General features: G+C 64.6%; 99 protein-coding genes (1 of these 99 only partly in view). 46 read left to right on the top strand and 53 right to left on the bottom strand.

The annotated features are described in order from the left end of the window. Window positions 1-47 precede the first annotated feature (47 nt). Window positions 48-1,418 carry a transposase gene (locus IVB24_RS16115; RefSeq protein ID WP_247771006.1) on the top strand — a complete coding sequence of 457 codons (1,371 nt, stop codon included), beginning with the start codon at window positions 48-50 and terminating at the stop codon, window positions 1,416-1,418. Window positions 1,419-1,839: 421 nt separating this feature from the next. On the opposite strand, the gene IVB24_RS16120 is transcribed toward IVB24_RS16115, so the two are convergent. The 6 genes from IVB24_RS16120 to IVB24_RS16145 all read right to left on the bottom strand — a co-directional run bounded on the left by IVB24_RS16120 (window position 1,840) and on the right by IVB24_RS16145 (window position 7,935). Then, window positions 1,840-2,196, bottom strand: a complete 357-nt coding sequence (locus IVB24_RS16120; RefSeq protein WP_247773686.1) for a hypothetical protein — start codon at window positions 2,194-2,196, stop codon at window positions 1,840-1,842. Window positions 2,197-2,556: 360 nt separating this feature from the next. After that, window positions 2,557-3,381, bottom strand: a complete 825-nt coding sequence (locus IVB24_RS16125; RefSeq protein ID WP_247773687.1) for a phosphodiesterase — start codon at window positions 3,379-3,381, stop codon at window positions 2,557-2,559. A 68-nt stretch (window positions 3,382-3,449) separates the two neighbouring features. After that, on the bottom strand, window positions 3,450-4,730 hold the full coding sequence (locus IVB24_RS16130; protein WP_247773689.1) for an ABC transporter substrate-binding protein: 1,281 nt from the start codon (window positions 4,728-4,730) through the stop codon (window positions 3,450-3,452). Window positions 4,731-4,758: 28 nt separating this feature from the next. After that, window positions 4,759-5,583 carry a carbohydrate ABC transporter permease gene (locus IVB24_RS16135; RefSeq protein ID WP_166466442.1) on the bottom strand — a complete coding sequence of 275 codons (825 nt, stop codon included), beginning with the start codon at window positions 5,581-5,583 and terminating at the stop codon, window positions 4,759-4,761. Window positions 5,584-5,843: 260 nt separating this feature from the next. After that, the gene (locus IVB24_RS16140) at window positions 5,844-6,791 is read right to left on the bottom strand and encodes a sugar ABC transporter permease (RefSeq protein WP_247773691.1); all 948 of its coding nucleotides are present in this window, start codon (window positions 6,789-6,791) and stop codon (window positions 5,844-5,846) included. Next, window positions 6,784-7,935: an ABC transporter ATP-binding protein gene (locus IVB24_RS16145; protein WP_247773692.1), complete on the bottom strand. Its 1,152-nt coding sequence runs from the start codon at window positions 7,933-7,935 to the stop codon at window positions 6,784-6,786. The genes IVB24_RS16140 and IVB24_RS16145 overlap by 8 nt, the downstream gene beginning before the upstream one ends. A 151-nt stretch (window positions 7,936-8,086) precedes the next feature. Between IVB24_RS16145 and IVB24_RS16150 the strand changes: the two genes are divergently transcribed. The 8 genes from IVB24_RS16150 to IVB24_RS16185 all read left to right on the top strand — a co-directional run bounded on the left by IVB24_RS16150 (window position 8,087) and on the right by IVB24_RS16185 (window position 16,330). Next, window positions 8,087-8,986 (top strand): LysR family transcriptional regulator, encoded by a 900-nt coding sequence (locus tag IVB24_RS16150; RefSeq protein WP_166466439.1) that lies wholly within the window; start codon window positions 8,087-8,089, stop codon window positions 8,984-8,986. A 223-nt stretch (window positions 8,987-9,209) separates the two neighbouring features. Beyond that, a complete protein-coding gene (locus IVB24_RS16155) occupies window positions 9,210-10,037 on the top strand; it encodes a metal-dependent phosphohydrolase (RefSeq protein WP_247773693.1) in 828 nt (275 codons plus the stop codon). Window positions 10,038-10,146: 109 nt separating this feature from the next. Next, window positions 10,147-11,046 (top strand): alpha/beta hydrolase, encoded by a 900-nt coding sequence (locus tag IVB24_RS16160; protein WP_247773695.1) that lies wholly within the window; start codon window positions 10,147-10,149, stop codon window positions 11,044-11,046. A 226-nt stretch (window positions 11,047-11,272) separates the two neighbouring features. Further along, the gene (locus IVB24_RS16165; RefSeq protein WP_094975825.1) at window positions 11,273-11,848 is read left to right on the top strand and encodes an HdeD family acid-resistance protein; all 576 of its coding nucleotides are present in this window, start codon (window positions 11,273-11,275) and stop codon (window positions 11,846-11,848) included. 115 nt (window positions 11,849-11,963) lie between these two features. Next, a complete protein-coding gene (locus tag IVB24_RS16170) occupies window positions 11,964-13,175 on the top strand; it encodes an ABC transporter substrate-binding protein (RefSeq protein WP_166474570.1) in 1,212 nt (403 codons plus the stop codon). 177 nt (window positions 13,176-13,352) lie between these two features. Further along, a complete protein-coding gene (locus IVB24_RS16175; protein WP_247773697.1) occupies window positions 13,353-14,567 on the top strand; it encodes an acyl-CoA dehydrogenase family protein in 1,215 nt (404 codons plus the stop codon). A 262-nt stretch (window positions 14,568-14,829) separates the two neighbouring features. Beyond that, complete coding sequence (locus IVB24_RS16180) at window positions 14,830-15,207, top strand: response regulator (RefSeq protein ID WP_247773699.1); 378 nt, start codon at window positions 14,830-14,832, stop codon at window positions 15,205-15,207. A gap of 241 nt (window positions 15,208-15,448) precedes the next feature. Further along, window positions 15,449-16,330: an alpha/beta hydrolase gene (locus IVB24_RS16185; RefSeq protein WP_247773700.1), complete on the top strand. Its 882-nt coding sequence runs from the start codon at window positions 15,449-15,451 to the stop codon at window positions 16,328-16,330. A 68-nt stretch (window positions 16,331-16,398) separates the two neighbouring features. Here the strand turns inward: IVB24_RS16185 and IVB24_RS16190 are convergent, their stop codons facing one another. Then, on the bottom strand, window positions 16,399-18,138 hold the full coding sequence (locus tag IVB24_RS16190) for a methyl-accepting chemotaxis protein (protein ID WP_247773702.1): 1,740 nt from the start codon (window positions 18,136-18,138) through the stop codon (window positions 16,399-16,401). Between the two features lie 318 nt (window positions 18,139-18,456). Here IVB24_RS16190 and IVB24_RS16195 point away from each other — a divergent pair, with 318 nt between their 5' ends. The 4 genes from IVB24_RS16195 to IVB24_RS16210 all read left to right on the top strand — a co-directional run bounded on the left by IVB24_RS16195 (window position 18,457) and on the right by IVB24_RS16210 (window position 24,953). Continuing rightward, complete coding sequence (locus tag IVB24_RS16195) at window positions 18,457-19,839, top strand: ethanolamine ammonia-lyase subunit EutB (RefSeq protein WP_247773704.1); 1,383 nt, start codon at window positions 18,457-18,459, stop codon at window positions 19,837-19,839. A gap of 145 nt (window positions 19,840-19,984) precedes the next feature. Next, a complete protein-coding gene (locus IVB24_RS16200; RefSeq protein WP_247773706.1) occupies window positions 19,985-21,571 on the top strand; it encodes a B12-binding domain-containing radical SAM protein in 1,587 nt (528 codons plus the stop codon). Window positions 21,572-21,577: 6 nt separating this feature from the next. Then, window positions 21,578-22,363 carry an ethanolamine ammonia-lyase subunit EutC gene (gene eutC / locus IVB24_RS16205; RefSeq protein WP_247773707.1) on the top strand — a complete coding sequence of 262 codons (786 nt, stop codon included), beginning with the start codon at window positions 21,578-21,580 and terminating at the stop codon, window positions 22,361-22,363. A gap of 223 nt (window positions 22,364-22,586) precedes the next feature. Beyond that, window positions 22,587-24,953, top strand: a complete 2,367-nt coding sequence (locus IVB24_RS16210) for an MMPL family transporter (protein ID WP_247773709.1) — start codon at window positions 22,587-22,589, stop codon at window positions 24,951-24,953. A gap of 92 nt (window positions 24,954-25,045) precedes the next feature. Here IVB24_RS16210 and IVB24_RS16215 read toward each other — a convergent pair whose 3' ends face one another. Further along, a complete protein-coding gene (locus IVB24_RS16215; RefSeq protein ID WP_094975230.1) occupies window positions 25,046-25,543 on the bottom strand; it encodes a hypothetical protein in 498 nt (165 codons plus the stop codon). Between the two features lie 458 nt (window positions 25,544-26,001). Here IVB24_RS16215 and IVB24_RS16220 point away from each other — a divergent pair, with 458 nt between their 5' ends. The 8 genes from IVB24_RS16220 (at window position 26,002) to IVB24_RS16255 (ending at window position 32,976) form a co-directional block, all read left to right on the top strand. Continuing rightward, on the top strand, window positions 26,002-26,235 hold the full coding sequence (locus tag IVB24_RS16220) for a hypothetical protein (RefSeq protein ID WP_109853900.1): 234 nt from the start codon (window positions 26,002-26,004) through the stop codon (window positions 26,233-26,235). Between the two features lie 191 nt (window positions 26,236-26,426). After that, the gene (gene hpnC / locus IVB24_RS16225; protein WP_166474574.1) at window positions 26,427-27,311 is read left to right on the top strand and encodes a squalene synthase HpnC; all 885 of its coding nucleotides are present in this window, start codon (window positions 26,427-26,429) and stop codon (window positions 27,309-27,311) included. Then, a complete protein-coding gene (gene hpnD / locus IVB24_RS16230; protein ID WP_094975228.1) occupies window positions 27,301-28,140 on the top strand; it encodes a presqualene diphosphate synthase HpnD in 840 nt (279 codons plus the stop codon). Before hpnC ends, hpnD begins: the two co-directional genes overlap by 11 nt. Further along, window positions 28,140-29,396, top strand: coding sequence for a hydroxysqualene dehydroxylase HpnE (gene hpnE / locus IVB24_RS16235; protein WP_247773710.1), 1,257 nt, complete (start codon window positions 28,140-28,142; stop codon window positions 29,394-29,396). Before hpnD ends, hpnE begins: the two co-directional genes overlap by 1 nt. Before the next feature lie 64 nt (window positions 29,397-29,460). Then, on the top strand, window positions 29,461-31,428 hold the full coding sequence (gene shc, locus IVB24_RS16240) for a squalene--hopene cyclase (protein WP_247773712.1): 1,968 nt from the start codon (window positions 29,461-29,463) through the stop codon (window positions 31,426-31,428). After that, entirely contained in the window at window positions 31,425-32,174 is a 750-nt protein-coding gene (locus tag IVB24_RS16245; RefSeq protein WP_166466427.1) for a phosphorylase, read from the top strand. Before shc ends, IVB24_RS16245 begins: the two co-directional genes overlap by 4 nt. 147 nt (window positions 32,175-32,321) lie before the next feature. After that, window positions 32,322-32,597, top strand: a complete 276-nt coding sequence (locus tag IVB24_RS16250) for an AbrB/MazE/SpoVT family DNA-binding domain-containing protein (RefSeq protein ID WP_094975224.1) — start codon at window positions 32,322-32,324, stop codon at window positions 32,595-32,597. After that, entirely contained in the window at window positions 32,584-32,976 is a 393-nt protein-coding gene (locus tag IVB24_RS16255) for a type II toxin-antitoxin system VapC family toxin (RefSeq protein ID WP_247773714.1), read from the top strand. Before IVB24_RS16250 ends, IVB24_RS16255 begins: the two co-directional genes overlap by 14 nt. 841 nt (window positions 32,977-33,817) lie before the next feature. Here the strand turns inward: IVB24_RS16255 and hpnH are convergent. Further along, entirely contained in the window at window positions 33,818-34,978 is a 1,161-nt protein-coding gene (gene hpnH, locus IVB24_RS16260) for an adenosyl-hopene transferase HpnH (RefSeq protein ID WP_094975222.1), read from the bottom strand. Window positions 34,979-35,014: 36 nt separating this feature from the next. Next, on the bottom strand, window positions 35,015-35,941 hold the full coding sequence (gene ispH / locus IVB24_RS16265) for a 4-hydroxy-3-methylbut-2-enyl diphosphate reductase (RefSeq protein ID WP_247773715.1): 927 nt from the start codon (window positions 35,939-35,941) through the stop codon (window positions 35,015-35,017). A gap of 460 nt (window positions 35,942-36,401) precedes the next feature. Here ispH and IVB24_RS16270 point away from each other — a divergent pair, with 460 nt between their 5' ends. Next, window positions 36,402-38,990, top strand: a complete 2,589-nt coding sequence (locus tag IVB24_RS16270) for an MMPL family transporter (RefSeq protein ID WP_247773717.1) — start codon at window positions 36,402-36,404, stop codon at window positions 38,988-38,990. Here IVB24_RS16270 and IVB24_RS16275 read toward each other — a convergent pair. Next, window positions 38,958-39,584, bottom strand: coding sequence for a DUF2147 domain-containing protein (locus tag IVB24_RS16275; RefSeq protein WP_247773718.1), 627 nt, complete (start codon window positions 39,582-39,584; stop codon window positions 38,958-38,960). The two genes, IVB24_RS16270 and IVB24_RS16275, sit on opposite strands and share 33 nt — an antisense overlap. 141 nt (window positions 39,585-39,725) lie before the next feature. Here IVB24_RS16275 and hpnO point away from each other — a divergent pair, with 141 nt between their 5' ends. Next, the gene (hpnO, locus tag IVB24_RS16280) at window positions 39,726-41,117 is read left to right on the top strand and encodes an aminobacteriohopanetriol synthase HpnO (protein ID WP_094975218.1); all 1,392 of its coding nucleotides are present in this window, start codon (window positions 39,726-39,728) and stop codon (window positions 41,115-41,117) included. A 59-nt stretch (window positions 41,118-41,176) separates the two neighbouring features. Here hpnO and IVB24_RS16285 read toward each other — a convergent pair whose 3' ends face one another. The 7 genes from IVB24_RS16285 to IVB24_RS16315 form a co-directional block, all read right to left on the bottom strand. After that, window positions 41,177-41,695 carry a hypothetical protein gene (locus tag IVB24_RS16285; RefSeq protein ID WP_247773719.1) on the bottom strand — a complete coding sequence of 173 codons (519 nt, stop codon included), beginning with the start codon at window positions 41,693-41,695 and terminating at the stop codon, window positions 41,177-41,179. Window positions 41,696-41,855: 160 nt separating this feature from the next. Next, window positions 41,856-42,623 carry an anti-sigma factor gene (locus IVB24_RS16290; protein WP_247773720.1) on the bottom strand — a complete coding sequence of 256 codons (768 nt, stop codon included), beginning with the start codon at window positions 42,621-42,623 and terminating at the stop codon, window positions 41,856-41,858. Continuing rightward, window positions 42,620-43,168 carry a sigma-70 family RNA polymerase sigma factor gene (locus tag IVB24_RS16295; protein ID WP_247773721.1) on the bottom strand — a complete coding sequence of 183 codons (549 nt, stop codon included), beginning with the start codon at window positions 43,166-43,168 and terminating at the stop codon, window positions 42,620-42,622. Before IVB24_RS16295 ends, IVB24_RS16290 begins: the two co-directional genes overlap by 4 nt. Before the next feature lie 103 nt (window positions 43,169-43,271). After that, complete coding sequence (locus tag IVB24_RS16300; RefSeq protein WP_247773722.1) at window positions 43,272-43,607, bottom strand: cupredoxin family copper-binding protein; 336 nt, start codon at window positions 43,605-43,607, stop codon at window positions 43,272-43,274. 23 nt (window positions 43,608-43,630) lie between these two features. Then, on the bottom strand, window positions 43,631-44,575 hold the full coding sequence (locus IVB24_RS16305) for a metallophosphoesterase (protein ID WP_247773724.1): 945 nt from the start codon (window positions 44,573-44,575) through the stop codon (window positions 43,631-43,633). Window positions 44,576-44,686: 111 nt separating this feature from the next. Beyond that, complete coding sequence (locus IVB24_RS16310) at window positions 44,687-45,568, bottom strand: alpha/beta hydrolase (protein ID WP_247773725.1); 882 nt, start codon at window positions 45,566-45,568, stop codon at window positions 44,687-44,689. A gap of 12 nt (window positions 45,569-45,580) precedes the next feature. Continuing rightward, window positions 45,581-47,200, bottom strand: coding sequence for a GMC family oxidoreductase N-terminal domain-containing protein (locus IVB24_RS16315; RefSeq protein ID WP_247773726.1), 1,620 nt, complete (start codon window positions 47,198-47,200; stop codon window positions 45,581-45,583). Between the two features lie 212 nt (window positions 47,201-47,412). On the opposite strand from IVB24_RS16315, the gene IVB24_RS16320 reads away from it, so the two are divergent. Further along, window positions 47,413-48,585: a M20 aminoacylase family protein gene (locus tag IVB24_RS16320; RefSeq protein ID WP_247773728.1), complete on the top strand. Its 1,173-nt coding sequence runs from the start codon at window positions 47,413-47,415 to the stop codon at window positions 48,583-48,585. A gap of 65 nt (window positions 48,586-48,650) precedes the next feature. On the opposite strand, the gene IVB24_RS16325 is transcribed toward IVB24_RS16320, so the two are convergent. The 3 genes from IVB24_RS16325 to IVB24_RS16335 all read right to left on the bottom strand — a co-directional run bounded on the left by IVB24_RS16325 (window position 48,651) and on the right by IVB24_RS16335 (window position 53,054). Continuing rightward, on the bottom strand, window positions 48,651-50,279 hold the full coding sequence (locus IVB24_RS16325; RefSeq protein ID WP_247773730.1) for an inorganic phosphate transporter: 1,629 nt from the start codon (window positions 50,277-50,279) through the stop codon (window positions 48,651-48,653). Between the two features lie 97 nt (window positions 50,280-50,376). Beyond that, window positions 50,377-51,819 carry a UdgX family uracil-DNA binding protein gene (locus tag IVB24_RS16330; protein WP_247773731.1) on the bottom strand — a complete coding sequence of 481 codons (1,443 nt, stop codon included), beginning with the start codon at window positions 51,817-51,819 and terminating at the stop codon, window positions 50,377-50,379. Continuing rightward, entirely contained in the window at window positions 51,819-53,054 is a 1,236-nt protein-coding gene (locus IVB24_RS16335) for a putative DNA modification/repair radical SAM protein (RefSeq protein WP_247773733.1), read from the bottom strand. Before IVB24_RS16335 ends, IVB24_RS16330 begins: the two co-directional genes overlap by 1 nt. 161 nt (window positions 53,055-53,215) lie before the next feature. On the opposite strand from IVB24_RS16335, the gene IVB24_RS16340 reads away from it, so the two are divergent. The 3 genes from IVB24_RS16340 to IVB24_RS16350 are packed head-to-tail and all read left to right on the top strand — an operon-like array spanning window position 53,216 to window position 59,008. Then, the gene (locus tag IVB24_RS16340) at window positions 53,216-54,004 is read left to right on the top strand and encodes a DNA repair protein (protein ID WP_247773734.1); all 789 of its coding nucleotides are present in this window, start codon (window positions 53,216-53,218) and stop codon (window positions 54,002-54,004) included. Further along, window positions 53,901-55,553, top strand: coding sequence for a DNA polymerase Y family protein (locus tag IVB24_RS16345; RefSeq protein WP_247773736.1), 1,653 nt, complete (start codon window positions 53,901-53,903; stop codon window positions 55,551-55,553). Before IVB24_RS16340 ends, IVB24_RS16345 begins: the two co-directional genes overlap by 104 nt. After that, on the top strand, window positions 55,550-59,008 hold the full coding sequence (locus tag IVB24_RS16350; RefSeq protein ID WP_247773738.1) for an error-prone DNA polymerase: 3,459 nt from the start codon (window positions 55,550-55,552) through the stop codon (window positions 59,006-59,008). Before IVB24_RS16345 ends, IVB24_RS16350 begins: the two co-directional genes overlap by 4 nt. Before the next feature lie 233 nt (window positions 59,009-59,241). On the opposite strand, the gene IVB24_RS16355 is transcribed toward IVB24_RS16350, so the two are convergent. From IVB24_RS16355 to IVB24_RS16365, 3 genes are all read right to left on the bottom strand, one after another. Next, window positions 59,242-60,213 (bottom strand): IS110 family transposase, encoded by a 972-nt coding sequence (locus tag IVB24_RS16355; protein ID WP_247769734.1) that lies wholly within the window; start codon window positions 60,211-60,213, stop codon window positions 59,242-59,244. A gap of 327 nt (window positions 60,214-60,540) precedes the next feature. After that, complete coding sequence (locus IVB24_RS16360; protein ID WP_094975204.1) at window positions 60,541-61,311, bottom strand: SDR family oxidoreductase; 771 nt, start codon at window positions 61,309-61,311, stop codon at window positions 60,541-60,543. Between the two features lie 176 nt (window positions 61,312-61,487). Then, window positions 61,488-61,775, bottom strand: coding sequence for a hypothetical protein (locus IVB24_RS16365; RefSeq protein ID WP_092024185.1), 288 nt, complete (start codon window positions 61,773-61,775; stop codon window positions 61,488-61,490). A 57-nt stretch (window positions 61,776-61,832) separates the two neighbouring features. On the opposite strand from IVB24_RS16365, the gene IVB24_RS16370 reads away from it, so the two are divergent. The 3 genes from IVB24_RS16370 to IVB24_RS16380 all read left to right on the top strand — a co-directional run bounded on the left by IVB24_RS16370 (window position 61,833) and on the right by IVB24_RS16380 (window position 67,779). Then, complete coding sequence (locus tag IVB24_RS16370; protein WP_247773740.1) at window positions 61,833-63,233, top strand: CoA transferase; 1,401 nt, start codon at window positions 61,833-61,835, stop codon at window positions 63,231-63,233. Between the two features lie 145 nt (window positions 63,234-63,378). After that, window positions 63,379-64,623, top strand: a complete 1,245-nt coding sequence (locus IVB24_RS16375) for an efflux RND transporter periplasmic adaptor subunit (protein WP_247773741.1) — start codon at window positions 63,379-63,381, stop codon at window positions 64,621-64,623. Between the two features lie 39 nt (window positions 64,624-64,662). Then, entirely contained in the window at window positions 64,663-67,779 is a 3,117-nt protein-coding gene (locus tag IVB24_RS16380; protein ID WP_247773743.1) for a CusA/CzcA family heavy metal efflux RND transporter, read from the top strand. Window positions 67,780-67,782: 3 nt separating this feature from the next. On the opposite strand, the gene IVB24_RS16385 is transcribed toward IVB24_RS16380, so the two are convergent. The 5 genes from IVB24_RS16385 to IVB24_RS16405 all read right to left on the bottom strand — a co-directional run bounded on the left by IVB24_RS16385 (window position 67,783) and on the right by IVB24_RS16405 (window position 72,223). Next, on the bottom strand, window positions 67,783-68,742 hold the full coding sequence (locus tag IVB24_RS16385) for an amidohydrolase family protein (RefSeq protein WP_247773745.1): 960 nt from the start codon (window positions 68,740-68,742) through the stop codon (window positions 67,783-67,785). A gap of 52 nt (window positions 68,743-68,794) precedes the next feature. Continuing rightward, window positions 68,795-68,962 carry a hypothetical protein gene (locus IVB24_RS16390; protein WP_155526018.1) on the bottom strand — a complete coding sequence of 56 codons (168 nt, stop codon included), beginning with the start codon at window positions 68,960-68,962 and terminating at the stop codon, window positions 68,795-68,797. A gap of 25 nt (window positions 68,963-68,987) precedes the next feature. Then, entirely contained in the window at window positions 68,988-70,385 is a 1,398-nt protein-coding gene (locus IVB24_RS16395; protein ID WP_162308455.1) for a TolC family outer membrane protein, read from the bottom strand. Between the two features lie 219 nt (window positions 70,386-70,604). Beyond that, complete coding sequence (locus IVB24_RS16400; RefSeq protein ID WP_247773746.1) at window positions 70,605-71,384, bottom strand: enoyl-CoA hydratase; 780 nt, start codon at window positions 71,382-71,384, stop codon at window positions 70,605-70,607. Window positions 71,385-71,536: 152 nt separating this feature from the next. Then, window positions 71,537-72,223, bottom strand: a complete 687-nt coding sequence (locus tag IVB24_RS16405) for a hypothetical protein (protein ID WP_247773748.1) — start codon at window positions 72,221-72,223, stop codon at window positions 71,537-71,539. Between the two features lie 292 nt (window positions 72,224-72,515). Here IVB24_RS16405 and IVB24_RS16410 point away from each other — a divergent pair, with 292 nt between their 5' ends. Continuing rightward, window positions 72,516-73,061 carry a sigma-70 family RNA polymerase sigma factor gene (locus tag IVB24_RS16410; RefSeq protein ID WP_247773750.1) on the top strand — a complete coding sequence of 182 codons (546 nt, stop codon included), beginning with the start codon at window positions 72,516-72,518 and terminating at the stop codon, window positions 73,059-73,061. A gap of 2 nt (window positions 73,062-73,063) precedes the next feature. Then, the gene (locus tag IVB24_RS16415) at window positions 73,064-73,702 is read left to right on the top strand and encodes a DUF1109 domain-containing protein (protein WP_247773751.1); all 639 of its coding nucleotides are present in this window, start codon (window positions 73,064-73,066) and stop codon (window positions 73,700-73,702) included. 61 nt (window positions 73,703-73,763) lie between these two features. Here the strand turns inward: IVB24_RS16415 and IVB24_RS16420 are convergent, their stop codons facing one another. From IVB24_RS16420 to IVB24_RS16430, 3 genes are all read right to left on the bottom strand, one after another. After that, the gene (locus IVB24_RS16420; RefSeq protein WP_247773753.1) at window positions 73,764-75,785 is read right to left on the bottom strand and encodes a hypothetical protein; all 2,022 of its coding nucleotides are present in this window, start codon (window positions 75,783-75,785) and stop codon (window positions 73,764-73,766) included. 214 nt (window positions 75,786-75,999) lie between these two features. Further along, complete coding sequence (locus IVB24_RS16425; RefSeq protein ID WP_247773755.1) at window positions 76,000-77,103, bottom strand: DUF2336 domain-containing protein; 1,104 nt, start codon at window positions 77,101-77,103, stop codon at window positions 76,000-76,002. A 63-nt stretch (window positions 77,104-77,166) separates the two neighbouring features. Further along, complete coding sequence (locus IVB24_RS16430; RefSeq protein WP_094975192.1) at window positions 77,167-78,327, bottom strand: GGDEF domain-containing protein; 1,161 nt, start codon at window positions 78,325-78,327, stop codon at window positions 77,167-77,169. 436 nt (window positions 78,328-78,763) lie between these two features. Between IVB24_RS16430 and IVB24_RS16435 the strand changes: the two genes are divergently transcribed. From IVB24_RS16435 to IVB24_RS16450, 4 genes are all read left to right on the top strand, one after another. Next, window positions 78,764-79,333: a sigma-70 family RNA polymerase sigma factor gene (locus IVB24_RS16435; protein ID WP_162307447.1), complete on the top strand. Its 570-nt coding sequence runs from the start codon at window positions 78,764-78,766 to the stop codon at window positions 79,331-79,333. Beyond that, a complete protein-coding gene (locus IVB24_RS16440; RefSeq protein WP_094975191.1) occupies window positions 79,330-80,025 on the top strand; it encodes a hypothetical protein in 696 nt (231 codons plus the stop codon). The genes IVB24_RS16435 and IVB24_RS16440 overlap by 4 nt, the downstream gene beginning before the upstream one ends. Window positions 80,026-80,040: 15 nt before the next feature. Continuing rightward, window positions 80,041-81,768, top strand: a complete 1,728-nt coding sequence (locus IVB24_RS16445) for a S8 family serine peptidase (RefSeq protein ID WP_247773756.1) — start codon at window positions 80,041-80,043, stop codon at window positions 81,766-81,768. A gap of 524 nt (window positions 81,769-82,292) precedes the next feature. Beyond that, a complete protein-coding gene (locus tag IVB24_RS16450; protein ID WP_247774107.1) occupies window positions 82,293-83,030 on the top strand; it encodes a TIGR03809 family protein in 738 nt (245 codons plus the stop codon). 126 nt (window positions 83,031-83,156) lie between these two features. Here IVB24_RS16450 and IVB24_RS16455 read toward each other — a convergent pair whose 3' ends face one another. From IVB24_RS16455 to IVB24_RS16480, 6 genes are all read right to left on the bottom strand, one after another. Continuing rightward, the gene (locus IVB24_RS16455; RefSeq protein WP_247773758.1) at window positions 83,157-84,527 is read right to left on the bottom strand and encodes a TIGR03808 family TAT-translocated repetitive protein; all 1,371 of its coding nucleotides are present in this window, start codon (window positions 84,525-84,527) and stop codon (window positions 83,157-83,159) included. A gap of 203 nt (window positions 84,528-84,730) precedes the next feature. After that, on the bottom strand, window positions 84,731-85,378 hold the full coding sequence (locus IVB24_RS16460; protein WP_247773759.1) for a pyroglutamyl-peptidase I: 648 nt from the start codon (window positions 85,376-85,378) through the stop codon (window positions 84,731-84,733). Further along, entirely contained in the window at window positions 85,375-86,361 is a 987-nt protein-coding gene (gene meaB / locus IVB24_RS16465; protein ID WP_247773760.1) for a methylmalonyl Co-A mutase-associated GTPase MeaB, read from the bottom strand. The genes IVB24_RS16460 and meaB overlap by 4 nt, the downstream gene beginning before the upstream one ends. Window positions 86,362-86,424: 63 nt before the next feature. Then, window positions 86,425-87,933, bottom strand: a complete 1,509-nt coding sequence (locus IVB24_RS16470; RefSeq protein ID WP_247773762.1) for a tripartite tricarboxylate transporter permease — start codon at window positions 87,931-87,933, stop codon at window positions 86,425-86,427. 7 nt (window positions 87,934-87,940) lie between these two features. Continuing rightward, window positions 87,941-88,414, bottom strand: coding sequence for a tripartite tricarboxylate transporter TctB family protein (locus tag IVB24_RS16475; RefSeq protein ID WP_247773763.1), 474 nt, complete (start codon window positions 88,412-88,414; stop codon window positions 87,941-87,943). A gap of 107 nt (window positions 88,415-88,521) precedes the next feature. Further along, on the bottom strand, window positions 88,522-89,517 hold the full coding sequence (locus IVB24_RS16480) for a tripartite tricarboxylate transporter substrate binding protein (protein ID WP_247773765.1): 996 nt from the start codon (window positions 89,515-89,517) through the stop codon (window positions 88,522-88,524). Between IVB24_RS16480 and IVB24_RS16485 the strand changes: the two genes are divergently transcribed. Further along, window positions 89,495-90,202: an SRPBCC family protein gene (locus tag IVB24_RS16485; protein WP_247773766.1), complete on the top strand. Its 708-nt coding sequence runs from the start codon at window positions 89,495-89,497 to the stop codon at window positions 90,200-90,202. The genes IVB24_RS16480 and IVB24_RS16485 overlap by 23 nt on opposite strands. Here IVB24_RS16485 and IVB24_RS16490 read toward each other — a convergent pair. From IVB24_RS16490 to IVB24_RS16530, 9 genes are all read right to left on the bottom strand, one after another. Then, window positions 90,199-90,999 carry an RsiV family protein gene (locus IVB24_RS16490; RefSeq protein ID WP_247773767.1) on the bottom strand — a complete coding sequence of 267 codons (801 nt, stop codon included), beginning with the start codon at window positions 90,997-90,999 and terminating at the stop codon, window positions 90,199-90,201. The genes IVB24_RS16485 and IVB24_RS16490 overlap by 4 nt on opposite strands. A gap of 38 nt (window positions 91,000-91,037) precedes the next feature. After that, window positions 91,038-93,194: a methylmalonyl-CoA mutase gene (scpA, locus tag IVB24_RS16495; protein WP_247774108.1), complete on the bottom strand. Its 2,157-nt coding sequence runs from the start codon at window positions 93,192-93,194 to the stop codon at window positions 91,038-91,040. Between the two features lie 16 nt (window positions 93,195-93,210). Beyond that, window positions 93,211-93,675 carry a GFA family protein gene (locus tag IVB24_RS16500; RefSeq protein ID WP_140478053.1) on the bottom strand — a complete coding sequence of 155 codons (465 nt, stop codon included), beginning with the start codon at window positions 93,673-93,675 and terminating at the stop codon, window positions 93,211-93,213. Beyond that, window positions 93,672-95,543, bottom strand: a complete 1,872-nt coding sequence (locus tag IVB24_RS16505; RefSeq protein WP_247773768.1) for a methylmalonyl-CoA mutase family protein — start codon at window positions 95,541-95,543, stop codon at window positions 93,672-93,674. Before IVB24_RS16505 ends, IVB24_RS16500 begins: the two co-directional genes overlap by 4 nt. Before the next feature lie 82 nt (window positions 95,544-95,625). Further along, complete coding sequence (gene folK / locus IVB24_RS16510; RefSeq protein WP_247773769.1) at window positions 95,626-96,117, bottom strand: 2-amino-4-hydroxy-6-hydroxymethyldihydropteridine diphosphokinase; 492 nt, start codon at window positions 96,115-96,117, stop codon at window positions 95,626-95,628. Between the two features lies 1 nt (window position 96,118). Continuing rightward, window positions 96,119-96,487, bottom strand: coding sequence for a dihydroneopterin aldolase (folB, locus tag IVB24_RS16515; RefSeq protein ID WP_106950085.1), 369 nt, complete (start codon window positions 96,485-96,487; stop codon window positions 96,119-96,121). Then, on the bottom strand, window positions 96,484-97,344 hold the full coding sequence (gene folP / locus IVB24_RS16520; RefSeq protein ID WP_094975177.1) for a dihydropteroate synthase: 861 nt from the start codon (window positions 97,342-97,344) through the stop codon (window positions 96,484-96,486). The genes folB and folP overlap by 4 nt, the downstream gene beginning before the upstream one ends. A gap of 241 nt (window positions 97,345-97,585) precedes the next feature. After that, window positions 97,586-97,993, bottom strand: coding sequence for a DUF4332 domain-containing protein (locus IVB24_RS16525; RefSeq protein WP_094975176.1), 408 nt, complete (start codon window positions 97,991-97,993; stop codon window positions 97,586-97,588). Window positions 97,994-98,019: 26 nt separating this feature from the next. Beyond that, window positions 98,020-98,385 (bottom strand): hypothetical protein, encoded by a 366-nt coding sequence (locus IVB24_RS16530; protein WP_094975175.1) that lies wholly within the window; start codon window positions 98,383-98,385, stop codon window positions 98,020-98,022. Between the two features lie 356 nt (window positions 98,386-98,741). Here IVB24_RS16530 and IVB24_RS16535 point away from each other — a divergent pair, with 356 nt between their 5' ends. From IVB24_RS16535 to IVB24_RS16545, 3 genes are all read left to right on the top strand, one after another. After that, window positions 98,742-100,364 carry a helicase HerA-like domain-containing protein gene (locus tag IVB24_RS16535; protein WP_247773770.1) on the top strand — a complete coding sequence of 541 codons (1,623 nt, stop codon included), beginning with the start codon at window positions 98,742-98,744 and terminating at the stop codon, window positions 100,362-100,364. A gap of 160 nt (window positions 100,365-100,524) precedes the next feature. Then, window positions 100,525-101,853: a glycosyltransferase family 87 protein gene (locus IVB24_RS16540; protein WP_247773771.1), complete on the top strand. Its 1,329-nt coding sequence runs from the start codon at window positions 100,525-100,527 to the stop codon at window positions 101,851-101,853. Between the two features lie 24 nt (window positions 101,854-101,877). Continuing rightward, window positions 101,878-103,272, top strand: coding sequence for a M20/M25/M40 family metallo-hydrolase (locus IVB24_RS16545; RefSeq protein WP_247773772.1), 1,395 nt, complete (start codon window positions 101,878-101,880; stop codon window positions 103,270-103,272). 38 nt (window positions 103,273-103,310) lie between these two features. On the opposite strand, the gene IVB24_RS16550 is transcribed toward IVB24_RS16545, so the two are convergent. The 3 genes from IVB24_RS16550 to IVB24_RS16560 all read right to left on the bottom strand — a co-directional run bounded on the left by IVB24_RS16550 (window position 103,311) and on the right by IVB24_RS16560 (window position 107,226). Then, window positions 103,311-104,258 carry an IS110 family transposase gene (locus IVB24_RS16550; RefSeq protein ID WP_247773773.1) on the bottom strand — a complete coding sequence of 316 codons (948 nt, stop codon included), beginning with the start codon at window positions 104,256-104,258 and terminating at the stop codon, window positions 103,311-103,313. A 415-nt stretch (window positions 104,259-104,673) separates the two neighbouring features. After that, complete coding sequence (locus IVB24_RS16555; RefSeq protein ID WP_094975172.1) at window positions 104,674-105,453, bottom strand: class II aldolase/adducin family protein; 780 nt, start codon at window positions 105,451-105,453, stop codon at window positions 104,674-104,676. 123 nt (window positions 105,454-105,576) lie between these two features. Next, a complete protein-coding gene (locus IVB24_RS16560; protein ID WP_094975171.1) occupies window positions 105,577-107,226 on the bottom strand; it encodes a glycosyltransferase family 39 protein in 1,650 nt (549 codons plus the stop codon). 308 nt (window positions 107,227-107,534) lie between these two features. On the opposite strand from IVB24_RS16560, the gene IVB24_RS16565 reads away from it, so the two are divergent. Then, window positions 107,535-108,395, top strand: a complete 861-nt coding sequence (locus IVB24_RS16565; RefSeq protein ID WP_247773775.1) for a DUF308 domain-containing protein — start codon at window positions 107,535-107,537, stop codon at window positions 108,393-108,395. A 129-nt stretch (window positions 108,396-108,524) separates the two neighbouring features. Beyond that, window positions 108,525-108,941, top strand: a complete 417-nt coding sequence (locus IVB24_RS16570; protein WP_247773777.1) for a MucR family transcriptional regulator — start codon at window positions 108,525-108,527, stop codon at window positions 108,939-108,941. Window positions 108,942-109,081: 140 nt separating this feature from the next. Here the strand turns inward: IVB24_RS16570 and IVB24_RS16575 are convergent, their stop codons facing one another. Then, window positions 109,082-109,510 (bottom strand): SufE family protein, encoded by a 429-nt coding sequence (locus IVB24_RS16575; protein WP_106950095.1) that lies wholly within the window; start codon window positions 109,508-109,510, stop codon window positions 109,082-109,084. A gap of 66 nt (window positions 109,511-109,576) precedes the next feature. Next, on the bottom strand, window positions 109,577-110,011 hold the full coding sequence (locus tag IVB24_RS16580; protein ID WP_094975167.1) for a DUF5330 domain-containing protein: 435 nt from the start codon (window positions 110,009-110,011) through the stop codon (window positions 109,577-109,579). Between the two features lie 410 nt (window positions 110,012-110,421). Between IVB24_RS16580 and IVB24_RS16585 the strand changes: the two genes are divergently transcribed. The 4 genes from IVB24_RS16585 to IVB24_RS16600 all read left to right on the top strand — a co-directional run bounded on the left by IVB24_RS16585 (window position 110,422) and on the right by IVB24_RS16600 (window position 113,791). Continuing rightward, window positions 110,422-112,287: a PAS domain-containing sensor histidine kinase gene (locus IVB24_RS16585; RefSeq protein ID WP_247773779.1), complete on the top strand. Its 1,866-nt coding sequence runs from the start codon at window positions 110,422-110,424 to the stop codon at window positions 112,285-112,287. Then, entirely contained in the window at window positions 112,280-113,029 is a 750-nt protein-coding gene (locus tag IVB24_RS16590) for a peptidoglycan-binding domain-containing protein (RefSeq protein ID WP_247773780.1), read from the top strand. The genes IVB24_RS16585 and IVB24_RS16590 overlap by 8 nt, the downstream gene beginning before the upstream one ends. Before the next feature lie 154 nt (window positions 113,030-113,183). Then, the gene (locus IVB24_RS16595; RefSeq protein ID WP_162308459.1) at window positions 113,184-113,393 is read left to right on the top strand and encodes a hypothetical protein; all 210 of its coding nucleotides are present in this window, start codon (window positions 113,184-113,186) and stop codon (window positions 113,391-113,393) included. A 53-nt stretch (window positions 113,394-113,446) separates the two neighbouring features. After that, complete coding sequence (locus IVB24_RS16600; RefSeq protein WP_094975163.1) at window positions 113,447-113,791, top strand: DUF1491 family protein; 345 nt, start codon at window positions 113,447-113,449, stop codon at window positions 113,789-113,791. A gap of 195 nt (window positions 113,792-113,986) precedes the next feature. Here IVB24_RS16600 and IVB24_RS16605 read toward each other — a convergent pair whose 3' ends face one another. Continuing rightward, window positions 113,987-114,595: the 3' portion of a DUF2336 domain-containing protein gene (locus IVB24_RS16605; protein WP_247773781.1), read on the bottom strand. Its footprint extends 366 nt past the window's final position; 609 of the gene's 975 nt are visible here — the last part of the coding sequence; its start codon lies off the right edge, out of view; its stop codon occupies window positions 113,987-113,989.

The raw sequence follows: 114,595 nt of genomic DNA on the forward strand, positions 1-114,595 counted from the left end.
GAAGCGTGATTCCGTTGTGTTGACGCGAATCTCGGCGAGGTCGATCCATGATGGGCCGTCTGAAGAGTGACCAAGGTCAACTGTTCTACGAGTTTTGTCTTGGCGACGCGGTTCCTGAAGATCATTTGGTGCGGAAGATCGATGCTGCTCTCGATCTGTCCTGGCTTCGCGGTGAACTAGCATCTCACTATTCGTCGATGGGGCGCCCGTCGATTGATCCGGAACTGATGATCCGGATGCTGGTCGTGGGGTATGTCTTTGCGATCCGCTCGGAACGGCTGATCTGCCGTGAAGTGCAGGTGAACCTCGCCTATCGCTGGTTCTGTAAGCTCGGTATCGAGGACGCTGTCCCGGATCATTCGGCGTTCTCGCGCGCCCGCAACGAGCGCTTCCGCGATGGAGATGTTCTCCGCCGCGTGTTCGAACGGATTGTCGAGACATGCATTGCCGCCGGTCTGGTTGGTGGCGAAGGATTTGCAGTCGATGCGAGCCTGATTGCGGCCGACGCGAACAAGCAGCGCTCGATCGCAGGTCACGATTGGCGCAGGGATCGCGATCCGGCCAGGTCTAGCCGCGCGGTGAAGGAGTATTTGGCAACCCTCGACGATCCGGCGTGGGGAGCCGCCAGCGATGTCATCCCGAAATTTGTCTCGCCATCCGATCCGGCAGCGCAGTGGACCGGCGCTCACAAGGGGCCGGCATTCTTCGCGTACTCCGACAACTATCTCATCGACGTGAAGTTCGGCGTCATCGTTGATGTCGAGGCCTCCCGCGCCATTCGCCAGGCCGAGGTCGGTGCAGCAAAGACCATGATCGAACGGACCGAGGAGCGCTTCGGTCTCAAGCCAGAGCGACTTGTCGGGGATACCGCTTACGGAGCGGCTCCAATGCTGAACTGGCTGGTCGAGGAGAAGGGCATCGCGCCACATATCCCTGTGTTCGATAAGTCGAAGCGGGATGATGGCACTTTCTCGCGGAGCGACTTTCGATATGACCCGATCGGCGACGTTTACCACTGCCCGGGTGGTAAGCGGCTTGGGACGAGCGGTACCGTGCACGAGGGCAAGACCCTTCTGTATCGTGCAAGCAAGCTCGACTGCGATGTATGCCCGCTCAAGCCGCAGTGCTGCCCAAAGGAACCATCACGCAAGATCCCGCGCGATATCCATGAGCATGCCCGAGACGTTGCCCGGTCGTTCGCTGGCACCGAGGGCTTCGAGCTCTCTCGGCGTCAGCGCAAGAAGATCGAGATGAGGTTCGCACACTTGAAGCGCATCCTGAAGCTTGGTCGGCTCCGATTGCGCGGCCCGCAAGGTGCCCAGGATGAGTTTGTTCTAGCCGCCATCGCCCAGAATCTGAGGCGATTTGCATCGCTGGTCGCACGACCGCCACCGGCTCAGGCTCTGCGCATCGCGTAGCGTAGCGTCGAAGTTGCGTAAAATGCGTCAGGGCCAGCGCTTCAGAGCGCGGCTCAACGAAAGGCCCAGCGGCCAAATCCATTGCAGCCGACTTTTGCAACAAAATCGGCCCGTAGCTGACCTTGGGAGCCGTTCCGCCGAGGTCTGCAAGTGGACCCTGAACGGACATTATCGCCTGCGAACAAGGCCCCGCTTCGCGCGTCTACCGAGCCGCACGCTGTGTCGAATAAAGCCGCAGGCGGCGAGAGATAGTGTGAGAAGACCAATCTCCCAACGACCGGCAGCAAATCGAGCGATGCAAATCAGATAGACTAAGAAAAGCAGGACGGTCCAAACTAGGGCAAACCCCAGATAGGTCCTTCCCGTTGGGATGTTGCTCGTGTTGTCCGCCATGACAAAATGCAGAATTGCGGTAGTCTACCTAAACTGGGTAGCGCCATTTCAACGCGCGGCGCAGAAAGAGTAAAGCCACGATGATCGCCAGGGCGACAAACCAGAGGAAGGCCGGAACGGGCGAGTGATGGTGAATATGGGCAATGTACAGCACGAGGGCCAATAGAATAGCTACGAGTGCGTTCGACGCCCAATATAGAGGTGAGCGGCCAATTTTAGTGGCTGCCAATTCGGCAGCTCGTTCGCGCGCTTTTGCCGCGCGCCACCAACAGAGGCCGAAGAATGCAAGAGCAATAAGCCAGTTCATTCCAGCACAATCAATTGGCTTTGCGGCTTTCGTCTTCGAACGGCGGACGACTGAGATGCCTTGTGAGACGCCCTTCATTGCCCCACCCGTAGCGCTTAGCGAACGGGACGTACAGAAGGCAGGCAAGGCCCAACGCTATCAGCACCATAATCAGGTTGAGGCCGAGGAACACGTAGATGCTGGACGTGCCCCCGACGATGAGGACGAGCATAAGGGTGGAACGAATGCTGAACGGCGACATGCCCTAAGGTAGCACGAGGACCTGTTAGCTGGCAGCTCTCTGACGATTAGGGTTTGCAGACCATTAAGTCTGCTGCTGCCCATCTCCGACCTAAGGTGAGGGACGCCAACGCGCCGCTATGGAAGTGGAGCGGACTCTCCAAAAAGTGCAGCGCCGGTTTATGAGTGCACGCCCTGCAAACGGTCGGCGCTCGCCGGTCACCGCACCATGGTCTCGCGATCCCAGGCCTGATAGTCGGGTGACCCTTCGATGCGGATCGGACCGTCGTAGCCGTATTCCACCATATGCACGGTCACATAGTCTTCGCCGAAAAACACCACACCATAGGATTGCGGCAGGTCGGACGCGCTCAGCAGCCTGGTCTCGGAGAACAGCGGATAGCTCGCATGATTGGTGCCGCGCAGCGATGAGACGGGAACGCCCGCAACCGAACCGGCCAGAGGCAAGTGACAATGCCCGAAGAAGACGTGACGGATCCTTGACCGGTTGCGGCCGACGAGACGCCGGAACGGTGCGTCGTCGAGCAGGCGGATCTGGTCGAAGGGGGCGAGATGCACCGGCATCGGGTTGTGGTGCATGAACAGCAGGAACGGCCCGTCATGCTCGGCAAGCCGTGCCTCGAGCCAGCCGAGGCGATCGTCGCAATAGCGGCCGGCATGCGTGTCCGGATGCGCGGTGTCGAGGAACAGGCAGCGGCCGGCGGCGGTGTCGTGGACGCCCTGGACGAAGCCGTTGTCGTCAGCGAGATCGGGGAAGACGCTCAGGAAGGCGGCACGCCGATCATGGTTGCCGATGCAGAGCCGGACCGGCAGCGGATATTGGTCGAGACGTTGCTTGAGCCATTGATAGTCGGCGGCATCGCCCCAATCCGAGAGATCGCCGGTGATCACCATCAACTCGGCGTCGTGGTGATCCTTCAGGGCATGAGCCAGCGCCCGCTCGAAATTGGCGCGCGGATCGCGGCCGCCGATGGTCGATCCTGGTGTCGTCAGGTGAATGTCGCTCAGATGAAGCAGCTTCATCGTTCCCTCCGTTCGTACGGCACGGGGCGCCGGGTGGCGCCCCGTGTTTGGCGAATGTGTCGTGATGCTCAGCGCGCTGTGCCGGTGGTCTTCGGCAGCAGCTTCTGCACATCCGCCGTCATGTCGGCGAGAACGGCTTCGGGCTCCTTGGCGCGGGCGCCCGAGATGATCGAGTTGAGGTGATCCTTGATCACGTCGGTGATCTTCAGGCCGTTGTCGCCGGGGAAGGCGTACCATTTGGTGAGCAGCGGGAGCTGGCCGACCGCGGTGTAGTTGTTGGGGTTCTTGACGTAGAAGTCCTTCAGATAGACATCGTTGGCGACCTTGTTGGGCGGCATGTAGCCGGTGGTCTCCGCCATGATCGCGGCGCCCTTGGCGCCGGTCCAGAACTTCACCGCTTCCCAGGCCGCGTCGCGCTTGGCCTTGTCCTTGGCGAGGATCAGCACGACATTGCCGCCGGCCGGCAACCTGCCGGTCGGGGAGGCCACGTCCGGGAATGGAATCGTCTTCAACGCGAACTTGCCGCCGGTCATCTGCGTGACCTTGTTGAGGTCCGAGGTCGAGGTGATGTGAAAGCCGGTCTTGCCGGCCGCGAACGCCGCACGCATCGACGGCTGGTCGAGATTGGGCATGCCGCCCTCGTTGACGAGCCGCGCGATCATGTTGATGGCGAACTTGCCTTCCGGTCCGTCGAAGGCGACCTTGGTCTCGTCGGCATTGAGCATGGTGCCGCCGCGCGCGAAGACCGGGGCTTGCCACAGCCAGTTGCCGGTGATGTCCCAGGCATAGGTGACGCCGTTGGTGTCGTTGCCGAGCGCCTTGACCTTCTTGGCCATCGCGATCAGCTCGTCCCAGCTCTTCGGCAAATTGTTCAAGTCGCCGCCGGCCTGCTTCACGAGGTCGAGATTGACGTAGACGATCGGCAGCGAGATCGCGAACGGGAGGGCGTAGACCTTGCCGCCGGCGGTGCCGATGTCATACATCGCCTGGTGGAAGCCCTGCTTGTCGAAATCCTTTTCGGCGCCGATGTAGCCGCCGAGCTCGGCCGGGATGTTCTTGTCGACCAGGACGCGGATGCGGTTCAGGCCCTGGAAGGACACGTCGGGCATCTGATTGGTGACGGCTTCGCGCAGCACCTTCTGGGTGGCGTCCTCGTAGGATTCGTAAGGCGCGCGCATGGTGACCTTGATCTCCGGGTGCACCTTGGCGAACTCCTCGGCGATGCGCTTGTGGGTCTCGGTGAACAGCTCCGGATAGGGATACTGCATCACGATCTCGGTCTTGGTCTGCGCGAGCGCAGAGCCGGCCGCGAGCGACAGAGCCGCCGCGGCGATGATGGACTTCAGCATGGATAGACTCCTGTTTGAGGTGACGTGGTTACTTGATCCCGGTGAGGGTGATGCCCTCGATGAAGCGGCGCTGGGCAAAGAGGAAAGCGATCACGAGCGGGGCGATGATCACCATCGCCGCGGCCATCAGCGGGCCGTAGCTGGTGCCGGCCTCGTTGTTGCGGAAATGGGCGACCGCGAGCGGCGGCGTACGCAGCTGCTCGCTGTTGAGCACGATCAACGGCCAGAAATAGTCGTTCCAATGCGCAACCACCGAGAAGATACCGAAGGCGGTCACGGCCGGGATCGCGGCCGGCAGCATCACGCGCCAGACGATGCCGAATTCGGAGATGCCGTCCATGCGGGCCGCATCGACGAGATCGTCCGGCACGGTCTTGAAGAACTGGCGCATCAGGAAGATGCCGAAGACCGAGATCGTGAAGGGCAGGACGAGCGCGGCATAGCTGTCGAGCAGGCCGACCTCGTGCAGCAGCAGGAAGACCGGGATCGCGGTCGCCTGCGGCGGGATCAGGATCCCGAACAGCACCAGCGCGAACAGCGTTTCGCGGCCGAGAAAGCGAAGTTTTGCGAGCGCATAGGCCGCCGGCAGCGCCACCATCACCTGCAGCACGAAGATCGAGACCGTGACGATGACGCCGTTGAGCAGGAAGCGCAGCAGATTGGCCTTGGCGAACGCCTCGCGCAAATTGTCCCACAGCGCGAACTGTTGCGGGATCAGGTGCAACTCGCTGGAGAAGACCTCGGTCTGCGGCTTGGATGCGGTCGAGATCATCCAGATGAAAGGCGCGAGCATGATCGCGGCGCCCGCGATCAGCAGTACGTGACGGAGGACCGCGTGCAACGGCAGGGCCATCGCATATGGTGTGCCGGATGCGGCGGCAATGGCAGTCGGCTCCCTCTCCCGCTTGCGGGGGAGGGCTGGGGTGGGGGCTGTCTCCGCATCGGGATTGCCAGGAATTGCGGAGGATGTCCCCGGGTGGAGAGAACCCTCACCCGCCGCGCTCTGCGAGCGCGTCGGCCTCTCCCGCAAGCGGGAGAGGCGGAGCAAGCCCGCGATCCCAGTGAAATCCATATGCGATTGCCCTGCCTGCAACGGGGAGGAATGTGTGTTGCTCATGTGTAATGCACGCCGCGATCGGCGAGCCTCGACTTGATCAGCGTGAGTGCGAGAACGAAGACCAGGAAGACGACCGTGATCGCCGCGGCGTAGCCGGAACGGAAGAACTCGAAGCCTTCCGTGTACATGGTGTGGATCAGCACCTCGGTGGATTTCGACGGGCCGCCCTTGGTCAGCACGTGCACGGTGTCGAACACCTGGAAGGAGCGGATGCCGGAGATGACGACGACGAAGGTCGTGACCGGACCGAGCATCGGCCATGTCACGAGGCGGAAGCGAGCCCAGCCGCTCGACGCACCGTCGATTTCGGCCGCTTCGTACAGCTGCTTGGGGATCGAGACGAGGCCGGCGAGGAACAGCACCATGTTGAAGCCGACAGCCTGCCAGATGCCGATCGCGCACAGCGCATAAAGGGCGGTGCTGCGGTCCTGCAGCCAGGCGAAGGCCGGCAGGCCCGCGTTGCGCAACAGCCCGTTCACCAGGCCGAATTGCGGATGCAGCATGAATTCCCACACCACCGCCATGGCGATCAGGGTCGCCATGACCGGCAGAAAATAAATCGTCCGGTAGAGGCTGCGCAGGCTGGTACCGCTCCGGATCAAAAGCGCGATCGCAAGGCCTGCGATCACGGCGCCGGGCACCACGATCACGACATAGGTCAGCGTGTTGCGCAGTGCGGTCCAGAACACCTTGTCGGCGAACAGGTCCTGATAGTTGGTGAGTCCGATCCAGGAGAAATGCGGCGCGCCGAGCTGATAGTCGGTGAAGGAGAGGGCGATCACGCCGGCGAGCGGACCGAGCAACATGACCAGCATGAGTGCGGCGGCCGGCGCCACCAGGGCGTAAGCGGCGTATGTGCGCCGGCTGCCATGAGCCGGCAGGCTGCGCCTTGCGGCGCGGGCGGGAACGACAGCCGCGTCGATCGTCATCGAGCCGTCAGACATGGGCGGGCTCTCGGATGCGCTCGGACAGCTCCACTCTCAGCGGAATGCGCTTTCCGGCCGGATCGAAGACCCGCACGGCGTCGGGCGCGAAGCCGAAGGCTGCGGGACTGCCCATCGCGGGCAAGTGCCTGACGTCGGCGAGGCGTGCGATCAGCCGCAACCCGGCGTCTCCGATCGCAAGGTGCACGAACGCCTCTGCGCCGAGGTTTTCGAGATGGACGACGCTACCGGAGAACGGCCCCGTGCCGAGTTCGATCCGCTCCGGGCGCACGCCGACGCAGCATTCGCCCGCGGTCGCGCCGCACGCAAGTCGCAGGGCAGTCCCCAGCACATCGATTCCGCCGTCCTTCCTGATGCGGCCGGGCAGGATGTTGATCTTCGGGCTGCCGATGAACTCGGCGACACGGATGTCGCCGGGGTCGTTGTAGATCTCCGCGGGCGTGCCGGCCTGGATCAGCTCACCGCCCATCATGACGGCGATCCGGCTCGACATGGTCATCGCCTCGGCCTGGTCGTGCGTGACGTAGACGAACGTCGCCTTGAGGCGGCGATGCAGCTCGGCGAGCTCGGCGCGCATGTGGACGCGCAGCTTCGCGTCGAGATTGGAGAGCGGTTCGTCGAACAGGAAGGCGACGGGCTCGCGCACCATGGCGCGTCCGACCGCGACGCGTTGCCGCTGCCCGCCGGACAATTGTCCGGGCTTGCGCCGCAGCAACGGCGCGATGTCGAGCTGCTCGGCGATGGTCTCGATGTCGGCGCGGATGCCCCGTTCCTTGGCGCGCCGGCCCGGCAGCAGCGGGCCGAGCAGCGGCAACCGTTCGATCGCGGAGAGGCGCCGCATCCGCAACGGCACCGCAATGTTGTCGAAGGTACTCAAATGCGGATAGAGCGCATAGGACTGGAATACCATTGCCAGATTGCGCGCGCTCGGGCGAATGCCGTCTACGGGGCGGCCGTCGATGTGGATTTGCCCGGAATTCTGCGGCTCGAGCCCGGCAATGATGCGGAGCAGGGTCGACTTGCCGCAGCCGGAAGGACCGACCAGCGAGATGAACTCGCCGTCCTCGATCCGGAAATCGATGCCTTTCAGGACGTCGGTCGCGTCGAAGGATTTGCGGATTGCGGAAAGCTCGATTTGCGCCATTCGCGCTGGTCCCCTGCTGCCTGTTGCGGCGCACGAGGAGTAGGGACGGCATCTGACATTCACATAACAGTCAATGGCATTGCCTATGCTGATCCCAGGCTTTGCTTTTGCCGGCCCGTGAGGCCGGGATATCGGTCGTGGAGTCGTTGTCGTGGCGTTGACGTCGTCGCGTGTCCGGGCGGTCAATGCGGTGTTCGACACCGGCAGCTTTGCCGCCGCGGCCAGGAAGTTGGGCGTGTCGCAGCCCGCCGTTGCGCAACTGGTGCGCGACCTCGAGGCCGCGTTCGCCGTTGCCCTGTTCGATCGGCACGGACAGAGCCTGATCGCGACGCCGTTGTGCAGGAGGCTCTATGCTGCAACGAGCCGCATGCAGGCGATCGAGGCGGATGCGATGGCCATCCTGGCGCAGCGCGACGAGCTGACGGGGGGCGAGATTCGCATCGGGCTCGGCAACGCCATGCCGGGCATGGCGCTGATCGCGGCGTTCCGCAATCTGTATCCGAAAATCCGGATCAACATCGAGATCGGGAGCTGGTCGACGATCATGGCGGCGGTGGTCGACCAGCGCGTCGACGTCGCCGTGCTGCCGGAGGTGCCGCAGGACAACCGCTTCCGTCGCGAGCCCTGCGTGCAGCAGCGCGTCGTTGCGATCTGCCATCCCTTTCACGACCTCAGCCGGGAATCCCGCGTGTCCGCCCTCAGCCTGATGCAATATCCGCTGGTGTTTCGGACCCGGGATTCCGCGACCCAGCGCGTCGTGGACAGGGCGTTTCGCGCCGTCAATCTGCGCGCCACTCCGGCGATCGTCGTCAACACGCGCGAGGGAATGCTGGAGGCGGTCGCCAATCGGCTCGGTGTCGGCTTCGTTTGGGAGCACGGCTCGAGCCGTATCGATCGCATCGCCAAGGTGGCGATCGCGGAAATCGAGGCGGAAACGCCCGAATACATCTTCTCGCTGGCCGGCAAACGCGGCAAGCTGGTCGAGTTGTTCTATCTGGCCAGAAGTCTGTCGCGCTCGGCGGACGGTGCCGACATCCTGTCCGCCCCGTGAAGCGGCCGTCGGGCCGAGGCCTTCCTGCGTGATCGCCTCCAGGGTGTGGCGAGCCGTGACTGCAACCGAAATGTTGCGCAGCGGCAATGTAACATATTTGCGAAATTTAGATGCGGAATTTGGTCAGCCGGCCCAAGATGGGCTATGCTGGTCCCTGCGTCGAGCACAAGAATGAGACGTCGGGAGATGGCATGGGACGCCAGCGGCGGACGGGATTGCATCCATGATGACGTTACCGAGGCTGGCAGCCGAATCTCTGGAGAAGTTGCTCGGTACGTTCATGCGTCGCCGGTACGACGAGACCTCCGCAAGCATCGTCGAGAGCGCGACCCGGACCGCGATGGAATGCATCGGCAACAGCGATGCGCTCTATCACAACATCGAGCACACGATGCTGGTGACGCTGGCCGGTCATTCCATCCTCAGCGGCCGGAGTCTTCACACGCATCTGTCGGCCGCGGATTATGTCCATGTCCTGATCGCCTGCCTCGCCCACGACATCGGCTATGTGCGCGGGCTGTTCGAGGAGGATGACTCCGACGGCTTCGTCATCGACGCGGCCAACACCAAGATCTCACTACCGCGCGGTGCATCGGACGCGAGCCTGATGATGTATCACGTCGATCGCTCGAAGCTGTATGTGACGCGGCGGCTGCGGCATATTCCCGGACTCGATCCTGAACGCATCGCCCGCGCCATCGAGGGCACGCGGTTTCCCGCGCAGCAGGGCCAGGACTACGACGACGAAGCCTCGATCCTGCGCGCCGCCGATTTCATCGGTCAGCTCGGCGATCCCAACTATCTGCGCAAGGCCAACGCGCTCTATTACGAGTTCGAGGAGGTAGGCATCAATCGCCAGCTCGGCTACGATTCGCCGGCCGACATCGTGAACCGCTATCCACAGTTCTATTGGAATAGCGTTGCACCGCACATCCAGACCGAGATCGGCTATCTGAACAAGACCGAGATCGGCCGGCAATGGATCGCCAATCTCTACAGCAACGTGTTCCGCGCCGAGCGCGACATCTCGCTGTCGGGACCGCAGCGGTAAGTCCCTTCGTAGCCCGGATGAGCGAAGCGATGTCCGGGGCCGGTGGTGCAGGAATCCCGTATGTCGCCGCGCTCATCCGGGCTACGGCCCTTCAACTCCGTGAATCATCATGCAAGAAAAAACGATCGCCACGGACGTCCTCGACATCTCCTATCGCGAATATGGCGCGCCCGACGGCTGGCCCTGCATCATGGGGCACGGCTTTCCCTATGACGTGAACGCCTATGCGGAGACCGCGCCGATCATGGCACGAGCCGGCGCGCGCGTTCTGGTGCCCTGGCTGCGCGGCTATGGCCCGACGCGGTTTCGCTTCGCCGACACGCCGCGCTCCGGCGAGCAGGCGGCGCTCGGGGCCGATCTGCTGGCCTTCATGGACGCGCTCGGCATCGGGCGTGCCGTCGTCGGCGGCTATGATTGGGGCGGCCGCGCGGCCTGCGTGGTCTCGGTGCTCCATCCGGAGCGCGTGGTCGGGCTCGTCTCCGGCAATTCCTACAACATCCAGAACATCGCCCGCGCCATGGAGCCGGCCTCGCCGCCGGAGGAGGCTGCGCTCTGGTATCAATATCTCTTCCACAACGAGCGCGGCCGCCGCGCGTTGGAGCGCAACCGGCGCGGCTTTGCCCGCCAGCTCTGGGCGATGTGGTCGCCGAAATGGGCGTTCGACGACGCGACGTTCGAACGGAGCGCGGCGTCGTTCGACAATCCTGACTTCGTCGACGTCGTGATCCACTCCTACCGCCACCGCTACGCGCTGGTCGAGGGCGACCCTGCCTATGCGGGAATCGAGGCGAAGCTCGCAAGCCAACCGCCGATCCGCGTTCCGACCATCGCGATCGACGGCGACAGCGACGGCGTCAATCCCGGCACCGCCCATCACGCGCGCAAGTTCGGGGGCCCCTTCGAGCGGCGTGTCGTCACAAATGCCGGTCATAATTTGCCGCAGGAGCGCCCGGCCGAATGGGCGCAGGCGGTTCTGGACCTGTACGAAGCGGCAGAGCGTTCCCGCTGAGAGGCCGCAAGCGCGCTCGCCTGTTCGGGGCCTTCAATTTATCGCGATCTCCATCGTTTTCGACGCCGCCGTCACGATGCTGGGGCGCGCGCCGGCGTAAGCTCGCGATCGGGCTTGACTTGCGTCAATGTTGCCGCCGCCGGGTGCTGCTCTGCTGGCGCTCGTCCCGGAGCGGCGGATGCTGTTCTCGGCTGCGTTCCGGGTCTCGCATGCAGGAGTGGCCGCCATGACAAGTGCTTCGGATACGTCTCACCATGCCAGCCTCGGCTCCGGCATTGCGGCCTTGCATGCCAAATGGGGCTGGATCGTCGCGCTCGGCTTCGTCTATCTCATCGCCGGCTTCGTTGCGCTCGGCAGCGTGGTGATGGCGACGGTGGCGAGCGTGATCGTGGTCGGAGCGATGATGATCGTCGCCGGCGCCGCCGAAATGATCGGCGCATTCCAGATGAAGAGCTGGGGCAAGTTCCTGGTCTGGGCCTTGCTCGGCGTGCTCTACGTCGTCGCGGGATTCCTCACCTTCGCGAATCCGCTGTTCGCCGCCGTTCTGCTGACGCTGTTTCTCGGCGCCTCGCTGATCGCGTCGGGCGCCGTCAGGCTGTTTCTCGCCTTCAACATGAAGCGTGAAAGCCCGTGGGTGTGGGTGGCACTGTCGGGCGCCATCACGCTGCTGCTGGGCCTTCTGATCGTCGCGCGCTGGCCGGTGAACAGCGTCTACATCCTCGGTCTGTTCCTCGGCCTCGACCTGATCATGGCCGGAGCCGGCTGGATCAGCTTGGGCTTCAGCTTAAAGCGGCGCGGCTAGGCCATCAGCAACTCGACGCAAGACCATCTTGCGGAACTCCGCTGATCTGACGTGCTGACAAAAAGCAGCACGTCGCGCGGTCGCCCCGCGCGGACGATGATCACCGGGAGAAACCATGAAAGCCGCCTTGGCCCTGGCCGCAGCGATCGCTGCCGCCTGCCTGTCCACGCCAGTCTCCGCGCAAAAATCCTACGGTCCTGGAGTCAGCGATACCGAGATCAAGATTGGCAACACCATGCCCTATAGCGGGCCGGCCTCGCCGCTCAGCATCACCGGCAAGGTGATCGCGGCCTATTTCGACGAGGTCAACGAGAAGGGTGGCGTGAACGGCCGCAAGCTCAATCTGATCTCGCTGGATGACGCGTTCTCGCCGCCGAAGACGATGGAGGCCGCGCGGCGCCTCGTCGAAGGCGACGGCGTCGCCTTCATCTTCGCGACCATGGGCACGGCGCCGAGCTCGGCGATCGCAAAATATCTGAACAGCAACAAGGTGCCGCAGCTCTTCCTGATCAGTTCTGCATCGAAGTGGAACGATCCAGCCAACATGCCCTGGTCGATGGCGCTGCCCTGGGCGCCGAACTACACCAGCGAGGCCGCCATCGACGTCGCCTATGCCCGCGCCAAGAACCCGAATGCGCGCTTCGCGGTGCTCTATCAGAACGATGACGCCGGCAAGGAATATCTTCGCGGGGTCAAGGAAGCGCTCGGCGCCGACGCCGACAAGGCGATCGCGATGGCCTCGAGCTTCGAGGTCGCCGATCCCACGGTCGATTCCCAGGTGCTGACGCTGGCGAACACCAAGGCCGACGTCTTCATGATCTATTCGGTGACGCCGCGCGCCTGCGCGCAGGCGATCCGGAAAGCGCACGAGGTCGGCTGGCAGCCGACGCGCTTCCTCGCCAGCGGCTGCGCCAACAAGGCGACCGTGATGGTGCCGGCGGGCCTCGACGCCGGCAAGGGCGTGCTCTCGCTCGGCTCCCTCAAGCCCTTCGTCGAGCAGCCGAAGAACGATCCGGCGATGACGGCCTATATCGACTTCATGAAGAAGCGCCTGCCCAATGCCGACGTCAACAACGTTGCCGGCCTCTACGGCTACACCGTCGCCGAGGCGCTGGTGGTGCTGCTCAAGCAGTGCAAGGACAATCTGACGCGCGAGAACATCATGGCGCAGGCCGCGAACCTCAAGAACGTGCCGCTGTCGCTGCTGATGCCCGGCATCACCCTCAACACCACGCCGCAGGATTTCCGTCCGATCAAGGACGGTTACATGCTGCAATTCGACGGCAACGACTGGGTGGTCGCGAGCGAGCTGTTGAAAGGGACGTGAGGGGGCGAGCAAACCGGGTGAGTGGGCTCTCTCCGCGAGCTCGGAATCGTAGGGTGGGCAAAGGCGCCCTTGCGCCGTGCCCACCACCTATCAATTATGATCGAAAGAGATCGTGGGCACGCTTCGCTTTGCCCACCCTATGACACCGGCGCGATGGTCGGCGAGCGGAGGATTAAAATGGACTTCCAACACTCCGCCCGTTCGCTGGAGCTGCAGGAGCGCGTTCGGCGCTTCATGCAAGCGCATGTCGAGCCGGTCGAGGAGCTCTATTACGAGCAGGTGAAGCCGGAAGCTTCGCGCTACAAGACGCCGCCGGTGCTGCAGGACCTGAAGCGGCTGGCGCGGGAGCAGGGGCTGTGGAATCTGTTTCTCTCCGGCGAGCACGGACCGGGTCTGACCAATCTCGAATATGCCCCCGTGAAGGAGATCATGGGCCGCATCCTGTGGGCGCCCGAGGTCTTCAACTGCTCCGCGCCCGACGTCGGCAACATGGAGGTGCTCGCCAACTACGCCACCAATGCGCAGCAGGAGCGTTGGCTGAAGCCGCTGCTGGAGGGGCGGATCCGCTCCGGCTTCTCGATGACCGAGCCGCAGGTCGCCTCCAGCGATGCCACCAACATCCAGTGCGCCATCACGCGCGACGGGGACGACTACGTCATCAACGGCCGCAAATGGTTCACATCAGGCGCGATGAACGAGGATTGCGAGATCCTGATCGTGATGGGCAAGACCGCGCCTGACGATCCCGACCGCCACCGCCAGCAATCCATGATCCTGGTGCCCAGAAACACGCCGGGCGTCCGCATCATCAGAGACATGCTCACCTATGGCTATGATGACGCCCCCAGCGGCCATCCCGAGATCGTCTACGAGAACGTCCGCGTGCCCGTCGAGAACATCCTGCTCGGCGAGGGACGCGGCTTCGAGATCGCGCAGGGGAGGCTCGGCCCCGGCCGCATCCACCATTGCATGCGGTTGATCGGCTGCGCCCAGCGCGCGCTCGAATTGATGTGCCGGCGCGCCGTCTCCCGCGTGGCCTTCGGCAAGCCGCTCGCCGAGCAGGGCTCGGTGCGCGAGGACATCGCCAACTCCTTCTGCGAGATCGCGCAGGCACGGTTGCTCACGCTTCAGGCCGCCGACAAGATGGACCACGAGGGCAACAAGGCCGCGCGCGACCTGATCGCGGCGGCCAAGATCGTGGTGCCCGGCATGGCCGCCCGCGTCATCGACCGCGCCATCCAGATCCACGGCGCCGCCGGCGTCTCGCAGGATACGTTCCTGGCCCGCGCCTATGTCTACGCACGTTTCATCCGCATCGGCGACGGACCGGACCAGGTTCATCTGGCGGCGGTGGGGAAGGAGCTGATCAAGCGCGGCGGGGTGATGGGCTAGGGACGTCAGCGTCCACCGTCCGCGCTTGGATGTGAATGCAATGCACGGCGCGCGCCGGCGGGTCGAGGCTGCATTGCGCGCCGCGCGTGAAGCGCCGCGTCGTTCATCTCGTGATTGAAAGGGCTGCCAAGCTGCCACTGCGGTTGCGGCGAACTGGTTCGGGCTAACCAATAATGCCTTGCCTCACGGGAACAAATGTTCACTTTTGGACTTAACGCCCGCGTGGTGGCGGCTGGAGGGTTGAAGCGTGCAGGGTCCTGTCTTGGTAATTCTCGTCGTTGAGGACGACTTCCTCATTCAAGATTTGGTTCAGGGCGCGCTTTCCGAGGGTGGCTTTGAAAGCGAGGTTGCCTCATCGGGGGAAGAGGCTGTGACCCTGCTCCAAGGCGACGAGAACAATTACCGTGCGCTGGTCACGGACATTCATCTTCAAGGCGCGCTCACGGGATGGGACGTTGCGAAACGCGCCAGAGAGCTCAATCCCGATATGCCGGTGATCTACATGACCGGAGCAGGTGCCGATCATTGGCCTTCGCAAGGTGTGCCGAACAGCATGCTTTTGCAAAAGCCATTCGCACCAGCGCAAGTCGTGACAGCCGTGTCGCAGCTCCTCAACCAGACGCCGCCGCCTCACGAATGAGGCGGAGTGCCTCAGCCCATTCGCAAAAGAGAAGAAGCTGGCGAGCTGAGCCTCAGGAGCAGTTGTGCAAAGGTAGCATGGTGCTTTATGGTGGGGCGACTAATGTGATGCAGGCACTGCCGACGTTGTTGCGCTCGGCATATCAGCGAGCAACTCGACAATGCACAGTTCTGCCCCAGCCGGCCGGTCGTCCGGCGCGCGATCCATCGCGGCCGTTCTTGTCTCTCTCCTGACCTTGTTGATGATCTGTAGCGGCCCATCGGCTCTTGCAGCCGTCGAGCCCTTTCCCGCGGCTTTCAGGATCGAACGCATTTCGGTCAATGGTGTCACCCTGCATGTCCGCGTCGGCGGAAAGGGACCGGCAGTCGTGCTCCTGCATGGCTTCGGCGATACCGGCGACATGTGGGCGCCGCTCGCCAAGGCGCTCTACAAGGACCACACCGTGATCGTTCCCGACCTGCGCGGGATGGGGCTTTCGTCGCAACCCGCGGGGGACTACGACAAGAAAAACCAGGGCGTCGACATCGCCATGGTCATGGACAAGCTCAACGTCCAGAAGGCCGATCTGGTGACGCACGACATCGGCAACATGGTGGGCTATGCGCTCGCGGCGCAATATCCCGATCGCATCACCAAATGGGTCGTCATCGACGCGCCGCTGCCGGGCATCGGTCCCTGGGACGAAATCCTGAAAAGCCCCATGCTGTGGCATTTCAACTTCCGCGGCCCCGACGTCGATCGCCTGGTCAAGGGCCGCGAGCGCATCTATCTCGACCGGTTCTACAACGACCTGTCGGCCGATCCCAAGGCCATCGACGAGGCGACGCGCAACCATTATGCGAAGCTCTACGCACGGCCTGGCAACATGCATTACGCCTTCGAGCAGTTCGCGGCGTTCGGGCAGGACGCCAAGGACAACAAGGTTTTCGCCGCGAACAAGTTGAACATGCCGATCCTCGCCCTCGGCGCCGAAAAGTCCTTTGGCGATCAGCAGGTCGCGATCATGCGCGAGGTCGGCACCAAAGTCGATGGCGGCATCATCACCGGCTCCGGACATTGGATCATGGAAGAGCAGCCGGCGCAGACCGTGAGCAAGGTGCGCGCTTTCCTCGACGGCAAGTGACGGCGAGCTGGTTGGCCGTTTTCGGCGATGGTGTTCGACGTGGCGGACGCGCGGTCATCCCGCCTTGATCATCCCGCCTTGGCGATACGGCCGTCTGCGGCTCCCGACCGCAAGTTCTGGAAGAACTTCTCCACTTCCCGCGACAGCGTGTCCGCGGTTTCGGTCAGGCTCCCCGCCGCGGTCAGCACGGAGGAGGCTGCCGTATCGGTCTCGCCGATGGCATCGCGCAGCGAGGTGATGTTGGCGACCAGCGTCTCGTTGCCTTGCGCTGCACTTTGCGCGTTGGACGAGATCTCGCGCGTGGCGGCGTCCTGCTGGCCGATGGCGCCGGCGATCGCGGAGGTGACCTCGTTGATCTCGCGCACCGCGCCGCCGATCTCGCGCACGGCATCGACCGCGTTGCGGGTCGAGGCCTGAATCATCGCGACGTTCTCGCTGATCTCCGCGGTGGCCTTGGCGGTCTGGCCCGCGAGCGCCTTCACTTCGTGGGCGACCACGGCAAAGCCGCGACCGGCTTCGCCGGCGCGCGCGGCTTCGATGGTGGCGTTGAGCGCCAGCAGATTGGTCTGCTCGGCGATGGCCTGGATCAGGTTCAGCACGCCGTCGATGCGCTGCGTGGCTGCGGCAAGGCTCTCGATCTCGGAGATCGACTTCTCGGTGCGCTGGCCGGTCTGCTCGACCGCGCCGGCGCTCTGCCGCACCTGGCGGCCGATCTCCACCACCGAGGCCGACAGCTCCTCGGCCGCGCCTGCCACCGCCGTGACGTTGTGCGAGGCCTGCTCGGTGGCGTTCGCCGCCGTGCCGGCACGGCTGGAGGCGTCCGCGGTGACGCGGGTGATGGTCTGCGCGGTCTTGCGCATGGTGGAGGCGTTGTCGCTGAGGCCGCGCATGACCGCGCCGATCGCCCCGCGAAATTCCTCGACGGATTGCTCGATGTGGCGGGCGCGCTCCTCGCGCGCGGCGGAGCCCTGCGAGACCTCGGAGGCGAGGTTGCGGTTGCGGCCCATCGCCTCCTGGAACACCTGGATCGCGCGCGCGAGCGCGCCGATCTCGTCGGCGCGGTCGGAGTGCGGCACCACGACATTCTCGGCGCCGTCGGCGACCTGCTTGATGGTTGCGGTGATCGTGGCGAGCGGGCGGGCGACCGAGCGGGCGATGATGATGATGCCGATCACGACCAGGGCCAGCGCCACGCCGCCGAGGCAGGTCAGCACGAAGGACAGGGTGCGATTGGTCTCCGTCTCGCGCGCGATCTGCTTGGCGCGTCCGGCATAGACCTTGGACAGCGCCTCGAGGTCCTTGTTCAGCGCCGAGCGCACCGCGCGGTTGGCATCGTTGTCGCCCCATTCCCGGCCCGCGGCCGCGTTGATCTCGACGCCGCGTCGCACCAGCTCCTTGCGGAACTCGACGAACTGCTCGATGCGCTTCTTGAAGGTGGCGAACTGCTCGGCATCGTCGGCCTTGACGATGGTCTCCCAGCGCTTCACGACGTCCAGGATCTGCGCGTTGAACTTGAGCAGGCCCTCGCCGTATTTCTTCACCACGGCGGGCTCGGTCGACATGTAGACGCCGCGGGATTCCATGACCACCGCATAGACCAGCGAGTTGACGCGCTCGACGTTCAGCGCGGCGGCGTTCGCCGTCTCGATCGCGCTGGTCAGGTCGGCGCCGCGGCGGCTGTTGTAGTCGGACAGCATCGCCATCGCCGCCGTGAGCAGCGCGAACAGCGCGAAGATCGCATAGAGCTTGGCGGCAAGCGTGAAACGGCCGGCCAGCTTGGCGGCATTCCCAGATCGGTCTGATGTCATGATGTTCAGGGGCCCGGAATGGCCTGAAGCGGCCGGTGAGCGGGGGTCGTTCGAATTTAATGCAAAACTATGCAGAACGAAGATGGACGCGGCGTTAACGCGGGAGCGGCGGGGAGGGACGCCGGTTTGGCGGAATGACAAAGGATTTCAGCTGGTTGCCTGTGTTTGATCGGTTTCCGGAAAATCGCTCCGTCAATTCGCGGGGGTGCCCCAAAAGGTTGGCGTGCATGCCGGCCGCCAAGCGCGTATTCCTGAGATCGGGATCGCCTTCAGATCGCTTTGGACTCGGCCACCGGCCGACGCACCCCGGAGAGGCCCTTGGTCTACCGCCACACCATCGACGCCACGACCCACACCTTCCCGGACCTGCGCGATCTCCTTGCCAAGGCGACACCGCCGCGCTCCGGCGACCGGCTGGCCGGGATCGCCGCCGACACCGCCGAGCAGATGATTGCGGCGCGGATGGCGCTGGCCGACGTTCCGCTCGGCCAGTTCCTGCAGGAAGCCATGATCCCCTATGAGGCCGACGAGGTCACCCGCCTCGTCATCGACAGCCACGACGCCAAGGCCTTCGCGCCGGTGGCATCCCTGACGGTCGGCGGCTTCCGCGACTGGCTGCTGTCCGATGCCGCCACGCCGGAGGTCCTGCGCAAGCTGGCGGGCGGCATTACGCCGGAGATGGCGGCCGCGGTGTCGAAGCTGATGCGCAACCAGGATCTGATCCTGGCGGCGCGGAAATGCGAGGTCGTCACAGCCTTCCGCAACACCATCGGCCTGAAGGGGCGGATGAGCACGCGGCTGCAGCCCAACCATCCGTTCGACGATGCCAGGGGCATCACCGCCTCGATCCTCGATGGCATCCTGCTGGGCGCCGGCGATGCCTGCATCGGCATCAACCCGGCCAGTGACGATCCGGCCGTCATCGCGCAATTGTTGCGGTTGCTCGACGAGATCATCACGCGGCTGAAGATCCCGACGCAAGGCTGCGTGCTGACCCATGTCACGACGACGCTGTCGCTGATCGGGCAGGGCGTGCCGGTCGATCTGGTCTTCCAGTCGGTCGCCGGCACCGAGGCCGCCAACCGCAGTTTCGGCGTCGACCTGGCGCTCCTGAAGGAGGCACAGGAGGCCGGGTTGTCGCAGCGGCGCGGCACCGTCGGGCAGAGCCTGATGTATTTCGAGACCGGCCAGGGCTCGGCGCTGTCGGCGGGCGCCCATCACGGCGTCGACCAGCAGACCTGCGAGGCGCGCGCCTATGCGGTCGCCCGCGCCTTTGCCCCGCTGCTGGTCAACAGCGTGGTCGGCTTCATCGGCCCGGAATATCTCTATGACGGCAAGGAAATCATCCGTGCCGGGCTGGAGGACCATTTCTGCGGCAAATTGCTCGGCCTGCCGCTCGGAATCGACATCTGCTACACCAATCACGCCGAGGCGGACCAGGACGACATGGACAATCTGCTGACGCTGCTCGCCGCCGCCGGCGTCACCTTCATCATGGGCATCCCTGGTGCCGACGACGTCATGCTGAACTACCAGTCGACGTCCTTTCACGACGCGCTCTATGTCCGAGACGTCTTCGGTCTGCGCCGTGCCCCGGAATTCGACGACTGGCTCGTGCGGTCGGGCCTTGCGGGCGCCGATTTCCGTCTGGCCGGCGATGCAGGCCTGCTGCCCGATTTTGCCTCGCGGCTGATCGCCTGAGGCGCCAAATTTTCCTTCAGGAAACTATCTGCGCCTCCCGGGATTATGGTCACGCCACAATATTGAGAAATTCCGGTGACAGCATTACGCTATGTGTCTGGCTGGCAATTTCCGCAACCAGATCGAGTGTGGCGGGGGAGCTTTGATGCGAGCTGAAAGTAACGGAACGTCCCGGCGGATTCTCTGTGTGTTTCCGCGCTACACCTCGTCGTTCGGCACGTTCGAGCATTCCTATCCCCTGACCGATGGCGTCCGCGCCTTCATGCCGCCGCAGGGGCTTTTGCTGCTCGCGGCCTATCTGCCGCAGGAGTGGCAGGTCAAATTCGTCGACGAGAACCTGCGTCGTGCGACCGGGGAAGAGTTCGAATGGGCGGAAGCCGTCTTCGTCAGCGGCATGCACATCCAGCGCCAGCAGATGAACGACATCTGCCGCCGCGCGCATGAATTCGATCTGCCGGTCGCGCTCGGCGGTCCGTCCGTCAGCGCCTGTCCCGACTATTATCCGTCGTTCGACTATCTCCATGTCGGTGAGCTCGGCGATGCCACCAACCAGCTGATCGAGATCCTGTCGCGCGACACCTCGCGTCCCGAGGTCCAAGTGGTGCTGACCACCAAGGATCGCGTGCCGATGACGGAGTTTCCGATCCCGGCCTACGAGCTCGCCGAGGTGAAGAAATATTTCCTCGGCAGCATCCAGTATTCCAGCGGCTGTCCCTATCAGTGCGAGTTCTGCGACATTCCCGGCCTTTACGGCCGCAACCCGCGCATCAAGTCGCCGGAGCAGATCATCGCCGAGCTCGACCGCCTGCGCGAATGCGGCATGACCGACACGGTCTATTTCGTCGATGACAATTTCATCGGCAACCGCAAGGCGGCGATGGATCTGTTGCCGCATCTGATCGAATGGCAGAAGCGGACCGGCTACGTGGTGCGGCTTGCCTGCGAGGCGACGCTCAACATCGCCAAGCGGCCCGAGATCCTCGAGAAGATGCGCGAGGCCTATTTCATCACCATCTTCTGCGGCATCGAGACACCGGATCCCGAAGCGCTGAAGGCGATGCAGAAGGACCACAACATGATGGTCCCGATCCTGGAGGGCGTGCGCACCATCAACTCCTACGGCATGGAGGTGGTGTCCGGCATCATCATGGGGCTCGACACCGACAAGCCGAATACGGCGGAGGCGCTGCTCGGCTTCGTCGAGGAGTCCCGGATTCCGCTGCTCACGATCAACCTGCTCCAGGCGCTGCCGAAGACGCCGCTGTGGGACCGGCTGGAGCGCGAGGGGCGCCTCGTTCACGACGACGGCCGCGATTCCAACGTCGATTTCCTGTTGCCCTACGACGATGTCGTGGCGTCCTGGAAGCATGCCATGGGCGTCGCCTACGAGCCCGAGAAGGTCTATGCGCGCTACCAGCATCAGTGCGACAACGTCTATGTGCACCGCATGAAGATGCCGGTACCGGACGAGATGAAGACCTGGCCCAACATCAGGCGCGGCCTGGTCATGCTGCGCAACATCTTCTGGAAGGTCGGCGTGCTCGGCGACTACAAGCGCGTGTTCTGGAAGTTCGCGTGGGGGCGCATCAGGCGCGGCGATCTCGAAGGCCTGATCGGATGCACCCTGATCGCGCACCACCTCATCACCTTTGCGCGCGCGGCATCGAGCGGCAGGCAGAACGCCTCGAACTACTCGATCCGGCTGCGCGAGGCCGCCGTTCCCGCCGAATGACGCGACATGTCTGATCCGGCCCTGCCGCGCCGTCCGACCCTCGATCTGCGGGCGTTCACGCCGGCGCGGGTCGCGATCGGGCGTAGCGGCGCGAGCGTGCCGACCAAGGCGCTGCTCGATTTCACGCTCGATCATGCCCGCGCCCGCGATGCCGTGCATGCCGCCTTCGATGCGCCGCGTCTGGCCGCCGATCTCGGCGCGCTGGGACTTGCCGTCACCGAGGTGAGGAGCCAGGCGGTCGATCGCAAGGACTATCTGCGGCGGCCGGATCTGGGACGGCGGCTCGACGCCGGCTCGGCCGGGGTTCTGGCACAAGCGGCCCCGGCGCCGTGCCGGCTCGCGCTCGTGATCGGCGACGGCCTGTCCGCGGCGGCGGTCCACGCCCATGCGGCGGCCCTGGTGAGTCGCCTGCTGCCGCTGCTTGCGGAAGGAGACGACGTCGCGATCGACCATGCCGTCGTCGCCTCAGGCGCGCGCGTCGCGCTCGGCGACGAGATCGGCGCCCTTCTCGGCGCGCGCATGGCCCTGATGCTGATCGGCGAGCGGCCGGGCCTGTCGGCGCCCGACAGCCTCGGCGCCTATCTGACCTTTGCGCCGAAGCCCGGCCGCAGCGACGCCGAGCGCAATTGCGTGTCGAACATCCACCACGCCGGGTTGAGCTACGACGAGGCCGCCTTCAAGATCGCCTGGCTGGTTCGCGAGGGGCTGGCGCGGCAGGTCAGCGGCGTGGCGCTGAAGGACGAGAGTGCGGACCGCGCGCCGCGCCGAATTGGCGTGGCGTTGCCCGAATGACCGGCACCGCCGGCCCAGATCGCCACTTCTTGATCGATTTGGCCACACTTCGCCTGCTTGCGAAAAGACCGGTTCACCTGCTAAACCGCTGGCGGCGATTTCCCGCGCATTTTCAAAGGGCAAGCCTCCCATTGGCAAGCCTCCCGCTGGTATGGCGTTTTCAAGCCGTTCGCGGGGCGCGCAATAAGCTCTCAGACCGAGCCGATTAGGAACTGGATAAGGCATGCTCGAAAAGCACAGCGAGAATGAGGTTCATGTCGACAAGGTCGAGCAGGGACCTGCGTCCTCGATCGCCTTCGGGCTGGAGCGCATCGGGCTGATCGCCGTCCGGGCGCCGATCGTCTCCTGCATCGTCCTGCTCGTCCTGATCGTCGGCGCCGTGTTCGGCATCCACCGGATCAAGATCGACGATTCTCTGTCGCAGCTGTTTCGCTCCGATACCCGCGAGTTCAAGCAGTACGAAGAGGTGACCAAGAAGTTCCCGGCCGAGGAGTTCGACGTTCTCGTCGTGGTCGAGGGCAAGAATCTGCTGGCGCGGAACAACCTCGAGAAACTGCGTGACTTCGTGACCGATCTGCAACTGGTCGACGGCACGCGCGGTCTGGTCTCGCTGTTCTCGGCGCGCCAGGCGCCGGCGCCGGGCAAGCTGCCGGCGGCGCTTTTCCCGGCCGAGCTGCCTGAGGGGGACGCGTATAACAAGTTCATCGAGACCGTCAAAAACAACGAGATCATCCGCGGCAAGCTGCTATCCGAAGACGGCACGCTGGCGCTGATCGTGCTCTCGCTCGATCCGGAAGTCGTTGGCTCCAACAAGCTGACCAAGACCGTCGCCGACATCCGCGCGCTGATGAAGGAAGACCTCGGCGAAACCGGGCTCAACGTGCAGCTCTCCGGCGTGCCGGTAATGCAGCTCGAGATCCGCAACGCGGTCGAGCGCGATGGGCTGACCTACAACATCCTCGGCATTCTCGCCGGCTGCATCATCGCGATCATCTTCTTCCGCAAGGTCTCCTTCATGGTCGCGGCGGCGTTCCCGCCGATGATCGCGATCCTGCTGGCGCTCGGTGCGCTCGGCTGGGCCAATTTCAATCTCAACATGTTCCTGAACGTGATGACGCCGCTCATCATGGTGATCAGCTTCTCGGACTCGATGCAGCTCACCTTCGCCGCGCGCGACCGGCTGATCGCAGGCCAGGACAAGTTCACCGCGTTCAAGAACGCGGTGCTGGTGGTGGGCCCGGCCTGCGTGCTCACGCACGGCACCGCCGGCATTTCCTTCATCGCGCTGCAATTCTCCGACTCCGATTTGATCCGGAAGTTCGGCGAAGCGGGCCTCGCCGCCACCATCATCGCGCTGGTCGCGGTGCTGTCGCTGGTGCCGGTGTTCGGCGTGCTGCTGGTGCGCAACGAGAAGCTGTTCGCGGTCAAGTTCCAGAGCGCGGATGCCGGCGTCCAGGCGCTGCGCAATTTCTGCTATTGGATCGCGGTGCGCATGGTCGGCCGCCCCGGCCTGTTCAGCCTGATCGCGCTGCTGTTTGTCGGCAGTCTCGGCATCGTCTATGCCAATCTCGAGCCGCGCTATCGCCTCGCCGACCAGGTGCCGGACAAGCGCCAGGCCGTTGCCGCCAGCGACCGGCTCGATGCCAAGCTCACCGGCGCCAACCCGGTCAACGTGCTGATCCAGTTCCCCAAGGGTGAATCGCTCTATTCACCGGAGACGTTGCAGACCATCGCGGACGTGCATTCGACCGTCGAGAAAACGGCCGGTGTCGGCAATGTCTGGTCGATCGAGACCCTGCGCCGTTGGCTCGCGGAAAAGGCCGGCAACGCCGACGTCGCGACGCTGAAGGAATATATCAGCGTCATTCCCGAACATCTGGTGCGGCGCTTCATCGACGCCCAGCAGGATGCCGTGCTGGTCGCCGGCCGCGTGCCGGACAAGGATTCCAGCCAGCTCCTGCCGATCGTCGACAAGCTCGATGCCGAGCTCGACGCCGTCCGCAAGAAGCATCCCGGTTATGAGATCGCGGTGACCGGTCTCGCCGCCATCGCGGCGCGCAACTCGGCCAGCATGATCGAGAAGCTGAACCACGGCCTCACCATCGAATTCGCGCTCGTCGCGATCTTCATCGGATTGGCGTTCCGTTCTTGGGTCGTGATGTTCGCCTGCATCCTGCCGGGCATCTTCCCGGTGGTGATGTCGGGAACGGTGCTGTGGGCGATGGGCGAGGGGCTGCAATTCGCCAGCGTCGTCGCGCTCACCGTCTCGTTCGGCCTCGGCTTGAGCGCCACCATCCACTTCCTCAACCGTCTCCGGCTGGAGAGCAAACCGGGCGTGGGCTCGGCGCTTGCGGTGGAGCGCGCGACCGTGCTGGTCGGCCCGGCGCTGATCCTGACCACGGTGGTGCTGGCCTGCGGCCTCGTCGTCACGGTGTTCTCCGATCTGCCGTCGCTGCGGCTGTTCGGCTGGCTCGGCGCCTTCTCGATGATCATGGCGCTGGTCGCCGACCTCTTCATCCTGCGGCCGACGGCGATGTGGCTGATCAACCTGCACGCCAGGCTGCAGGGGCCCGACAAGCCGGCGATCTGACGCGCGACGCAGCCGCTTGCAGGCGATTGAACAGCAAAAAGCCCCCGGCTTGCGAGAACCGGGGGCTCTGATCCGTTCGAAGCGGGAAGGCGTCAGCTCTTCGTCATGGTGATGTTGACGCCGCGGATCTCGCCCTTGGAAGAGATCTGCACCGTCTGCTTGCTGCCGTTGGTGCGCAGCGAGAGGTTGGCGGCAAAGCCGTTGGCCTCGACGAACACGTCGATCTGGCCGCCGCCGGCGGTGCCCTGGAGATTGCCGAAGATGTTGCGGCTGGACTCGCTCCAATTTCCGGAGATGCGCTCGCCCTGGCTCGTCACGTCGCTGGTGAGGTCGAACTTGTAGCTGTCGGAGGCGCAATGCAGCGCCTGCTTCAGATTGAGGCCGTGGCCTGCGACCTTGTAGTCGGCCTTGCAGCGAATGCGCTCGGTGGACCCGTCGGACAGCGACACCGTGCCGGTGCCGCTCCAGGCGCCGTCAAAACCGGCAAAGGGGCCGGACGACTGAGCGTGGCCTGCCGAAACCGAGAAGAGCAGCGCCGCCCCGATGCCGGCCGCCTTGATTGCCAGTCCAGATCGCCCAAAGAATTTCATCTCAATATCCCGTTTTGGAACGACGCCCGCTTACGCGTGATAACGTCTCGCCACATCGAAAGTTTAGTGCTCCGAGCCAGTGTCAGGTTCAAAGGCCGGCCGCCAGAGATGGCGGTTCACGACGCCTCTTGCCAGACCTGGGGCGGCCGATTGGCCCTGTTTCGGTATGTTTCCGGCGGGAGAGGCAGGGCGGACAGATGCAGCTCTGCAACAGGTATGCAGTAAAACGCAGAGATTCCGAATTATGACGTAGTATCAACCTCTTACATCTGCCAATGAAGGCGCGGGGAAGACCTGATTTGGTGGGCGTGGCGCCAATTTGGCCGCATTTGCCAGCGCTTGTGCCTTCTCTGAGGCCGCTACTCCGCGGCGACTTGCCACCAGAACAATCCGCTCCGGTCCTCCGCCCTGTGCAGTCCGGGTCCGGTGCGGTTCTGCCGTCAGAATGAAGGAATACAATGCGTAAGCTTCTCGTCGCTCTCACCCTGCTGTCGGCATCCCTTTCGACCGCGGCATTCGCCCAGTCAGGGCGTGGCACGGATTCCGAGCAGAAGGCCTGCACGCGCGACGTGCAGAAGTTCTGCCGTCCGGTCATCGATCAGGGCGATTTTACCATCCTGGCCTGCCTCAAGGAGAACCGGGCCAAGATCTCGCAGGCCTGCGATCAGGTCCTGAAGAACCACAACCAGTAAGCTCGGCCATTGGCCCACAAAAGGCGGCCCCGGGCCGCCTTTTCGGGCTCGATCCGCAAGGGGCAGCCATCGAGAGACAGGATTGGTTTTGCGGTCGTATTCCCCTATATGGGGGCCGCGGCGGATCGCCGGCATGAGCCCGCGCGAGCGAAGAAGCCCTTCCTGTCCAAACGATTGTAAACCAGCCCTCGATGACCTCTGCGAGCGAATTGCGATCCGGCAAAGGTGACCGCGACGAGAATTTTCCCGTCGCGTCCTGGATCATTCATCCGCGTCATCGCGCCCTGATCCTGGCGTATTACAATTTCGTCCGCACCGCCGACGACATTGCCGATCACGCGACCCTGCCGCCCGATCAGAAGCTTAGCTATCTCGACCTGCTCGAGGCGGAACTGCTCGGCAAGGGCGACACCCAGGCTGAGGCCGTCATCTTGCGCCGTGCACTGGCCGAGCGCGGCATGGCGCCGCGCCACGCGCTCGACGTGCTGATCGCGTTCCGCATGGACGTGACCAAGCTGCGCTACGAGAATTGGGACGAGGTCATCCACTATTGCCGTTACTCGGCGATGCCGGTCGGCCGCTTCATGCTCGATGTCCACGGCGAGAGCACTTCGACCTGGGCCGCATCGGATGCGCTCTGCGCAGGCCTGCAGATCAACAATCACCTGCAGGATTGCGGCAAGGATTTCCGCGAGCTCAACCGCGTCTACCTGCCGCGCGATGCGCTGGCGGCACACGGTGCCTCGGTCGAGCAACTCGGGCTGACGGAGTCGCCGCCGGCGATGCTGGCCTGCCTGCAGGGGCTAGCCGTTCGCAACGAAGCGCTGCTCGACGAGGGCAGGGCGCTCGCTGCGGAGATCCGGGATTTCCGTCTCGGCGTCGACGTCGCGGTGATCCAGGCCTATGCCGACCGCATCGTGCGCCTGTTGAAGGTGCGGGATCCCCTGCGCGAGCGGGTGCACCTGAACAAGTTCGAGCTGCTCGTGTTCAGCCTTGCCGGAATGTTCAGCGAGGCCGGCCGCCGCGCGATCGGACGCAAGGCCATTTCCAGACCGGGGACTGCACATGACGCTTGAGGCGACCGCGCCCGGCGCCGATTATGGCTCGAGCGCATCCGGCAGTTCGTTCTACGCCGCGATGCGCATCCTGCCGCATGACCAGCGCGAAGCGATGTTCCAGATCTACAGCTTCTGCCGCCAGGTCGACGACATCGCCGATTCCGACGGCCCGCGCGCGGAGCGGCTCGCCGCGCTTCAGGGCTGGCGCAACGACATCGACGCGCTCTACCAGGGCAATCCGCCGCCGCGGCTGAAGGACTACGTCGCCTCGGTAAAGACCTTCGGCCTCAAGCGCGAGGACTTCCTCGCCATCGTCGACGGCATGGAGATGGACGTGCCGCAGGACATCCGCGCGCCCGACATGGCGACGCTGGATCTGTATTGCGATCGCGTCGCCAGCGCCGTGGGACGGCTGTCGGTGCGGGTGTTCGGCCTGCCCGAAGAGGACGGCATCGAGCTCGCGCATCATCTCGGCCGCGCGCTCCAGCTCACCAACATCCTGCGCGACATCGACGAGGACGCCGGCCTCGGCCGGCTCTATCTGCCGCGCGAGGCGCTGCTGCATGCCGGCATCACCTCCGACGACCCGAACCGCGTGATCACCGAGCGCGCGCTGCCCAAGGTCTGCCTGCCACTGGCGCAGCGCGCCAAGGCGTACTTCGAGAAGTCGGACGAGATCATGAACCGCAACAAGCGCCGCACGGTGCGCGCGCCGCGGATCATGTCGAAATATTATCATTCCATTCTGGATCTCCTGATCGCGCGCGGCTTCAACGCGCCGCGCCAGCCGGTGCGTGTGTCGAAGATCACGCGCATCCTGATCCTGCTCCGTTACGCTCTCATCTGATGCAAAACACAGCTCACATCATCGGCGCCGGAATTTCCGGCCTCTCCGCCGCCGTGCGGCTCGCCAATGCCGGCTTCAAGGTCGCCGTGCACGAGGCGACGCACCAGGCCGGCGGCCGTTGCCGCTCCTATTTCGACGGCGCCACCAATCTCACCATCGACAACGGCAATCATCTGCTGCTGTCGGGCAACAGCCATGCCCGCGCCTATGCGCGCGCGATCGGCACCGAGGCGGGCCTCGTCGGCCCCGAGAGCGCGCAGTTTCCCTTCGTCGACATCAAGACCGGGCAGCGCTGGCAGATCGATCTCGGCACCGGCCGGCTGCCGACCTGGGTGCTGGACGAGAGCCGCCGGGTGCCCGACACCGGCCTCACCGATTATCTGAAGCTGGCGCCGCTGATCTGGGCGTCCGAGGACACGCTGGTCGGCAAGTCCATCCCTTGTGAAGGCGTGCTCTATCAGCGCCTGGTGCAGCCGCTGCTGCTGGCCGCGCTCAACGTCGATCCGCCCGAGGGCTCGGCCGGGCTTGCCGGCGCCATCGTGCGCGAGACGCTGCTTGCCGGCGGACAGGCCTGCCGTCCCCTGATCGCGCGCGACGGTCTCAGCACGGTTCTGATCGAGCCGGCCGTGAAGTTCTTAGGCGACCGTGGCCACACCGTTCAGCTCGGCCATGAGCTGCGGTCCTTCACCAGCACTGACGGCAAGGCCCGTGCGCTGAATTTCGGCGGCGAGGATGTGATCCAGCTGGGTGAGGGCGATGTCGTCGTAATGGCGGTGCCGCCGCGTGCTGCCGCGAGCCTTCTGCCCGGCGTGAAGACCCCGACCGAATTCCGCGCGATCGTGAACGCGCATTTCCGGATTACACCGCCGCCGGGCTCGGCGCCGATCCTCGGCGTGATCGGCGGCGTCGTGGAATGGCTGTTCGCGTTCCCGAACCGGCTGTCCGTCACCATCAGCAATAGCGATCGTCTGGTCGACATGCCGCGCGAGGAACTCGCGCAGGCGATCTGGAACGACGTCTGCAAGGCCGGCGGCGTGTCCGGCGAGCTGCCGCCGTGGCAGATCGTGCGCGAGCGCCGTGCCACATTTGCGGCGACGCCGGCCCAGAATGCCCTGCGTCCGGGGCCAGTCACTGCGCTGAAAAACCTGTTCCTTGCAGGGGATTGGACTGCTACGGGATTGCCTGCAACCATCGAGGGATCGGTCCGGTCGGGTGATCGCGCCGCAGATCTGGTTATCGCCGCCAAAGGATCCTGAAAGGCGGCCCCGACGGGCAGACGTCCCGGCCAATTTCAATTGACTATCGGAGCAATCGAGCGAGATGGATTCCGTGAACGCGACCAACCGCGAAGCCCCTCAGTCGGACGTTTTGGAATCGAGCATTGCATCGGCGACGCAGGGCGTCCTCGGATTCCAGCAGCCCGACGGCCATTGGGTGTTCGAGCTCGAGGCCGACTGCACGATTCCTGCCGAGTACGTCCTCCTGCGCCATTATCTCGCCGAGCCGGTCGACACCGTGCTCGAAGCCAAGATCGCCAACTATCTGCGCCGCATCCAGGGCACCCATGGCGGCTGGCCGCTGGTGCATGACGGCGAGTTCGACATGAGCGCCAGCGTGAAGGCCTACTTCGCGCTGAAGATGATCGGCGATAGCGTCGATGCCCCGCACATGGTGCGCGCGCGCGAGGCCATCCACGCCCGCGGCGGCGCCATTCACAGCAACGTCTTCACGCGCTTCATGCTCGCGATGTTCGGCGTTGTGACCTGGCGTGCGGTGCCGGTGCTGCCGATCGAGATCGTGCTGCTGCCGTTCTGGTCGCCGTTCCACATCAACAAGATCTCCTACTGGGCGCGCACCACCATGGTGCCGCTGATGGTGATCGCCGCGCTCAAGCCGCGCGCGAAGAACCCGAAGGGCGTCGGCATCGACGAGCTGTTCCTGCAGGATCCGCGCTCGATCGGCATGACTGCCAAGGCCCCGCATCAGAGCATGGCCTGGTTCCTGTTGTTTCGCAGCCTCGACGCGATCCTGCGCGTGGTCGAGCCGATGTTTCCGAAGAGCCTTCGCAAGCGCGCGATCGACGCGGCGCTCGCCTTCACCGAGGAGCGGCTCAACGGCGAGGACGGCATGGGCGCGATCTACCCTCCCATGGCCAACATCGTCATGATGTACGACGCGCTCGGCAAGGACGAGAACTTCCCGCCACGGGCGATCACGCGCCGGGGCATCGACAAGCTGCTGGTGATCAAGGACGACGAGGCCTATTGCCAGCCCTGCGTCTCGCCGGTGTGGGACACGACGTTGACGGCGCATGCGCTGCTGGAAGCCGGCGGCGACAAGGCGGTGCCTGCGGCGAAGCAAGGCCTCGACTGGCTGATCCCGAAACAGGAGCTCGAGGTCAAGGGCGACTGGGCGGTGAAGCGGCCCGACGTGCGTCCGGGCGGCTGGGCCTTCCAGTACAACAATGCGCATTACCCCGATCTCGACGACACCGCCGTGGTGGTGATGTCGATGGACCGGATGCGCCGGGAGCACGGTGCGACCGGCTACGACGCCGCGATCGCCCGTGGCCGGGAGTGGATCGAGGGCATGCAGAGCGACGACGGCGGCTGGGCCGCCTTCGACGTCAACAATCTCGAATATTATCTGAACAACATCCCGTTCTCCGACCATGGCGCGCTGCTCGATCCGCCGACCGAGGACGTCACGGCGCGCTGCATCTCGATGCTGGCCCAGCTCGGCGAGACCGCGCAGACCAGCAAGCACGTGGCCGACGGGGTCGCCTATCTCAGGAAGACCCAGCACCAGGAAGGGTCCTGGTACGGCCGCTGGGGCATGAACTTCATCTATGGAACCTGGTCGGTGCTCTGCGCCCTCAACATGGCCGGCGTCCGCCACGACGACCCCATGATCCGCAAGGCCGCGGCCTGGCTGACCTCGATCCAGAACGCGGATGGCGGCTGGGGCGAGGACGCCGTCAGCTACCGGTTGGACTACAAGGGTTGGGAGGCCGCCCCCTCGACCGCCTCGCAAACGGCATGGGCCTTGCTTGCCCTGATGGCGGCAGGCGAGGTTGATCACCCGGCCGTCGCCCGCGGGGTGGAGTACCTGATTGCAACACAAGACAAAAAAGGACTGTGGGACGAGCAGCGGTATACGGCCACAGGCTTCCCCCGCGTGTTCTATCTGCGGTATCATGGTTACCCGAAGTTCTTTCCATTGTGGGCACTGGCGCGGTATCGGAACTTGCGGAACACCAACAGCAGGGTGGTAGGGGTCGGAATGTGACTTTGGGGACGGGGGACTATCTTACTGCGGGCAATGCCATTGATCCGCGGCCGATCTTGATCGTGACCGGATTGGTGCAGGAGGCCCGCATCGCGGCCGGGCCGGGAATGGCCGTCATTTGTTCGTCCAGCAGTCCGACCCAGTTGCGGGCGCTGCTGACGGTGGTGGATCCAGAAACGATTCGCGGCGTGATCTCGTTCGGCGTTGCCGGCGGGCTCGACCCGAGCTTGCGCTCGGGTGATGTCGTGCTCGCGACCGAGGTGCTCTCCGGCGATACCCGCTGGGCCGCAGGGTTGTCGCTCGGCGACGACCTCATCGACCGCCTGACCTCGGGCCGCCGCCGCGTGGTGCGCGGCAGCCTGGCCGGTGCCGAGGAGGTGGTCACCAAGCGCGCCTGCAAGGCGGCGCTGCATTCGGAGACCGGCGCCTCCGCCGTCGACATGGAAAGCCACATCGCGGCCGCCTACGCCGCCGAGGCCGGCTTGCCGTTCGCCGCGGTCCGCGTCATCAGCGATCCCGCCCACCGCGCCCTGCCGGCGCTCGCCCGCGCCGCCATCAAGCCGAACGGCCAGATCGACCTCGCCGCCGTGCTGTTCGGCATCGTGCGCAATCCGGCCGCGCTGCATGGACTGGTCTCGACCGGCATCGACTTCAACCGCGCCCTGCGGAGCCTGCGTGGCTGCCGGGATTATCTGATCGGGACGGAGCTGATCGAGAGCGAGGCGCTGGTGTCGAAGGCGGCCTGAGCGGGGTCTTCGAACTGAGAGTAGAGGAAAGGCCCGGTCTTGCGACCGGGCCTTTTGTTTTGACCTGCGCGAACCTCGTCCGAGCCGCTTGAATGTGAGCCCGTCAACGCTTATCTTACGTTCGTCTTACATCGGGAAGGTCAAGCCATGGCCGACACGGACAAGCTCACCACCATCGTCTCCACCAAGGGGCAGGTCATCCTGCCCAGCGCGATTCGTCGGCGGCGGGAGTGGAAGACAGGAACGCGGCTTACCGTCGAGGACACGCCGGAGGGCGTGCTGTTGAAGCCGGCGCCGGCCTTTGCAGCGACGCGGCCGGAGGATGTGTTCGGCGTCCTGGCGTACCACGGCAAGCCGAAGACGCTGGACCAGATGGACGCAGCCGTCCTTGCTGAAGCCAGGCGGCGGCATGATCGCGATTGATACCAATCTGATCGTCCGCTACCTGACCGGAGATCACGCCACCCAATCCGCACGTGCCCGCGCCTTGATCGACGGCGAGAGGGTCTTCGTTGCCGTCACGGTACTCCTCGAAGTCGAATGGGTGTTGCGAAGCGCGTACGGCTATCAAGCCGCGGCCGTCGTGCACGCGCTTCGTGTCTTCGCGGGGCTTCCGACCGTCACGATCGAGGACGGCGCGACGGTTGCAGCGGCTTTCGACCTTGTCGAGAGAGGAATGGATTTCGCCGATGCCCTGCATCTGACGAGGTCCGAACATTGCGAGGCCTTCGTCACTTTTGATCGCAAACTCGTCAAGGCGGCGAAACAGGCGGGCCATGAGGGGGTGCGCGAAGTATGGTGAGCGCATGGCGCGATGGTGAAGCCGCTTGTCCAAAAGACCCGTCGGGCAAAACACCCCAATACCCGTCAACCCCTCCTCGCAAAAATATTCCACTTTTCAGAATTTCGGATTTGTGGCATGAAGCGCTCATCCCGGCCCTGCCAGAGGGGCGCTTCGCGATCGTCACGAGATGCGGGCCGGGGTGCGGTGGACGCGGCAGCGCCGACGCGAGAGGCGATGACAGGGCGGGCGACCGTGAGTCATGCGCATCGCGGGACGAACGGCGCGGTCACAGCGGTTTTGGTCGTCGCCGGGGGCGAGCACACGCTAGCTCCCGGCGATCAGGTCAAACCGTCCGCGGACGGAGAAGTCGTGTGGTCCTGACGCCCGCAGTCTGGTGTCAAGCCTTGCGGTGATGCGGCGGCCCGACCGGGTGCGCACATCGACCAGCCGCAACGCGACGGGGGCAATAGTGCATCGCTCCCCGAGGAGAGCACGAAGGACACCGTTAAAACCATCCGCGCAGGGAAGGCCGGGCGACCGGCAACACCTGTAGTCCACCCCGTGTGCGTTCTCCATGCACGCGGACCGCGGGTGCCGCCGGCGCCCGGCCTTCCCTGCGCCCTTTGGCCATCAATGGGGCGAAACGAACAGCAAAGCTCGGGCGAGATGCGCCGCGAGAATGCGAGTGCGTGTCTGCGATGAAGAGCGCTGATGGAAAAGCAAGCCGGTGCCACATACGCCGCTCGCAATGACGCTGGGTTGGACAGCCTGCCTCGAGCTCCACGAGATCTGCTTCGAAAGAAAAAGGCCCGGTCGCGATCGCGGCCGGGCCTTCGTGGTGATAGTTGATTGCGGCCGCTTAAGCCGCCGTCGAAGCCTTCCGCGCTGCCTTCTCCTGCGCAGCGGCCGCCTCGTCCTGGCGGATCTCCGACAGCCGCTTCTGCACTTCCGACGAGAAGATGTACTGCGCCGGGCGCTGTTTGCTCATGTCGATCTCCGGCGCCATCGGACCGGTGGTCCTGATGCCGCGCAGCGACACCCACATCGCCTTCAGCGGGCTGTTGATGGCCGCGGTCGCCGCCGTCGGCTCGTAGCCGCAATGGGCCATGCAGTCGGCGCACTTCTCGTACTTGCCGGTGCCGTAGGTCTCCCAGTCGGTGGTGTCCATCAGCTCCTTGAAGGTCTTGGCGTAGCCTTCACCGAGCAGATAGCAGGGCTTCTGCCAGCCGAAGATGTTGCGCGCGGGCATGCCCCACGGCGTGCACTCGTACTCCTGGTTGCCGGCGAGGAAGTCCAGGAACAGGCCGGAATGCATGAAATTCCACTTCTTGCCCTTGCCCATCGCAAAGACGTCGCGGAACAGCTTCTTGGTCTTGGTGCGGTTGAGGAAGTGCTCCTGATCCGGCGCGCGCTCATAGGCGTAGCCCGGCGACATCGAGACGCCGACACCGAGCTCGACGGTGAGGTCGAGGAACTTCGCGATCTCCTCGGCCGGATGGCCGTCGAAGATGGTGGCGTTGACGTTGACGGTGAAGCCGCGCGCCTTGGCCGCCTTGATCGCCGACACGGCGCGGTCGAACACGCCCTTCTGCGACACCGCCTTGTCGTGATGCTCGCGCAGGCCGTCGAGATGGACGGAGAAGAACAAATACGGGGAGGGCTCGAACAGATCGAGCTTCTTCTCCAGCAGCAGCGCGTTGGTGCAGAGCGAGACGAACTTCTTGCGCGCCACGAGGCCGCGCACGATCTCGCCGATCTCCTTGTGGATCAGCGGTTCGCCGCCGGGGATCGCGACCATCGGCGCGCCGCACTCGTCGGCGGCGTCCCAGCACTCCTGCGCGGTCATGCGGCGGTTGAGGATCGCATCGGGATAGTCGATCTTGCCGCAGCCGACGCAGGCGAGGTTGCAGCGGAACAGCGGCTCCAGCATCAGCACGAGCGGGTAGCGTTTGCGGCCAAGCATCTTCTGCTTGAGCAGATAGGCGCCGATACGCATTTCCTTGAAGAACGGAATAGCCATTACGAGTTTCTTTCTGGGCTTCTGAATTCGGGTGGGTCAGCTCGCAGCCAATTGGGCCGGAAGCCGGAATTCGATGTTTTCCTCGCGGCCCGGCAACACCTGGACCTTGACCGGTCCGATTCGCCGCATCGCTTCGATCACGTCATCCACGAGTACCTCGGGCGCCGAAGCGCCGGCCGTAATGCCGACGTTCGCCGCATTCTTCAACCATTCCGGATTGAGCTCGCTGCCGTCGGCAATCAAATAACTCGCGACGCCGGCCTCGGTGCCGATTTCGCGAAGCCGGTTCGAATTCGAGCTATTGGCAGCGCCCACCACCAAGATCACGTCGACCAGCTTGCTCAAGTCCCTTACCGCAGATTGTCGGTTCTGTGTCGCATAGCAGATATCCCGGATATCCGGGCCTTGAATATCTGTAAAGCGGGCCAGAAGGGCCGAAATGATGTCTTTCGTGTCGTCGACCGACAAGGTGGTCTGGGTGATGTAGGCCACTGGCGTATCTGCCGACAAATTCAGGGTCTTAACCTCTTCGACGCTTTGAACGAGCAGCACGGGGGCGGGAACCTGGCCCATCGTGCCCTCGACCTCGGGGTGGCCGGCATGGCCGATCAGGATCAGCGTGCGGCCCCTGGTGATGTACCGCTTCCCCTGATTGTGAACTTTCGTGACCAGCGGGCAGGTGGCATTAAGTACGGGAAGGTCGCGCGCGGCAGCCTCTTCCTCGACGCTGCGGGCGACACCATGGGCGCTGAAAACGGTCACCGCCTTCGGCGGCACCTCGGACAGCTCCTCGACGAAGATTGCCCCTTTGTTCTTCAGGCTCTCGACGACGTATTTGTTATGCACGATCTCGTGGCGCACGTAGACGGGCGGGCCGTACTTCTCCAGCGCCCGTTCCACGATCTCGATCGCACGCACCACGCCCGCGCAGAAGCCGCGCGGCTGCGCCAGATAAACTTCCATAGGACGCCCATCACGCAAGTTGCACCCATCCGCTTCGTAAGTCCCCGGCGGCACCCGATGCTGACCAAGGCGTTGCAATATCCGCACCATTGGTTCGCGCGCGCGGTAGCCAACCACCCCCGCGGGGGCTCCGCGCATGGAGGCGCAATACTTTGTGTCAAAAAATCGGCAGCGGGGAAAGGACATATAGTTCAGGATTCGCTGCCGTGTCGATTTTGCGGTATTATAGTAAATCTACGGGTGTCCGCAAACCGGCGAGATCAATGCCCAGGCCTTCGTCACTTTCTGGCCTCAACTCCCCGGCTATACCGACCCCCCGCATGATTTTGCCACGGTCTTCCGCCGTTTACCTCGAACCTTCCGGCGGCGCGTGCCACTCAAAACAGCAATAGGTTTCGCCTGGGAACTCCGATAAACAGCGGGCGTTTCCGGCAAGCTGTTAAACGCAGAAAGAAAAGAAGTGCTGCAAAGCGTCGTCGTTGCCATCGTCAGGGCCTGCACCCGGTTTGCCTCCCTCGTCGTCGTTCTCGGGCTCCTGCTGTCGGTGGGAGCGGGCTATTACGCTGCGCACCACTTCGCCATCAACACCGACATCAACTCGCTGATTTCCCTGAACCTGGATTGGCGAAAGCGCGACCAGCAATTCGACAAGGCGTTCGATCAAAACGAAACGATCCTCGCCGTGGTCGAGGCCCGGACCCCGGAGATGACGAGTGCGGCGGCGGACGCGCTCTATGCCCGGCTGAAGGACGACAAGACCAACTTCCAGTCCCTGCAGCAACTCGGCAGCGGCGAGTTCTTCGAGAAGAACGGACTGTTGTTCCTGCCGACCGAAGAGGTCGGCAAGATCACCAGCGAGTTCGAATCCGCAGCGCCCCTGATCGAGATCATGGCTGGCGATCCCTCGATCCGCGGCCTGACCGGCGCGCTGGAGACCGGACTTGCCGGCGTCAAGCGCGGCCAGGTCAAGCTCGACAACACCGCGCGTCCGTTCAACCTGATCGCGCAGACGGTCGAGACCGTGCTCAACAAGGGCAATGCGAGCTTCTCCTGGCGCGAGCTCGTCAGCGATGAGCCGCTGAAGGATTCCGACAAGCGCGCCTTCATCGAGTTCAAGCCGATCCTCGACTACAACGCGCTGGAGCCCGGCAAGGATGCCACCAACGCGATCCGCAAGGCCGCAGCCGATTTGGATTTCGCGACCAAGTACCAGGCGCGGGTGCGCCTGACCGGTCCGGTCCCGATCGCCAACGAGGAATACGCCACCGTCCAGGAAGGCGCCGTCGTCAACGGCATCGGCACCGTCCTCGTCGTGCTGCTCATCCTGTGGCTGGCGCTGCATTCGGCGAAGATCATCCTCGCGGTGTTCGTCAATCTCTTCGTCGGCCTCGCGCTGACGACCGCGGCCGGCCTGATGATGGTCGGATCGTTCAATCTGCTGTCGATTGCGTTTGCGGTGCTGTTCGTCGGCCTCGGCGTCGATTTCGGCATCCAGTACAGCGTCCGCTACCGCTCGGAGCGCTACAAGCACAACGATCTCACGAGCGCGCTCGTGCTGGCGGCCAAGCGCTCGGCAGTGCCGCTGTCGCTCGCGGCGATGGCGACCGCGGCCGGCTTCCTCTGCTTCATGCCGACCGATTACAAGGGCATCGCAGAGCTCGGCCAGATCGCCGGCGTCGGCATGCTGGTGGCGTTCCTCTCCTCCATCACGATTCTGCCGGCCATGCTGAAGCTGCTCAACCCGCCCGGCGAAAAGGAGCCGGTCGGCTACGCCTTCCTGGCGCCGCTCGATCACTTTCTGGAGAAGCATCGTGTGCTGGTCGTGGGTGGCACGCTGCTGCTGGCGGTCGCCGGCCTGCCGCTGCTCTACTTCATGAAGTTCGACTTCAACCCGATGAACCTGCGCAACCCGAAGGCCGAATCGATCGCGACCTTCCTCGACCTGCGCAAGGATCCCAACACCGGCGCCAATGCCATCAACGTGATGGTCACGTCCGACGAGCAGGCAAGGCAGGTCGAGGCGAAGCTGGAGAAGGTGCCTGAGGTGCTGCGGGTGATGTCGCTCAACAGCTTCGTGCCGGAGGATCAGCCGCCGAAGCTGAAGCTGCTGGCGCAGGGCGCCAAGGTGCTGAATCCCGCACTCAACCCCGATCAGATCGATGCGGCGCCGAGCGACAAAGAAAACGTCGAGTCGCTGAAATCCTCCGTCGACAATCTGCGCCGGACCGCGGGCGAGGCGAAGGGGCCGGGCGCGATCGCCTCGCGCCGTCTGGCAGACGCACTCGAAAAGCTCGCCAATGGCGACGAGGCCACGCGCAACAAGGCGCAGGACGTCTTCGTCACGCCGATGAAGATCGTGTTCGACCAGCTCAGGAACGCGATGCAGGCCGGGCCGGTCACCCTCAGTTCACTGCCGCCCGATCTCGTCAGCGGCTGGAAGAGCAAGGACGGCATCATCCGCGTCGAGGCGCTGCCCAAGGGCGATCCCAACGACAACGACACGCTGCGCAAATTTGCGGCGGCGGTGCTCGTTGCCGAGCCGACCGCGATCGGCGGGCCGGTTTCGATCCTGAAATCCGGCGACACCGTGGTGCGGGCGTTCATCCATGCCGGCATCTACGCGCTGCTGGTGATCGGCCTGCTGCTGTGGATCACCTTGCGCCGCTTCGTCGACGTGCTGATGACGCTGGTGCCGCTCCTGGTTGCCGGCGCGGTGACGCTCGAGATCTGCGTGTTGGTCGGCCTGCCGCTCAACTTCGCCAATATCGTCGCGTTCCCGCTGCTGCTCGGCGTCGGCGTCGCGTTCAAGATCTATTATGTCGTGGCTTGGCGCTCGGGCAGGACGAACCTGCTCCAGACCAGCCTGACGCGCGCGATCTTCTTCAGCGCGCTGACGACGGCGACCGCGTTCGGCAGCCTGTGGCTGTCGAGCCATCCCGGCACGTCCAGCATGGGCAAGCTGCTGGCACTCTCGCTGGTGACGACGCTCGCCGCCGTGCTGCTGTTTCAGCCGGCCCTAATGGGCAAACCCCGTAATCTCAGGGAGTAGGCAGATGTCGCCGACCGGGTCGGCCGTGCCCTTCTGACCGGGCTTGGCTGCGCCGGCGGCCTTCGGGGCTGCGGGCGCAGGCGCGGCGGCAACGGTCGTACCTGCGGCCTTCGGCGCCGCGCCGGCAGACTTCGGCGCGCCCTTGGCCATGGCGTTGGCGGTGCTCGAGGGGATCGGCGGGCCGACCCGGGTCCAGGTCTCGCCGCCGCAGAGGAAGCCCATCACGCAGCCCTTGATTTCGAGCTGGTCGGTGCCGGCAGGCGTGATGGTCGCGCTGTAGAGCTGGCCGTCCTTGGCGTTGTAGACCTGCCCTTCCCACTGCTCGGCGCCGGGCTTCTTCTTCATGTCGATCAGGGTCACCATGCCCAGCGTGGGCCTGGTCTTCTTCGAGGCATCCGGATTGTTCTCGTCGCGCCCACCGGGCTGCTTTTCCCAGGAAACGGCGCCCCACATGCTGCCATTGCATTGGGCGACGCGAATGTTGGCGACGCCGTCGGCAACCCGCCAGTCGCCGGTGGGATCGGCGGCGAGCGCCGGGGTCAGGCAGGTGTAACCGCCAGCCAGTATTAGTCCGGTGTAAAGGGCTAAACGCATGATAGTTCCTTGGCAGTGCAACATGGGCTAAAGCTGTGCTTGCGAAGATGGTCCGAAAAAGGGCAAAAGGCCGCACAGACCGTTTTCAGTCACGGTCCGTTTCCAGTTGACGAGACGGCCCTCAAGCGAAGTATGTAGCGGATGCACAGCCCAAATCCAGACATGTCTCAGCTTTTCGCGGACCGTCAGGCCCAGCGCAGCACCCTGCATAATCGGTATCTGAACGAGCAGTTCGTTCGGGTTCTCAAGACCATCGGCTACGATGTCGGCTTCCAGAAGGGGCAGGGGCAGTATCTCTACGATCGCGACGGCGCGCGCTATCTCGATTTGTTGTCCGGCTTTGGCGTGTTCGCGATCGGGCGCAATCATCCGGTCATGCGCGATGCGCTCAAGAGCGTGCTTGATGCCGACCTGCCCAACCTCGTCCAGTTCGACGTCTCGGTGCTGGCCGGCGTGCTCGCCGAGCGGCTGCTGAAATATGTCCCGTATCTGGACAAGGTGTTCTTCGCCAATTCCGGCGCCGAATGCGTCGAAGCCGCGATCAAGTTCGCGCGAGGCGCCACCGGGCGCCCCGGTATCGTCTACTGTGCCCACGGCTATCACGGTCTGACCTATGGCGCGCTGTCGCTGACGGGTGATTCGAACTTCCGCACCGGCTTCGAGCCGCTGCTGCCGGGCTGCACCTCGATCCCGTTCAACGATCTGGCCGCGCTGGAAAAGGCGCTGGCCTCGCGCGAGGTCGCAGCCTTCGTGGTCGAGCCGATCCAGGGCAAGGGCGTCAACATGCCCACCGACGAGTTCCTGCCGGGCGCAGCCGCGCTCTGCAAGAAATACGGCACGCTGTTCGTCGCCGACGAAATCCAGACCGGCATGGGCCGCACCGGCCGCTTCCTCGCGGTCGAGCACTGGAACGTCGAGCCCGACATGGTGCTGCTGTCGAAGTCGTTGTCGGGCGGCCACGTGCCGGTCGGCGCGGTGCTGACGCGCAAGGCCATCTTCGACAAGATTTTCAACCAGATGGATCGCGCCGTGGTGCACGGTTCGACCTTCTCGAAAAATGACCTCGCCATGGCCGCGGGCATCGCCACGCTCGATGTCATGGAATCCGAGAAGCTGATCGAGTCCGCCGCCAAGCGCGGCGCCGAGCTGCGCCTCGCGCTGACGCGCATGGTGCCCGGCTACGAGCTGATGAAGGAAGTGCGCGGCAAGGGCCTGATGATCGGCGTCGAGTTCGGACCGCCCAAGTCGCTGCGGCTGCGGGCCTCCTGGAACGTGCTGGAAGCCGCCAACAAGGGCCTGTTCTGCCAGCTCATCACCGTGCCGCTGTTCAAGGATCACAAGATCCTGACCCAGGTCGCCGGCCACGGTAGCCACACCATCAAGCTGCTGCCGCCGCTCACCATCACCGAGGAAGACTGCAGCTGGATCGAGAAGGCGTTCGACGACGTCATCGCCGGCAGCCACAAGGTTCCCGGTGCGATCTGGTCGCTCGGCAAGACGCTGGTGGACAACGCGGTGCGAAGGTCGGCCTGAGGGGCAATGTCCGGGCAGCAGTCACCCATTTAAGACATCGGAGCCCGCGAGCTTTCGCGTCACTGGCGAAAAACTGTCTCGAAGAGCGGTAGGACTTCGCTGGTCTTCTCGATCGCGAGAATGGCGCGGCGCTGTGTTCCGTAGAGGATCGGGATGTCGATCCAGGATCTGCTACGGATCAGACGCGAATTGTTGGATGCATCCTGCGGTGTGGCAGACAGGCCGATCAGAAAATGGGTGTCGTCGATTCGTACCGAGAGCGCGGCAACGGGCGCTCCCTTCGCTTGCTCGCTGGCCTTCAGCATAAGGCCCATGATCTGTTTGATCCTCCCCGCCGCGAAGCCTGGCTCGATCTCGATCTGTACCGTGTGAGTGGCCGACAATGCAGGATCGAAATTACGTCGAATGAAAATTTTCGTCCTGAGGTCTCGCGAAGGCACCTCGACGTCCCCGCGTATCGTGACATCCCCTGACGGTGCGAAAGCGTCCGCCGTCGGTTCTACGCGCCAAGTCACGCTTCCCTCGGCGCGGTTGCCCTTGGGGTTGCCCGGATCTTCCTCGTAGAGAACGGCCCGCAACGTGGTGGCCAGCCCGTCGCGGGAATGAAGCCCCCGAGGAGGCGATAGTCCAGACAATGGCGAATGCCAAAAAGAGAGAGCGCATCATGGATACCAATCTACTGACGCTCTCCTGTGGCAGCAACCAAAAGTTGTTGTGCCTTTCGAGCCGCAATGCAGGCTACCCCTCCACATTCGCCTTCATCGCCGCCTCGAACTTGTCGACGAACTCGGCGAGCTCGTCGGCGCCAATGTCGCTGACCGCCCAGAAGTTCAGGCCGCGCTCGCCCCAGCGGCGGCAGTTGAAGCCCTGCATGGTCTGGGTCTTCGGCGGCCGGTGTTCGGTGCTCGAGGTCTGCGATACGAACAAATTGATCACGTGCTGGCGCCGCTTGTAGACCACCGCGCCGATGGCGCGGGCGTCGATATAGTCGAGCCGGCCGCCGACCAGCGTGAAGCCTTGCGCGGTGAGGTCGATCACGGGCGGGGCGACGTCGAGCTTGCCGTTGAACCAGGGCTTGACGGTGTGCTGGTCAGTGGACACCACGTCAATGAGGTGGCCGGCCTGGAGCGAGCGCAGGTGCGCCGAGACGACTTCCGAGAGGATGCGCTGCTGGTCGTCCTGGCGCAGCACGACGGCGACGATGCCCGTTGCGGCGAGCGCGGAGACCGCGGAGCCCATCGCAAAGCCGCGCAGCAGGGAGCGGCGGGTCGGTTGCTGGCGTTGCGGCCCAGGCAGCGAGGCTTCGATACGGTTGCGCAGGCTTGCCGGCGCGGTGTAGCGCAGACTGGTGTCGGCGAGAACGCGCTGCATCTCGCGTTGCGCGGCAAACTCAGCCGCGCAAGCCGTGCAGCTTGCGATATGAGCTTCGACCTCGCGCGCATGGCCGGCATCGAGCTCGCCGTCGAGCAGCGCGTGAAGCATGATCCTTGCTTCGTCGCAGGTCATCTGGAGTGCTCCTCTTCCGCCGTCCATGCCGCTCGCAACATGGCGCGGGCGTGGGCGAGGCGGGACATCACGGTGCCGAGGGGCGCGCCGACGGCCTCTGCGATTTCACGATAGGACAAATTGTTGATCTCGCGCAGCACGAAGGTTTCCTTGAACGGCTCCGCCAGCGCGTCGATCAGCTTGCGGATGGCGCCGGCATCGCGGCTGCGCAGCGCTTCGGTTTCCGGGCTCGCCTCGCTCTCCTGCCAGATCGGTGTCTGCTCGGCGCCGGGCGTCTCCTCGAGCGCGCTGGGCCTGTGGGCGCGCCGTGCGTATTCGGCGTTGCAGACATTGCGCAGGATCGCGAACAGCCAGGGCCTCATGGCCGGCCCGCGATAGCTGTCAAAGTGCTTCAGCGCGCGCAGATAGCACTCCTGCACCGCATCTTCCGCGTCGGAGGCGTCGCGCAGCAGATAGCGCGCGAGCGTGTAGACGTCGTCGAGATGGGGCAGCGCCGCTTCGCGAAAACGCCGCGCCTTGTCTGGATCGTCGCTTGTCGCTGGCATCGCCGCTCGCTTTGCCGTTTCGCCTGATGTCGCCGGAGACGCAGGAGCCCGGCCGGCGTGGGACCACCGGCCGGGCAAGACGTTGATGCCTTGGTTGGAGACGTTACTCAACCTTGATCATCCCCGTCATGTGCGGGTGCAGCGAACAAAAATATTTGTAGTCGCCCGCATTGGTGAAGGTGAACGAGAACTTGTCGTCGGTATCCAGAGTCTTGGACCTGAACTTGCCGGCCGACACCACGGTATGGGGGATGTCGTCCCGGTTGGTCCAGGTCACGGTGGTGCCGACCTTGATCTTGAGCTCGGCGGGCAGGAAGACGAAATTGTCAATATGCACGTCCATGTCGTCGGCGCGGGCGCTCGTTGCGGGCAACAGGATGGCCGCGGCCAAGGCAAGGCCGAGATCGACACCGAAGTCGCGGCGATTGAGTGTCTTCATTGTCAGCTTCCGTTCCGTCTGCATCAGCCCTGGAGTGGCGTGTCGATGATCGCCAGCCGCTGCTCGTTCTGCTTGAAGTTGATGCTGGCAATGCCGAGCATGCCCCGGAGCTTGGCGTCCTCGACCTTCATCGGGCCGGGCGAGGGGGCAGCTCCCGGCGCCGGCTGCGGGAAGGCGGTGGAGCGCGCGGTGTGGAAGGTGACGTTGCCCTCGACCTTCTGCATGACCTGGTGGATGTGTCCGTTCAGCACGGTGACCGAGCCGAAGCCTTTCACCTGCTCCAGCGCACGGCCACCGTCCTCGGTGCCCCAGCCCCATTTCGGATAGACGGTCCAGAGCGGGATATGCGCGAACAGCACGATCGGCGTCGATTTCGACTTGCCGCGCAGATCGTCTTCGAGCCAGGCGAGCTGCTCGGCGCCGAGATTGCCGAGGCCCCCGGCCTTCATATCGACGACGTTGACGAGGCCGATGAAGTGCACGCCGCCGGCGTCGAACGAATACCAGCCCTGGCCCTTGGTGCCACGGCCATAGCGTTCGCGATAGAACTTCACCTCCTCGTCGAGGAAGTCATGCTCGCCGGGCACGTAATGCACGTCGAGCTTGCTCTGCGAGATGATGCGATCGGCATTGTCGAACTCGGCGGCCTTGGACAGATGGGTGATGTCGCCGGTGTGGATCATGAAGGACGGCTTTGTCGGCATCGCGTTGATCTTGCCCACGGCCTCCTCCAGCGTGCCGAGCGCGTTGGGATTGGCCGGCTTGTCGAATCCGACATGGCTGTCGCTGATCTGGAGGAAGGTCATGCCCGGCGCCGCAGCAGTCGCAGCCTGCGCGGAATCGATGATGCCGAGCGAGCGCGGCACGCCTCCCGTGACAGTCCAGAGCACCCCGGTGCCGGCCCAGGTCATGCATTCCAGCACCTTGCGGCGGCTGACGCCGTCGTCCCCGTGATCGTGTCCGCTCATCCCACGTCTCCTGTCGCCCGGAATTGGGCTTCGAGGAGGTGATTGGGGGAGGAGTGGATTTATTCGTGGACGGCGATGACGTTTTCGTGAGGTGGTTTTGGGGCGCGAGAGCTATTCTGCGAATTCGCGCACGGCCTTCACCACGGCCGCCGGCAGTTCCTGCGCCACGCAATGGCCGGCGTCCTCGAAGACCAGTGTGCTGACCTTCGGGATCAGCGACGCCGCGCGCGCCGCCATCTCCCAATAGATCGGGCCTGACTTGGCGGCGGTCGTGACGCGCACGGGACAGTCGATCTCGGCGAGCCCTGCAAACGGATTGCCGCGGGCGTCGCCGACGTAAACCTGCTCCATCGCTTCGTAGATCGGACGCAGGATCGCCGACTCGATCTCCGGCGTGCAGCAAAGCCGTACCCGGCCATCGTCGAGCGTCGTGAAGCCATAGCGCACATACGCCTGCAGTGAGGTCTCTGTCCAATCCGCAAAGGACGGCGCAGCGCGGTAGCGCGCGAACACGGCGTCGGCACTCTCGAACTCGGCGCGCCGGCGCAAGGTGCCTTGGATACGGGCGACGGATTGGTCGTTCAATCCCCCGGCACGCGCGGCACGCGGGTCCATCACCGTCGGCTCCATCACGAACAGCCGCGTGAAACGTCCGGGCAGGAGTCTAGCCGCGAGCAGCAGATCCGTCGCGCCGGCGCTGTGGCCGATCCCGTAGACGTCATGCAGATCGAGCGCGTCGATCACCCGGCAGACATCCTCGGCATAGTCCAGGAAGTGATAGACGCCGGGCTTGTGACTCGCACCGTGGCCACGGCGGTCGAGCGCATAGACGGTGTAGTTCGATGCAAGCTCGCGCGCGACTTCTTTCCAGACGTCGGCGACGAAGCCGGTGCCATGCACGAGCAGGGCAGGCGGCCTGCCGCTCTCGCCCCATTGCAGCATGGCGATCTCTGTGTTGGCCGGGCCGATGGAAAAGCGATGGGGACTGATCATGGCGACGAGATGCTACTTCGCATCCTCCAGGATCATCGTCGCGCCCTTCTCGGCGATCATCGCCGTCGGCGTGTTGGTGTTGCCCGAGGTGATGGTCGGCATGATCGAGGCATCGACGATGCGCAGGCCTTCGAGGCCGTAGAAGCGCAGGCGCTCGTCCACCACGGCCATCGGATCGCTCACCGCGCCCATCTTCGCCGTGCCGACGGGATGGAAGATGGTGGTGCCGATGTCGCCGGCAGCCTTTGCGAGCGAGGCATCGTCATCGCCGACGGAGGGGCCGGGCAGATATTCGCTCGGGCGATATTTGGCCAGCGCCTTCTGCTGCATCAGGCGGCGCGTGGTGCGGATGGCGTCGGCGCCGACCTGGCGGTCGTCGTCGGTCGACAGATAATTCGGCGCGATTATCGGCTTCTCGTCGGGGCTCGCCGAGCGCAGCCGCACGGTGCCGCGCGAGGTCGGTTGCAGATTGCAGGCGCTGACGGTGATGGCGGGGAAGCGGTGCAGGGGATCGCCGAACTTGTCGAGCGACAGCGGCTGCACATGGAACTGGATGTTGGCGCGCGCGCGCGTCGCGTCCGAGCGGGTGAAGATGCCGAGCTGCGATGGTGCCATCGTCAGCGGCCCGCGGCGGCGGAAGGCGTAGTCGAGCCCCATCAGGCCGCGGCGGACCAAATTGTAATAGGTCTCGTTCAGCGTTCGCACGCCCTCGACCTTGTAGATCGCGCGCTGCTGCAGATGGTCCTGCAGATTGCGGCCGACGCCGGGCTTGTCCATGACGATGTCGACGCCGAGCGGCGACAGCCAGTCGGCCGGGCCGATGCCGGAGCGATGCAGCACCTGCACCGAGCCGATCGAGCCTGCCGAGAGGATCACTTCGCGTTTCGCACGCGCTTCGATCATCTCGCCGTTCTGGATGAAGCGCACGCCGACGGCGTGGCCCTGCTCGATGATCAGGCGGTCGACCAGCACGTGCTTTTCGAGCCGCAGGTTCGGACGGTTCAGCGCCGGCTTGAGGAAGCCGCGCGCCGACGACCAGCGTCGGCCGCGCTTCTGGTTGACGTGGAAATAGCTGGTGCCTTCGTTGTCGCCGGTGTTGAAATCCGGGATGCGCTTGATCCCCATCTCCTCGGCGGCATCGCCGACGGCATCGAGAACCTCCCATGACAGTCGCGGCGCCTCGATGCGCCAGCCGCCGCCCGCGCCGTGATGCTCGCTCGCCCCCAGGAAGTGATCCTCGAGCCGCCTGAACACCGGCAGCACATCGTCATAGCCCCAGCCGGTCATGCCGAGCTGGCGCCAATGATCGTAATCGGCGGCCTGGCCGCGCATCGAGATCATGGCGTTGATCGCCGAGCAGCCGCCGATCACCTTGCCGCGAGGATAGGCCAGCGAACGGCCGTTCAGGCCGGGCTCGGCCTCGGTCTTGAACATCCAGTCCGAGCGCGGATTGCCGATGGCAAAGAGATAGCCGACGGGAATGTGGAACCAGATCCAGTTGTCGTCGCCGCCTGCTTCGAGGACGAGGACGCGTTTGCCGGGATCGGCCGACAGGCGGTTCGCGACGATGCAGCCCGCCGTACCCGCCCCGACGACAATATAGTCAAATTCACCTTCCAGCCGTCTCGGCATTCTGCTTCCACCCAACAAGCGCATCATGTCCGGGCTTGTCCCGGCCATCCACGCACTTTCCGTCCTAATAGTCAGACGTGGACGGCCAAGACAAGCTGGCTACAAGCCCCGGCCATGACGAGAGGACAGGGTTACCCTCGGCCCACGGCAGTGGGTGGACTGGCGCTTGCATGTTAGACAGTCCTGCATTTTCAACAACGCCTGAGACCCCCATGCCCATCGTGAACCGCGTCGCCGACCTCCAACCCGATATTCAGGCCTGGCGCCGGGACATCCACGAGCATCCCGAACTGCTGTACGACGTTCACCGCACTGCAGCATTCGTCGCGGACCGCCTGCGCGAATTCGGCTGCGATGAGGTCGTCACCGGGCTCGGCCAGACCGGCGTGGTGGGCGTGATCAAGGGCGGGAGGCCGGCCGGCGAGGGGCTCAAGACCATCGGCCTGCGCGCCGACATGGATGCGCTGCCCGTCGAGGAGCAGACCAACCTGCCTTACGCCTCCAAGACTCCGGGCAAGATGCACGCCTGCGGCCATGACGGCCACACCGCGATGCTGCTCGGGGCCGCCCGCTACCTCGCCGAAACCCGCAATTTCGCCGGCGATGCGGTGGTGATCTTCCAGCCAGCCGAGGAAGGCGGCGCCGGCGGCGCGGCCATGGTCAAGGACGGCCTGATGGAGCGCTTCGGCATTGAGCAGGTCTATGGCATGCACAATGGCCCGGGCATCCCGATCGGCTCGTTCGCGATCCGGCCGGGTCCGATCATGGCGGCGACCGACGAGGTCGACATCATGATCGAGGGGCTCGGCGGCCATGCCGCGCGTCCGCACAAATGCATCGATTCCGTGCTGGTCGGCGCACAGGTGATCACGGCGCTGCAGTCGATCGTCGCGCGCAGCGTCGATCCGCTGGAATCGGCCGTGATCTCGATCTGCGAGTTCCACGCTGGCAACGCCCGCAACGTCATTCCGCAGACCGCAACCCTGAAGGGGACCATTCGCACGCTGTCGCCGGAGGTGCGCAAGCTGGTCGAGACGCGCGTGCATGAGGTGGTGGCGGGCGTCGCGCAAATCACCGGCGCCAAGATCGACCTGCGCTACCAGCGCAACTATCCCGTCGTGATCAACCACGCCGCGGAGACCGAGGTGGCGCGGCGCATTGCCAGGCAAGTCGCAGGCGATGCCAACGTGCATGAGATGCCGCCGCTGATGGGGGGCGAGGATTTCGCCTACATGCTGGAAGCGCGCCCCGGCGCCTTCATCTTTTGCGGCAACGGCGACAGCGCCGGGCTGCATCACCCCGCCTACAATTTCAACGACGAGGCGATTGTGTTCGGCACGTCGTATTGGGTAAAGCTGGTCGAGGAATCGCTCGCAGCGTCGTAAGACTGAACCCGTGAAAAGGGCCCGTGCATTGCACGGGCCCTTTGTCTTGAGGGATCTAATCGGCTTCAGAAGATCCGCGAGAAGATCACGTAGAGCGTGGCCGACAGCATGATCGCGCAGGGCAGGGTCAGCACCCAGGCCATCAGCAAATTGCGGATGGTCGACCATTGCAGACCGGAGCCGTTCGCCGCCATGGTGCCGGCGACGCCGGACGACAGCACATGGGTGGTGGAGACCGGCAGGCCGAACACGTCGGCGGCGCCGATCGTCGCGGCGGCCACCAGCTCGGCCGATGCCCCTTGCGCATAGGTGAGATGGCTCTTGCCGATCTTCTCACCGACCGTGATCACGATGCGCTTCCAGCCGATCATGGTGCCGAGGCCGAGCGCGATGGCAACCGCGACCTTCACCCAGGTCGGGATGAACTTCGTGGCGCTGTCGAGCCCGCCCTTGTAGGCATTCAAGGTTGCGACCTCGTCCTTGTTGAGGTCGTTTTCCTTGTCCTTCATCAGGAAGCGGATCGCTTCCGAGGTCAGGTACATGTCGTTACGGGTGTTGCCGACCACTTCCGCCGGCACCTTGTTGAGCGAGCCGTATTTCGCGACCTGGTCGCCGACATCCTTCACCAGCACCGCCAGCGAAGGGTAGGTGCCTTCGCTGATGTGGTGCGAGGTGATGTACTGGGTCACCGCAGGACGGGGGTCGCCGATGATCGAGTGACCGGCGCCCTTGGCCGCGATCACCTTGGAGGCGGCATCCGAGACCTTCTGGAACTGGGCAACCTGGGACTCCGGCAGCGCGCGATTGAGCGCGTAAGCCGTCGGCACGGTGCCGATCAGGATCAGCATGATCAAGCCCATGCCCTTCTGGCCATCGTTCGAGCCGTGCGCGAAGCTGACGCCGGTGCAGGTCGCGATCAGCAGGCCGCGGATCCAGAGCGGCGGCGCCTTGTTGCTTTCGGGCGCAGCATACAGGGCGGGGTTGCGCACGATGAACTTGAGCAGCAGCAACAGCACGGCGGCGCAGATGAAGCCGAACAGCGGCGACAGCAGCAGCGCGTAGCCGATCTCGGTGGCCTTGCTCCAATCCACGCCCGAGGTGCCGTCGCGGCCGCGCATGACGGCGTTGGCGACGCCGACGCCGATGATCGAGCCGATCAGCGTGTGCGAGGAGGAGGCGGGCAGGCCGAAGAACCAGGTGCCGAGATTCCACAGGATCGCGGCGATCAGCAGCGCGAACACCATCGCGAAGCCGGCGCTGGAGCCGACCTGCAGGATCAACTCGACCGGCAGCAGCGAGACGATGCCGAAGGCGACCGCACCGGAGGACATGAGCACGCCGAGGAAGTTGAAGAAGCCCGACCACATCACAGCGACTTCGGCCGGCAGCGAATGGGTGTAGATCACGGTCGCCACCGCATTGGCGGTGTCGTGGAAGCCGTTGACGAATTCGAATCCGAGCGCGATCAGGAGCGCGACGAACAGGAGGATGTAGGGCAGGTAGGTTGTCACCCGCGCGCCGGTGGCGTTGACGTCGACATAGATGCTGTAGGCGACGAACAGCAGGCCCGCGGCAAGGATGCCGAAGAACAGGATCATCGTCAGCGGATTGAAGCCCTTGTCGAGATTCGGCCGCGAGGCCGGCTGGATCGGCGCGGGATCGGCTACCGCGCGGTCGAATGCAACGTCGGTCATGTCTGGACGCCCCTTAACTTTGAAGTAAGGGTATTGTCCGCGATGGATTTGAAGGCCGGATGACAAGCGGCGGTTGAAGCCGTTTTCCTGCCAGTATTCAGGCGGCCTGCGCGGCTTTCTTCTGCAAGCCGGCAACGATCTTCAAATCCTCGACAAAGCGCCGATATTCCAGCGCCTTGGCTTCCGGATCTGGCAACCGCAGCAAATAAGATGGGTGCACCGTCACCAGCGCTTTGCGTCCGTCGGGAAGGTCGATGAGCCTGCCTCGGTTTTTTCCGATGGGTGTGATCTTGCCGAACACGCTTTGCGCGGCGGTAGCGCCCATCGCCACGATCAGATCGGGTTGGATGGCCGAGACTTCCCGCTCATACCACTGCCGGCACGCTTTGATCTCCGGCGTATTCGGCTTCTGGTGCAGGCGGATCTTTCCGCGCGGCACGAATTTGAAGTGCTTCACTGCGTTGGTGACATAGACCTTCTTGCGATCGACACCGGCCTCCTCCAGCGCACGGTCGAGCATCTGGCCGGCGGGGCCGACGAAGGGATGGCCGGCGAGGTCTTCCTTGTCGCCGGGCTGTTCGCCGACCAGCATGATGTTGGCGGATTTCGGGCCCTCGCCGAACACGGTCTGGGTCGCGTCCTTGTAAAGATGGCAGGCGCGGCAATGCGCGGCTTCCTCACGGAGAGCTTCGAGATCGTTTGCGGCAGTCTTGCGAGTCATCGGAGCCTCCGGCCGCCTTTGGGGCTTGTGCGGATCGGTTGCGGCATTGGCGATCATGGCACCGGTCATGCGTTCGGCGTCCTCGATCAGGGGCTTAATGATCGAAGCCTCGGGCAGGTTCCTCCAGTATTTCTTCGGCATCTCGGCCTGCATCGCCTTTACCTTCAAGCGCGCCGGATTGAAGATGCTGGCGTAATAGCGCCGCCAGGTCTCCTCCAGCCGATCCTCGCCCGGCGCCTCGCTCTTGTTGACACCCGGTGTGAACGAAAGCGAATGACCGTCCCAATGTGCGCAGAGCTCCGGCGTCAGGATCGACCAGGGCATGTCGGCGAAGCGTTTGGCGAAAAACGGGGCTGCGAGCTCGACGATGTGATGCTCCGGCTCGAACCAGGCGACGTAATGCGCGGCGCGTTCCCTGCCGATCTCGCGGAAGCGGACGAAGGCGTGCATCTTGTGCTCGTCGCGATGGACCGCTCGGGCCATCGCAGTGACCAGCGCGACGTCAGGATCGGTCGCGACCTCGATGGGATCGTGATTGTCCTTCAGGCGCCAGAGCAGGCGATAGAGGATCGCAAAGCGTTCGGGATCGCGATGCAGGATCGCGGCCTTGGCGAGATCGACGAATTTGCCTGATACCTTGAAGCTGCCGTCATTCACCGCGAGGATCGGAGACGGCGCTTGCGGCGCGAATAATTCCGCGTCGCGGCCTTGCACGGTCCAGGCGACATCGGTGGGCTGCACATGATGAAGCACGAGGCTGCGCGCTGCTTCGCGCCAGCCGTCGAAATCGGTTTCGGTGTCGAGGGTGATGTACTGCATCAGAAACCAAATCCCAGTTGCGTTGCTTTCGGCTTGAAGCGTTCGATCAGCCCGGCGGCATCGAGACGATGCGGCGAGGGGCGGTGGTCGCTGAGCACGATGAACGGCAGCGCCTTGTTGCGGGGCACGTGCAGCCGGGCGAGATCGGCCAGGCGGATCGTGGTGGTGCGCCGCGTCGCGATGATGCGCTCGACCGCCTTGGTGCCGAAGCCCGGCACGCGCAGCAGCTCCTCGCGGCTGGCGCGGTTGACGTCGAGCGGGAAGCGGTCGCGATGGCGCAGCGCCCAGGCGAGCTTGGGATCGATGTCGAGCGGCAGCATCGCGCTGTCGTCGACGATCTCCGCAACGTCGAAGCCGTAGAACCGCATCAGCCAGTCGGCCTGGTAGAGCCGGTGCTCGCGCAGCAGCGGCGGCTGCACCAGAGGCAAGGCGCGGCTGGCGTCGGGGATCGGGCTGAAGGCGGAATAATAGACGCGTCTCAACTTGTACGAGCCGTAGAGATTGGAGCTGGTGTGGAGAATGGTGTGGTCTGAGGCGCTATCGGCGCCGACGATCATCTGCGTGCTCTGGCCTGCCGGGGCGAAGCGCTGCGGCCTGGCTTTCGTCTTCGCTACGCGGTTCTCTTCAGCCTCGTCCAGCTTCAGCCGTAGCCGGCCCATGGTGCGGCGGATCGCGCGCACGTCCTTCTCCGGCGCGAATTGCTGCAGGCTCGTCTCCTCGGGCATCTCGATGTTGATGGAGAGGCGATCGGCATATTTGCCGGCCTCCGCGATCAGCGCGTCGTCGGCTTCGGGAATGGTCTTGAGGTGAATGTAGCCGCGGAAGTGATGTTCCTCGCGCAGTTTTCGCGCGACGCCCACCACCTGCTCCATCGTGTAGTCGGGGCTGCGGATGATGCCGGAGGAGAGGAACAGGCCCTCGATGTAATTACGCCGGTAGAAATCGAGCGTCAGGTTGACCACTTCCTCAATGGTGAAGCGGGCGCGTGGCACGTTGCTGGAGGCGCGGTTGACGCAATAGAGGCAATCGTAATTGCAGGCGTTGGTCAGCAGCACCTTGAGCAGCGAAATGCAGCGTCCGTCCGGTGCGTAGGAATGACAGATGCCCATGCCCGGCGCGGTCGAGCCCATGCCCTTGCGGTCGCTGGAATCCCGCTTCTCGGTGCCGCTGGAGGCGCAGGACGCGTCGTACTTGGCGGCGTCCGCCAGAATTTCCAGCTTGCGTTGCACGTCCATCTTGGAATCCCTTTGATTCAGCTGACGAATCTGACGGAGCACCAATTCGATTGACTCCCCGGCCGCCGTTAGCTTTATATTAGAACATATCATGAACAAATGAGCCAGCCGCTGGTTCTTGTTTTTAAGACCACGGCACCAATTCCTGAGGAGCGGCGAGCATGAGCGGCGCACGTATGAGCGCGCTTGCGAGTTTGCGCGGCCAGATCGAGCGCATCGAGACGGCGTTGGTCGTGCATCCGCACGATCGCGTCGCACTCGGCCACAACGAAGCCGATGGCGCGCTGAAGGGCGGCCTCGCGCGCGCTGCGATCCACGAGGTGTTTTGCGCTGGGTCTCAGGGGACGGCCGCAACCGGCTTCGTCATGGGGCTTGCCGGGCGCGTCTCGGCGCAGCGGCCGCTGCTGTGGATACGACAGGATTTCTCGGAGATAGAGGCGGGCGCACTGTCGATGAGCGGGCTCGCCGAGCTCGGCCTCGATCCACGCCGCGTGGTGATGGTGCGCGCCGCCGATGTCGAGAGCGCGCTGCGCAGCTCGGCCGATGCGCTCGCCTGCGATGCGCTGGGCGCGGTCGTGCTCGAGCTCTGGGGCGAGACCAGGCAGTTCGATCTGGTGGCGAGCCGCAAGCTGACGCTGGCCGCACAAGGTTCCGGCGTCACCGGCCTGATGCTGCGCATGGCCGCGCAGCCGCTGCCTTCGACTGCAGAGACACGATGGATGCTGCGCGCGGCGCATTCGCCGCCGGGGTCGGTATGGGACGCCTGGGGCGCGCCGCGCTTCGATGCCGAGCTCTTGCGCAATCGTCATGGCCCGTGCGGCCGGTGGATCATGGAATGGAATTGTGATGAGTGCCAGTTCAGTGAACCGTCGACGTATTCTCAGCCTGTGGCTGCCGCGCCTGCCGATCGACAGAATCCAACGTTTCTTCAGCAGCGCCGGGCTGGGTAAGATCAGAGCGTTTTCAAGCGAAGTGGGTGCCGGTTTGCGTGAAGAAAACGCGTCAAAACAAAAAGACGAGCCCAGCATCGTCGTCATCAAGGACAACAATGCGCTGGTCATCCATGCGCTGGACGAGGCCGCCGAGCGCCTCGGGCTGTATATCGGCCAGCCCCTGGCGAATGCCCGGGCGATGTGTCCGGACTTAGAGGTGTTCGACGCCGATGCCGTCGCCGATGCGAAGACGCTCAGCGACATCGCCGACTGGTGCGACCGCTTCACGCCGCTGGTCGCGCTCGATCCGCCGCATGGGCTGTTCCTCGACATCACCGGCTGCGCGCATCTGTTCGGCGGCGAAGCGGCGCTGTTGCAGACGCTGGTTCGTGCGCTCGGCCGACAAGGCTTTGCCGTCAGCGCGGCGATCGCCGGCACCTCGGTCTGCGCGCGAACGCTGACGCGGCAGGCCACGGGCTGCATCGTTGCCGATGGCGGGGAGGCGGCGGCGATCGACCGGTTTCCGGTGTCCGCGCTCGGTGCGGGCGAGGCCATCACCACGGGCCTCCGACGTGCCGGGCTGAAGACCATCGGCGATGTCGCCTCCCGTTCGCCGAGCGAGATCACGGCGCGGTTCGGCGCGCGCTTCTCCACGCTGCTCGCGCATGCGCTGGGGCAGGGCGATGCGCCGATCAGCCCGCGGAAACCGCTGCCCGATTACATCGTGGAGAAGCGCTTCGCCGAGCCGATCGCGACCGACACCATGATCGCGATGACGCTGTCGCGGCTGGCGGACACGCTGATTGCCTCAATGGAGAAGCAGGGCAAGGGCGCCCGTCGGCTGGAAGCCGCGTTCTTCCGCACCGACGGCGTGGTACGCGCGATCATGGTCGAGGCCGGGCGGCCGGTGACGCAAAGCAAAGTCATCGACCGGCTGTTCCGCGAGCGCCTTGACGCGCTCGCCGATCCCCTCGATCCCGGTTTCGGCTTCGACATGGTGCGCCTGTCGGCGAGCCGCACCGAGATCGTGGTGCAGGAGCAGCGCGATCTCGACGCCCATGTCCATGACAATGACGAGCTCTCTGCCCTGATCGACCGCATCGCCGCGCGGATCGGCGGAAAACGCGTCGTCGTGCACCTGCCCGAGGATACCCATATCCCCGAATGCGCGGTGATGGCCGCCCCGGCGCAGCATCATCTCGCTGCCGCCATGCAGGCCGAATGGCCGGCGCGGACCGAAAGCGAGCCGCCGCTGCGTCCCTTGCGGCTGTTCGACAGACCGGAGCCGATCAAAGTGCCGTTCGCGGCCGTGCCCGATGGACCGCCGCATCAATTCACCTGGCGCCGCGCGCTGCATGCCGTGGTGCGGGTGGAGGGGCCCGAGCGCATCGCCATGGAATGGTGGCGGCAGGACGGCAAGCAGCTGACCCGGGATTACTTTCGAATCGAGGACGCCGAGGGCCTGCGCTTCTGGATCTTTCGCGACGGACTTTACGAAGGGGAGGTGTTCGACGGCGATGGCGAGCCTGCTTCTCCCGGCTGGTATGTGCACGGTCTCTTCGCATGAGTACGCCCGCTTATGCCGAGATCGGCATCACAACGAACTTCTCCTTCCTGCGTGGCGGCTCGGATCCGCGCGCCTATGTGCATCAGGCCAGCAAGCTCGGTCTTCCCGGGATCGGCATCGCCGATCACAACACGCTCGCCGGCGTGGTGCGGGCCTGGAATGAGCTCGGCAACGACAAGGTGCTGCACAAGCCGAAACTGCTGATCGGCGCGCGCATCGTCTTCAGCGACGGCACGCCCGACATTCTGGTCTATCCACGCGACCGCGCCGCCTATGGCCGGCTGTGCCAGCTCCTGACCCGGGGCAAGCGTGGCGACGACATCACGCGGATCGAGAAGGGCGAATGCCGTCTCGCCTTCGCCGATCTCCTGGAGTTTTCGCAAGGCCAGCTCCTGGTCCTGACGTTGCCGTATCGCTTCGAGCCGCCGCAGGCGCTGGATATGCTTGCAAAGCTGAAGGCGAGCCGCGCCGAGGGCGTGTGGCTGGCAGCGAGCCTGATCTATCGCGGCGATGACCGCCGCCGGCTGGCGCGGCTCGATGACCTCGCCGCCAAAGCAAAGGTGCCGTTGCTCGCGACCAACGAGGTGCTCTATCACGATCCCGGCCGCCGTCCGCTTCAGGACGTGCTGACCTGCATCCGGGAAAAGACCACGATCGAGGCGGTCGGGAAGAAGCTGGAAGCCAATGCCGAACGGTTCCTGAAAACGCCGCGAGAGATGGCGCGGCTGTTCCGCGATTTTCCCGACGCGATCGCGGAGACCATGCGTTTTGCGGGGAAGATCGACTTCTCGCTCGACCAGCTCAAATACCAGTACCCGGACGAGCCGGTGCCGCCGGGCAAGACCGCGCAGGGACATCTGGAGGATTTGACCTGGGCGGGTGTCGACAAATATTTTGGCGGCGTCGAGAACATTGACACGAAACTGCGCGCCACCTTGCATAAAGAGCTCGCGCTGATCGCCGAGCTGAAATACGCGCATTACTTCCTCACCGTGCACGACATCGTCCACTATGCGCGCAGCCAGAACATTTTGTGCCAGGGCCGCGGCTCGGCGGCGAATTCAGCCGTGTGCTACGTGCTCGGCATCACCTCGGTCGATCCGACCAAGGTCGATTTGTTGTTCGAGCGCTTCATCTCAAAGGAACGGCTGGAGCCGCCCGACATCGACGTCGATTTCGAGCATTCGCGGCGCGAGGAGGTGATGCAATATGTCTATCGCCGTTACGGCCGCCACCGTGCCGCGATCATCGCGACCGTCATCCATTATCGCCCGCGCAGCGCCATTCGCGACGTCGGCGAGGCGCTGGGCCTGACCGAGGACGTCACCGCCGCGCTCGCCGACACCGTCTGGGGAAGCTGGGGCAAGGGCCTCAACGACATGCAGGTCAGGCAGGCCGGGCTCGATCCCGGCAATCCCATGATCAATCTTGCGGTCGAGCTTGCGACCGAGCTGATCGAATTTCCGCGCCATCTCTCCCAGCATGTCGGCGGCTATGTTCTGACGCAGGACCGGCTCGACACCTATGTCCCGATCGGCAACGCCGCGATGGATGACCGCACCTTCATCGAATGGGACAAGGACGACGTCGACGCGCTCAACATGATGAAGGTCGACGTGCTCGCGCTGGGTATGCTGACCTGCATCAGGAAATGTTTCGATCTGATCGACCAGCACAAGGGTGAGCGTTTTGCGTTGGCGAGCGTTCCGCAGGACGACCCGGAGGTTTACGACATGCTGTGTGCCGGGGAGTCGCTCGGCGTGTTCCAGGTCGAGAGCCGCGCCCAGATGAACATGCTGCCGCGCCTTAAGCCGCGGACCTTCTACGACCTCGTCATCGAAGTCGCGATCGTGCGGCCCGGACCGATCCAGGGCGACATGGTGCATCCCTATTTGCGCCGGCGGAAGATGAATCCAGCGGATATCGAGTATCCCTATCCCAAAGGTGGCAACAAGAACGAGCTTCGCGAGGTTCTTCACAAGACGCTCGGCGTGCCCCTGTTTCAGGAGCAGGCGATGCGGATCGCGATCGTGGCCGCAGAATTTACCTCGGAAGAAGCCAATGGATTGCGACGTGCCATGGCGACGTTCCGCAATGTCGGGACCATCGGCAATTTCGAAGCGAAAATGATCGGCAATATGATCCGCCGAGGGTATGATCCTCAATTCGCGCGAAACTGCTTCGATCAGATCAAGGGTTTTGGCTCCTACGGTTTCCCGGAGAGCCACGCCGCGAGCTTCGCCCAGCTCGTCTACATCTCGTCGTGGCTGAAGTACCATCATCCCGACGCCTTCTGCTGCGGCCTGCTGAATTCGCAGCCGATGGGCTTCTATGCGCCCGCACAGATCGTCAACGACGCCCGCAAGAACGGCGTCGAGATTCGTGACATCGACGTGTCCTATAGTTTTGCGCAAAACACGCTGGAGAACACTGACGGCAAATACTGCGCCGTGCGCCTGGGCTTCCGTCAGATCGACGGCTTTCACTGGCTGGACGAGGATGAAGAGCAGTTGAAACGCTCTCAGTCGTCATTCCGGGGCGCGCAAAGCGCGAACCCGGAATCGCAGCATACGCCTGGCGGAATGGATTCCGGGCTCGATGCTGACGCATTGCCCCGGAATGGCAATGTGGAGAGAGTACTCGATTGGGCTGACCGCATCGTTGCCGCGCGGAACCGCCGGCCCTTCACCTCGCTCGAAGATTTCGCCCGCGACACCGGCCTGCCCAAGCGCGCGCTGATCCTGCTGGCAGATGCCGACGCGTTCCGCTCGCTCGGGCTCGATCGCCGCGAAGCGCTGTGGCAGGTGCGGCGGCTGCCCGACGACGTGCCGCTGCCGCTGTTCGAGGCCGCCACCGCGCGCGAGCAGCCCGACGAGCATGCCAAGCCGCTGCCCGTGATGCCGCGCGCCGAGCAGGTGGTCGCGGACTACCAGACCATCCGGTTGTCGCTGAAGGGCCACCCGATGGAATTCCTGCGCGAGATGTTTTCGCGCGAGCGCGTCGTCGCCTGCAGGGAGATCAGCCACGAGAACGAGCGGCGCCGCGTCCGCTGCGCCGGCGTGGTGCTGGTGCGGCAACGGCCGGGCAGCGCCAGTGGCGTCGTGTTCATGACGCTGGAGGACGAAACCGGCATCGCCAATGTCGTGGTCTGGCCCAAGATCATGGAGCAGTACCGCAAAGAGGTGATGGGCGCGCGCCTCATCGAGGTTCACGGTTATATCCAGAGCAGCCCCGAGAAGGTGACGCATCTCATCGCCCAGCGCCTGATCGATCGCTCGCACGATCTGGTTGGCCTCGCCAACGACGCTCTGAGCCGCAAGCATCCGCTGCCGGCAGGCGCCACCGTGGTCGAGCCGCTCAACGAAGACCCTCGCGCGCTCACGGACATGCCGGCACAAAAAATCCGCCACCCCCGCAACGTCCGCATCCTGCCGCCGTCACGGGATTTTCATTGACAGTGGGGGGGCGGAGTGCTGCCACACGCACGGTCGCCGTAGCAACCATTAAGGTTCTCCCGATTTTCCGCAAGCATGACGCCGGGCTTGCAGCCGTCAAGGTGTGGCCTGGCGGCAGCGAGTTTGACGCGGGGCGTTCGCGACGGCCAACCTTGACGGCCGCGGCGCACGGCGTCGTCCAGGCGGAAGGTCGGGACGAAGAAACGGCCGCCTGATCGAACAAAGAAACGCGATCAGGTGGCGGGCAGCTTGGCAGTTTGAGGCGCTTCGGCGATCCACGGAGTTCCGCGGGCGACCACGGCGTTGATCGTGACGAGCAACTTTTTGGCGCAAGCGACCAGCGCGCATTTATGAGATTTTCCGGCGGCGATCAGCCTTGTATAGAGAGCCTTCATCTGCGGGTTCCATCGGGAGGATGCCGGAAGAGCCGCGTTGTAGAGCGCCCAACGCAGCCGCTCACGGCCACCTTTGATGTGACGGGCACCGGATCGTTCGCCGCTATCGTCGTCGTAAGGCGCCAGTCCACTGAGAGCTGAGGCCCGTTCGCGTGTGATGTTGCCGATCTCGGGCATCCTGATCAGGACGGCAGCCGCGGTCGGCAGACCGCAGCCGGCGACGCTGTAGATCAGATCGAGCCGTGCGGCGAGATCAGGATGCTTGCGGATCGCCGCCAGCAGCGCCTTGAACTCGGCTCGTTTGGACTTTGCCAACAGCGCGATCTGCGCCTTCCAAACCCCTTGAATCCGCTTGTCGCGGCAACTCTCGAGCCGGTTCTTCAGCCTTGCGATGTCTTCCGTGATCTGATCGATCATGGTCAGATGCTCGGCAAAGGGCTGCAACCGCGGATCCGGTGCAGGATGGATCGTCTTGACCGCGGCAGTGCACGTCGCGATCAGCGCCGCGTCGATCCTGTCGTTCTTAGCCAGCAGCAGACGGAACGTGGCATAGGCGCGGACCTGCTTCGGCTGAAACAGCACGACGACGAAACGCTTGCGCCGCAGCTCCGCAACGACCGCCTGCTCGTAGCCTCCACTTGCCTCGATCCCGACCCTCTTTACCTTGCGGCACTTCAACCACTCCACCAGCGCCTGGTGACCTCTTGCCGTGTTGTCGACCCGCAACTGCTCAGAGTTGCCATCGATCGCCACGTCGAGCTTGCGTTTGCCGGTATCGATCCCGGCACAGATCGTGTTACGCTTGGCCATCTTCCTCGACCCTCCCTTGTTATGCGAACCTGAAGTTCGTTCAACCATGCGGGTCCCGATGAAGTGCCGACCGCGATCTTGCTACGAAACGCAGCCCTCAAGGCTTCGGTGGGCATCGATCCGATCGATCGGCGGCCCAGCCAGGGTGGCCACCCGGGCTGGGCCATTCCTCACGGAACGGGGCCAATCCTATACCGATGCGCTAATACAAGGGTGGGCAAAGGCGCGTAAGCGCCGTGCCCACCTTCTAGGATCTTTCGCGAAAAGCGGTGGGCACGCTTCGCGTTGCCCACCCTACAAGTTCTTCGATGATGATGCTCCGCTTCCCTAAAAATTCACCCGGTTCGAGATCGCGCCGTCCACGACGAGATTCGATCCGGTGGTGAACCCCGACACCGGGCTTGCCAGAAACACCGCCGCGCTCGCGATCTCCTGCGGCGTTGCCATGCGTCCCGTGGGATTGCGCTTCATCGCGTCGTTGTAACGCTCGGGCATGTTCTTCTCGACCATCTCCCAGACCCCGCCCTTGAAATAGACCGTGCCGGGCGACACGACATTCACACGGATCTTCTTCTTCGCATGTTGCCGCGCCAGTCCCTTGGCCATGTGGATCAGCGCCGCCTTGATCGGGCCGTAGGAGCTGGCCGTGTCGGCCTGCGCCGCCGAGATCGAGGAGATGATGACGAAGGCGGCGTCGCCGCTTCTTTCTCCGCTCGCTTCGAGGAACGGCCGCGCAGCATCGAACGCATGCACGGCACCGAGCAGGTCGAGCCTGAAATTCTGCTCCCACGATGCTGCATCGTGGCCCTGCGCCATCGCGCCGGCATTGGAGAACAGCATGTCGATGCCGCCAAGCTCTTTGGCTGCACCCTCGATCCAGGATTTCAGCGCCGCGCCGTCGGTCACGTTGACCGGGCCGCCGGTGGCGTTGACGCCCTGCGCCTTTAGCTCGGCGACGGTGGCTGCAACCTGATCGGCATTGCGCGCGCACACCGCGACATTGGTGCCTTCACCGGCCAGCGTCGCCGCAATCGCCCGCCCGATGCCGCGCGTGCCGCCGAGCACGATGGCGTTCTTGCCTTTGAGACCGAGATCCATTGTTGAGTTTCCTTTTTGTTGATGTGGAGAGTGTAGCTGTTTCCGGAGATATGCTGAACTCTCCAATTCATTATTGCGAGCGCAGCGAAGCAATCCAGAAATGCATCCGTGGAGGCAGTCTGGATTGCTTCGTCGCAACAGCTCCTCGCAATGACGTGGAGAGAGGCAGGGCCCATTCACTCCGGCGCTGCACCGACCGGCGGGCCGCCGGGCGGGCGGTGCAGGAATGTGAGCGACGCGTAGGCGCCGGCCCAGGAGCCGATCGCGGCGAAGGCAACGTAAAAGGCGTTTTCGGTGTAGCTGATCACGGCGTAGGAGGAGAGCATGTACCAGACCGCGCTCCAGTTCGCCGCTGGCACGCGTTTTCGCGCGATCACGGCCGAGGTGAACATGACATAGACCGCGTCTGTGGCCGCCGTTGCGATGAACACGGCGCCTGCGGTAAGGGGGTCGATGGCGGCCATTGCATTTCCTTATGTGCTATTGGATGGTCGCCGAAAACCTAGGGGAGAGAAGCGGCCATGCAAAGCCCTGCCGACATTCTCAAGGACATCTGGACCTCCGCCGGCGGCGATGCGCCGGCGCTCGAACGCGTCCGGCTGAGTGGTGAGGAGCCTCAGCTTCCGTCCTCTTTCCGCGTCGCAATTGCCGGACAGACAGCCATCGCGGCCGCCGGTCTTGCCGCGGCTGAAATCTGGCGGCTGCGCAGTGGCCAGACGCAGGACGTGAGCGTCGATCTGCGCCACGCCGTCGCCGAATGCCGTTCCGAGCGCTATCTGCGCGTCGACGACAAGCCGCCGCCGCCCGCCTGGGACGCCATCGCCGGCGTCTACAGGGCCGGCGACAATCGATTCGTTCGTTGCCACACCAATTTTCCGCATCACCGCGATGCCGTCTGCAAGGTGCTCGGCTGTGATGCGGAGCGCGACAAGGTGCAGGCGGCGCTGATGCAATGGAAGGGCGAGGATTTTGAAATCGCGGTTTACGCCGCGGGCGGCGTCGTTGCGCTGATGCGCTCCTACGACGAATGGTCAGCGCTGCCGCAGGCGCGCGCGCTCGCGCAATTGCCGCTGATCTCGATTGAGAAGATCGGCGAAGCCCCGCCAAAGACGTGGCCAGAAGGCGATCGTCCGCTGTCGAGCCTTCGCGTACTCGATCTCTCCCGCGTCATCGCAGGCCCCGTCGCCGGCCGCACGCTCGCTGCGCATGGTGCGGACGTGCTGCTGGTGTCGGGTCCGGAGTTGCCCGCCATCGACTGGCTCACCATCGATACCGGGCGCGGCAAGCTCACCGCCTTCATCGAGTTGAAGAGCGAGACGGGCAGGGCGCAGTTGCGCGAATTGTTGCGGGACGCCGACATCTTCTCGCAGGGCTATCGTCCACGCGCGCTCGCTGCCCTCGGCTTCGCGCCCGAGGACGCAGCTCAGATCAACCCCGGCATCGTCTATGTGACGCTGTCGGCCTATGGGCACACCGGCCCCTGGGCCGAGCGGCGCGGCTTCGATTCCCTGGTGCAAACCACCACCGGCTTCAACGATGCGGAAGGAAGGGCCGCCGGCATCGACGGTCCGAAGGAATTGCCGGCGCAGATGCTCGACCACGCCACCGGTTATCTGATGGCGTTCGGCGCGATGATGGCGAAGATGCGCCAGGCGCGCGAAGGCGGCAGCTGGCACGTGCGCGTGTCACTGGCGCAGACCGGGCGATGGCTGTGGAATCTCGGCCGCCTCGATGGCGGACTGAACACTCCGGATCTTACGGGCGAGGCCGTACATGCTGCGTTCATCGAGAGCATGCCATCTGGCTTCGGCATGTTGAAGGCGGTGCGTCATGCGGCGCTACTGTCGACGACACCGGCGCAATGGTCTCGTCCGGCGATGCCGCTCGGCAGTCATCCGGCGCAATGGCCGGCGCGAAGCTGACGTGAAGCTGACATGTCGCAAAATTTTAACGCAAACCGAAAGGCGCGCAGCGTTTTTTAGGTTGTTTGAAATCGCAATTCGGCACTATTAGCGCGACCGACAAGGCAAGCATCTGCCAAGATCGTCGCAGACACGACCGGGCTCCATGGTAGTTGAAAATACCAAGCGATTGCAGGTGTTTACAAAGCAACGGGTGATCACGTCCGTAGTTCTACTATGCCTTGCAGGCGCCGGTGCCTACGGGTTCCTCGCTTCGGGGTCCAAGGACAAGAAGCACTCCGAGATATCCAGCCAGTCGCGCAGGAATGCGCAGAACTTCACGCCGACGCCGTCGGAATGGGCATCGCTGACGATCGAGCCGGTCAAGGCCAGAGCCTTCCGCGCCGAATATGTCACCGAAGGCAAGGTCGCCGTCGACGAGGACCGTTCGACGCCGGTGTTCTCGCCCTATGCGGGGCGCGTCACCAAGCTGCTCGCCAAGCCGGGTGAGATGCTGAAGCAGGGCCAACCGCTGTTCACGATCGAGGCCGCGGACACCGTGCAGGCCCAGAACGATTTCATCGCAGCGATGACCTCGCAGAACAAGGCGAAGTCGGCGATCGACCTTGCCGATATCCAATTCAGGCGCGCCAAGGATCTCTATGAAGGCCACGCCATTCCGTTGAAGGATTATCAGCAGGCGGAGGCGACGCAGGTTCAGGCGCAGAACGACATGCGCTCCTCGGCCACCGCGCTGGAAGCCGCGCGCAGCAAGCTGCGCATCCTCGGCTTCACCGACGAGGCCATCAAGACGTTCCAGGACAAGGGCGTCATCGATCGGGAGATCACGATTTACTCGCCGATCTCCGGCACGGTCGTGCAGCGCAAGATCGGCCCCGGCCAATACGTCAATTCCGGCGCCAGCGATCCGGTCTTCGTGGTCGGCGATCTCTCGACGGTCTGGCTCACCGCCTTCGTGCGCGAGAGCGACGCCGCCGCGGTCTGTATCGGCCAGGACATTACCGTCAACGTGATGGCGCTGCCGGGCCGCCCCTTGACCGGCAAGATCAATTACGTTGCCGCCGCGATCGACCCCAACACCCGCCGCCTGCTGGTCCGCGCCACCATCGACAACAAGGACGGGCTGCTCAAGCCCGAGATGTTCGCCAACGTCACGATCTATTCGGCGGGCGACCGCGCCGCGCCCGCCGTGCCGAAGCAGGCGCTGATCTATGAGGCCGACAAGGTCCGCCTCTGGGTCGCACGTGAGGACAAGTCGGTCGAGTTGCGCGAAATCAAGATCGGTCTCATCAACGGCAACCTCGTCGAGGTCACCAGAAATTTGAATCCCGGCGAGCAGATCGTCGTCAAAGGCAGCCTGTTCATCGACCGCGCGGCGTCCGGCAGCTGATCGACCGCCCAAGAAAACGAAGACAAGCTGAAGACCTGAATGGATCGCCTCGTCGCCCTTGCCGTCAACCGGCGCTTCCTGATGGTCGGGATGTTCGTCGCCGTGCTGATCGGCGGCGTCATCGCGTTCAACCAGCTCAACATCGAGGCCTATCCCGATCCGACCCCGCCGATGGTCGACATCGTGACGCAGTCGCCGGGGCTGTCGGCGGAGGAGATCGAGCGCTACATCACCATCCCGATCGAGACCCAGGTCGCAGGCTTGAAGAACGTCACGACCATCCGCACCATCTCGCTCTACGGTCTCTCCGACGTCAAGATTCAGTTCTCGTTCGCCTACACCTATGACGAGGCGTTGCAGCAGGTGTTGAACCGCCTGGCGCAGCTCGCGCCGCTGCCGGGCAACGTGCAGCCGCAGATCTCGCCGCTCAGCCCGATCGGCGAGATCTTCCGCTACCGCCTGGTCGGTCCGCCGAACTACAGCGTGCTCGATCTCAAGACCATCCAGGACTGGATCCTGCAGCGCCGATTCCGCGCCGTGCCGGGGGTCATCGACGTCACCGGCTGGGGTGGCAAGAGCAAGACCTATGAGCTCCAGGTCGACTTCAACAAGCTGGTCGCCAACGGCCTGACGCTGCCGCAATTGCTCCAAGCGGTCGGCAATTCCAACGTCAATGTCGGCGGCAACACCGTCAATATCGGCCAGCAATCGGCCGTCGTGCGCGGCGTCGGCCTGATCCGGTCGATCGACGATCTCGCCAATACCATGGTGGCGCAGACCGGCGGCAATCCGGTGCTGGTCAAGGACGTCGCTACCGTCACCGTCGGCCAGAAGCCTCGTCTCGGCATTGCCGGCATCGACGAGGCGGACGACATCGTGCAGGGCATCGTGCTGATGCGCCGCGGCGAGCAGAGCTCGCCGACCATCAAGCGTGTCCACCAGCTCGTCCGGCAGATCAACAACTCCAGCATCCTGCCGCCCGGCGTGCGCATCGAGCGCATCTACGACCGCGGCGACCTGATCGCGCTCACCACGCACACGGTGCTGCACAACATGATCGTCGGCATTCTGCTGATCGTTCTGTTGCAGTGGATATTCCTCGGCGACCTGCGCAGCGCGCTGATCGTCGGCGCCACCATTCCGTTCGCGCTGTTCTTCGCGGTCATCATCCTGGTGCTGCGCGGAGAATCGGCCAATCTGCTGTCGGTCGGCGCGATCGATTTCGGCCTCATCGTCGACGCCACCGTCATCATGGTGGAGGCGATCTTCCGCCGTCTGACCCAGACGACGCCGATGTCCGAGACCGAGCATATGTCCCATGAGACGCTGTTCGGCATGAAGAGCCACGCCATCCTCAGCGCGGCCGCCGACGTCTCGCGCTCGATCTTCTTCGCCGCGGCGATCATCATCGCGGCCTTCCTGCCGCTGTTCACGCTGTCGGGCGTCGAGGGCAACATCTTCGGGCCCATGGCCCGCACGTATGCCTATGCGCTGGCGGGCGGGCTCCTTGCGACCTTCACCGTCACGCCGGCGTTGTCCGCGATCATCCTGCCCGCGCATGTCGAGGAAACCGAGACCAGGGTGATGCGGATCCTGCACCGGTTGTACTCGCCGTTGCTGCAATGGGCGGTCGCCAACCGCAACATCGTGCTCGGAGGTGCGGTCGGTCTCGTGCTGATGACGGTGGCGCTGAGCCGGCTGCTCGGCCTCGAATTCCTGCCCAAGCTGGAAGAGGGCAATCTCTGGATTCGCGCCACGCTGCCGCCGACCATCTCGCTCCAGGAAGGAAACTCCTACGTCAACGAGATGCGCAAGGTGATCCGCGCCCGGCCCGAGGTCGAGTCCGTCGTATCGCAGCACGGCCGTCCCGACGACGGCACCGACGCCGCGGGCTTCTTCAACGCCGAGTTCTTCGCGCCGCTGAAGCCGATCAGCCAATGGCCCGGCACCCGCGACAAGGAGGAACTGACCGCGCAACTGCTCAAGCAACTCGACGATCGCTTCCCCGGCGTCGAGTTCAATTTCTCGCAATATCTCCAGGACAACGTCTCCGAAGCCGTATCCGGCGTGAAGGGCGAGAACTCGATCAAGCTGTTCGGCAGCGACCTTCAGGCGCTCACCGACACCGCCAACAAGATCAAGTCGGTGCTGGCCACGGTGCAGGGCGTCACCGATCTTGCGGTGTTCACTTCGCTGGGGCAGCCGACCGTCCAGATCGACATCGACCGCGCCAAGGCTGCGCGCTATGGCCTTGCGCCGGGCGACATCAACGCCACCATCAAGGTCGCGATCGGCGGCGACACGGCGGGCGATCTCTACGAGTCCGGCTCCGATCGTCACTTCCCGATCATCGTCCGCCTCGCGCCGGAATATCGCCGCAGTGCCGAGGCGATCCAGAATTTGCGCATCGGCGCGCCGGGGCCGAACGGTACCGTCACGCAGATTCCGCTGAGTGAGGTCGCCACCATCAGTCTCGTCTCGGGCGCCGCCTACATCTATCGCGAGCAGCAGGAACGCTATCTGCCGATCAAGTTCTCGGTGCGCGAGCGCGATCTCGGCAGCGCCATCAGCGAGGCCCAACAGAAGATCGCCGAACAGGTGCAGCTGCCGCCGGGCTCGCGCATGGAATGGGTCGGCGAGTTCGGCAATCTCCAGGACGCGATCCGGCGGCTGTCGATCGTGGTACCGATCTCGCTGGCGCTGATCGGCGTGCTGCTCTGGTTCAATTTCGGCTCGATGACGGATACACTGCTCGCGATGAGCGTGATCCCGATGGCGATCTTCGGCGGCGTTCTGGGGCTGTTGATAACAGGCACGGCATTCAGCGTCTCCGCGGCGATCGGGTTCATCGCGCTGTTCGGCATCGCCGTGATGGACGGCATCATCATCCTGTCGCAGTACAACCAGCTGATCGAAGAGGGCATGGACCGCATGAGCGCGGTGGTACGGACCGGCGAGCTTCAGCTCCGGCCGGTGCTGATGACCTGCGTCGTCGCCGGCGTCGGGTTGCTGCCGGCGGCGCTGTCCGAGGGTATCGGTTCGCAGGTGCAGAAGCCGCTCGCGGTCGTCGTCGTCACCGGCATGATGCTGGCGCCGATCGTGATCCTCGTGACCTTGCCGGTCCTGATCTCGTTCTTCTCGCGCCGCGCGCGCTGACCGTCAAAATCCGTAGAGTCGTGCCGGGTTGTCGACCAGGATCTTCTTGCGCACATCGGCGTCCGGTGCCCACACCGGAAGCTGGTTGAGCAGGCGGCCGTCGTCGATCTGATAGAGCGGCGCGATGTCCGTGGGCTTGCGTCCCTCGGCATGGCTGGAATCCGGATGCGGCCAGTCGGTGCCCCAGACGACGCGGTCCGCATTCGCGGCGATCAGCGCACGCGCATAGGGCACCATGTCCTGATAGTCGGGCGCGAGCTTCGACGAGCGATACGCGCCGGAGAGCTTCACATAGGCCTTGCCGGATTTGACGAGCGCAACCAGGTCCGCGAATCCCGGCTGCTCCAGCCCGAGCGAGGCCTCGAGCCCGCCGAAATGATCGAACACGGCAGGCACGGGCGCGGCCAGCACGAGCTCCTTGATCGCGGAAATCATCGGCAGCGTCGTATAGAGCTGCACATGCCAGCCGCGCGCCTTCATGCGCTCGACGGCGGCGGTGAAGCGGGCGCGGCCGACATCGGGATCGCTGATGCCGCCGGTCGCCAGATTGATGCGGATGCCGCGGAAGCCTTCCAGCTGCATCGTATCGAGCCGCGCCTCGGTGGTCTTGTCGTCGATCACGGCCACGCCGCGCGCGGTCGCGCCGCGCGCCTTCATGCCGAACAGGGTGGAGGAATTGTCGGCGCCGTAGACGCTCGGCGTCACGATCACCACGCGCTCGATATGCAGCGCCTTGTGCAGGGCTGCCATTTCGTCCGGGCTCGCCGGCTCCGGCGTATAGACGCGCCCCGCGGAGAACGGAAACTTTTCGACATCGCCATGGATATGGGTGTGACAGTCGCAGGCGTGCAGCGGGACCTCGAAATTGACCGGCGTTGCGGGTTGCGAGGCACGTGCGTGGGCTTTGGTCATGGCTGCTCCGGCGGCAAGGGAGGCGAACGGGACGCCGCGTCGGCTGAGCATGGTTTCTCTCCCTGCTTCGTTATTTGAACGACGATGCCGGAACAGTATCACATCAGCCTGGCAGCCGCTGCACTTCGCTGCATAGCTGCTCGACGAGGTCCGCAAGCGGGCGTGAGCCGTCAACGCGCGTGATCGGGCAGGGCAGGCCGGCGAGCGCGCGACCGAGCGTCGTCACGCCGGAGCCGGAAGCACCCGTGAGATGGATGCGGCGGCTTTTCATCGGCAACCCGCCAAACGATTTGAAACTACTGCCCCGAGGGCGTGCGCAGCCCGTGCCAGGCATCGCGGACCTGGTGGTAGTGCACCTCGGGCAGATAATCCGGCGTGTTCAGGCTGAGCGTCTTGACGTCGAGATGGCCGATGGCGCTGAGCAGCGTGTAGGAGGCGATGACGCGGTCGCGGTTGGCGCCGATCAGGCGGGCCTTGGCCTGAATCAGATCGGCCTGCGAGTTCAAGACGTCGACCGTGGTGCGTTGTCCGCCGGCGGCCTCGCGCTGTACGCCCTGCAGCGCGACGGTTGCGGCCTTCACTTCGGATTCCGAGGCCGACACGGTGATCTTGGCGCCTTCATTGGCAACCCAGGCGCTCACCGCCGCCGTGCGCGCCTGGTTGCGAACCTGGTCGAGCACGAGCCGGCTCTGCGCCGTGATCTCCTTGGCCTGCCGGGTCTGCGCGGCGGCCTGGCCGCCGTCGTAGATCGGCGCGGTGATGTTGGCGACGATCGAGGCCTGGTCCTCGGCGAAGGTGCCGAGCGTCGGATCGTTGTTGCGGCTTTTGCTGGCGCTGCCCTGGATGGTGGCGCTCGGCAGCAGGGTGCCTTCGGCGATGCGGATGTTGGTGGAGGCGACATCGACGTCGAAGCCGGCGGCCATCACCGCCGGATGCTGGCGGATTGCCATCGTCATCGCGTCTTCGCGACTCTTCGGTAGATAGCGGTCGACAGCTTCGGCGACCCGCAGCTGCGACGGTGCATTGCCGATCACCTGCGCATAGGTCGCCTGGCTGATGGCAAGCGCGACTTCGGCCGCGTTGAGATCGGCAAGGCCGCGGTTGAGGCGCGCTTCGGCCTGCGCGCTGTCGGTCGGCGTGACATCGCCGGCGTTGAGGCGGCGCTGGGTGACCGAGAGCGTCTCGCGCAGGAAGGCGACGTTGGAACGCTGCGCCTCGACCAGCGACTGGTTGGCGAGCACGTTGGTGTAGGCGGTGACCGCGTCGAGCAGCACGCCTTGGCCGACATTGCGCAGCGCCTCGCGGCCCGACTGCACCTGGAGTTCGGCGGCGCGCACGTTGTTGGCGGTGCGGAAGCCGTTGAACAGGGTCTGCGTCACGGTGACGCCGATGATCCATGGCTTCAGATTGCCGGTCTGGATGGTGTTGTCGGGCAGTAGATTGCGCACCGATTGCAGGCCGGCGCTGAGGCTCGCCACGATCTGCGGCCGGTAACCGGCGAGGGCCTGCGGCACGTTCTCGTCCGTGGCGCGTTGTCGCGCACGTTCGGCATTGAGCTGTGGATTGGTCTGGTAGGCCTTGGCGAGTGCCTCCGGCAGGGCTTCGGCCCAGGCGGCGGAGGGCAGGGCGCAGCACAGCGCCAGCGCGGTCCATGTCGCAAGCGCAGGACTCACGCCCGATCGATGCCGCGTCATCTCGCGACCAACTCTGGCGGTACGCCCAATCATGTAATCCCGCTTAACTTGGCTGTCCGCCCCCGCCGACGGTGGCCTCTTAACTGTTTAACCAGCCGAGGTCGCGCAGGCAAACTGCCGCGGGGATAACCCCCATGAAATCCGTGCTTGTTGCAGCTTCGTCACAGGGATTCCGTGGGAACGCGGTCGAGCCTTACACCAGCCTGACCGTGCGCCGGATTACTTGTTCTTGTTCACCGGCTTGCGCTTCTCGATGAACGCCGCCATGCCCTCGGAGCGGTCCTCCAGCGCGAAGGTCGAGTGGAACAGGTTGCGCTCGACGCTCATGCCCTCGGCAAGCGTGGTCTCGAAGGCGCGGTTCACCGCTTCCTTGGCCATCGCGGCCGCAGGGCGCGACATTGCGGCGATCTTCTCGGCTGCCGCCATCACCTCATCCATCAGCTTGTCGGCGGGCACGATGCGGCTGACGAGACCGCTTCGCTCGGCTTCCGCCGCATCCATCATGCGGCCGGTGAGGCAGAGGTCCATCGCCTTGGACTTGCCGATCGCGCGCGTCAGGCGCTGGGTACCGCCGATGCCGGGAATGGTGCCGAGCGTGATCTCGGGCTGGCCGAACTTGGCGGTGTCGGCGGCGATGATGAAATCGCACATCATGGCGAGCTCGCAGCCGCCGCCGAGCGCATAGCCGGAAACAGCGGCGATGGTCGGCTTGCGGCAGCGCGCGACGCGGTCGCCGCCGATCGCGGCAAAATCCTCTGAGAACATGTCGATGAAGCCCTTCGGCTGCATCTCCTTGATGTCGGCGCCGGCGGCAAAGGCCTTCTCGCTGCCGGTCACGACGATGCAGCCGATGGCGTCATCGGCCTCGAGATCGTCGACGGCAGCTGCGATCTCGCGGAAGACGCCGAAGGAGAGCGCGTTGAGCAGCTTCGGCCGGTTCAGCTTGATGATGCCAACCGCGTCTTTGCTTTCGACGATGATGTGTTCGAACGTGCTCATGCTCCACCCACGCTTTTGATCGGGCGAGCAATGTGCCCGCTGACGCGGTGCGCTTCAAGGGGGCAAGGGGCCGCCGGAACACGCCGCGGGGATGCGCGTTCCGGTGGCGGTCTCTCAAGCCAGGACATCAGGCTAGGAATTCAGGCCAGCGATCACGCCATGAACATGCGCGCGGCGGACGCCAGCGTCAGCAGCGTGCCGACGCCGATGAAGATCTTGCCGATCAGGGAGCTCTGGTCCCAGGCCGAGCTCTGCTGGCTGCTCGCCATCACCGGTGCCGGCCGGGGCTGCGCCTCGGTTGCGGCAATCACCGCCTTCTGCGCCGGTGGGCTGTCCTGTTGCGCGGCGCGGTCGATGTCGTTGAGCTGATCGGGGGCGACGACCTGAATCTCGGCGTTCTGGCTCTCGGCATTCGCGGCGTTGGTATTATCGGCTGCTGCCTGGACATTGCCGTTGGCGCGGTTCGTCATCGCGGAGGCCGCTGCCGAAGTCGCGGTATCAGCGGCGAGCTGCGCATTGGCGTTGGCGACCGCCGGCGGCATCTGGCTCGAGCCCGCCGCGTCGGTGTCGGCCTTGGTGTCCGCTTTCGGTTCGTCCTTTGCCGGAGCATCAGTCTTATCGGCCGACTTCTGCGCCGTCTTGCTGCTGCCGTTGCGGCGTGACTCGTGGCGTCGGTGCTTGCTCGGCTTGGCCGCATCGGCCTGCTTGCCCGCGCTGTCCGATTTGCCTGTGGCTGAGGCTGGTGCCGCCTGTGCAAGGCCTCCCTGTATAAGGCCGCCGAACAGCAACAAAAGCCCGGTCAGAACAATCAGGGCCGCGCCCCCGCTGGCTTTCATCATGGTGATGATCTCCCCAATTCCGCCCGTCCCGGAAGCGAACAGAGACCCTGGGGCGTGACGACAGCGCGGCAGAAAATGGGAATCTTCGGGCTACACCGGGCAAAACCGGGGCAAACCGGCACCCATGGAGCCAACCGCCGGGTGCGGGACGGGCCGATCTCTGTTATGAGCCGTCGCAGACGCTGACGGCCGGATCGGTAGCGTGGCCCGAGGTTGATCACGAATTTGTGATTTCGTCGGGGGCGCGTAACAAAATTGAACGAACGGCCGAATTGCTTGGTGAGGGGCGCGCGTGCGCGGACGTGAGGACGAATGGACCGGCCTGATGCGGTCGGCCATGGCAGGCGATGATGCGGCGTATCATCGCCTGTTGAGGGCGGTCACGCCCGTGCTGCGCGCGGCCGCGAGGCGAGGCTTGGCCCGGGCAGGTCAGCCTCCTGACCAGGCAGAGGATATCGTGCAGGAGATTCTGTTGGCGGTGCATCTGAAGCGTCACACCTGGGACAGCGAAGCCCCCTTCGCGCCCTGGCTGTTTGCCATCGGCCGCAACAAGCTGATCGACGCGCTGCGCCGGCGCGGCAGGCGCGTCTTCGTCAACATCGACGATTTCGCCGAAACCCTGCCGGGCGAGGCGACCGAGGAAACGGCCTCCGCGGGCGAGGTCGCAGCCCAGCTCAACACCCTGCCGCAGCGCCAGCGCGACGTGCTGCAGTCGATCGCGGTCGAGAGCGCTTCGATCAAGGACACGGCGACGAAGTTTTCGATGAGCGAGGGCGCGGTGCGGGTCGCACTCCATCGCGGACTTGCGGCGCTGACGACCAAACTGCGGGACCACTAGTCATGGACACCGATCAACTCATCCGTTCGCTCGCAGCCGACAACACTCATCGCGCGCCGCGCGTCGGCGCCGTGCTGACCATGGCGCTGCTGGTGGCGGCGCCCTTGTCGATCCTGGTCTTCGCGACGTTCCTCGGCGTGCGGCCGGACGTGATGACGGCCATGCACAACCCGTTCTTCGACATGAAGTTCGCGGTGACGCTGTCGCTCGCGATCCCCGCGATCATCGTCAGCCTGCATCTGTCGCGCCCCGAAGCCCTGCTGCGTGGCTGGGGCTGGCTGCTCTTGCTTCCGGTCGGGCTGCTGGCAGTTGCGATCGGCAGCGAGGCGATGACGGCGCCGGCCATGCCGATGACGATGCGCTTGATGGGCAAGAACTCCAGGGTATGCCTGGTCGCAATTCCGGCGATGTCGCTGCCGCTGCTTGCGGGCGCGCTGTTCGGCCTGCGACACGGCGCGCCCTCGCGCCCCGCGCTCGCCGGAGCGCTCGCCGGCCTGGTGTCGGCCGGGCTTGCCGCGACGCTCTATGCCTCGCACTGCACCGACGATTCGCCCCTGTTCGTCGCGACCTGGTACACGCTCGCGACCGCGGTGGTGACGGCGATCGGCGCGGCGGTCGGGGCGAAAGTCCTGAGATACTGACCGCGCCAGCCAGGCCGCGCGGTCCGTCGTCAGCGCTCGAACAACCCGCGCGAGCTTTGCGTCATGACTTCCTGCGATAGAGGATGAACCGGGTGGACTCTTCGGAGTGCTCGAACTGCTCCTGCAGGATCTGGTCGACCATCTCCTTCAACCAATCATATTGGTAGGTCGCGCCGCGTTCCAAAAAGAAATAGTCGGCTCCGGCAAAACTCCTGATCACCTGATCCCGGCTGAACATGTCCCGGAAGGGCATGAAGTCGCTCTTGGGGGCTCGGCCTAAAGCCGGAAGAATTAGCCAATCCTGGTTGGATAACAACAGCATGCGGCCACCGGGTGGCAAGACCCTGTTGACCAGATCGACGTCGCTGGCGTCGAGTGCGACCTTGATTGGGCCCGCGCTTTGTTTCCATCTGAAGCTGGCGATGCTCGGATACTGCAAATACGACCGCAGCCCGATCGTCACGTGCTGTCGCCGATCCTGCGCGCTCAGAAGCACGGCGACCGAGACGACGGCGACCGCCCCCAGCGACACGGCCGGCACCAACTGCGACTTTGTTCGGCCGACAGCGGCGCGAAATGCCGATCGGCCCCACCACGCGCCGACGGCAAGATAAGCAAACGCGTTCTGCTGCCACACCGCATCGAGCGACCGGTTCACCCACTTGGTCATGAAAACCAGTGCGACGAGAGACAGAACCAGCAGATAAGCGCGCTCGACGGTGCGTGAACCTGTCCACGCGCCGGCGACGCTCACCGCCGTGCCGATGGCGATCGCGGGCATGACGATCTGGTAGACCGTTCCGAAGCCGGGCTGCCAGATCAGGGTTATCGATACCCAGTTCGAGAAGCTGTGCAGACCGAGCGGGGCAAGGAAGACGTACAGAAAGTCTTTCGAAAGGACCGCCGGGCCGAATGCAGCAACGAACAATCCCAGCAGGAACACGATCGACATGCCGGTGAAAGCCGCGACCTCCCAAACACGGCGCCGCTCCAGCAACCGCACGCATAGCGCCGCACAAGCCACGGCCCAGGTATAGATCCCCGTTTCGGTGTTCCAAAAGATCGAAACAGCGCAGACGGCGGACAACGCGGCCAACGACCAACCGGACGGTTTCACCATGAGACGCGCCAGAATGCCCACGGCGATGAACACGAACATGTACCGGATCGCGAGCGCGGACGGCCCGCCGAAAGCATCGCCGTCGGCGTACTGGCACAAAGCGAGAAACACGAACGCCAGGACGAAAGGCATCGCCCGGTTCTGGAAGAAGTCCCGCAGCACCCAATATGCCGACACGTGGAAGATCACGAGACTTCCGGCAATGAACCTGATGTAGAGGCAATACAGGGCATTGGCGTCCGCGGTGAGGAACCTGCTCAACAAGTAAGGCGGGCCGTATCCGTAGAACGCCAGGAAGTCGCGGCCGGGCACCAGGCCCTTTGCGAAATGATAGAGCGCCGGCCCCGTCAGGTAGGATACCGGGTGATTGCCGCCGGCCGCCCGCGTGGCCATGCCCTGCACGTCCCCGGGCAGGATCAGGGCCAGCAGTGCAGCGATCAGCACTGCATCGACCCATCCAAATTCGAATAGCCCGATCGGTCTGGATTCGGCATCGCCATTGATGTGAATGCGGGTCGGGAAGCGCTTCACGAACGGGATGAAACCGGCGGCGACCATGGCGGTCAGCGCGAGCGCTTGAAATCTGGGCTCGAACGTGGCCCGCAGGAACGGATGCAGCTCTGTGATGATGATCACAGACGAGAGGTAGAACAGAACGAGCGAGTGCCCTTCGAAGAACTTTCGCAGCTTGAGGGCAGCAAACGCTACGGCGGCGCCGAACCCGTAGAACAGGAGATAGAAGATTTTCTCGGCGCGTTTGACGGCTTCGCCGTTCGGGACGGCTGATTGAACGACCGGAAAGTCCAGTGCAAGGTTTACGGCAAGGTCCGGCTTGGCGGCATTCAGGATCAGATAGGCCGAGAGGCCAGCTGCAACGGCGCCAACGCATGCTCCCCACAATGCCAAACTCTGAAAACGCCAAAGCTCAAGTTCTGACCGTGTTATCGGTTTGACAAGACGCAACGGGCCCCCCCCGGGACGAAATCCTCCGGAAGGCTAGAACAAAAAAATCGCCGACACCATAAGTGCTGCGCCATGGATGGCATGCCCCTGGGGAGAAGGCCCCGGAGCATGATCCCGAATGCGGGGCGTGATCTCTTCCGCAAGGTTGCGTCGTGCGTTTCACAAAAAGGTCACGCTCGACGGTCGAGCCGCGTGACCCTTGCTCAGTCGCGCCTCACGCCGCCGGAATCGTGCCCTGCTGCATGCGGTGGAAGCGCAGCACCTGCTGCGCGGTCGAGCTGCGCAGGGCCTCGTAGGCGTCGCGCAGCGTCAGCATGTCGGTCTGCGAGCCGCCGGAGAGCTTCTCGCGCATGGCGATGATGGCGCGCACGCTTGGCCAGGACATGCCCGCGACCTTGGCAAGGACCATCACGCCCTCGGTACGGCTTTCGATCATCATGGTCTCGGCGGTCTCGACCGCGACGCCTGCGAGCGCCGCGAGCCCCGCATTGGTTTCGTCGAATTTGCCCTGCTCGGCGAAACTGGTGACCTGGAATTCGTTGAGACGGCCGTCCTCGTGCAGCGACCTCACCAGCGCGCGCGCCATCTCGGTCTGCTTCGTCGTGGCAGCGGCGCGGACCCTCTGGGCCACTTCCTGCACCACTCTCGATACCTCGTCCACGAGCTCCGGATGCGCGGCCTCGAGCTTCCTGCGCACGCTCAGGGACGCTTTCGCGATCAGCTTCAAATAGTGATGGCGCGGCAGGTCCGGCCGCTGGCCGATGCAGGTGGCGAGGTCGTCGTCGCGTTCGGCGCGGGTGACGAGATCGGTGAGGCTTCCCTCGGAGAGTCGCGCGCCCGGATTGCCGACGGTCGACTGCACCACGTCCTCGTTGCCGCGCGTCACCAGCACGTCGGTCAGCGCTTCCGACAGCACCCGTCGCAGCGAGATCGCCTTGAGATGCGCCTGGCCTCGCGTGCGCGCGATCTCGATCAAGGTCGTCTCGTCCAGCCGTTCCGATCTCGACAGCACGGGGCCGGAGACCTCGATGACCTCGTCGAGCGCGAGTGTGCGGATGATTTTCGGCGGCGCAGCCGCGATCGGCGCGAGGCGGCCGGCGAGCAGCACCTTGGCCGAGATCTCGATCTGCTCGATCAGGCACTGGAATACGTCGTCGAACACGCGGATGTGGTCGTCGGAATAGTCCACCGCGTTGCCCACGAACAGATCGGTGACGCGGCGCAGCGTCTCGACCCGGCGCGCGACGGTGCCGTGCGAGAGCGCGGCCTGCAGTTCCTCGAGCAAATTCTCGGATGTCTTCGCGGATCTGGATATCATGGCCCTGTCCTGGAGCGCTTGGTCCGGCGGCGGCTTCTGTCGCAGCAGGAAAAAATGGATTGGTCAGCTGGTTGCAATGCGGTTGCGCCCTTGCGCCTTGGCGGAATAGAGCGCGCGATCGGCGCGCGCGAGAAACGTGTCGGCAGTATCGACGTCGCGCAGCGTCACGACGCCCGCGGAAATGGTCACGTGCATATTCAGGGAGAATGCGCTCCAGTCGAGATCGGCGACGATGCTGCGCAAGCGCTCGAGCATGCGTTGTGCGGCGTCACCCGACGTGTCCGGCAGCAGCAGCAGGAATTCCTCGCCGCCGTAGCGGCCGAAGCAATCGGCCGGACGGATGTTGGCGAACATGGTGATCGCGAAGGTGCGCAGCACTTCGTCGCCGACGGGGTGGCCGTGGGCGTCGTTGATGCGCTTGAACCAGTCGAGATCGATCAGCGCGATCGCGCAAGGCGTCGATGCCTGCCGCGACTTTTCGATCTCGGCGTCGAGAAGCCGCATGATGCAGCGACGGTTGTAGGAACCGGTGAGCTCGTCGAGCTCGGCCAGCTCCTCGATGCGCTGATAGGCATCCTTCAGCTCGATGCTGCGCCGGTACAGGATCTTGCGCAGGGTGGCGCCGAACAGGCCGAGGAAAGCGCACTGGCCGATCACCAGCACGAAGCAGAGCATCGAGGCGGTTCGCTCGAGGCGGGTCGTAACCGGCAGTCCGATCGGCAGGTCAGAGCCCAGGAAGACCAGCGCGAGCCCGCCGGTGGCAAGGCCCCAGGTGAGCATCGCCTGGCTCGAGGTCATCCGCAGCGTGCCGAACGCGAAGATCAGAAACAGCACGGCGATGAACGCGACCCCGACCGTGGGCACGGCGAGCAGGAACACCAGCTGCACTGCCATATGCGCCGAGATCTGGAAGACGGTGAGGTAATGATCCTCGAACCGGTCGCCGAAGCCGGCTTCCGACAGCACGGTGAACGTCCCGATGATCAGGAGACCGCCGAGCCAGAACAGCGACGGAACGACCATGGAGACCGCGCCAGCATAGGCGTAGAGCAACAGGACCGAGGCGCCCAGCGAATAGCTCGCCACCTGGCCGATATACATCTGGCGGCGCTGCCGGGCCCGGCGCGCCAGCACTTCGGGGGGCGCCGCCCCCTCGGGCGAGAGCACGAGATCCGCGACCTCAGCGGCATTCCTGTCGGGAAAGGACGTCGCGGCCGTGCTCATGGTCCCGCCAATGGTGGATGTCCGCGTAAAAATCTACGTGGCAAGCCTTTAGGTTTGGTATCCTTTGAAACCGAATCCGAACCGTGCAGCGCAGAACAAGGTGGCAGGCTCGGCGGGAGAATTTTTGCCGGCGATAGGGCATCGGTTAGCGATGCGATCGAGCCTAAGCCGGGCTTGGCGAGACATATGTCGTGCAGGACTGCTATGGAACCGGACGAGGTCGGCCTGTGCCGGACAGGCATTCCGCAGGGAAGTATTGCAGTATTATGTTACCGATCTTGATGAAAGCGGCCGACGACCGCGGGTGGGACGAGAAAAATACTCGTATGTGGGGTGGATCACACAGGCGCCCGTATGACTGCGGTACCCTGAACAATTTTGCCCCCCCTGTCGAACCGTCCGCCGCGCCGACCCGACCAACTTTGCGAGACGGGCATTGAGCGTGACACAGGCGGCTTCGGACGAGGTCCTGATCGCCAGGATCGCTCAAGGTGACCGGCTCGCCATGCAGGTGCTGTACGGGCGGCACCATGTCAGGGTGTATCGTTTCGGGCTGAGGCTCGTGCGGGACGAGCAGGCGGCGGAAGACCTCATCAGCGAGGTGTTTCTCGACGTCTGGCGTCAAGCCGGCAAGTTCGAGGGCCGATCCGCCGTTTCTACCTGGCTGCTGGCAATTACCCGGTTCAAGGCCCTGTCTGCGCTCCGGCGCAGGAAGGATTTTGAACTGGACGAAGACGCCGCCAACGCGATCGAGGACACGTCCGACAATCCGGAAACGGCGGTGCAGAAGAAAGATACAAGTGCTGCGTTGCGGGAGTGTCTGACGGGCCTCTCGCCGGACCACCGGGAAATCGTCGATCTCGTCTACTACCACGAGAAGTCCGTGGAAGAGGTGGCCGAAATCGTCGGAATACCGGAGAACACTGTAAAGACGCGCTTGTTCTATGCGCGCAAGAAATTGGCCGAACTGCTGAAGGCAGCCGGCGTTGAGCGAGGCTGGCCATGATGGCTTTGAGCAAGAAGATGCTGGAGCAAGAGCCCGGTGAAATTGAACTCCTGCTGCCGTGGCACGCTGCCGGCACGCTGAACGCGCGCGATGCGCGGCGGGTCGAGGAAGCGCTGGCGCGCGACCCCGAGCTTGCCAGGCAATACGCCGCGATCCGCGGCGAGTACGAAGAGACCATCCATCTGAACGAGAGCCTCGGGGCTCCCTCGGCGCGCGCGATGCAGAAATTGTTCGCCGCGATCGACGCCGAGCCGGCGCGGGCGAGCGGCTCGCTGCCGCTGTCGGCGCGCATCTCGACCTTCTTCGCGAGCCTGTCGCCGCGCACATTGGCGTGGTCGGCGAGCCTCGGTGCCATCGCGCTGATGCTGCAGGCCGGAATCATCGGCGCCGTGCTGATGAAGAACCAGCCTGCGACCTTCCAGACAGCTTCGCTCTCGACCAGCGGTCCGATCACACGCGAACTCGGCACGGCTGTTCCGCCGGCGCGCGCGCTGGTGCGCTTCACGCCCGAGGCCCGCGTCGGCGACATCACCGCGTTGCTCGACAGCTACCAGGCCTCGATCATCGGCGATGCCAAGGGCGGCATGTTCCGCCTCCAGTTCGACAAGGCGATGAGCCAGGACGAGCTCGCTTCGCTGCTCGGCAGGATGCAGCGTGAGAAGTTCGTCAACCTCGCCGTCGCGGCGCCCTAGCGCGCCGCTGATCCGATGACAGGCAAGTCCGAGAGCAAGTCCGAGAGCAGGGTGCGCACCGGGGCCTACGCTTCACCGGTCGGCGCCGCGCTTCTGATCGCTGCCTGTCTCGGCGTCGACGTTGCGCAGGCGCAGGCGATCATGCGCATGCCGACGATCAGCGTGCCCACGCGAACGCCGACCATCTCTCCGAGCATCGCCTCGCGCGTCGGTCCGACGGTCTCGGCCAGGGCGGTATCCGTCGATCGCGGCCCGCGGACGATCGCGACCATTCCCCACACCACGACGTCGCGCCTGCGGCTGACGACGGTGCAGCCTTATGCGCGCTATTCGCCGAACCTGTATCCGGCTTGCACCGCGCCCTATCGCGATGCCGACGGCGAATGCCTCGCGCAGCCGAATGCAGGCGGCGGTGACCCTGGCAAACCCGTCAAGAAGAGCGCCGGCAAGGGCCGCGGCAACGTCACGCCGGTCGTCGCCGGCAATCTGCGCAGCTTCGCCAACGAATTCGTGGCCGAGATCGACGGCACGATGTCGCCCGGTGATGCCGACGCGCTGGCCCGCCGGCACGGCTTGACGCGGATATCGTCGGAGAGCTTCCCGCTGATCGGCGCCACGTTCGGTCTGTTCCGCATCACGGATGGCCGGCCGTACGAGACGGTGCGGCGCGAATTCGCGACCGACGGCAGCGTGCGCTCGGTCCAGCCGAACTTCCGCTATGTGCTGCAGGACCAGAAATCGACGCCCCCGAGCGAAGGCGATCCTGCGCAATATGCCCTGACGAAACTCCGCCTGCCGCAGGCGCATACGCTGGCGCACGGCGCCAACGTCACGGTTGCCGTGATCGACTCCGGCATCGACACAAGGCATCCCGAACTCGCCAATTCCATCGCCGACAATTTCGATGCGCTCGGCAGCGCGGAGGGGCCCCACGTCCACGGCACCGGTATCGCCGGCGCCATCGTGGCGCATGATCGGCTGATGGGCAGCGCGCCTGAGGCGCGCATCATCGCGATCCGCGCCTTCGGCGGCACCAATGGCGGCGCCGAGAGCTCGTCCTACATCATCCTGCGGTCGCTGAATTACGCCGCCGAGCACGGCGCGCAGATCATCAATATGAGCTTCGCCGGTCCAAAGGACGCGGTGATCGAACGGGCCATCGCGGCGACCGCCGCGCGCGGCCTCGTGCTGATCGCGGCCGCCGGCAATGCTGGCGCGAAATCGCCGCCGCTCTATCCGGCTGCCAATCCCAACGTGATTGCGGTCAGCGCGACCGACCAGAAGGACAGGCTGTTCACTGCGTCTAACCGCGGCAATTACATCGCCGTCGCAGCGCCGGGCGTCGACATCTTCCTGCCGGCGCCGGACGGCAAGTACCAGATGACGTCGGGAACCTCGTTCTCGGCCGCCTATGTCTCCGGCGTCGCGGCGTTGCTGCTCGAGCGCAACTACGCCTTGAAGCCGGAAGCGCTGCGCATGACGCTGGCGAAGACCGCGCGCGACCTCGGCTCGCCCGGGCGCGACGAGCTTTTCGGCGACGGCCAAGCCGATGCGTTTGCCGCGGTCATGGCTGTTCCCGCCGACAGCGCCACGCCCGTTGCGGCTGCGTCGGGTACAACAAAACGTGAAGATGCCGCGAAGCGCCGCGACGAGCCCAACAGCCGCGCGATCGAACAGCCCTCGTTGTCGAGCGCGGACGATAAAGCCACGGTTTCTCAGGCGGATAGGCCGGCGACGCGATAGCGCCTGCGGCAAAGATACGCGCGTTGCGAAGGCCAAAAAATCGAACGCGGCATTGAACGTTCAGCCGGCTGCCACGACCAAATTATGTGGGAGCGGTCATCCCTCCCCATCAGTCATATTAGGCGCGAGCGCCCATCCACCCCAAGCGCCCATATGGCTCGACCCGTCCGGTTGTCCCCCCGGACGGGTCTTTTCTTTTTGGGGCCTGTTTTTTTGAAGTCTCTCGATCGCTCAGCTTCCGGTAGCGATCGCGCCTGCGTTCGTGGCCGTCGCTCGGGAGGCACCCCGCAAGTCCGTCATGCTTGCGCGAGGCTTGACTCCAAAAGCCCGTAAATCTCCGCTGGACTACGGAGTTTGACGACGAAACTCGTGTCGTTGCTGGACAAGTCAAAACTTTTCCACAAAATATTCATGTCGCTTCTAAATTGATTCGTGTGCGTTGCGTCCCCCCGCGTCCGTGTTTTTCCCTGACGGGCTGGTTCATGACACATCGCCAAGAGTCTAACTGCGCGTCTGCGCGTGCCGTGGTTGCTGGCCGCGATGTCGCGGCGCGCTGGTGCGCTCTCGCCGAGCAGCGGCTGCAACATCTCTCCGAAATGTTCGAGACCGGCCGCTGGCGCCGTTATCACTCCGAGATCGCATTCCTCGAAAACATCCAGGAAGCCAAGCGCGCCGTCGAGACCTGGCGCGCGCTGGCGACCGGTGCTGATGTCGCCGAGGCCGCTGCAAGCGTGACGCCGGCAATCGGCTGGTCGCCGGCGACCATGCCCCGGGTGTTTCCGCGCGAGCAGCAGGCGCAGATCGTGCAGCCCAAGACCCTGCAGCCAAAGGCCGTCCACATCGCCCCCGAGACCGCCGTGCCGGTCAGGCTCGACCCGCAGCCGGACGTTCTCGCCGAAATCACCGAAGCGCCGCTTGCCCCTCCTGCCGCCTCCGCCGCAATGCCGTCGTTTATTGCGCCTGCCGAGATGCCGCCGCTCAAGGCTCCCGCGGCGAGGGCACCGCTTACCGCTCCTGCCGTGAGGTCACCGCTCGCGGCGCCTGCCGCAACTCCTGCATTCGCCGCGCCTGAAGTGAGGCCGCCGCTCGCGGTCGCTGCGGCGAAGCCGCCGAAGACCGCGCCTGCCACGATGGCAGCGCTCCTGCCGCAGTTCGCCCCGCCGGCCGAGGAAATCGTCGCAGCCCCCGAGCGCGTCGTCGAATTCACCTTCAACCTCGACGGCCTGGAAGCCAAGTACCCACTGCTCAGGAACGCATTCTAGCGTCTGGGAGGGGGGCAAGGGAAAGCAAGCGCGCTTCTCACCCCGTCATCCCGAGGCGCGAGGCATGGGACGCAGCGCGTCCCATGGGGAGCCTCGAAGGATGTACGGCCCGGCTGTCAGCCGCGCCTACCTTCGAACCGCATTGCCGCCGACCATCACCTGCGCGAATCGTTGCGCGCCGTCGGCTGACAGATCCGAGGTCACCGCGCGCGCATGGTCCAGGCCGACGACGGCGCCGCGCGGGGTTTCGGAGATCATGTTGTTGTTGACCAGCGCGATGCCTGCGCCCGGCACGACGGAGACGCCGACGCCCGCCAGCGCCTTGCGGATCACGTTGCCGGTGATCGCGACGTCGCGCAGATATTTGCCCCAGCCGGCGACGATGCCGTAGGACGGCGCATTCTCGATCACATTGCCGGTCACGGCTGAATCCGCCTCGATGTAGATGCCGACGCCCGCGTCGTCGTCGGGCGCGGTGCCGATCGGTCGTTTCGGGATCAAATTGCGGATGATGTTGCCTTGGACCACCGCGATGCGGCCGCCCTCGTTGAAATTGCAGACGGAGACGCCGACGGCGGCGCCATCCACCGTGTTGTTGGCGATCACCGCGGCCTCGAACGCGAACTCGGAATAGAGCGCGACCTCGCGCACGTCGCTGACGCTGTTGCCAGTGATGTGGATGTTCGAGGCCGAATTGCCGCGCACCGCGGAGTAATCGCAGTTCCTGATGCGGTTGCCGCGCACGATCACGTTGCCGGCGCGAAAGGCATTGATGGCATTGCCGTACTGACCGGAGCCGCCGGGACCGGCCTTGATGTTCTCGATGCGGTTGTCGGCGACCAGCGTGCCATCGTCGCCGATCGCGCTGCGCAGGATCTCGATGCCGTTGTCGTTGGTGCCGATAATCGTGTTACGGCAGACGCTGAGCCCCTTGGCGTCGAACGAGACCACCGCGGTGACCGCGACGTCAGTGAAGATGTTGCCGGAGATGTCGCCCGTGACCTGCTCTAGCCAGATGCCGCTGCCGCCTGAGTTCGTGATCTCGCAATCGGCGATGCGGATGTCGCGTCCGCCGAGCACATGGATCAGCCCGCGACGCGTCGGCAGCGGAATGCCGCCGCCGTCGAAGGTGATGCCGGTGAGGCCGATGGAGTCCGAACCGTCGCTCTGGATCGCCGAGGCGCCACCGGTGAAGATGAGTTTCGTCGCGCCGCGCACGCCGATCAATTGTGCGCCGTTCGGCAGCCGCAACAGCCCGGTGCGATAGACGCCGGGCGGTAGCGCCAGCGGCATCTGCGCCCGCGCCGCTTCGTCGATCGCGCGTTGCAGCGCGCGGGTCTGATCTTCGCTGCTACCGGGCCGCACGCCGTATTGCGTGGCGTCACGGCCGAGCAGGGACGTCAGCGGCGCCGCGCGCGCGGCATCGGCCGGCATGGCGAGCGCGCCTGCGATGCCTGCGGTCGAAGCTCCGATGAGATGACGGCGATTGAGGTCCATGACGCGTCCTCCGGCGGAAGCGGGAGGGCATCCGCGTCGACTAGGTAGCGCAGGGGCGGCCGGAGTCGTGAGGATTGTTCGCGGTAGGGTTAAATGTTTACCGCAGAGACGGCGCCGTAGGATGGGCAAAGCGAAGCGTGCCCACCATTGTCACCATGACGCTGATGTATGGTGGGCACGGCGCAAGGGCGCCTTTGCCCACCCTACGAAGCTCGCGCCTTTCTTGCCAATCCCACCATCTCCATCAGCATGGCCTCGCCCGCATCCACCAGCTCCTCCAGCGTGATCCGGGCTGCGCCCTTGCGCCGCACCGCACCGCCACGCGCGAGCAGGGGAATGTGGATGAAGGCCGCAAGCTGCGGCCCGCCCGCGCGCACATTCTCGATCGCGCGCCAGCTCAGGTAGTTGCAGAGATAGGCGCCGGCATCGCGCGAGGGACGCGCGTCGATGCCGGTGAGGCGCGCGGCGCGCAGCAGCCTTGCCGTGTGCGGACCGAATGTCATGGCCTCGGCGGTGCCTGCGATGCCGCGCTTGCTCGATCGGGTGTTGGCGGCATCGGGCCAGAGCATGGTGACGGCGTTGCGCGCGCGGGTCTCGATGCGCAGATAAGGCGTGCGTGCGGCGAGGCCGAACATAAACAGCGCATCCGGCTTCACCTTCGCGAGCACATCAGGCAATTGCCGGTCGACCGCGGCATAGGTGACCGGGAAGATGTGGCTCGCGAGCGCGACATCATCGAGGGCCGGGCGGCGCAATTGCGCGAGCCGCGCGACCAGCGGCTGGGTCGGGTTATAGGGCGCGCCCGGGAACGGCCCGAAACCGGTGAGGAGAACGCGGAGCTTCTCGCTCATTTCAGCAACTCCAGGATCTGCTCGGCGGCGAGCGCCGGGGTGAGATGGCCGTCGGCGACTTCAGTCTCGATCTTCCGGACCTTGCTGCGAACCGAGGCCTCGCTGCGCAGCCGTGCCAGCATGCGCTGCTCCAGCATCGACCACATCCATTTCACCTGCTGCTCACGCCGCCGCGCGGCGAAGTCGCCCGATGCGTTCATCGCCTTGCGGTGATCGAGAACCTTCTGCCAGAGCTCGGCGATGCCGGTGCCGGCCAGCGCCGAATAGGTGACGACGGGCGGATGCCAATGCTCGAACCTCGGCGCCAAAATATGCAGCGCGCCGCGATAGTCGGCGGCGGTGATGTTGGCGCGCTTGAGATTGTCGCCGTCGGCCTTGTTGATGGCGATCATGTCGGCGAGCTCGACCAGGCCCTTCTTGATTCCCTGCAATTCGTCGCCCCCGCCAGGCAGCATCAAAGCGAGGAAGAAATCGGTCATGTCGCAGACGGCTGTCTCGGACTGGCCGATGCCGACGGTCTCGACCAGCACAACGTCGAAGCCGGCGGCCTCGCACAGCAGCATCGCCTCGCGCGTCTTGGCCGCGACGCCGCCGAGCGTGCCCGAGGACGGCGAGGGCCGGATGAAGGCATTGTCGGAGGCGGACAGCCGCGCCATCCGTGTCTTGTCGCCGAGGATCGAGCCGCCGCTGCGCGCCGAGGACGGATCGACCGCGAGCACCGCGACCTTGTTGCCTTGCTCGATCAGGTAGGTCCCGAGCACATCGATGGTGGTGGACTTGCCGACGCCGGGCGATCCCGTGATTCCGACGCGGAACGCCTTGCCGGTGCCGGGCAGCAGCATCTGCACCAGTTCGCGCGCCAGCGCCTGATGGTCGCCGCGCCGGCTCTCCACCAGCGTGATGGCCCGAGCGAGGGCAGCGCGGCTGCCGGCGCGCAAATCCGCGGCAAGGGCTTTGATATCGAGGTTGGTCCTTTGAATCATACCCTGATGTACAACGGCCGACCGACGCAGGCGAGAGGTTCGAGCCCGCGTCCATTCCGTCCATCACGTTGCCGGTGTCACCCCGCTCAGAGTCGCAGGCCTTCCCCTGATCCCGCGCCACAACATGGCGCCCCAGATCAGCAGCGTCAGGACCCCCAGTGTCGCGGCGATCGGCCGCTCGAAAAACATGATGAACGCGCCGTCTGCCTTGATCATCGAGGTCATGAAGTTCTGTTCCAGCATCTCGCCGAGAACGAGTCCCAGGATGGCCGGCGCGATCGGAAAGCCGTGCTCTTCCATCAGCCAGCCGATCAGGCCCATGACCACCATCATGATGACGCCATAGATCGAGTTGGTCATGGCGTAGGAGCCGACCAGGCAAAACATCAGGATCACCGGCAACAGCACGTTGCGCGGGACCCGCAACAACTGCTTGCCGCCCTTGATCGCAATCCAGCCCAGCGGCAGCATCAAGATGTTGGCAAGGATGAAGATGAGGAACACCGCGTAGATGAACTGCGGGTTTTGCAGAAACACGGTCGGCCCAGGATTCATCCCCTTCATGTAGAGAACGCCGATCACGATCGCCGTGATGGAATCGCCGGGAATGCCGAAAACCAGGGCAGGGATCCAGGCGCCGCCCAGCGCGGAATTGTTGGCCGATGTGGCATCGACGATGCCTTCGATATGGCCGGTGCCGAACTTCTCCGGCTCCTTCGAAAATCGCTTCGAGACCGCGAAGGAGATCCATGCCGCGATGTCGGCGCCGGCTCCGGGCAGTGCGCCGATCAGGACGCCGATGGCCGACCCTCGCAGGAAATTGAACCAGTAGCGTTTGAAGACGCCGAAGACGCCGCTGAAGATGTTGCCGATCTCCTGCGCGATCACGGCTCCCGTCGCATCGACGTGGACCATGCCGCGCAGAAGTTCGGACAGCGCGAACATGCCGATCATCGCGGGGATGAAGCTGATCCCTTGCAGCAGTTCGACGCTGCCGAAGGTAAAGCGTGGGTAGCCTGCTGCGGGATCGATGCCGATGCAATTGATGGCGAGACCGAACAACAGCGAGGTGATTCCCTTCAGCGGCACGTCGCTGGTCATGAAGACGGCGCAGGTCAGGCCCAGCAACGCCAGCCAGAAATATTCGAACGACGAGAAGTTGATCGCAACCTCGGCCAGAGCCGGTGCGCACACGATCAGGATGGCGACTCCGACGAAGCCGCCGAGCACGGAGAATACCAGATTGACGCCGAGATTGAGGTCGAGCTGCCCCTTCTTCGACATCGCATAGCTCTCGTCGGTATAGGCGGCCGACGCCGGCGTCCCTGGAATGCGGAGCAGCGCCGCCGGAATGTCGCCCGCAAAGATGGCCATTGCGGTTGCGGTGACGATCGCGCCGAGTGCCGGCACCGGATCCATGAAAAACGTCACCGGCACGAGCAGCGCCGTTGCCATCGTGGCGGTGAGCCCCGGCATTGCGCCGACGAACATGCCGAAGGCCGCGGATGCGGTGATGACCCAGAGAACGTAGGGATCGAAGATCAGGCGGCTCGCGGCGAGCAGGGCATCCATGACGGCCTCAGAGAATTGAATTCAACCAGCCGCGCGGCAGCGGCACGCGAAGCAGCGTGGCGAAAAACCAGTAGATCGTGAAGGTGCCGGCGATCGCGGTAGCGGCGGCGATCCACGGCCGCACGCCAAGCCAGACGAACAGCGTGACAAGGAAGAGCAAGGCGAGCGGGATGAAACCGACGGTTTCGGCGGCGAAGATATAGAGCAGCAAAAGGACGAGCACGAGCATAAACGTCGCAAGGCGGCGTGGCTCTCTCGCCCATGGCGCGATCTCGAGCCAAGGTGCGCCCGCGCGCCGCGCGTTCAATCCGTTCCACATCAGCATTCCGCCGCAGACGATCAACCCGGCGCAGAGGATGCGCGGAAACAGCGACGGGCCATATTTCTGGCCGGGAAAGTCGGGAAAACTCGCGGTCAGGGCGATCATCACGATGGAGAGAATGACGAGCACCAGCCCGGCGATGGCATCGTTGGCGCGCAATGGCGGCTCCCTGGGAACGAAAGGAGGCGCGCCGCGGACGGCGCGACCTCGAAGTCTTTACGGGCAGGGCCTTCAGCCCCTTTTCAGGTCGTGTTTCAAGTCTTGTTTTAAGTCTTGGCGATACCGGCCGCTTTCATGGCTTCGCCCATCTGCGCGTCCGCCTTGTCCATGAAGGCGGCGTAGCCGGAGGCGTCGTTCCATACGACGCCGAAGCCGCGTGACGACATGAAGTCGTTGTATTCCTTGGAATCGAAGATCTTCTTCAGCGAAGCCGTTAGCTTGGCTGCGATCGGTTGCGGAAGTCCCTTTGGCCCGGCGAAGCCGCGCCAGGCTCCGGTCGTATAATCGACGTTCATGGCCTCCTTGAGGGTCGGCACATCAGGGAAGGTCGCTGCGCGCTTTGGCGCCATGACCGCGAGGCTGCGTGCCTTGCCGGCGTCGATCATCGCGCGGGCCTCCGGGATGGAGCAGGTGGTGAAATCGATGCCGCCTGCGGCGAGGTCTTGCATCGCCGGCGCGGCGCCATTGGAGGGTACCCATGCCACCTGGTTCGGCGGCAGGCCCATGGACTTCAGCCAGCCCACCAGAGCGAGATGCCAGATGCCGCCCTGGCCCGTACCGGACGCCTTGAACTTGCCGGGCGCGGACCCCTTGATCGCGTCGGCCAGGTCCTTCACCGTCTTGTAGGCTGAATCCGCCTTGACCTGGATCCCCGGAGGGTCCTCGTTCATCAGGGCCAGCGGCGTGAAATCCTTCGGCGTGAGCTGGGTAAGGCCGGCCCAGTGCATCATCGCGATTTCCACCGTGATGATGCCGAGCGTGTAGCCGTCCGGTGCGGCGGTCGAGATCGCGGAATGGCCGACCACGCCGGACCCGCCGGTGCGGTTGACGACGTTCACCGGCTGGCCGAATTCCTTTTCAAGAAGTACGCCGACGATGCGGGCGGTAGCATCGGTTCCCCCGCCGGCGCCCCAGGGGCAGATCAGCTGGATTGGCCGAGTGGGATAAGCGTCATCGGCGCGTGCGGGTGTGAGGCCGAAAGCGGCGGATGCGGCGACGGCGGCCGTTGAAGCCGCAAAGGTGCGGCGCGAAATCCTGGACATTGAATGCCTCCCAACGGCGCCCGTGATGTCGGGCGCTCTTGTCAATGGCGGCATTGTAGTCGGCTTTGCAGCGCCGCCGCAAGATAGCGCTACCAAGGAGATCGACATGTGGTGTGAAAACCCCTTGCCCACCGGATGGGCAGTCGGAAATCGGGTGGGTTTTGCCCGCGCGCCTCGCCAGCCTGAGCGGGTAACCAAAGCCAAAGGCAAGCCACCGATGACCCAAGCCTATTACAGCGCCGTGCTGGACCGCCCGCTGGACGACGTCTGGTCGCTGATCCGCGATTTCAACAACTATCCCGCTTATATCGACGGCGTGAGCGAGAGCGTGATCGAAGACGACAAGCGCGGCGACGAAGTCGGCGCCATCAGGCGCTTCTGCTATCTCGGAAACTGGATCCGCCAGCGCCTGGTCGATCACTCGGACGAGCAGCGCACTCTCACCTATGCGGGTCTTGATGCACTGCCATATCCGCAGGATGCCGGAAGCCGGACGCCGGCGCCGACGCGCTATCAAGGCACCATGCAACTGCGCCCGATCGCCGAGGGCGACCGTACCCTCATCGAATGGTCGGTCGTCCTCGAGACCGAACCTGCGGATGCCGATCGCTGGCAGGCGCTATTCGCGTCCTGGATTCCCGATTGGACGAACTCACTTGCGCGGACGCTGGCGCGATCGAGTTAGCGACCGCTCACGGCTCCTGGGGCGTCGCCCTTCGGCCGCGCGCCGCCGAAAATGCGGGTGCCTTCCGCGGTGAGATACGGCTTCAGCGTCTCCCACGGCACGAAGGCGACATACTCGCCCTCGGCATAGGGACCGACGGCGTAGGGCGGATAGTGGAAGGTGAGGCCGGAGCTCTTGCCCGCTTCAGTCGACGGGGCGAGCGTCACCGCACCGATCTTGAGCAGGCTCGGTTTCAGCTCCTTGAACCATTCGTCGGTTGCGGTTTCGCTGGCGTCGCGCTTCTTCTTCTCGACTCTGAGCGAGGCGATGATGGCCTTCACCATCGCTTTCATGGTCGCGCCGTTGTCGGCTGTGTCGGTGAAGAACGGGCGGATCGAGACCCGCTTGTTGTCGGCTTTGTCCCACAGGATCGTGTTCACGTCCGAATTGGGATGCGCGCCATGGGTGTTCATGTAGTCGTTGCGCAGGATGCTGACATAGCGGTCAGCGACGACCGAGCGGATCTCATATTTGCGCTCGAAATCCCAGCCGCCGTCCTTGAAGAATTGCGGATCGGCTTTGCGCGCGGCGGCAGCTTCGGCGGAGTTTTTGTCGAGCCATTTTTTCCCCTCCGCGAGGCAGTCCGCCGCCAGCGCTGCATCGGCCTTGATCCTGTCGTCGAGGAAGACGCGCGCCTCGATGCTCTTGGTCTTGATGACGGTGTCGGGCTTGGGGTCGGCGGCGTGGGCGGGGCCGAACAGCACGCTGCAAACCATGGCAACACCGAGCGCGCGCACGAACGTTGACGCGAGAAACATCACGCAAAATCCTTCTTGTCGGAAGATTGGCGGTGAAGCTACTCCGCCGCCTCGCTATGCCCGAGCCGCGCATTCAGCTTGCGGATCAGCTCCTCGGCCGCCTCCGCGATCACGGTGCCCGGCGGAAAGATCGCCTCCGCGCCTGCGGCATAGAGCGCGTCATAATCCTGCGGCGGCACCACGCCGCCGACGATGATCATGATGTCGTCGCGGCCCTGCTTCTTCAGCGCGGCCTTCAGCTCCGGCACCGCGGTGAGGTGGGCGGCGGCGAGGGAGGAGACGCCGAGAATGTGCACGTCGTTCTCGACCGCCTGCCGCGCGGCCTCATCGGCGGTCGCGAACAGCGGCCCGATGTCGACGTCGAAGCCGATATCGGCAAAGGCCGACGCAATCACCTTCTGGCCGCGATCGTGGCCGTCCTGGCCGATCTTGGCGACCAGGATGCGCGGGCGGCGGCCTTCCGCCTCCTCGAAGGCGTCGATCAGCGCCTGAACCTTCTCGACCTGGTTGCCCATGCTGGACGCCTCCCGCTTGTAGACGCCGGTGATGGATTTGATCTCGGCGCGGTGGCGGCCGAACACCTTCTCCATCGCGTCGGAGATTTCGCCGACGGTCGCCTTGGCCCGCGCCGCGTCGATCGCGAGCGCCAAGAGATTGCCGTTGCCTTCGCCGGCGGAGCGCGTGATCGCCGCGAGCGCGGCGTCGACGTCCTTCTGGCTACGTTCGCTCTTCAGTCGCGTCAGCTTGTCGATCTGCAGGCGCCGGACATTGGAGTTGTCGACCTTCAGGATATCGATCGGCGCTTCATCCGTCGGCTTGTACTTGTTGACGCCGATCACCGCCTGCCTGCCGGCATCGATGCGGGCCTGCGTCTTGGCCGAGGCTTCCTCAATGCGGAGCTTCGGCAAACCCGCCTCGATCGCCTTCGCCATGCCGCCGAGCTCCTCGACTTCCTGAATGTGGGCCCAGGCCTTGGCGGCGAGGTCGCGGGTGAGGCGTTCGACGTAATACGAGCCGCCCCAGGGATCGATGATCCGGGTGGTGCCGCTCTCCTGCTGCAGGAACAGCTGGGTGTTGCGAGCGATGCGCGCCGAGAAATCTGTCGGCAGCGCCAGCGCCTCGTCGAGCGCGTTGGTGTGCAGCGACTGGGTGTGGCCTTGCGTCGCCGCCATCGCCTCGACGGTGGTCCGCATCACGTTGTTGAAGACGTCCTGCGCCGTCAGCGACCAGCCCGAGGTCTGGCTATGCGTGCGCAGCGACAGCGAGCGCGGGTCCTTCGGATTGAACGGCTTGAGCAGCTTCGCCCACAGCAGGCGCGCGGCGCGCAGCTTGGCGACTTCCATGAAGAAGTTCATGCCGATCGCCCAGAAGAACGACAGCCGCGGCGCGAAACGATCAACGTCGAGGCCGGCAGCAAGTCCGGCACGCAGATATTCGACGCCGTCGGCGAGCGTATAGGCGAGCTCGAGGTCCTGCGTCGCGCCAGCTTCTTGCATGTGATAGCCGGAGATCGAGATCGAATTGTATTTCGGCATCTTCTGCGAGGTGTAGGCAAAAATGTCCGAGATGATCCGCATCGAGGGCGCGGGCGGATAGATGTAGGTGTTGCGGACCATGAACTCTTTCAGAATGTCGTTCTGAATGGTGCCCGAGAGCTTTTCTGGCGGCACGCCCTGTTCCTCGGCGGCCGCAACATAGAGCGCGAGGATCGGCAGCACCGCGCCGTTCATGGTCATGGACACGCTCATCTGGTCGAGCGGAATGCCCGCGAACAGCGTGCGCATGTCGTAGATGGAATCGATGGCCACGCCGGCCATGCCGACGTCGCCACCGACGCGGGGGTGGTCAGAGTCATAGCCGCGATGGGTCGCGAGGTCGAAGGCGACCGAGAGGCCCTTCTGTCCTGCCGCCAGGTTGCGGCGGTAGAACGCATTGGAATCCTCCGCCGTGGAGAAGCCAGCATATTGCCGGACCGTCCAGGGCTGGTTGACATACATGGTCGGGTAGGGGCCACGCAGGAAAGGCGCGATGCCCGGATAGGTCTCGAGGAAGTCGAGCTCGGCAAGATCAGCCTCGCCATAGGCTGGTTTTACGAGAATGCCCTCAGGCGTCAGCCACGGCTCGGCGCTGCCTGACAGTGCGGCGGTGGCAGCGCGCTCGAAGGCGATGTTTGCGAAATTGGGAATGCGGCTCATGGCTTCAACCATTTCATCAATCGTGATCCGGATGCTGATGGCTGACGATGGTCGCCATCTTCTCCGGTCCGTAATTCTGCTGCGTGGTCTGGCTCGGCAGATTGGCGATGCCGACAACCCAGCCGAGGCGGGATTCGGTGCCGAACTGCCGTGTCGGGATCACCCGGTCGGGGCGGTCGAAGGCGCCGGTCATGATCTCGATCCGGTCGCCGTCGATACGGCCGAAGCTCAGCGGCGTGCCGCACGCTGCGCAAAAGCCGCGTTCGGCGATGGTGGAGGAGCGGAAGAACGACGGCTGTCCCTTGGTCCAGGTAAAGTCCGTCTTGTTAATGTCGGCAAAGGAGGCGAACGGCGCGCCGGCCGCCTTTTGGCACATCCGGCAATGGCAGATCGAGACCCTGTTCGGCGCCGTTGTGACGCCGAAGCGCACCGCCCCGCATTGGCAGCCGCCGGTGAGAACGGGTTTGCTGGTGTCGGTCATGCCTGTTCCATCCGTCGATAGGCGTCTTGCAGCGTGGCAAGCGCATCGCCCCCGGCGAAGACGAAACCGGTGACGCCGGCCGCGCGCAGTGCCGCCTCGGCGTCGGTCGGGCGGCCCGCCAAATAGATATGTCGCGCGCCTGCCGTTTGCAGGGCCTTCGCGGCGGGTTCCGCCTGACCGGCATAGACCTTGTCGCTGGAACAAAGACAGGCGAGCTCGGCGCCGGAGGCCTTGAAGGCGGCAGCCAACTTGGCCGGATCGGCAAAGCCCTCGCTGTCGAGGGCCTCGATGCCGCCGGCCTCGAAGAAGCTTTTCGCAAAGGTCGCACGCGCCGTGAATTCGGCGGGCGTGCCGAGATTGGCCAGAAACACTCTTGGCCGTGCGCCGCGCGTCTTCAGGGCAGCGTCGGATTTGTCGCGCAATGCCTCGAACGGTTCCGCAAGCCGGATCGGCGGCAGCGCATCGAACTTGTATTTTTGCTCGCCGTACGGTGGCAGCGCGACTGGCGTTGCTGTCAGCACCGCCGTCTCGCGCTCGTGCAGGTTCGGAAACTCGCTGGCGCCGGTCAGCACGTCGCGGCGTTTTGCGATGTTGGCCTCGCGCGCTGTTCGCGCGGCTGCCACCTTGCTCTGGAACAGGCCCTGCTGAAGCGCGGCAAAGGCGCCGCCGGCCTTTTCGCTCTCCTGGAACAGCGCCCAGGCGGCGTCGCAAAGCTGCGCCGTCAGCGCCTCGATGCCGCCTGCGCCCGCCGCGGGATCAGAGACCTTGGCGAGGTTGCTTTCTTCCAGCAGGAGGAGTTGCGTGTTGCGTGCCACGCGCCGCGCGAATGGATCCGGCAGGCCGAGCGCCAGCGTATGCGGCAGCACGGTGATCGCATTGGCGCCGGCAAGCCCGGCTGCAAACGTCGCGATCGTCGCCCGCAGCATGTTCACGTAAGGGTCGCGCTGCGTCAGCATGCGCCAGGCCGTATCGGCGGCAATGAACAGCGGCTTTGGCGCCAAGCCGCAGGCTGTTTCGACACGCGCCCACAACAGTCGCAGCGCGCGGAATTTGGCCATGGTCAGGAACTGGTCGGCATCCGCGGCGAGCCGCGCATAGACCATGCCTTGCGCGGCTTCCAGCGGAATGCCGGCGCCTTCGATCGCGCGCAGATAAGCGACGCCGCAGGCGAGCACAAAGGCCAGCTCCTGCACCTCCGAGCCGCCGGCATCGTGGATGACGCGTCCGTCGGCCGACGCAAACGGTCCCTTGAAGCCGAGCGCGGCGAGGCCCTTGATGGCGCCGGTGACGGCAGGGGCGATCTCCTCCCAGGCATAGGGACTGTGGCCCCACACCGCGCCCGCCGCGAGCGGATCGAGCCCGAAACGGATGTTGCAGGCGGCGGGATCGAGGCCCTTGCTCTTCACATATTCCGCGACATGGATCGCGGCCATCCGCGATTGCGGTCCGATCTCGAGTTCGATGCCGATGCCGGCGTCGAGATGGATGTCCTTCAGGACCTTTGCGACCGCCTCGGCAGAGGGTTCCAGGCCGAATCCGCGCGCATCATTGGCGCCGGCGAACACCAGCGCGAGCCCGGTCGCGCCGTTCTCCAGGTCCTGCAACGCCTGCGCATTCGCGAGCACCGCGTCGGGATGGTCGATCCGCTGCACGATCTGCCACGGCGCCGCCGCCGGCCGTCCCATCACGGGCGCAACGCCCTTGGCGCGCGGATAGAGCGGTTCGATCTTGAGTCCGTCATAGGTCTTGCCGACCAGCTTCTCGAACGGCGCGCCCTTGAGCACGCCGTCGACCAGCTTGCGCCAGTCTTCGACGGTTGCCTGGGGAAAATCGGCCGCCAGCGGCAGGTCGTCAGTCACGGAGGTCATGCGGCCAAGGGCTCCCAAACGTATCGTTATTCGCGAGGCGAATTTGCCACGGCCGACCGTCCCTGCAAACGGTCGATTTTGGTTAACCGGTATCCGGAAGCCGCTCAATGCCTTGTGTCGAGACGCTGGAAAGCCCGTCACGCACACGGATGCCCGAGATGACGCGGTCGGGCGCGATCTCGGCGAGCGGCACCAGCACGAAAGCGCGCTCGAACAGGCGCGGATGCGGCAAGGTAAGGTCCGGCTTCTGCAGGGAAATGTCGTCATAGGCGATCATGTCGAGATCGATCGTGCGCGGGCCCCAGCGCCGCTCCTTGTCCCGGGTGCGGCCGAATTTCTGCTCGACCTTCTGCAGCACGAACAGGAGCGCGTGCGGATCGAGGTCGGTCTCGATCTCGACGCAGGCATTGATGAAGGGGTCCTGCTCTTCGTCGCCCCAGGGCGGCGTGGCATAGTCCGCGGAGCGCGCGATCAGGGCGGCTTGCGCCATGCCGCAGATATGCGCGATCGCCTTGGCGAATGTCGCGCGGACATCGCCGACATTGCCGCCGAGCGCGATCAGCACGCTTGCCATCTTATGGATGCCGCGAGCGGGTCAGCATGATGCCGACATCGTCGAAGATCGCCGCGATCGGCGCATGCGGCTTGTGCACGGTGATCTTCACGGCGCGGATGCGCGGGAAGTTCGACAGGATGGCGTCGGCCACCGCACCGGCCGCGCGCTCCAGAAGCTTGTAATTGGTGTTCTTGAACGCCGCCGTGGTCGTCGCCACGACGTCGGCGTAGGACACGGTGTCGACAAGCCGGTCGCTGCGCGAGGGCTCCGACAAATCGGTATAGAGTTCGAGATCGATGACGAAGCGCTGGCCGACTTCGGTCTCGTGATCCATCACGCCGTGGCGGGCATGGATCGACAGGCCTGTGACGAAGATCGTATCGGTCATTGCTTGCCCTCGATTGCGTTCGCCACAAGCAGCGCCTGCAAGGTTTCGGCGACGTCATGGGTGCGGATGATCTTTGCGCCGCGCTGTGCGGCGATCAGATGCGCGGCGATCGAGCCGGCGAGCCGCTCTTTCGGCTCGGACGGCGAGACCGAGGCGATGAAGCGTTTGCGCGAGGCACCGACCAGGATCGGCAGGCCGAACATCTCGAATTCGCGCAACCGCGCCAGCGCGGTCAGGCTCTGCTCGGCGGTCTTGCCGAAGCCGATGCCGGGATCGAGCACGATCTTGTCGCGCGCGATGCCGGCCTTTGCGGCGATGTCGAGCGAACGCAGAAAGAAAGTCTTCATGTCCGTGATGATGTCGATGGCGGGATCGGCGTCGTCGCGGTTGTGCATGACGATGACGGGAACGCCTCTTGCGGCCACCAGCGGCGCCATCGCGGCGTCGCGTTGCAGGCCCCAGACGTCGTTGGCGATCGCCGCGCCCTGGTCGAGCGCGTAGGCCACCACCTCCGCCTTCATGCTGTCGATCGAAACAGGCACGCCGAGCGCCACGACGCCTGAAAGCACCGGCTTGAGCCGTGCGAGCTCGTCGTCCGCGGTGACGGCCTTCGCGCCCTTGTAGGGCCGAGTGGATTCGGCGCCGATATCGATGATGTCAACGCCATCGGTGATCATCGCCCGCGCCCGCGCAAGCGCCTGCTGGGGCGCGATGAACTCGCCGCCGTCGGAGAAGGAGTCCGGGGTGATGTTGAGCACGCCCATCACCGCCGGGATCGGTCGTTCCAGCAATGTCCGCAGCGCATCTGGCCTGGCCGAGCCGGCCGGCGGGACGGATGGAGAGGGCGAGGCATTCATGGCGCCCGCTTTAGCGGGCGGGGAGGGGGGATTCAAGGCGGGATGGGGCATTGCTGGTTGCGCAAGGCCCAATGTTAGCAAGATATGCGCTCTCTTGCCCCGGACGCAGAGCTTTTTCAGCGGTGCGCTGCCGAGCCGGGCCCATGTCGCCGAGAGCTGAGTACGCGTTATGGGTTCCGGCTCTGCGCAGCAACGCTCAACGGCGTTGCTGCGCGTCCGGGACAGGGGACCGAGCGCAGAACTAATACGTGATCTTCGGCTGCAGCTTCTTCGCCTTGGCGATGATGTCGCCGACCGACTTCTCCGAGGGCAGGATGCGCAGCAGCTTCTTCTTCTCGTTGGCGTCGCGCATGCTCTGGGCGAGCCTCGCCGGATTTCGATAGGCGAGCTCGCGCACGGTGGTGACGCCGGCGGCGCGGACCAGGTTGACCTTGGCCCGGCCCATGCCGGGGATGCGCATGTAGTCGGAGACGTTGGCCCATTCCAGCAACAGCTGCTCGCTGATGCCGGTCTTGGCGGATAGCGCCTTGCGGCCCTTCACCGTGCCGGCGGCTTCGAGCAGCCCGTCGGTCGTGCGGATACCCTGCGCCTTCAGCTTGTTGGCGGCAAAGACCGACAGGCCCTCAATCTCGGAGATCGGATATGTCATGATACTCGATGCAAAATGCGCAGACTTCAGGCGAACTGGCTGAGGCCCGGCGTCCCCGTAACGATCTTGCCCATCTGATCCGCTCCGATTTTGTCTCGGCCGTAGCGGAAAAGTTCACGGGCGACGTTTTGAATTTCCGACATGCCAAGTCCCAGACCCATCAGGCGCGTGCCGACCGCCATCAAGCCGCCGCCCATCAGCCGCGACAGTCCGCCGCCGCTCCTGGATGCCTCGATCGCGGCTTCTGCTCCGGGAATCTGGTCGATCAGGGCCTGCACGCTGTCGGAAGGACCCTCGTTGCGAAGGAAGCCCAGGATAATGCCGACGGACTTTTCAGCCACAGCACTATCTATGCTGGCGTTTGTCGCCAGCCGCCCGATCAGTTCGTCCATAAGGCCCGCCCCTCAGCCGGTTGCATGCCGGAGTATTTCTTCGAAAATGATCTTGAGCCGGTGTGATGTGAAATTCAAGCGATGAACGCACGCGCCGTCGCGATTCAGCTTCGATCGCGCGAAAAGTGTTGCAGCGGTGCAAGAGCGAAGACGGAATCGGCGAAAAATTGCCGCGTTGCGAACAGCTCGCTCCTACTTTCGGCTGATGTCGTCCGATTGTTTCCGGCAATCTCGCATGCTTGGAGCGCGTTGAACCGTTTTAATCGGTGCGCGACATGCGTTAAACTACGGAACTGGAGCCTTCGAGTTTCGATACGCGAAACCCGGCAGAGAGATCAGAGACATCAGAGAGAATAATGACCGCACAGGACAGCAAGCTCGGCGATACCGACGACAAGATCTTCGTCGGCAAGGGAGACGAGCAGGCATGGCTGACGCTGGCGCTCGCCAATCGCCACGGCCTGGTCACGGGTGCAACCGGAACCGGCAAGACCGTGTCGCTGCAAGTGATGGCGGAAGGATTTGCGCGCGCCGGTGTTCCGGTCTTCGCGGCCGACATCAAGGGCGATCTCTCCGGCATCGCCGAGGTCGGCGAAGCCAAGGACTTCATCCTCAAGCGCGCCTCCCAAATGGGGCTGAATTTCCAGCCCGACCAGTTCTCGACGGTGTTCTGGGACGTGTTCGGCGAGCAGGGCCATCCGGTGCGCGCGACCGTCACGGAAATGGGGCCGCTTCTGCTCGCGCGCATGCTCGACCTCAACGACGTGCAGGAAGGCGTGCTCAACGTCGCCTTCCGCGTCGCCGACGACAACGGTCTGACCCTGATCGACATGAAGGATCTGCGCGCGCTGCTCGACGCCATCGTGCCCGATAGCGGCAAGAAGGCGGCGGACTCGGTGGAGGATTCGCTGGCGGCCATCCGCAAGGCCGCGCAGGGGTTCGGCAACGTCACCAAGGCCACCGTCGGCACCATCCAGCGCCAGCTCCTGGTGCTGGAGAATCAGGGCGGTACCAAATTCTTCGGCGAGCCCGCGCTGACGCTGAAGGACTTCATGAAGACCGACCGCGACGGCCGCGGCATGGTCAACATCCTCGTCGCCGACAAGCTGCTGCAGAGTCCACGGCTTTACGCGACATTCCTGCTGTGGATGCTATCGGAATTGTTCGAGGAGCTGCCCGAGGCCGGCGACCTGCCGAAGCCCAAGCTGGTGTTCTTCTTCGACGAGGCGCACCTGTTGTTCAACGATGCGCCGAAGGCGCTGTTGGACACGATCGAGCAGGTGGTGCGATTGATCCGGTCCAAGGGCGTCGGCGTCTATTTCGTCACGCAAAACCCGATCGACGTCCCCGACCGTGTGCTCGGTCAGTTGGGTAACCGTGTGCAGCATGCGCTGCGTGCCTTCACCCCGCGCGACCAGAAGGCGGTCGCCGCCGCGGCGCAGACCTTCCGGCCCAACCCGAAGCTCGACACCGCCAAGGTGATCACGGAGCTCGGCAAGGGCGAGGCACTGGTGTCCTTCCTCGAAGGCAACGGCACGCCGACCATGGTCGAGCGGGTGATGATCCGGCCGCCATCGGCTCGCATCGGGCCGATCACGCCGGAAGAGCGCAAGGCGATCATGGATGCGAGCCCGGTGAAGGGCAAATACGACACCGCCGTGGATGAAGAGTCCGCCTACGAGATGATCCAGAAGCGCATCGCCGGCACCGCGGCGACGGCGGAGGCTCCTGCGGGCGCAAGCGGCGGCGGCATCCTCGGCCAGATCGGATCAATCGTCGGCACCATCTTCGGCACCAACGTCAAGCGCGGACGCCTGTCGACCGGCCAGGTCATTGCGCGTGACGTGACGCGATCGGTCACCAACCAGGTGATCGGCGGGATGGCCGCCAATATCGGCAAGTCGGTCGGCGGCCAGCTCGGCGGCTCGATCGGCCGCACGCTGGTCCGCGGCGCGCTCGGCGGATTGCTGCGGCGGTAGGCAGTTCAAGACTTCGTTTCAGGCAATCCGCTTCCGGCTGGTGCGTCGACCTCGCTTCGCTCGCGGGAGTCCGATCACCACCGGTACAATTTCAGGTGAGGGGCTCTCCAAGCCTGCGCCGGTCTGCTACGCCCTGTTCGCCGCCGCACAGGACCAGTCCGTGACCCCGCCCGCCCCGTTAGCCAAGCCCGACGCGCCCAGACCTCCGTCGCTGCGCGCGCCGCTGGACCTGCTGTTTCTGTTCTGCTGCATCCTGCTCACCGCCGACGTGCTCGTTCCTGAAGTCTTCGGCAGCGGCAAGACCAAGGATTACCCGCTGTGGTACTGGGCCGGGCAGCAGGTCTTGCAGGGTAAGCCGCTCTATCCCGCCACGGCCGTCGAGTATTTCGAGTTCATCTATCCGCCGCTGCCGGCGATCATGCTGGCAATCCCGAGCTGGTTCGGCAAAATTCCGCTCTATGTCGTCCTGTCGATCCTGAACGCCGTGGCGTGGTGGTACACCGGGACGTTCTCCCAGGTCATGACCGGCTCGGGGCGCAGCCCCGGCCGCTGGCTGGAGGCGCTGCCCGCCGTCGTCACCGTGCCGTTCGTGTTCGACATGTTCGACCTCGGCCAGCCGAACCTCGTGCTGCTGGCCATGATGCTCTACGGTTTCTGGAGCTTGCGGCATCAACGTCCCTGGTTTGCAGGCTTCATGTTCGCGCTCGCTGCCGCCATCAAGGTGTTTCCCATCGCGGTCCTGCCGTATCTGGTCTGGCGGCGGAAATGGGCGGCGGCCGCTGCTACGGTCGCCTTCGCAGGCATCCTGCTCTACGTCGTGCCGGCGCCTATCCGCGGCTTCGAGCGCAACGCGGCCGAGCTTGCGACCTGGTATCAGGGCATGGTCGGAACGAGTTCGGAAAAGGGCTTCGGCCAGCGTGACGAGCAGAACTGGTCGTGGGTCAACCAGTCCCTCATCGCCGTCACGCACCGCCTGGTTCGTCCGATCAACTACAATCAGGACGATCCCAAGAGGCCGCCGCGTACGATGAACATCATCGATGTTGACTACAGGACGGCGAACTGGATCGTGCTGGGGCTGTCGGCATTGCTGGGGCTCGGCTTCGTCGCGATCATGCCGCGGCAAGCACGGCGAACGGCGCGCTCGGATGCCGAGGAGCTCGCCATCCTGTTCTGCCTGATCACGGTGGCCTCGCCTTTGGCACGGCAATACTACTTCATGTGGCTGTTCTTCCCGATGACGGTGCTGATGCATCGCGCCGCCTTCGACGAACGGGCGAAGGTGCGCCTCGGAACCTGGCTCGCACTCGGCGCGGGCGGCCTCCTCATGCTGCTGGCGCTGCCGTGGTTTCCCAATGTGCTCCAGGCCTGGGGCAATAATCTCCTGGCAACCGCGGTTCTTGCAGGTACCCTCGCATGGCACATCCGGCATCCGCCCGTTGCCGCTGGCTCCGAGCCTGCGACGGCGCTAAAACCCGGTACCTCTTGAGACTCGAACGTCAGGAATCCGACCATGGCCAATGCGCAGCTTCAATCCGTGCTCGATCACATCGACGGGGATTTCGACAACAGCCTGGAGCGCCTGTTCGCGCTGTTGCGGATCAAGTCGATCTCCGCCGATCCGGCCTTCGCCGGGGATTGCAAGGCGGCGGCCGAGCATCTCGCCAAGGACATCGCGAGCCTCGGCGTCGCCACTGAAGTGAGGGCGACGGCCGGGCATCCCGCCATCGTCGGCAAGACCGGGGCCGGCGGGCGGCCGCATGTGATCTTTTACGGCCATTACGACGTGCAGCCGGTCGATCCGCTCGATCTCTGGCACCGTCCGCCGTTCGAGCCCGTGGTGACGGACCATGCCGATGGCCGCAAGATCATCGTCGCGCGCGGCGCCGAGGACGACAAGGGCCAGGTGATGACCTTCGTCGAGGCCTGCCGCGCCTGGAAGAAGGTGACGGGCTCGCTGCCGATCGACGTTACTTTCCTGATCGAAGGCGAGGAAGAAGTCGGCTCGAAGAATTTCGTGCCCTTCATCGAGGCCAACAAGAACGAGTTCAAGGCCGACTACGTGCTGGTCTGCGACACCGGCATGTGGGACCGCAACACGCCGGCGATCACGACCTCGCTGCGCGGCCTGCTTTATGAAGAGCTGAAGATCACTGCCGCCAATCGCGACCTGCATTCCGGCGTGTTCGGCGGCAGCGCGATGAACCCGATCCGGGTGCTGACCAAAATTCTGGGCGGCCTGTTCGATGACGACAACCGCATCACCATCCCGGGCTTCTATGACGGCGTGAAGGATCTGCCGCCCGACATCCTGGAGCAGTGGAAGAAGCTCAACCTGACGCCGGAGATGTTCCTGAAGCCGATCGGGCTGTCGATCCCGGCCGGCGAGAAGGGGCGCCTGATGATCGAGCAGGCCTCATCGCGCCCGACCTGCGACGTCAACGGCATCTGGGGCGGCTATATCGGCGAGGGCTCCAAGACGGTGATCCCGTCGCATGCGTCAGCCAAGGTCTCGTTCCGCCTGGTCGAGGGGCAGGATCCCCAAAAGATCCGCAAGGCCTTCCGTGACTACGTGACGGCGCGCATTCCCGGCGACTGCAAGGTCGAGTTCGGCGACCATTCCGCCGCGCCCGCGGTCGCACTCGACTGGAACATGAAACCGCTCGCCGCCGCCAGCAAGGCGCTGACGGAGGAATGGGGCAAGGAGACCGTGCTGATGGGCTCCGGCGCGTCGATCCCGATCGTCGCCGATTTCAAGCGCACGCTCGGCCTGGACTCGCTGCTCGTCGGATTTGGCCTCGACGACGACAACATCCACTCGCCGAACGAGAAGTACGACCTCCGCAGCTTCCAGAAAGGTATTCGTTCGTGGGCGCGAATTCTCGCTGCACTGGCGGAAGTGAAGTAGGGCGCGGCACAGCGCGGTGCCGTAGCAACCATTAAGAGCTAGGCTGCTTTTTCGGTCCAGGGTGCGCCGCGTTGTACGACAGTATTGGCGTAGATCAGGAGCTTCCTGGCGCAGGCGATCAGTGCTGCGTTGTGGACTTTGCCCCTTGCCATGAGGCGTGCATAGAGCGCGATCAGGGCCTTGTTCCAGCGGAAGGCGGCTGGAAGGGCCGCGGCGAACAGGGATCGCCGTAGGCGGCTGCGGCCTCCGGCGATCTTGCGCTGTCCTCTGTGCTGTCCGCTGTCGGCATCGAAGGGAGCCAGCCCGGCCAGGGCTGCGGCTTGCTCCCGGCTGACGCGACCGAGCTCGGGCATGCGGATGACGATCGCCAGCGCGGTCCGCTCGCCGATGCCGGGAACGCTCAGCACCAGCTTGAGCCGCTTGGCCAGGTCGTCGTAGGCACGAAGGCGCTTGGCAATGTCACGGATCTGCGCCGTCTTGCGTGTCTTCAACCGGGCGATGTCGCTGTTGACGATGCGTCGCAACGCAGGCTCGTCGATGTGCTCGAGACGGGTCTTGAAGCGCCGGATGTCCTCCTCGATCTGCTCAAGAAAGGTCAGATAGTCGGCCAATTCCGTCAAGCGCGGATCCGGCGCGATCTCAGGGGGATCGAGCGCCGCAGCACAGGCGGCGATCAATACGGCGTCGAGCGCATCGTTCTTGGCCCGGCGCAAATGGACCTTGGCGAACGCCTTGACCTGAAGCGGCTGCAGCACCAGCACGGTAAAGCCGGCCGATCGCAAATGCTCCACCACGCCACGTTCATAGCCGCCAGTGGCCTCGATCCCGATCCGCGTGACGCCGGCCTTGGCCAGGTTTGCTGCCAGGGCGCGCCAACCCGGTAAAGCATTGGCGACCTGCCAGCGTTCGGTTCGGCCATGAACCGCGATGTCCAGCTTAGCCTTGGACGTATCGATCCCGGCCGTCGTTATGTTAGTCTGTGTCATCTTCGTCGACCCTGCCTTGTGAAGCGAACCAAGTTGTTCCGGCAACCATCCGGGTCCGATGAAGGTGCTGACGCGATCACGCTACGGGGCAGCCACAAACTGCTCTGGGTGGGCTCGATCCGATCGCCAGCGGCCTGTCGCGGGATGCAAACCGCGGCAGGCCATTCCTCATGGAACGTGTCGAGAATAAACGATCGCGCTATTACAAGGGTGGGCAAAGGCGCAAAAGCGCCGTGCCCACCATCTGGCTCTGATCGCAACAGGACGTGGGCACGCTCCGCTTTGCCCACCCTACGAGACCTGTCTCCGGAACGACGAATGCCCCAAACAAAAACGCCGCCCGGAATTGGGCGGCGTTTCATTCCAAGACGTGCAGAGGATGTTGAAACCTACCCTACACCAACCCCCGAAAATTTCAAGACCGGTAGCCTGGAAGCTCGCGGTCGAGCTTGCGCAGCAGCGGCGGCCACACGAGCTTGGTGGCGCGCAGTTCGGCGCGGTCTCGGTTGGCGAGTAGCTCGGTGTTCTTCTCGATCGCAATCTCCTCGACCGGGTAGATCGGCGTACCCAGCGCGCGCGTGCGCACCTGCATCGAGCAGGCGCGCTCGAGGTGGTACATGCGCTCGAAGGCGGAGGCGACCGAGCGGCCGACCGTGAGCGTGCCGTGATTGCGCAGCAGCATGTGGTTGTGGTCGCCGAGATCCTTCTGCAGCCGCGGCCGTTCGTCGTGGTCGAGTGCGATGCCTTCGTAGTCGTGATAGGCGAGATCGTGGGTGACGAGCTGGGCGGTCTGGTTCAGCGGCAGCAGGCCTTCGGCGCTGCTCGACACCGCGGTGCCGTCGAGGGTGTGGAGATGCAGCACGCAGATCGCGTCCTCGCGCACCTCGTGGATCGCCGAATGGATGGTGAAGCCCGCCGGGTTGATGCTGTACTCGCTCTCGGAGAGCTGGTTGCCGTACAGATCGACCTTGACGAGGCTCGAGGCCGTGATCTCGTCGAACATCAGCCCGTAGGGGTTGATCAGGAAGTGATGCTCGGGGCCGGGCACGCGCGCGGAGATGTGGGTGTCGACCAGGTCGTCCCAGCCGTACAGCGCGACAAGGCGATAGCAGGCGGCGAGATCGACCCGCTGCTGCCACTCGGCCTCCGTCATATCAGACGGTACTTCCTTAAGGCGCGCTTCCGCTGGCGACATGGCTGGTCTCTCCGAACATCGTTGTTGCGGGGAGGGAGCGTAGTACCGCTCGTGGCAAGCAGCAAGGCGGCCAAAGCGCGGCAGTTCAGCGTAGCCCGCATGGAGCGGGCCACAGGGAGGATACTACGGCGCCGGGATCGACAGCAGGCTGGAAATGCTGCGGCCGCGGATGTCGTAGACGCGGGCGAACACCACGTCGTCGCGCTTGATCTCGACCATCACGGGCGCGGTCAGGCCCTTGCAGTAGAACTCGCCGAGCGTCATCGCGAAATCGGCCGCGTTGGAATCCCAGCCGATGGTGAAGTCGGGCCCGAGCGCGACCTGCGCGGGGCGCTGCGGACCGCAGACCGCGACCTTCCATTTGCGGCCGGCCGGCGGCGCTTCCTGGCGCTCGACCAGTTGCTCGCGCAATTCATCGGAGGCCTGCTTCAGCGCCAGGCCCCAATAGTCCAGCATGAAGCGGTCGTTGGCGCCGCGCACGGTGCCGGCGATGTGGTTGAAGTGCGTGTACTGATAGGGATGCAGCCGGATCATCTCGGCGAGCGGGAGCGCGAGGCCGAAGCAGAATGTGGCGAGGACGACCGGCTGCCAGGTGCGGTGATTGGCGCGCAGGCGTTCCATGGCCCACGCGAAAGCGACGCCACCGAGCACCGCCATCGGCGGAATCACGAAGACGAAATGGCGGATGCCGTTGTACAGCGCCGGCCGCTTCACCATCGCGATCGCGAGCGGCAGGGTCGCAGCCAGCGTCAGCATCAGCATGATGGTCTTGCGGCGCGCCGGAACCTCGCGGCGCGGCAGCATGGCGAACGTGCTGAACACGGCGCCGCCGATCAGCACCAGCATCACCTCGGGCAGCTGCAGCGCGAACAGCGTCGGCAGATAGGACCAGGGCATGTCCGGCACCGACACGATCGCGCCGTCGAACATCTCCTTCCACGGCTTCTCGAAGAAATGCGAGAAGTAGGTCAGCGCCTCGAAAGGATTACCGGGCTCCATGATCGACCACGGCCAGATCAGGCCCATCACGAGGTAGCCGAACGCGAGGCCGGGCAGCAGCACATAGACGACATGGGCGAAGCGCCTGATAGCCTCGCGCAGGCCCTCGCTGCGGAGTTCTTCCAGGAACAGCGGGACGAAGCCGAGCATCGCGTAGACCAGCGCGAGCCCGCCGAGAATGCGGCAGCCGATCGAAAGGCCGGCGCCCAGGCCGACGATCAGGATCGTGCGCGGCGAGGGCTTGGGGTATTCCTCGGCGAGCCGGACCAGGCCGAGCATCAGGATGATCATGGCTACCGCGAAGGGCGCATCCTTCGGATTCATGAACATGTGGCCGTAGAAGATCGGGCACAGCGCGAGCAGCAGCAGCGCGGCAAGCCCGGCAAGGGGTCCGCCGATGCGGCGGGCGAGCCGCCAGGTCACCGCAAGTCCGATCACGCCGACGATGGCGCCGAGCAGACGTCGCGTCTCGAACAGCTCGAGCGGAATAAACTTGTGCAGGAGGGCCGCGACCATGTCGAAGCCGCCGCCATACATGTAGAGATTGGCGAAGGAGAGCGCCGCGGTGTCCTTGAAGCCGGAACCGAACATGCGCAGCAACAAATCGGCATATTCGGCGTGGGTGTAGTCGTCCCAGCCGAGGCCGTAGTCCCGGAAGGTCAGGCCTGCAACCACGGTGACCGCAGCCAGCACCAGCATGGCGAGATCGTCGCAGGTCCGCTCGACCGAGCGCTGTTGAGGCGTGTCGATCGCCGAAGTCGTGATGGATGTCATGGCTATCGGTGCCCCGGAATCCCCTCTTGGCCCGGCTGGTGCGCGCGGGCCTGCTCCCCGGACTCCCTATAGCGCAGTTCCATTACCAAGTAATTGGGCATTATGGCTAAATTCCTGATGCGACGCAGCAATTCCGGATATTGACAGCAGGCTAGCAGTAGCGAGCCGTAGCTGAAGGGAATGTGAATAAGTCCCTGATTTCCTTCCCTTTAGGAACGCTGCCCGCAATTCGCCGTTGGCGTGGAACATCGTATGACGGTATCTTGCGTGACGGGTCGCGTGTGGATGTGCGGCCGGGGGTGAGTTCGATGACCTTGGCATTGTTGATCGCGGGGATTTTCGCCATCGTGGCGGGCCTCCTTTCGATCCTGTTCGGCTTTTCCGTCAGGGAGTTCAGCCTCGGCAGCCCCCTCATAGTCTCGGGCACGATCGCCGTCTGCTCCGGGATGTTACTGGCCGGCCTCTCTGTCGTGGTCACCGAGCTGAAGGGTATCGCGCGCCGGCTGGCCAGTGCACCTCCGGAGGTTCGGGTCAGGCCCGTGCTGCCGGGCCTCGCCGCATCGGGTGCTGCTGCGCCCGAGCCGATGCCCGCAGCGGCCGCAAGGATGGAGGGAAGGATCGAGCCGCCGCCAGCCCCCGCCGCGGGCACGCCGCCGTGGCAAAGCGAAGCTGCCGCGCGCGAGCGTCCGCGTGTCGAGGCGCCGCCGGAGCTGGAAGCGCCGCCGCCGCCCGCGGCTCCGGAAGCCCCGCGCCGCCGCAACCTGATGTTCGCCTCGACTTCACGCAAGGAGCGCGAGCGCGCGGAGGCGAAGACCACCGACGGAGCGCCGCCGCCACATCTGGAGCCCGGCGAGGCTGCGGAGAATCCGCCGGCAAGCTTTGACGATGCCTGGCCGAAGCCGGACCGCATGCGCCCGCCGGAGCCGCCGGCCGCCGCGCGCCGGCCCCCGCCGCGTTCTCCTTCGACCTTTGCGGAGACCGCTCCGCCTGCACCCGAACCGCCGCCACCTGTCGAGCAGCCGCCCGTGACCGTGCTCAAATCCGGAATCGTCGACGGCATGGCCTATTCGCTCTACTCCGACGGCTCGATCGAAGCGCAGATGCCGGAAGGCATGATGCGCTTTGCCTCGATCGACGAGTTGCGCGCCCATCTCGACCAGCGGTCCTGAGCTCCGCCGCGCGGCAGTCAAGCGTCGTCGTCGCCTCGTCGGTCGTCTTGTTTCGGCCGAACCTATTGTTGACAGGGAATAGTTCGCGTCGTCTATCCCGTGAGGCGCAAGTGCAAAGAGGGCGGGCTCATGTCGGATGCCGGGGCTAAGAATTTCATCGAGCTGACGGCGAGCATCGTGTCGGCCTATCTCAGCAACAATCCGACGCCGGCTGGGGAGATTCCGAACTTGATCAGCCAAGTGCACGGCGCCCTGGTGCGGGTGTCGTCGGGCCGCACCGAGACCGCGCCGCTCGAGCCGGCCAAGCCGGCGGTCTCGTTGAAGAAGTCGATCGCGCCCGATTATCTGGTCTGCCTGGAAGACGGCAAGCGCTTCAAGTCGCTGAAGCGCCATCTGCGCACGCAGTACAACATGACGCCGGAGCAATACCGCGAGAAATGGGGCCTGCCGGCCGACTATCCCATGGTCGCGCCGAACTATGCGGTGGCGCGCTCGCAATTGGCCAAGCAGATGGGCCTCGGACAGCAGCAGCGGAAACGGAAGTAGCTTGCTGCTTGATCGGCGCACTCAGCCCTCATCCTGAGGAGACCGCAAAGCGGGCGTCTCGAAGGATGGCCGCGGGCGAGAGCCGGGCCTTTCTTGATTCGAGACGCGCGTTCCGCGCTCCTCACCATGAGGATCGCGCCTCACGACGCTTCAGCGAGCGCCTCTCTCGCGTCGGTCTTGATGCGCTCGACCATCGAGCGCAGGCCGTTGGAGCGCTGCGGCGTCAGATGATCGCGAAAGCCGAATTCGTTGAACACGGCGATCGCGTCGGTATCGAGGATCTCCCGCGGCGTGCGTCCCGAATAGAGCGAGAGCACGATGGCGACCAGCCCGCGCACGATATGCGCGTCGCTGTCGCCGCGATATTTCAGGATCGGCACGCCACCATCGCGGTCGACCAGCTTCTGCAGCCAGACCTGGCTGACGCAGCCGTTGACCTTGTTCGCGGCGGAATGCTCGGCCTCCGGCATCGGTTCCAGTGTGCGGCCGAGCTCGATGACGTACCGGTAGCGGTCGTCCCATTCGTCCAGAAGCTCGAAATTATCCCTGATTTCGTCGATCGTCGTCATGCTGGCCCGTGTCCCGTTGGGGCCAATATAAGGATGCGAGGAGATGAAATCGATAGGGTTTGGGCGCTAATTCGCCGCCGAGGGGCCGCGCCATTCCAGCGCGAGGTCGTCCTGGCTCAGGGTGTCGTGCGGCGCTTCGCTCGAGACGGCATCGCCTTCGCCGGCCATCGCGATCGAGCCGGTATGGTCGGGCGCCTTCTTGTCGTTCTTCTCGTTCTTGTCGTTGCTGATGTGCTCTTTCTTGTCGTTGATGATCTGGTAGATCTTGCGCGCGCCATCCTGGGCGCGCTGGCCGATGATGGTCGCGGCCTGTCCGCCAACCTCGCAGGCCGCCGGCTGGCGCTTGCAGAACTGGGTCATGTCTGAGACGGCCGCGGTCGCAGCCTGAACCGCGTCGGCGGCGCCGATCTGGGGCAGCTTCTCCGATTCGGGCGTCTTGTCCCTGGGCAGGAGCACCAGCACCAGCCCGAGCCAGAATGTGATGCGGAGCAGAAAGCGCATCTTGTCGACCTGTACGTTAGATCCCGTCCGCGGCGATGGTCCGCGCGCGTTTCGACCTAGCAACTCTCGATAAATCGCAAGTGATTGCCTTGAGCTTAATTCGCGGAAAATTTGCGCAGAATTCTTCGAGATCGACGGTGTCGTAAATTTTCGATTGACGCCGGCGCCCGGGTTTTGCCGGCACGAATGTCTACCAATTCGAAACCATGCCGGGATGCGGGAAACCCTGTGTTCACCATCCTCGCCGAAGACGTCGCCAAATCGTCTAAAAGGCCCCGCGATGTCGCGGCGTCCGGCCGCGCACCGGGCCGCCTTAGCACTCGTTTAAGGTCGCTCTGACACGGTGGCTCAACGATAAGGAGGCGTTGCGGCGCGTCTTCAAAGGACGAGTGAGCCGAAGCGCGAGACCCGTGACAGTTTTGAGTATCATCCGCGATTGTCTCGATGCACTGCTGCATCCCTCCGCGCGTTACGATGCGCTGATGCGGGCGCGTCATCGTGCCTTCATGGCGCCTCGGCTACTCGGCAGCCTGGCCGCCTTTGCCGCATTCCCGGTTTATCTCGCCATGCGTGGCGCGCCGAGCGCGGTCGAGGTCGCCGCTTTCGCCTGGCTGATCGCGCCGATCCTGCTGTCCTGGTTCCTGTCGCGCACCGGCCGCTATGAAGGCGCGCATGTGCTGTCGTCGCTGGCGCTCGCCGGCCTGATCATGGCTGTCGCGGGCAGCACGGGCGGCATCGAATCATTCGCCGCGGTCTGGCTGGTCGTGGTTCCCCTCGAAGCCGCGCTGTCGGCCTCGCGCCGCGTCGCGGCCTTCGCATCATTGCTCGCGCTGTCCTGTGCGGGACTCCTGATCCTCGCCGGCCAGCTCGGCTGGCTGCCGGTCGCAGACACCAGCACCGCGGAACGCGGCGTGCTGATGGCGTGCGGCGTCGTCTCGGCGACGCTCTATGCCGCCGGCCTTGCTTTCGGCGCGGAATCGCTCGCGCGTACCAGCGTTGCGCTGCTGTCGCGCGAGGAGGAGCGCTATCGCCTGCTCGCCCGCAACATGAGCGACGTCGTCTCGCGGCATCGGCGCAACGGTGCGGTGCAGTTCATCTCGCCCGCGGCCGAGGCCATGCTCGGCATGCCGGTGGCGCAACTGCTGGGGCATGGCCTGTTCGACCGCGTCCATGTCGCCGATCGCCCGGCCTATCTCACCGCACTCTCCGCTGCCGCGCGCGGTGACGTCCGCAGCATCGAGTTCCGGCTACGGCGTGAGCCCGACGGTTCGGAGCGCGGCCAGGTCGATTTCCTCTGGGTCGAGATGCGCTGCCGCCCGCTCGACCGGGATTTCGGCCAGAATCCCCATGGCGACGATACGCGCGAGGCAGAAGTCGTCGCCGTGATGCGCGACGTCACCGAGTACAAGCTGTCCGAGCAGGCGCTGGAACAGGCGCGCAGCGCCGCGGAAGCGGCCGATGCCGCCAAGACGCGCTTCCTCGCCACCATGAGCCACGAGCTGCGCACGCCGCTGAACGCCATCATCGGCTTCTCCGAGATGATCGCACAGGAGCAGACCCTGATGCTGGGTGCGGCCCAGCGCCGGGAATATGCCCAGCTCATCAACGATTCCGGCCAGCATCTGCTGTCGGTCGTCAACGGCATCCTGGACATGTCGAAGATGGAGTCCGGCAATTTCGAGATCGCGTCCGAGCCGTTCTCGCCGCGCGCCGCGCTGCTGCATTGCTGCAATCTGCTGGCGCTGAAGGCGCGGGAGAACGGCATCGACCTCATCACCGACGCGCCGCAGGATCTGCCGGTCATGACCGGCGATCCCAGGGCGTTCAAGCAGATCGTGCTCAATCTCGTCGCCAACGCCATCAAGTTCACCGAGCGCGGCGGTCAGGTCTCGGTGACCGCTTCGGTGTCGGGTTCGCAACTGACGCTGCGCATCGGCGACACCGGCGTGGGCATTGCGGCCGACGATCTCAACCGTATCGGCGCGCCGTTCTTCCAGGCGGGCAAGACCTATCAGCGCCGTCACGAGGGAACCGGCCTCGGACTTTCGATCGTCAAGAGCCTCGTGGCGTTGCATCTCGGCGAATTGACGGTACAAAGCAGATTGGGAGAGGGCACTCTCGTCACCGTGAGGCTGCCGCTCGTCTACACGCCCCCGCAAGTCAAGCCGGTCGAGAGCAAGGTCGCGACGCTGGCGCCGGTGCAGCGTCACGACCTTCAAGACCAAGCTCACGACCAGTCTCAGGACCAACCCGCTCTGGTGAAGAAAAGTGCCTAGGAAGTCTGCCAAGGACGAAGCCGCTCCGCGCCGCCGTGGCGCCAAGGCCGCCGTCGTCGATGTCGAGACCGAGCGCAACCTCGTAATGCGCGTGCTGCTGCACAGCCCCAAAGATACGCTCGCCGGCCTCGTCGCCGTCGCTGCGATCGGTGCGATCGTCACCAACGCGCTGTTCCTGCAGACCGGTCGGCATCCGGCGCCGATGTTCGGCACCGTGATCAATCTTCCCGCGCCTTCCTCCGTGGCGCTGCCGAACCCCTTGCCGCGTCCGCGCCCGGTGGGCGCCGACACCTCGCCGCTGGAGCCGCGCGCGACGGAGTTCCGCGCCGAGCCCAAACCTGCCGAGCCCAAACCTGCCGAGCCCAAACCTGCCGAGCCCAAGCCTGTCGAGCGAGCCGCCGAGAAGCCGCCGGAGAAACCGGTCGAGGCGACCGCATCGACGCGCTCGAACGATCCGATGACCAATCTGGTCAAGCAAACGATGTCGACGCCGCAATCCGCCATGCGTCCGCCGGCGCCGATTCCCATGCCGCATGGCCCGGCCGCACGGCGCATCGCCGGCGTGCAGCGCGCGCTGTCCGAATATGGCTACGGCAATTTGAAGATCACGGGCACGATGAGCGGCGAGACCCAGTCCGCGATCCAGAAGTTCGAGCGCGAGCACAGGATGCAGGTCACTGGCCAGCTGTCCGACCGGCTGCTGCGCGAACTCGGCGCCGCAATCGGCCATCCCGTCGATTGACGCGTATCTCGCTGTCATTGACGCCGATCAATTCCCGGCATGCCGCTCCGGCAAGGCAGGCCCGCCCGCGCACGGGCGATTTGCTCGGGATCAATGACGGCCGGCAGCTTCGGGGAACATGATCGACCATCTTCAAGGAAGAAGAGAGGTTGTCATGTTCAAGGTCTCGGTTCTGGTCTGGATCGTGCTGGGTACGGTGCTCGCGGGCGTCAGCCTGATCGTCGTGCTGATGGTGCCGAGTTTCGCCGCGGACGCGATCAGAAACATCCCCTATGCGGTTGCCGTGGGATTTGCACTTGCAATGCCGCTGTCATACCTCGTGGCGCGCCAGATCAACGGCGGGCAAGGTGTAAGCAAGGCGTGACATTCGGACACTGACACTGGCGGCGCGCGTCGCGCTGGCCTATCGTTCGACTCATGCGTTTGAAATCCAACATATGGGTCGCGGCCTATTTGCGCCGGTGCCAGACGGAGGGCGTGTACGGCGCGGTGGTTCGTCGCGGTGCCGAGGAGGCGGGTGCGGTGTTCGTCAAGGTCTCGCTGCTCGACGGCCAGGCGATGCTCTACGCTCCGGCGCCGCAGACGTCGTACGACGACGACCGCCCCGTCGATCGCTTCTTCGTGCCGGTCGCGCAGCAGCCCTTGCCGGAGCACACGATCGAGGAGCGTCTCGCCAAGGAAATCCGCTTCGATCCGGACGCCTGGATCGTCGAGACCGAGGATCGCGCCGGGCGGCATTTCCTGGACCTGGCGAAGACGTAGCTGCTGCTCCCGTGTCCCGGACGAGCGGCGACGCGCAGCGTTGCCGCGCAGAGCCGGGACCCGGAAAGCGACACGAACGGACGCTGCGAGATGAGCCACGGCTCAACAACGCATCGCACCGTACGATGCTTCGCATCGCCGGGAGCGCTGTGCTGCGTCCGGGGCACGAACTCCATAGTGTGCCGGCGTGGCGAACTAGCGCTCCGACGATCCGTCGGTACCGGTGCGGCGCGGCATCGCGCCCGGCTGCACGCCCGGCCGCGTCTGGCTCGCGCCGGCGCGGGCGCGCTGGCGTTCGCCGTCATGCAGTGACGGCTGGTATTTTGCGCGGGTGACGGCGAGAGTCGAACCGCGCCAGGCCGCCAGCATCACCAGCGCCGAGCGGTCGCTGAGGCGGTCGTAGAGCCGCGACAGCCGGTACACCTCGTTCACGGAATTGCCGATCTCCGGCTTGAAGAACAGCAGGATGCGCTGGAAATTCGGGCTCGGCATGTCGAGCGCGCGCGCGGCGACCGCGAGCGCTTCGCCGCCGGCATCATCGACGATCTGGACTGCGACGCGCGAGGGCAGGATCAGGCTGTCGCCGAGCTCGAGGGTGAAATTCTCGACATCGCCCGCGATCGCCGCCATCTCCAGGATCTGGAACGCGCGCCTGGCGCGCGCGGTCGGAATGCGGGGCGCGGCCTTCAGCGGGGTCTGCGCCAGATTGTGCAGGATCAGCGCGCGCTCGGAGGCGCCCGCGCGGAAGAACATGTCGTGGATCTCCGCGGCGTCCGTCGGCTGCATCGCCATGTTGGCGGCCAT

This window comes from Bradyrhizobium sp. 192 (assembly GCF_023100965.1).
Classification (GTDB): Bacteria; Pseudomonadota; Alphaproteobacteria; order Rhizobiales; family Xanthobacteraceae; genus Bradyrhizobium; species Bradyrhizobium symbiodeficiens.

Excerpts from the sequence above, each read along its gene's own strand:
- IVB24_RS16460 (WP_247773759.1), bottom strand. The coding sequence starts at position 85,378 with ATGAGCGAGAAGCTCCGCGTTCTCCTCACCGGTTTCGGGCCGTTCCCG.
- folP (WP_094975177.1), bottom strand. The coding sequence starts at position 97,344 with ATGAATGCCTCGCCCTCTCCATCCGTCCCGCCGGCCGGCTCGGCCAGG.
- IVB24_RS16200 (WP_247773706.1), top strand. The coding sequence starts at position 19,985 with ATGCGAGCTGAAAGTAACGGAACGTCCCGGCGGATTCTCTGTGTGTTT.
- IVB24_RS16125 (WP_247773687.1), bottom strand. The coding sequence starts at position 3,381 with ATGAAGCTGCTTCATCTGAGCGACATTCACCTGACGACACCAGGATCG.
- IVB24_RS16470 (WP_247773762.1), bottom strand. The coding sequence starts at position 87,933 with ATGGATGCCCTGCTCGCCGCGAGCCGCCTGATCTTCGATCCCTACGTT.
- IVB24_RS16185 (WP_247773700.1), top strand. The coding sequence starts at position 15,449 with ATGATCTGTAGCGGCCCATCGGCTCTTGCAGCCGTCGAGCCCTTTCCC.
- IVB24_RS16175 (WP_247773697.1), top strand. The coding sequence starts at position 13,353 with ATGGACTTCCAACACTCCGCCCGTTCGCTGGAGCTGCAGGAGCGCGTT.
- IVB24_RS16400 (WP_247773746.1), bottom strand. The coding sequence starts at position 71,384 with ATGAGCACGTTCGAACACATCATCGTCGAAAGCAAAGACGCGGTTGGC.
- hpnO (WP_094975218.1), top strand. The coding sequence starts at position 39,726 with ATGCACAGCCCAAATCCAGACATGTCTCAGCTTTTCGCGGACCGTCAG.
- IVB24_RS16345 (WP_247773736.1), top strand. The coding sequence starts at position 53,901 with ATGAGTGCCAGTTCAGTGAACCGTCGACGTATTCTCAGCCTGTGGCTG.
- IVB24_RS16250 (WP_094975224.1), top strand. The coding sequence starts at position 32,322 with ATGGCCGACACGGACAAGCTCACCACCATCGTCTCCACCAAGGGGCAG.
- IVB24_RS16360 (WP_094975204.1), bottom strand. The coding sequence starts at position 61,311 with ATGGATCTCGGTCTCAAAGGCAAGAACGCCATCGTGCTCGGCGGCACG.
- IVB24_RS16555 (WP_094975172.1), bottom strand. The coding sequence starts at position 105,453 with ATGTCGCCAGCGGAAGCGCGCCTTAAGGAAGTACCGTCTGATATGACG.
- IVB24_RS16340 (WP_247773734.1), top strand. The coding sequence starts at position 53,216 with ATGAGCGGCGCACGTATGAGCGCGCTTGCGAGTTTGCGCGGCCAGATC.
- IVB24_RS16300 (WP_247773722.1), bottom strand. The coding sequence starts at position 43,607 with ATGAAGACACTCAATCGCCGCGACTTCGGTGTCGATCTCGGCCTTGCC.
- hpnE (WP_247773710.1), top strand. The coding sequence starts at position 28,140 with ATGCAAAACACAGCTCACATCATCGGCGCCGGAATTTCCGGCCTCTCC.
- IVB24_RS16565 (WP_247773775.1), top strand. The coding sequence starts at position 107,535 with ATGACCTTGGCATTGTTGATCGCGGGGATTTTCGCCATCGTGGCGGGC.
- hpnD (WP_094975228.1), top strand. The coding sequence starts at position 27,301 with ATGACGCTTGAGGCGACCGCGCCCGGCGCCGATTATGGCTCGAGCGCA.
- IVB24_RS16535 (WP_247773770.1), top strand. The coding sequence starts at position 98,742 with ATGACCGCACAGGACAGCAAGCTCGGCGATACCGACGACAAGATCTTC.
- IVB24_RS16440 (WP_094975191.1), top strand. The coding sequence starts at position 79,330 with ATGATGGCTTTGAGCAAGAAGATGCTGGAGCAAGAGCCCGGTGAAATT.
- IVB24_RS16355 (WP_247769734.1), bottom strand. The coding sequence starts at position 60,213 with ATGGCCAAGCGTAACACGATCTGTGCCGGGATCGATACCGGCAAACGC.
- IVB24_RS16135 (WP_166466442.1), bottom strand. The coding sequence starts at position 5,583 with ATGGCCCTGCCGTTGCACGCGGTCCTCCGTCACGTACTGCTGATCGCG.
- IVB24_RS16575 (WP_106950095.1), bottom strand. The coding sequence starts at position 109,510 with ATGACGACGATCGACGAAATCAGGGATAATTTCGAGCTTCTGGACGAA.
- folB (WP_106950085.1), bottom strand. The coding sequence starts at position 96,487 with ATGACCGATACGATCTTCGTCACAGGCCTGTCGATCCATGCCCGCCAC.
- IVB24_RS16210 (WP_247773709.1), top strand. The coding sequence starts at position 22,587 with ATGCTCGAAAAGCACAGCGAGAATGAGGTTCATGTCGACAAGGTCGAG.
- IVB24_RS16370 (WP_247773740.1), top strand. The coding sequence starts at position 61,833 with ATGCAAAGCCCTGCCGACATTCTCAAGGACATCTGGACCTCCGCCGGC.
- IVB24_RS16600 (WP_094975163.1), top strand. The coding sequence starts at position 113,447 with ATGCGTTTGAAATCCAACATATGGGTCGCGGCCTATTTGCGCCGGTGC.
- IVB24_RS16215 (WP_094975230.1), bottom strand. The coding sequence starts at position 25,543 with ATGAAATTCTTTGGGCGATCTGGACTGGCAATCAAGGCGGCCGGCATC.
- IVB24_RS16130 (WP_247773689.1), bottom strand. The coding sequence starts at position 4,730 with ATGCTGAAGTCCATCATCGCCGCGGCGGCTCTGTCGCTCGCGGCCGGC.
- eutC (WP_247773707.1), top strand. The coding sequence starts at position 21,578 with ATGTCTGATCCGGCCCTGCCGCGCCGTCCGACCCTCGATCTGCGGGCG.
- IVB24_RS16305 (WP_247773724.1), bottom strand. The coding sequence starts at position 44,575 with ATGAGCGGACACGATCACGGGGACGACGGCGTCAGCCGCCGCAAGGTG.
- IVB24_RS16550 (WP_247773773.1), bottom strand. The coding sequence starts at position 104,258 with ATGACACAGACTAACATAACGACGGCCGGGATCGATACGTCCAAGGCT.
- IVB24_RS16155 (WP_247773693.1), top strand. The coding sequence starts at position 9,210 with ATGATGACGTTACCGAGGCTGGCAGCCGAATCTCTGGAGAAGTTGCTC.
- IVB24_RS16365 (WP_092024185.1), bottom strand. The coding sequence starts at position 61,775 with ATGGCCGCCATCGACCCCCTTACCGCAGGCGCCGTGTTCATCGCAACG.
- IVB24_RS16530 (WP_094975175.1), bottom strand. The coding sequence starts at position 98,385 with ATGGACGAACTGATCGGGCGGCTGGCGACAAACGCCAGCATAGATAGT.
- IVB24_RS16145 (WP_247773692.1), bottom strand. The coding sequence starts at position 7,935 with ATGGCGCAAATCGAGCTTTCCGCAATCCGCAAATCCTTCGACGCGACC.
- IVB24_RS16595 (WP_162308459.1), top strand. The coding sequence starts at position 113,184 with ATGTTCAAGGTCTCGGTTCTGGTCTGGATCGTGCTGGGTACGGTGCTC.
- IVB24_RS16490 (WP_247773767.1), bottom strand. The coding sequence starts at position 90,999 with ATGTTTCTCGCGTCAACGTTCGTGCGCGCGCTCGGTGTTGCCATGGTT.
- IVB24_RS16330 (WP_247773731.1), bottom strand. The coding sequence starts at position 51,819 with ATGCAGTACATCACCCTCGACACCGAAACCGATTTCGACGGCTGGCGC.
- IVB24_RS16310 (WP_247773725.1), bottom strand. The coding sequence starts at position 45,568 with ATGATCAGTCCCCATCGCTTTTCCATCGGCCCGGCCAACACAGAGATC.
- IVB24_RS16140 (WP_247773691.1), bottom strand. The coding sequence starts at position 6,791 with ATGTCTGACGGCTCGATGACGATCGACGCGGCTGTCGTTCCCGCCCGC.
- IVB24_RS16425 (WP_247773755.1), bottom strand. The coding sequence starts at position 77,103 with ATGATATCCAGATCCGCGAAGACATCCGAGAATTTGCTCGAGGAACTG.
- IVB24_RS16320 (WP_247773728.1), top strand. The coding sequence starts at position 47,413 with ATGCCCATCGTGAACCGCGTCGCCGACCTCCAACCCGATATTCAGGCC.
- IVB24_RS16430 (WP_094975192.1), bottom strand. The coding sequence starts at position 78,327 with ATGAGCACGGCCGCGACGTCCTTTCCCGACAGGAATGCCGCTGAGGTC.
- IVB24_RS16170 (WP_166474570.1), top strand. The coding sequence starts at position 11,964 with ATGAAAGCCGCCTTGGCCCTGGCCGCAGCGATCGCTGCCGCCTGCCTG.
- IVB24_RS16165 (WP_094975825.1), top strand. The coding sequence starts at position 11,273 with ATGACAAGTGCTTCGGATACGTCTCACCATGCCAGCCTCGGCTCCGGC.
- ispH (WP_247773715.1), bottom strand. The coding sequence starts at position 35,941 with ATGGAAGTTTATCTGGCGCAGCCGCGCGGCTTCTGCGCGGGCGTGGTG.
- IVB24_RS16275 (WP_247773718.1), bottom strand. The coding sequence starts at position 39,584 with ATGCGTTTAGCCCTTTACACCGGACTAATACTGGCTGGCGGTTACACC.
- IVB24_RS16325 (WP_247773730.1), bottom strand. The coding sequence starts at position 50,279 with ATGACCGACGTTGCATTCGACCGCGCGGTAGCCGATCCCGCGCCGATC.
- shc (WP_247773712.1), top strand. The coding sequence starts at position 29,461 with ATGGATTCCGTGAACGCGACCAACCGCGAAGCCCCTCAGTCGGACGTT.
- hpnH (WP_094975222.1), bottom strand. The coding sequence starts at position 34,978 with ATGGCTATTCCGTTCTTCAAGGAAATGCGTATCGGCGCCTATCTGCTC.
- IVB24_RS16120 (WP_247773686.1), bottom strand. The coding sequence starts at position 2,196 with ATGAAGGGCGTCTCACAAGGCATCTCAGTCGTCCGCCGTTCGAAGACG.
- IVB24_RS16560 (WP_094975171.1), bottom strand. The coding sequence starts at position 107,226 with ATGACATCCATCACGACTTCGGCGATCGACACGCCTCAACAGCGCTCG.
- IVB24_RS16390 (WP_155526018.1), bottom strand. The coding sequence starts at position 68,962 with ATGAAAAGCCGCCGCATCCATCTCACGGGTGCTTCCGGCTCCGGCGTG.
- IVB24_RS16480 (WP_247773765.1), bottom strand. The coding sequence starts at position 89,517 with ATGTCCAGGATTTCGCGCCGCACCTTTGCGGCTTCAACGGCCGCCGTC.
- IVB24_RS16455 (WP_247773758.1), bottom strand. The coding sequence starts at position 84,527 with ATGGACCTCAATCGCCGTCATCTCATCGGAGCTTCGACCGCAGGCATC.
- IVB24_RS16350 (WP_247773738.1), top strand. The coding sequence starts at position 55,550 with ATGAGTACGCCCGCTTATGCCGAGATCGGCATCACAACGAACTTCTCC.
- IVB24_RS16385 (WP_247773745.1), bottom strand. The coding sequence starts at position 68,742 with ATGCTCAGCCGACGCGGCGTCCCGTTCGCCTCCCTTGCCGCCGGAGCA.
- IVB24_RS16335 (WP_247773733.1), bottom strand. The coding sequence starts at position 53,054 with ATGGACGTGCAACGCAAGCTGGAAATTCTGGCGGACGCCGCCAAGTAC.
- IVB24_RS16315 (WP_247773726.1), bottom strand. The coding sequence starts at position 47,200 with ATGCCGAGACGGCTGGAAGGTGAATTTGACTATATTGTCGTCGGGGCG.
- IVB24_RS16295 (WP_247773721.1), bottom strand. The coding sequence starts at position 43,168 with ATGCCAGCGACAAGCGACGATCCAGACAAGGCGCGGCGTTTTCGCGAA.
- folK (WP_247773769.1), bottom strand. The coding sequence starts at position 96,117 with ATGGCAAGCGTGCTGATCGCGCTCGGCGGCAATGTCGGCGATGTCCGC.
- IVB24_RS16500 (WP_140478053.1), bottom strand. The coding sequence starts at position 93,675 with ATGACCGACACCAGCAAACCCGTTCTCACCGGCGGCTGCCAATGCGGG.
- IVB24_RS16545 (WP_247773772.1), top strand. The coding sequence starts at position 101,878 with ATGGCCAATGCGCAGCTTCAATCCGTGCTCGATCACATCGACGGGGAT.
- IVB24_RS16255 (WP_247773714.1), top strand. The coding sequence starts at position 32,584 with ATGATCGCGATTGATACCAATCTGATCGTCCGCTACCTGACCGGAGAT.
- IVB24_RS16160 (WP_247773695.1), top strand. The coding sequence starts at position 10,147 with ATGCAAGAAAAAACGATCGCCACGGACGTCCTCGACATCTCCTATCGC.
- meaB (WP_247773760.1), bottom strand. The coding sequence starts at position 86,361 with ATGATTCAAAGGACCAACCTCGATATCAAAGCCCTTGCCGCGGATTTG.
- IVB24_RS16570 (WP_247773777.1), top strand. The coding sequence starts at position 108,525 with ATGTCGGATGCCGGGGCTAAGAATTTCATCGAGCTGACGGCGAGCATC.
- hpnC (WP_166474574.1), top strand. The coding sequence starts at position 26,427 with ATGACCTCTGCGAGCGAATTGCGATCCGGCAAAGGTGACCGCGACGAG.
- IVB24_RS16220 (WP_109853900.1), top strand. The coding sequence starts at position 26,002 with ATGCGTAAGCTTCTCGTCGCTCTCACCCTGCTGTCGGCATCCCTTTCG.
- IVB24_RS16580 (WP_094975167.1), bottom strand. The coding sequence starts at position 110,011 with ATGCGCTTTCTGCTCCGCATCACATTCTGGCTCGGGCTGGTGCTGGTG.
- IVB24_RS16375 (WP_247773741.1), top strand. The coding sequence starts at position 63,379 with ATGGTAGTTGAAAATACCAAGCGATTGCAGGTGTTTACAAAGCAACGG.
- IVB24_RS16380 (WP_247773743.1), top strand. The coding sequence starts at position 64,663 with ATGGATCGCCTCGTCGCCCTTGCCGTCAACCGGCGCTTCCTGATGGTC.
- IVB24_RS16445 (WP_247773756.1), top strand. The coding sequence starts at position 80,041 with ATGACAGGCAAGTCCGAGAGCAAGTCCGAGAGCAGGGTGCGCACCGGG.
- IVB24_RS16190 (WP_247773702.1), bottom strand. The coding sequence starts at position 18,138 with ATGACATCAGACCGATCTGGGAATGCCGCCAAGCTGGCCGGCCGTTTC.
- IVB24_RS16525 (WP_094975176.1), bottom strand. The coding sequence starts at position 97,993 with ATGACATATCCGATCTCCGAGATTGAGGGCCTGTCGGTCTTTGCCGCC.
- IVB24_RS16290 (WP_247773720.1), bottom strand. The coding sequence starts at position 42,623 with ATGACCTGCGACGAAGCAAGGATCATGCTTCACGCGCTGCTCGACGGC.
- scpA (WP_247774108.1), bottom strand. The coding sequence starts at position 93,194 with ATGAGCCGCATTCCCAATTTCGCAAACATCGCCTTCGAGCGCGCTGCC.
- IVB24_RS16405 (WP_247773748.1), bottom strand. The coding sequence starts at position 72,223 with ATGATGAAAGCCAGCGGGGGCGCGGCCCTGATTGTTCTGACCGGGCTT.
- IVB24_RS16505 (WP_247773768.1), bottom strand. The coding sequence starts at position 95,543 with ATGACCTCCGTGACTGACGACCTGCCGCTGGCGGCCGATTTTCCCCAG.
- IVB24_RS16115 (WP_247771006.1), top strand. The coding sequence starts at position 48 with ATGATGGGCCGTCTGAAGAGTGACCAAGGTCAACTGTTCTACGAGTTT.
- IVB24_RS16415 (WP_247773751.1), top strand. The coding sequence starts at position 73,064 with ATGGACACCGATCAACTCATCCGTTCGCTCGCAGCCGACAACACTCAT.
- IVB24_RS16395 (WP_162308455.1), bottom strand. The coding sequence starts at position 70,385 with ATGACGCGGCATCGATCGGGCGTGAGTCCTGCGCTTGCGACATGGACC.